The organism is Cohnella candidum, assembly GCF_003713065.1.
In the GTDB taxonomy this organism is placed as follows: domain Bacteria; phylum Bacillota; class Bacilli; order Paenibacillales; family Paenibacillaceae; genus Cohnella; species Cohnella candidum.
Genome location: NZ_CP033433.1, coordinates 2605001 through 2720343, shown reverse-complemented (window position 1 = coordinate 2720343; position 115343 = coordinate 2605001). Strand labels below are relative to the sequence as shown.

The window sequence follows — 115343 nt, the reverse complement described above, 5'->3', positions numbered from 1 at the left end:
GAACGATCACGACAGGCATGATGAGGACCGACGTGAGGAGAAACATTTTATCGATGATGAAATGGTAGAGATCCGCACGGAAAAACGCGGCGATCCATGCGACGATCCCGAAAAAGAGGTTGCACCACGCGCCGTATCGGAAGAGGTGGGGCTTGCCGCCTCCATAGATTTGCCCGAGAAATCCGAGAAGCGCGAAGGCGCCGACCGGAACCGCGACGTCTTGCAGGTATACCGCGAGATCGGAGTGAGTAAACAGAAGCAGCAAGTAGGAACGACCGATGCTGCCGTAGGCTGCGCATGCATTCAAGATGCCGAAGTATAGATAAATCGTCTCTTTCCGCCGGTTCGCCCACAACAGGAAAGAAACGGCCGAGAGAAACAGGAACACGACCATAAACAACACGCGAAACAGATCGCGGCGCAGCATGTTTTCATAGAACACCGATTTGTCGACGATCCGAAATTCTCCGGGCTGGGGATCGGCGTCGTCCTGCAGCACCCGGACATACGCCGTATGGCCGGAGAACTCAGGACGCAGCTTGGCCAGGTCCCAATGCTGGTACTTGTTCACCCGAAAGCCGGGACGGTCCGTGTTAAACTCGTAGATTCGTTCTCCGCTTATGTAAAGCTCCGCATGTTGAAATCCGGAAATAAACAGCCGGGGCGATTCCATGCCGCCAAGGTCCGGCAGTCTAAAACGCAGCCAGTAATAACCCCGGTAGTCATCCGGCAGCACCTCTCGCATCACGCCGCGGCTTTCGATCGGGTAGGGTTTCCATTCGCCCGCGGAGTCGTTCGCCGCGAGTCCGTTAAGCGGCAAGTCGCCGACATGGATGGCCCACGAGCCGGGATTGGGCGTTGTCTCGCTTACGGCATGCCGGACGGGCCCGATCCGCAGCGACAAAAGCAAAAATGCGGCCAGCAGGATCGCCAAAGGCAAGAAGGCCGCCGCGCGTTTGAATACGTTCACGGGCAGCGCCTCCTAACCCTGAATGCCCAATTCCTTGAGCAGCATGATGGCTTTCGTCCGGTCGTTCGTTCCGATTTTATGATAGACGATGCTGACGTAATTTTTGACGGTCCCTTCGCTCATGTACAGCTTTTTGGCGATTTCTTTGTTCGTGCGGCCTTCCAGCAGCAGTTGGATGACCATTTTTTCTTTCGAGGTGAAGCTGATACCCTCCCGTCTCAGCCTCCCGGCTTGCGGCGGTTTCTTCTGCGTTCCGCCCCACATGGAAAGTTGAGCCGCCAACTTGCCGGCAACGATGCCGGGCAGGATGAGCTGTCCCGCAAACGCGTCCCGGATGGATTGAATCAATTTATCCGCAGGCATGTCCTTGAGCAGGAAGCCTGCCGCCCCAAGCGACATGCTGTCGACGATGTAGTCATCGTCCGCGAAAGTGGTCAGCATCAAGACTTTCGTGCCCGGCGTTTCGGAGAGGATGATTTTCACCGCTTCGATTCCGTCCATCCGGGGCATCTGAACGTCCATCAGCACGAGATCCGGCTGCAGGCTCCGCACGAGGTCCAGCGCCTGTTCGCCGTTGTCGGCGACGCCGACGACCTGCAGATCCTCTTCCAGGTTGATGACCGTCTGCAACGCGTCTCTCATGAGAATTTGGTCGTCCGCGATGACGATGCGAATGGTGGACAAGCGGAATCATCCTTCTTTTTCCATAGTATGATTACTCTGATTATAAGGAGAGACGGGCTCGGTGGATAGATACCGCGCTTTTTTTGTGACAGCCGGCATGACCGTCTGCATGACCGCCCGCATGACCGGGGTCACTATTGGAATGACCGCAGACCGCCTAATATGTGGATGGTAAACCTAATCGAAGCGGAGGCACGGTTATTCCATGAACAAGTTCAAGAAAATCTCGGTATTGCTTGCGGCACTGACATTGCTCCACATGCTTGCTTTCTCGGCGGCTTATGCGGAGACGTCCGATTCGGATGCGGCGGGAGATCCTCCCGCGGTGGAGGATTCCGTCGGACAGGATGCGGATGAACCGGCTGAAGAGCCTGAGGATGAAACGCTGGAATATGACGAGATGGCGGTCAAGGTTTTGAAGCTGGAAGTCGTGAAAGGCAGCGGCGCCCTTCCGAACGACCATTTTAAAGCGACGATCTTGCTCCAGAACACCAGCCCTTACGATATCTCGAACCCGCATACGGCCCTGGACGTGTCGGATAAATCTTACAACACCGTAGCGGAAACGAAAGTCGCGTTCGCGGACGGACTGACCTTGAAGCCCGGCGAAAGCCGCATCCTGCCGTTCGAATTCGAGAGCATCGTGGATGTGGATGCCGGCCAAAGCACGAAAAATTTGCGCACCGAAATCACGGATTACATTTACGCCGAACGAGGCGACGCGAGCGATTTTGTTCCGGGTACTTACGTATTCGTCGGCAATAAACAGATCAAAGTGAAAGCCGCGGATCCCCAAGGGTACGTCTACCTGCCGGCCAAAAACATGCTGGAAGCCCTCGGTTATAAATTTACCTGGCAAGCCAAAACGTCCACTTTCACCGCCGTCAAAGGCAAGGTAAAAATCGAGCACAAAGTCGGGACTTCGATCGTGAAACTGAACGGAAAAGCCGTTAAGATCGACGCGGGAGATACGGCGAACGTCAATAAGGTTCCGATGATTTCCGCGGCGAAGCTTCCGGTATTCCATAAAGGCCTGATCGTGACGACGGCGGTCCACGACAACGTGAAAATTATCGCGATCGCCGACACGGCGGCCAATTAAGAGTTAAAGGAGGAGCGGGGAGTGAGCCGGAAAAAAATCGCCGTCATCGGCGCGGGAATGGCCGGATCTACGTTGGCTTACGCACTGGCGAATGACGGGTTCTGCGACGTCCAGGTGTTCGTTTCCAAGGATGCGGAGGAAATCCGGAAGGGAAGAATCCCTTCCACTCAGGTGCATTTCCATCCCGTGCTGGAAAGGGAACAGCGTTACGGTATGCCTGACTATGGCGAAGCGTACGGGATCGACGCCATCGAACTGCTCATGGGCGGTCAGAAAATGTTCAAGGGGCGCGCCGCCCGCCAATCCGTAACGCTGGATCAGCGGATCTATTTGTCCGCTTTGCTGGAAGGGCTCCCGGGCAAGGGGGTTCAAGTCCGGAAGGCGCGCCTCTCCCCGAACGATCTCCCGCGGTTGGCGGAAGAATTCGACCTGATCGTAGACGCCTCGGGGAAGATCGGTCCGCTCGGTCCGTTCCCCGTCAACCGGGGAATCTCCAATGCCCCGTCCTTCCCGCAAAGGGTATGCACAGCCGGCCTGTTTCACGGCATCGAGCCGGACGAAGGCCACAAAATGAGCTATCACATTTTGCCCGGCTTGGGAGAGATGTTCGAGCTGACGACGGTGACCGAACATGGTCCGGCACGTTCGTTATTGCTCGAGGCAGTTCCGGGAAGCGAACTGGACCGGATCAAAGGGGATAAGGGACCGATCACGTTCATACAAGAGATGAAGGAACTGCTGAAGGCTTTCTTCCCGAGTATTTACGAACGGGTCGACGAGGAACGGTTCCGCTTGGTGGACGATCAGGCGTATACGAGATTGGCGATTCAGCCGCGGTTTCACTTGCCGTATACGTCGGTGAACGGCACATTGGTGCTGGGCTGCGGAGACAGCGTCGCCTTGAACGATCCGATCACGGGTCAAGGCGCCAATCTCGCTTCCTTCTGCGCGGAGGCGCTGTTCGACACGCTGAAGGAGTTCGCGGATCGCGAATGGAACGTGTTCCTGGCGGAAAGGTACTGGGACCGGATCCGGGAAATGGTCGTCAAAGTGAGCGAATGGACGAACGCGATGATGGGGCCGCCTTCCGACTCGTTCGCGGACCTTTTGGTGAGGGCTTCGCAAAGCCAGGAAACCGCGGATGAGCTGGTCAACCTGTTCTTGAATCCCATCCAAGCGCACGAAGCGTTTTTCGGCATCTCCAGAACGGAGCTGCTCCGCAATATTTGAAGTTTCCGCCGCGCGAAAGCGGCCCTCTCACTGGAGAAGGGCCGTTTTTTTATAGGTTAAACGCGGGAGAAGGTGTGAAATAGCGCGGGTTGCGCGCTATTTCAGTTGACGCAAGTTATCCGGCGTGGTAACTTATGGGGTAGTTATTTAAAGTCTTTTAATAAGTGTTGTGAAAAGAGGTGGCGATCATCGGGAGCCAGCCTATTGGAGGCAATACCTCGCTCATCCGCGAGGTTAATCGGAACTTGGTCAGGCACGCGTTGAAGGCGCAAGGCACGGCGACGAAAAAGCAGCTTTCCGAAGCGACAGGCCTGAGCCTTGTTACCGTGGGCACTGTGCTGCAGGAGTTGATCTCCTCCGGCGAAGTGCGAGAGACGGAACCGGTCTCTTCGAACGGAGGAAGGCCCGCGCTAAAGTACGCGTATAACGAACGCCATGCCCTCGTTCTGATTCTGTTTCCGGTCGAGCGTGGAGGCCGCTTGTTCATTCATCGCGCCGTGGCCGACCTCGCCGGCGAACGCCTGGAAGAGGCGGAAATTCCCGCGGATATCGTGGAGCTCGCCTTATTCCAGCGGCTGATCGACGAATCGATGGCCGCGTACCGGCAAATAAGAGCGATCGGAATCGGACTTCCCGGCGCGGAGTATGAGGGAGAGTTGATCGTCTCCGATTATGAAAATCTGAAAGATAAGGCCATCTTGGAGCATCTCGGAAGTCGGTACCGATTGCCGGTCGTCATCGAGAACGACGTGAACGCGGCGGCCGTCGGCTTCTGGCTGGCGCGGCCGTCCCACCCGGATACGACCGGTGTCTACTTGTATTTTCCCGACCGGTTTCCGCCGGGCGCCGGTATCTTCATCGACGGCAAGCTTTACCGGGGAAAGCGCGGCTTTGCGGGTGAAGTCGCGAATATCCCGCTGGGCATCCCCTGGGGGGACACGGCGCTGGCCGCTTCCGAGGAGCGGCTTTGCGAGGCGCTCGCAAAGCTGGCGATCTCGGTGATCAGCGTACTGAACCCCGATTCCGTGGTGCTTTGCGGAAGCTTCATCACGGCCGATCATATCCAAACCGTCAAGGCGCTTTGCGCAGACCGCCTGCCGAAAGCCGTGCTTCCGGAGATCGTTCTCAGCGATACGTTCGAGGAGGACTACGCGAGGGGCATGGTCGTACAGACGCTTAGCAAGCTGGAGCCGGATCTGCTCCTGACAAGACTCGAAAGGTAGGTCATCGATCAAGCATGGCGACTTTTTTTCTCATCATCATTTACATGGCATTCATCAGCTTGGGATTGCCGGACTCCCTGCTCGGCTCCGCATGGCCGGTCATGCAGGGACAGCTCGGCGCATCGATCGATACGGCCGGGGCGATCTCCATGGCCATCGCGGGATGCACGATTTTCTCCAGCTTGTTCAGCGGAGTCGTCATTCAGCGCTTCGGCACCGGTCTCGTGACGCTGGTCAGCGTTGCCTTGACCGCCGGCGCGCTGCTGGGCTTCTCCCATTCCCCTTCCGTCTTCTGGCTGATACTCTGCTCCATTCCGCTCGGCTTGGGTGCCGGCGCGGTCGACGCCGGCCTCAACAGCTACGTGGCGGCCCATTACAAAGCGCACCACATGAGCTGGCTCCACTGTTTTTGGGGCGTCGGCGCCACGCTCGGCCCTATTATCATGGCCCGGTACATCGACGCGGGCAATGCTTGGAGAGACGGATACCTCGCTATTTCGGGGATCCAAGGCGCTTTGGTCCTGCTGTTGTTCCTGACGCTGCCGTTATGGAGAAAGGTACACGCGACAGCCGGTCATCCGGTTGAAAATGAACGGGTTCCCGCCCAGGAAGCGGGTGGAGCGGAAAGCCCCGTCAAGCGGAAAGGGCTGAAATGGTCGCTGATGTCTTTCCTGTTCTACTGCGGGGCGGAAGCGACGGTCGGCTTGTGGGGCAGCAGTTACCTCGTTCATGTCAAGGATATGGATGCTGCCGCCGCTGCCCAGTGGGTTTCGCTGTATTACGCGGGGATCACGGTCGGCCGCTTCATCACCGGCTTTGTCACTTTTAAGGTCAGTAACAAGACGCTGATCCGGACGGGACAATGGTTCGCGGTGGCCGGGGCTTTGCTCGTCCTGCTGCCGCTGCCCGCTCCGTTGCTGTTGACCGGCTTCATCATGATCGGTCTCGGACTGGCACCGATTTTCCCTTGCATGCTGCATGAAACGCCGGTACGGTTCGGGCAGGAACGGTCCCAGAAAATCATGGGTTACCAAATGGCTCTCGCCTACACGGGAAGCACGCTGCTGCCTCCGCTTTTGGGCTGGCTGGCGGCGCAGACGACGATCGGTATCTTTCCGTTTTTCGTTGCCGGATATATTTTGTTCATGCTTGCCGCTTCCGAGCGAATCAACGCGATGATGGCAAGCTTCAGGAAAACGCTCCAACCGGAACGGGTTTCCGAGAAGGTTTCTTAAATCCATATAAAACGGAAGAACAAAGGCGATCTCTCCATAGCGGGAGGTCGCTTTTTAACATGTTCGAAAATTTTTTTAAATATTCGTTGACAGGAATATTCCTTAAGTGGTATATTTCAATTGTGAGTACGGCAACCAGCCGAGGAAGCGAAGTGAACCCGCCATGGATTACACCACGTTCAGCGCGCTGGCCGAACCGAACCGTTTACGCATCGTGGAACTACTGCTGGACGGCTCCCTGACGGTAGGAGAAATCGCCGAACGGACGGGGCTCCGCCAGCCCCAAGCCTCGAAGCATCTGAAGGTACTCCTGGAAGCCGGTCTCGTCGAAGTGCAAGCGGACGCGAACCGGCGGAACTACAAGCTTCGGCTGGATCCGTTCCAAGCGTTGGATGCCTGGCTGGAAACGTACCGCGGAGTCTGGGACGAACGGATCGACGCTTTGGACCGGTACTTGAAGAAGTTGAAAACGAAGGAAAACGATTCGCCGACACCCTGAAGGAGGAATTTAGAAATGACGGACAAAATGCTCATGAAAGCCGAAGGACGGGAACTGATTCTGGAACGCGTGTTTGACGCGCCGCGCAGGCTGGTGTTCGAAGCGTTCACGAAAGCCGAGCATCTTAAGCATTGGTGGGGCCCGCGCGGCTGGGAATTGACGGTATGCAACGTGGATTTCCGTCCGGGCGGCGTGTGGCATTATTGCATGAAGTGCATGGATGAGAAGCAAGGCAGCTTCTACGGCATGGAGTCCTGGGGTAAAGCGGTTTACGAGGAGATCACGGAAGGAGAGAGCTTCGTCTACGTCGACTGCTTCTCCGATGCCGAAGGAAACGTGAACACGTCGCTTCCTTCAACGCGCATCAAGTTGATCTTTGAAGAGCTGGACGGCAAAACGAAGGTCGTCAACCATGCGTTCTACGATTCCGAGGAAGCTCTCAAAACCGTGCTGGAAATGGGTATGGAGCAAGGCATCCGGGAGACTTGGGACCGCTTGGCCGAACACCTCCAAAGCGCGAATTAACCCTCGAAATACGCACGAATATGCTCGTTCAAAAGCGGACGTTGCCCTTGCTAAGGGCACGGCCGCTTTGCTTATTTTTGGAGATGAAAACGATTTATTAAATAAGAAATCGCTAATAATCCATAATTTCCTGAATGATCGTTGTATAATAGCGAGCAATGAGGCTGGAATGTTTTTCTTTAAACAAAGGAGATGAAGGACAATCAGATTGCTAACTAGAATTGCGGCAACGACCCTTGGATTATTCCTGGTGGCCGGCACGGGAGCGGCGTTAGCGAGCGAGGATCATGCATTATCCATTGAAGGCGTAAAGACGGAATTGACCCAGGATTTGATGAACGTAGGAGGTTGGTCTTACGTTCCCGTCCGGGAGTTCGCGGATAAGATGGGCTGGCAGCTCGACTATGACGCGGATACGGACGAAGTGACCGTTTCGAACGGTTTAGGAGACTCGCTGACTTTCAAAGTCGGATCCAAGAAGATCGAGTATAACGGAGGCGCGTACGAGCTGCCGAGCGCGGTGAAGTCCCAAGACGGAAGCGCCTATTTCCCGCTCCGTACGTTGGCCGAAGCGATGAACGCGAGAGTCGGCTGGCAGAAGGAAGAGGAATTGGCGCTCATCCAAACCGAGCAGCCTTACGTCGTCGTCGCGGGGGATACGTACTGGACCATCGCTGAAGCGAACGATACGACCGCAGACGCATTGAAGCTGCGCAATGGCGCGACGGGAGACGGCTTGACCGTGGGCCAGGAACTGAAGGTTGTCGTTCCCGAATTTTTGGAGCCGAAGCCGGTGAAAGCAGCCGCCGCGGACGAGACGGATGAAATAAACGCGGCCGATTTGGCGCTGCTCGCCAAGCTTGTCCAGGTGGAAGCCGGGAACGAGCCTTATGAAGGAAAGCTGGCCGTGGCGAACGTCGTGTTGAACCGCGTCCACAGCTCGAGCTTCCCGAATACGGTGAAAGGCGTCATTTACGCGCCTCATCAGTTTCCCCCGGCGGGCAACGGACTGCTGGCGAAAGCAACGGCGTCCAAAGACAGCATCAAGGCGGCCAAGGCCGCACTGTCCGGAGAGAACAACGTGCCGGGAGCCGTCTATTTCTTTAACGCGAAGCTGGAACCGAACAAGTTGAAAATGGTGACGGTCGTGAAAAAGATCGGCAGTCACGTTTTCGCGAAATAATCGATCCATAAAGCACAATCGAAGCGAATCGTTTCCTTTCGGGAAACGGTTCGCTTTTTCCGTTTTTTACGTCTAGAGACACGTACCCCCTCAAAGCCGCCTAACCATTCGAACCCTATAGTAAGCGCTACAATTTGGTTGAAAGGTAGGTTGGATCTCATGAAGAAACTCCATCTGGCCCTCGTATCCGCATTAGCCCTGTCGCTTGCGGGATCGGGGAGCGCGCTGGCGAAGCCGCCGGCGGAGAAACATCAGACGAACCACTCGAATAAAGGACAGGACAAGCGGCAAGGTAAAATTTCGGTCGAAACGGTGAAAAACGATGACGGAAACGAGGTCAAGTCTAACGGCATCAAGAAGACCGGGCTGGAAAACGCGCTGGATCACGTGAAGAACCCGACGGCCAGAGCCGCGATCCAACGGGCGATGGAACGGCAGAAAGCGAAGAAAGAAGACCAAGAAAAGCCCCAAACCGACCAGCAAATCGCAGCGGCGGACGCGGCCAAGCTTCAGATCGGTTTTGCGGCCGGAGATACGCTGAACTCGGTGACGCAGTCGCTCAATCTGCCGGCAACCGGTAAATACGGTTCCACGATCGTCTGGACTTCGAGCAATACCGCGGTGATTTCCAGCGACGGGAAGACGGTCGTCCGTCCGACGGACGCAGACGTGAAAATCGTGCTGACGGCCGTCGTCACGAAGAATGGGGTCAGCGTGACCAAAACGTTCGAGCTGACCGTAAAGGTAAAATTCACCGACGCTCAGATCGTCGCCGCCGATAAAGCCGCTCTCGCGATCGGATTTTCCGGACAAGACACGGTGACCTCGGTCACTTATGCGCTGTCGCTGCCTGCGACGGGTGCCCAAGGCTCCCATATCGCGTGGGTTTCCAGCGATCCCGGCATTATCTCCAATGACGGCAAAACGGTAAATCGCCCGTTGAACGGCCAGGGAGACGCCGTCGTCACCCTTACCGCGACGTTGTCGAGCAACGGCGTGACCGACACCAAAGCATTTACGTTGATCGTCAAACAACAGCTGACGGACGCGGAGAAAGCGGCAGCCGACAAGGCTGCGCTTCAATTCGGCTTTGGCGGAACGGATAACGCCAGCAGCGTGACCCTGAAGCTGTCGTTGCCGTCGCTCGGCCTGAACGGTTCCGTGATCTTGTGGTACAGCAGCAATCCGGAAACGGTGAAAAGCGACGGAACGGTCATTCGTCCGGCGGCTGGAACCGGAGACAAAACGGCGACGCTGACGGCTGTTCTGGTCAACAATGCGGCTTTCGATACGAAAGCTTTTACGGTTACCGTGAAGCAGCTTCCTTAATCATCGATGCGAATCGACCGACCGCTCCTTGAATGGAACGGTCGGTTTTTGCGTTTAAGTGGCCATCTATGCGGATAACCAGTCCCAACCTGATAGACCGCCGTATAATGGACCATGTCTTCGGGAAGGATGTGAGGCCCGTCGTGGCCGGCACGCGTTACGTGACCAGCAAGTTGAAAAAGAACGGAATCCTGCTGCAAAACAAGGAGATCCGTTCTCATATCCCGCCGACCAGGAGCTTCACGGTGAAGAGGTTTCAAACGATGCTGCGGAGATACGGCATGGTTTATTTAAAGCCCGTACACGGCCTTAAAGGGATCGGAATCATGAGAGCCGAAAAAACGGGCCGGGCTTATCGGCTAAGACAAGGCGTGACGGCCGTCCGCTTCCGCAGCTTCAGGGAGTTGCGTCATCATGTTGTTCGCCGGATACGCCGGAAGTCCTATCTGGTCCAGCGGGGGATATGGACACTCCGATCCGGAGGGAGGCCCTTCGATTTTCGGATCATGGTGCAGTTGAACGAGCGGAAAAAATGGGAAGTGACCGGCATCGTGGCGAGGGTGGCTCCGCCGAACCGGATCGTCACGAACAGAAGCCAAGGAGGCCAATGCCTTCCGGCCTCGCGGGTACTGCGTTCCTCGATGAGGAAACCCCAAGCCGCGCGGTACCAAGCGTTCTTGTTTTCGTTAAGCCGCAAGATCGGCAAGCAGTTCCGGAAAGGGTACCCGAGAGCTTGGCAGCTGGGGGTAGACGTTGCCGTCGGCAGAAACCGTAAAGCTTGGATCCTCGAGGTCAATACGAATCCGGCCGTCACGCCATTCGTCGTGCTCGGGAACCGGCGCATGTACAAACGGATGCTCCAACTGGTCCGCCTGCATACGAAAGGCACGAAACAAAAAATGGCTAAAACCGTGGAAGACGGTTAACGTGAAAAACTTATTTTTGGACGACAAACGTGTCGCGCCGGACGGTTACGTTCTCGTGAAATCGGTCAGGCAATGCATCGAGTATTTGGAAAGAAACGCGGTTGCTCGTCTGTCTCTGGATTATAACCTTGGAAAAAACAAACCGAAAGGCTACCGGGTCGCGCTCTATATGGTACGGCGTAAGAAGTTCCCCCCGCACATCACCATCCACAGCAACAGCCCGCGCGGAAGGATGAAGATGTACCGTTTATTGGCTCGCCACAAACCGAAAGGAGTCTCACTCGAGATTCGGCCGCTGCCGACGCCTTTGAAATAAAAAAAGCGATGTCACTGGACATTCGCTTTCGCGTCTTGCTCTTCTTTTTCTTCGTATGGCTCCCGGTCTTCATCGTAGTACATGGTTTAACACCTCCTGATTGTTAGTTTACAGCCGCATGGTTAACCAGGGATTAACCCAGTGTTCGTTTTTTTTAAGAATGCCTGTCGGATCGGGAGTCACGGTCCTGACAGGCGTTTTTTTGTTAAAATGACATATTAGCCATAAACACGGAATGCAATGGATCTGACAATTAATTTGGATTTCCCTCGACAGGTTACCGCTTTCAATGATAAATCATACATGTTATATTAAATATGGAATTAATACCGTAATCAATATAACTTACGTTGGAGGGAGTGATCCGTCTTATTCCGATTCATCATTCTTTAAAAACGAGGGATGCATAGTGAAGAGTCCGGTCAGAAGGCTATTCCTGGTCTTTTCGTTGCTGTTCGCTTCGATCGCGGGAGTCATGACCGCTTACGCCGTACCGTCCAACGTCTCGGGAAGTCCGGTGATACCGGGATGGTACGCGGATCCCGATCTTCAGGTTTTCAACGGCAAATATTATTTATACCCTACGAATTCAACCTCCTCGTACAACACGCAGTATCATGCCTATTCTTCCGACGACATGGTGAATTGGAAAGACGAAGGCGTGATGTTCGATTTCGGCTCGATCTCCTGGTGCAATACGCAAGCATGGGCGCCGGCCGTTACGGAGAAGAACGGCACGTACTACCTTTACTTCTCCGCGTGCGACGGGAAAATCGGGGTCGCGACTTCCTCCAGCCCCTCGGGACCGTTTACGGATGCCCTCGGGGGACCCTTGCTGAGCGACCCCCGCGTCTCGCCCTGCTATGCGGATATCGATCCCGCCGCCTTTATCGACTCGGACGGCCAGGCGTACCTCTATTTCGGAACGGAAAACCTATGCGTCCGCAAACTAAACCCCGATATGAAATCGTTCGCCGACACGGGCCCTACCCAATTGACGTTTAACCAGCCAGGATACAAAGAAGGCTCCTACATGATCAAGCGCAATAACGTCTATTACTTAAGTTGGTCGACAGGCGGCTGGGGGGATTGCACGTATAACGTCCACTACGGACGTTCGAATTCTCCTTATGGGCCTTTTACGGACGAAGGGGCGATTCTGACGACGAACGGAGTACAAACCCCCGTCGGATGCGGCCCTGGGCACCACGCTCTGTTCAAAGCGGGAAGCGACGATTGGTTCATCGCCTATCACAAGCATCCCGTAGGTTTTGTTCAGGGCGAGCATCGTTATGTCGCCATCGATAAACTGAATTTTAACTCGAACGGTACCATTCAGCCGGTGGCCATGACGGGAACGGGCGTGGAAGGAAGGTTAACGAACGACCAGCCGAGCTTGACCGGCTGGTGGAAGTTCAACGAGAGCGCGGGAACGGTCGCGTCCGATTCTTCGGCCAATGCCCGCCATGCAGCGATCAGCGGCCCCCTGTCATGGTCGCCATCCGGCAAAATCGACGGCGGCTTCAACTTTCAGGGCGCCACTTACGCTTCTGCGTCTTCCGCGCTAAACACAAGCGCCAGTTTTTCCGTATCCGCATGGGTGAAGCTGAACAACCCGAACGGCTACCAAACCTTCGTCAGTCAAGACGGAGCCAACGTCAGCGGCTTCTACTTGCAGTACAGCCAGGCATTCGGCAATAAATTCGCCTTTAGCCGGCTCGGCTCCGACTCCACGTCCGCTTCCGTGAGCAGGGCTTATTCGACGACGACGCCTGCCATCGGAGAGTGGTATCACCTCATCGGCGTTTACGACGGAGCGGCCAACCAGCTCAGGCTTTACGTCAACGGCCAATTGGAAGGGACGCAAGCCTACGCCGGCGGCTGGAGCGCGACGGGCCCGACGGTGATCGGAGCGGGTCTCTACAGTGGCCGCGCGGATTACGCGAACGCGGTTATCGATCAGGTTCGAACGTTTGCCTACGCCCTGTCGGACGGAATCGTGAAGAGAGAGTATTTGTATTCGCCCAATCTGAATCTCTACTGGAATTTCGACGAGGTTTCCGGCAATGCGCTTGACGTATCGGGGAGCGCGCAGCTGAACTTCGGCGACTCTGGCGTCTTGAACGGAGGGGCCGTGCGCACGGCGGGTAAAACGGGCAACGGCATCCTCTTTAACGGTACCGGCAGCTACGTCAGCAGCTCTTCGACGGACGTCGGCAAACGGTACAGCCTGGTCGATACCGCGACGGACTATTCGGTGTCCGCCTGGGTTAAACCGGGCAGCATCGGAGGCTGGCAGACGCTCGTAAGCGCCGATGGAGGCAACGTCAGCGGATTTTTCCTGCAGATGGGAGACGCGGGCAGCCTGGGCGGCAACAAATTCGCTTTCAGCGTCACGGATTCCGATTCGACTTCGTCCGCGACGACGCGCGCCGTTTCGACGACCGTCACCCAGGCCAACGTCTGGTACCATCTGGTCGGCGTGCACGACAGAACGAACGGACAACTCAAATTGTACGTAAACGGCAACTTGGAGGCGACGACCCCGATCTCCGCGGGCTGGGTCGCTCAGGGCAACGTGATCGTCGGAGCCGGCAAGTGGGGATCCCGGGCGGATTATTTCAACGGGACGATCGACGATGTCCGTATTTACGGCAAGGCATTAAACGCGGCGGAAGTGTCCAACTTGATCAACCCCCATTACGTGGATAATGGGCACTGACCTGAAAAAGCTGGAGCCTGAAATCGGCAAGGGCAGACGATTTGAACCATTAATAAGGAGGTTCATAGATGAATGCTCGTAAATCCCTATATGCCGCGTTAATAGGAACCGTTCTGCTGGCGGCCGTCAATTTCACGGCGGTGCCGGTCGCGTCCGCCGCAGGTGTCTCATGGCCTGCGGGGCAGGTTCTCCCTTCTTTCTCGACCCCCGCGGCTACGCTCGACGTCATGGACGTGACGACGGAATTCGCTTATCAGGCGGAAGGGCCCCAGGTGGGCCACAATACCGGTCACCTTGACGGGGACGGCTGGCTGGCCCAGACCGGAATCGACACGCCGAACGCCCATATGGTTTACGGACCATACGCAACCAACATACCCGTCGGCCAAAATACCGCTTTTTACGATATCAGCATCGACAACTTTACGGCCAACAACGCGGTGATGGTAACGGTTGACGTTCGGGACAATACGACCGGCGCCATCCTGGCGACCCGGGACATCACCCGCAACGAATGGGACCGGACATATGCCTATCAGAGATTCGAGCTGCCTTACAATAATGCCGTCGCCGGACATGCGCTCGAATTCCGGGTTTACTGGCGCGGGGGAGCTTACAACAAAGTAGGTGCCGTGGGAACGGTTCCGAAAACGAATCTGGACGACGCGCTCCTGTTCACGACTTTAAAAGGATTGGTCAACAAAACCACTCCCCGCATCGATAGCTACGATGACGCAGTAAGAGGGGCGGAAGGCAAATACGGCTGGCTGAACGTGCTTGGAATCGGCCATGCCGACGTGTCGGACAATTGGTCGCTGCTCACCAAGTACAGAAGCGAAATCAACGGAATCGTGGTTTACGATGACGCCGTGAAAGACACGATCAATTTGGCGACGACCATCGCGTCGTTGAACGGCGGGATCGTCGCTTCTCCCGCACAGGTGTCCAGGCTGACTTCCGCGCCCTACAATTTGCCGATCCTGAACGATTTGCGCGGACAATTCACCGGCAAAACGCAAGTGTATCAGTACTTATACAATAACTACTGGTCCCAGGTCACGCATAAGCTGTTGATCGGATTGAATCCGGATTTGAGAGGTTTCCTGCGGGATTACGCGACGGCCGTCGGAACCGCGGTCGTGTGGCTGGATCCGAGGGTCCCGGCCGAAGATACGATTTTGCGGCAGTTTCTTTCGGGCATGCCGTCGGGAAGCGGGATCTACATGGGGTGGTGGCCGGATGAAGGGACGGGCGTTTCGAGGGTGTCCGAATACGGCGTGTCCACCGTCGCCAGCGATTTCGCGTCCAACCTGACGGTTTTCGGGGGCACGTCGAGGACCGTCAACGTCAAGCCGGTCCCGAATAAACCGCCTCTGGAGAACAAAATCTACGTTTCATTGATTTTGAGCGACGGAGATAATCTCCAGTACCTGGAGCACAAATTCAAAAGTTTTTGGGATGCTCCGGGCAGAGGGCAAGTTCCGCTGGGATGGACGGTATCTCCGGCGATGCTCGACGCGATGCCGGGCATTCTGAATTACTTATACAACACGGCGACTCCGAACGACGCGCTCATCTCGGGACCGTCCGGCATCGGCTATACGTACCCGAATTATTGGGGCAACCAGGCGTATCTCGACAGCTTCGTCTCGCTCTCCAACGACTACTTAAAACGCGCGGGATTGAAAGTCGTGACGGTATGGAACCAAATCAACGGCGGCATCAATACCAACGTCGGGAACAGCTTCGCGAATAACGCGCCTTCCTTGCTGGGCCTAACCGCTCAGAACGCCGGAGGAAGCATCTCGTTGTACAATAACCTCCTTCCGAGCCAAGGGTTGAATGCGACGTATTGTTATTCCGAAGCCTCGATTATTTCCGAAATCGACAAAGCGATCTCCGGCTGGAACGGAACTTCGCCCCGGTTCGTTTCCATTCAGACCAATCCGTGGCAAGACGCGACTTACCAGAGTTTCATCAACGTGGTCAACCACTACGGCGGCAATTCCAACATCGTGTTCGTCCGACCGGATAATTACTTCCAATTGATGCGCGAAAGCTTGAACTTGCCCACGGATCCGTCTTCGATCATCGCGACGTACGAAGCCGAAAATACGAGCTACGCCACCTCGCCGTTTAACCATACGGTGGGACGGTCCTTCGACAATGGATGGACGGCGAACGTGGCGGACGACGCTCCCGGTTTCATGCTGTGGGGCCCTTATGTCACTTCGTTCCCGGCAGGGCAGCTTTCGACGACTTTCCGTATGAAGATCGACTCCATTGCGGGCAACAACGACAATGTCGTCACGCTGGACGTCAGGGATAATACGACCGGGCTAACGCTTGCCGCAGTCGACGTGTACCGAAACCAATTCAAAGCGAACAACACGTATCAGGACTTCAGTCTGACCTACAATAACGCCGCCGGCCACGCGCTTGAATTTAGGGCGTATTACCGGGATAACGCCATGATCAACATCGACAAAGTGACGACGACGACCCGTCTCGGCAAATACGAAGCGGAGGGTTCCGTCCTGGGCCATGCCGTCGGACGCGCGAGCGGGGACGGATGGCAGGCGAACGCTTCGCTCGACACGGCGGGGCATATGGTATACGGACCTTACGACCCCAATGTTCCGGTCGGCAATCGCAAGGTCACCTACAGGCTCAAAGTTGACAACAATACGCTGGATAACGCGGTCGTTGCGACGATCGACGTGTGGGATGCTACGGCGGGAGCCGTCGTCGCCCAGTCCAACATTACCCGTCAGCAGTTCACGTCGGCCAACCAGTATCAGGATTTCAATCTCACCTTTAACCAAACAACGCTCAATCATCGTCTGGAATTCAGGGTTTTCTTCCAAGACAATTCCGTCCTCACGGCGGATAGCATAACGATCAATTAAGGAGTGCTTGAAAGCTGCCGCGTGTTGCGGCAGTTTTCTTTTTGTTGGATATAAAATATAAATATAATATTGATTATAAACAATAGGCGTTATATAGTTATTTTGCGTGATGGCTTCGATTCAACGAAGAGGTGATGAGATGGCAAGTAAGGTCAAACCCTTGTTATCTTTATTTTTCATGACGCTCCTCATGGTTATGGCGGCAGTTCCCGCAGAAGCGGCGCATCCGAATCGTATCGGCAACCCGGTTATGCCCGGTTGGTATGCTGATCCTAGCGTCCGTGTGTTTGACGGCAAATACTATATTTATCCAACGAATTCTACATCCTCATACAATAGCCAATATCATGCTTACTCCTCGGACGATATGGTCCATTGGAAAGACGAAGGCGTCATCTTCGACTTCGCCAGTATCAGTTGGTGCGATACGCAGGCATGGGCGCCGGACGTCATTGAGAAAGACGGTACCTATTATCTCTATTTCTCGGCCTGCGACGGCAAAATCGGGGTGGCGACCGCGGCCAGTCCTACAGGTCCTTTCTCCGATGCGATCGGCGGGCCGCTGCTTAGCGATCCTCGCATTTGGCCGTGTTATGCAGATATTGACCCTGCTGTATTCATTGATACCGATGATCAGGCTTACCTCTATTACGGAACGGAATACTTATGCGTGCGCAAATTGAATCCCGATATGAAGTCTTTCGCGGATCCGGAACCGACGCAGCTGGTGCCTTATCGTACCGGATACCAAGAAGGCTCGTATATGATCAAGCGCAACGGCACCTATTATTTGAGTTGGTCTACCGGCGGTTGGACAGATTGCACCTATAACGTTCATTACGGAAGATCCGATTCGCCTTATGGTCCGTTCGAGGACGAGGGTGTCATCATTACGACGGATGGGATCCAGACGCCGCTTGGCTGCGGCCCCGGACACCACTCTTTATTCAAAGCGGGAGCCGATGATTGGTACATCGGGTATCACAAGCATCCTGTCGGTTATGTCCAAGGCGAGCAGCGGTATATGGCTATCGACAAATTGAATTTCAATCCGGACGGCACGATCAAGCCAGTTACAATGACGAATGGTGCGTTGGAAGGGAAATTGACAAACGGCCAATATAGCTTGACGGGCTGGTGGAAATTCGACGAATTGGACGGCGCTTCAGCGGCGGATGCTTCACCTGTCCCTCATCCCGGATCGATTAACGGGTCCGGTTCATGGAAGAATGGCAAAGAAGATGGGGCTTACAATTTCAAGGGAGGCGCTTTTGCGAGCGCTTCAACCGCCGTCCATACGAACGAAAGCTTTTCTGTGTCGGCGTGGGTGAAATTAAACACGCTTAAAGGCAATCAAACCTTCGTTAGCCAAGACGGCAAACATGTGAGTGGATTTTCCCTTCAATACAGCCAAAGTGCCGACAATAAATTTGCCTTCGGCATGCCTGGAGCGGACGATTCATCCGCTTCGGCGAACCGAGTGTATTCGAACACGATTGCGAAAACCGGGGAGTGGACTCATTTATTAGGTGTCTATGATAAAACGTTGCATCAACTGCGGCTTTACATTAACGGCAAGCTCGAAGGGATTCAAACGGCAGGTGCCGGTTGGGAGGCAGCGGGGGCAACCATTATCGGTGCGGGCCAATATTCCGATGCCCGAACCGATTTCGCGAACGCCGTCATCGATGAAGTAAGAACGTTTGCTTACCCCTTGTCGGACGGGATTGCGAAGCAGGAATATTTGGACTCGCCGAATTTGAATTTGTACTGGAACTTCGATGAAGATTCCGGCAACGCGAATGACGAGTCCGGCAGTACGGAGCTGAATTTTGGCGATTACGGCATCTTGAATGGCGGAGTGACGCGTTCGGCCGGAATAATCGGGAACGGGATCAGCTTGAACGGCATCGACGGTTTCGTCAGCAGTTCCTCGTCGAATTTGGATAAGAGGTATAGCTTGATCGACTCGGCAACGGACTTCACGGTATCGGCTTGGGTGAAGCTGAACAGTTTATCCGGAAGGCAGACGGTTGCCAGCGTGGATGGGAGCAACGTGAGCGGGTTCAACTTGCAGTTCGGCGACGAAACGGGCAAGAGGTTCGCCTTCAGCGTTACGGATTCCGACGAGATCGCTTCCGCAGTTACGCGTGCGGTGTCTACGACGGTGCCTCTATTGAACACCTGGTATCATCTCGTGGGCGTGCACGATAGGTCGAACGGTCAACTGAGGTTGTACGTGAACGGAAACTTGCAGGGAACGGCTGAGATTTCCACGGGATGGGTCGCAGCCGGCAATGTCGTAGTCGGAGCCGCCAAGCGGGGCGGCCGCACGGATTATTTCAACGGCACGATTGATGAGGTGGGATTGTATAACCGAGTGTTGTCGAATGAGGAAATCATCCGATTGGCAAGCGGGCCCGACACTTCGGCTTCGTCGAAAGCCTCTCTATTCTCGCTTGACGGAGATGGTCGGTTCGCGCAAATCGGCATCATCGCAGCTTTATTCATTGCTTTTGTCTGTATGGGGTTACTCCTTTATCAGAGGTATCGCAGCATTAAACATCGGAGAAGCCGGTAAGCGGTTTTCAAAGTAAGAGAACAAGAACGATATGGAGGAATAAGCTTGAAGAAAACAACCGCAACGGAAGATCATAATTGGGCTTCGTACGTGAATACGAATATCGGGACGTTGTCCTACAAAACCTGGTCCACGTCTCCAACCGTGCAGCTTCCTCACGGGATGATGGAGGTCGATCCTGTCACTACGCCGGGCATTGGAGACAAGTTCTTGGCGGACAAAATATTCGGGTTCTCCTTCGGTCCGGCTTCGGTAATGGTTTCCAAGGAGCCATTGTCCGAGCGGCGGGAAACGGCCGCCTCCGCATTTGACCATGATCAGGAGGAAACTCGGCCTTATGTGTATCGAGTCCTCTTGGAGGATTCTGACATCGAGGCTGAAATGACCGTGGGCCATCGAAGCGCATATTTCCGTTTTCACTCCAACGAAATTGCTTACGTAACGATAGATGGCGGAGAACATACGAAACTTCACCGCAATGATGGCCGCATCATTGAAGGTGAGCGTGCCGAGAAGGGATATGTTTCTTATTTTAGCGTGGAACTGAAAACGGCTGCCTCCTCCTTCGGCGTTGTCGACAAAAGCCACAGGATCTATTTGAACTGCGAGCCGCGGCAGGGGGAGCCCATCGAGCTGCAAGCAGGCATCTCCTACATCAGCCTGGAACAGGCCCGCGCCAACCGGCAACAAGAGTTGCCGGACTGGAACTTCGACGCTGCCGTCTCCCGGGCACACGAAGCCTGGAACCGCGCGCTTGCCTCGATCGAGGTCGAAGGAGGGACGGAGGAACAGCGGACGATCTTCTACACGGCGATGTACCGCACGCTTCAACGCATGCGGAAAATCACGGAGGATGGCCAATATTACAGCGGTTTCGACGGCAGAGTCCACGAGGCGGAGGGGCGGGATTTCTACACAAGCGATCAACTATGGGATACCTATCGCTGCGCCCGCCCTTTGCAAAGCATTATCGAGCCGCGTGTGTTCGAAGATATGGTGTACTCATTGGTAAGAGCATTCGAACAGGGCGGTTTGCTTCCGAAGTTTCCCTATCCGGGCGGAGATCATGCGGTGATGATCGGCCATCATGCCGCATCGCTCATTGCCGATGCCTGTTCGAAAGGATTGGATAATATCGATTTGGAGAAGGCCTATGAAGGAATGAAGAAGGACGCCACCGAGATGTCCTTGATTCCCTGGAGGACGGTGCCGGCTACGGAACTGGACCGCTTTTACCATGAACAAGGCTGGTTTCCGGCACTCCCCGTAAGGGAGGAAGCGAAGGTAGCGGATCCGGACGAATGGAGGAAAAAGCTCTGGGACCTCGTCATGGAGAAGATGCCCAATCAGATTACCTGGGTCCCCGATGTCGGCGTTGACGAATGGGTGCCTGAGGTTGATCCCTGGCACCGCCGGCAATCCGTATCCGTTACGTTAGAGAGAGCCTATGACGACTGGTGCGTCGCCCAAGTGGCCCTCAAGCTGGGACGGGAAGAGGAAGCCGATCGGCTCCTTCAACGCGCAGGCAACTATCGCCACCTGTTTCGCCCGGACCTGGGGTTGATGGCGCCCAGAACGGCGGAGGGGGAATGGGTCGAGCCGTTTGATCCGAAGCTGTCCGGCGGATTTGCCGGGGAGGGTTATTTTGCCGAAGTGAACAGCTGGATCTATACATTCCATGTGCAGCATGACGTGGAGGGATTAATCAGGCTTATGGGCGGGCGAGGGGCTTTCGTTCAAAAGCTCGACGAGTTGTTTACGGAGCAATACATTATGGAGAAACCGTGGTTTCTCGGTCAATTTCCCGATATGTCAGGGCTGATCGGGATGTATGCCCATGGGAATGAACCCAGCTTTCATATCCCGTACTTATACAATTATGCCGGAGCTCCCTGGAAAACGCAGCGGCGAATCCGCGATATTCAATGTCTGATGTATAACGCCGGGCCGGCTGGTCTGTGTGGAGACGATGATATCGGTTCGTTATCTTCTTGGTACGTATTCAGCGCTATGGGTTTCTATCCGGTGTGCCCCGGGCGGCCCGTCTATGATATCGGAAGCCCGCTTTTCGAGAAGACGACACTCCATGTCGGCGAGGGCAAGACATTCGTCATAGAAGCGCGCAATGTCTCAATAGCGAACAAATACATCCAATCCGCCGTCCTCAACGGCCGGCCGCATCAGCGCCCTTGGTTCTCGCATGCGGAATTGATAAGCGGCGGACATCTTGCGCTGGAGATGGGGCCGAGGCCGAACAAGTCATGGGGAAGCTCCCCGGAGGATGCCCCGCCATCGATGACTTCGCACGAAGCAGGAGGTTGAAGGTGGGGATTGAAATCGCAGAAAGGATCCGACCCCGATGATGGATAAGGCTTCCGTCTTCAAGCAATATTTTGCTTATTGGAACAACAACAAGTATTTTCTCAGCATCGCCTATAGGACTGCACCACGCCGAGTCGTGCTGCAATTCGTCCTCACGATTATGAATTATACCGTTAATTATTTGCATTCTATATTGTTTATAAGCTATGTGTTCAGCGCGATAGAGAACAATACGCCATATTCGCGAATTCTGATCTTTATTTCTGCTATGCTGTTGATCGTCTTTCTCTTGATGGCGGTTTCCGAATGGTTCGAGAACCGTTACAAGCCGGTGTGCGACCTTGCCATCTCTCAGGAATTGAATCGAATGCTATTCGCCAAAGCGGCAGATGTAGAGTTGGCCTGTTACGAGAACACCGAGTTCTACAATAAATACACACGCGCGGCGAAAGAAGCAGATCAGCGGATGGCCCTCGTCCTGGATAATCTTACAGAATTCGCGGGCGCGCTGGTTTCTTTTGTGCTGCTGTTGGTCACGGCAGCCCTGCTGGATCCGGTGGCCCTCGTATTCATGGTGATCCCGATCGCCACCAAATTCATGATTACCGTCCGGCGCAACCGTGCGACCTTCGAGCTGAATCAAGCGAATACTGCCCCCACCCGGGTTAAAAATTATGTGAATCGGGTGGCCTATCTGGAGAGCTATGCCAAAGAACTGCGGATGAGCGCGATCTTCTCCGTTCTGCTGGACCGTTACGATCGGGCGCTTGGCGTCATGCGCGCAAACTTCCTGGGAATCGGGAGGAAAGCAGCCAAATACCGGGCTCTCGATGATACATTCGGAATGGTTGCGCCTTTTCCATTATCCATCTTATACGCTGCCTACAGTGCTCTGATTATTCACAAAATCAAAATCGTTTCATTTGTCGTGTTGCTGAATACGATTAACAATTTATCCCGGGCTGTGGCCAATCTGTCGACTTTTTTTACGAATTTGCAGGAAAACAGCCTTTACATCGATAATCTCCGAGAGTTCCTTCAGTATGAACCGGCCATCGCTCAGGGTCAGCCGGGTCTGCGTTCGGACAACAAAAAGCCGAAGTTGGAGCTGATAAACGTAAGCTTCGCCTATTCGGCTGACGCCGAACCGATTCTGCGCAACATCAGCCTGACCGTGGAGCCAGGCGAGAAGATCGCTCTTGTCGGCCACAATGGCGCCGGGAAATCGACGCTGATTAAGCTGATCATGCGGTTATATGATCCGACGACCGGTGCCGTATGTGTGAATGGAAATGATGCCCGTGAATATGCAGTCGATGACTATCGGCAGCTATTCGGCACCGTCTTTCAGGATTGCAAGGTGATGGCGATGTCGCTCGCCGACAATCTATATATGCGCAGGGCTGCCGATAGTGAGCATGCACAGGCGCAGGAAGTGCTGGAGCGGGTCGGCGTCTATGCGAAAATTGCAAGTCTAGGCGGCTCTACGGCCTCTGTCTTAACCCGTGAATTCGATGAAGCGGGTCTTGTTCTCTCCGGAGGGGAGATCCAGAAAATCTCCATCGGCCGGCTCTTCACAGGCAACAGCCGAATCGCCATCCTGGATGAGCCATCGAGCGCCTTGGATCCGGTGGCGGAGTACAAGACGTTCGATCTGCTGTTGCGAGCCGCAGAAGACCGCAGCGTTCTGTTCATCTCTCATCGGCTCTCGTCCGCCTTATTGGCAGATCGGATTTATTTGCTGGAGCATGGCCGAATCGTCGAATGCGGCAGCCATCAGGAGCTTATGGCTCTGAACGGCAAGTACGCCGAGATGTTTCACAAGCAAGCAGAGAGCTACCAGGAGGAGGAGAGGACGATTGTCTAGGCAGGCAGGAGGAATTCGAAACAACATTTTCATGCTGCGCTACGTCTTCCGGACTGTTCCGCTCTATGCGTTCGTTCATCTTCTGATGCAGGCTTTATTCGGCTTTTTTGATGTGATGTGGGGCATCCTGCTGATGAAGTTCGTGATCGACGCGGTGATGTTAAAACAGTCGATTGTTCCGGTGCTGCTCGTGGCGGGAGGTTATTTGCTATATGGTTCGATCATCCAAACTGCTGCCGGCTACGTCTATGAGATCTTTGCACCCGTGCAGATTAACAAATTGAATAAAGCGATGCAGCAGGAAATGTATGAAAAGGCGATTCGAATGGATTATGCCTGCTATCACGATCCGGAGTTCCTCAATGACTTCGTGTGGGCAGCTTCGCAAACGGAAGGTAAGGCAGCAGACGTACTCGACCAAGTCGCGGCGATCCTCAAGAATGTCATCACCGTCTCCGGGATTGCCGGCACGCTGTTCGTCCTGAATCCGATTGCATTCGCATTCGTGGCCGTCAGCATCGTCGCGCGGTTCTTGATTTCTCTTGCCGTCAACAAGGTCGAGTTCAAGCGTGAATTGGAAACGAAGCCGCTCGAGCGCAAGAAAAACTATATCAGCCGTGTGTTCTACTTGCCCGACTATGCCAAGGAGATACGGACGAGCCGGATCGCCGCTCCGCTATTGGACGACTATCGGAAAACCAACGCTGCCATGCAAAGCGTGATTCACAAGTATTCGCCGCGTTTGATCGCGCTTAAACTCACCACCCGTTTCGGATTCCATGAATTCCTGCTCGACGGCGTTTTTTTCTCCATCGTGGCCTATCAAGCCATCGTTCTGCAGTCGATCACCTACGGAACGTTGGCCGCCGTCACCAATGGCGTATGGACGCTGGGATGGAGCTTCAACAACCTGATCGATGCCCTGGCGAAGTTCCAGAAAAACCATTACTATATTCGAAAGCTGCGAGGGTTCCTGGAATATGAACCGCAGATGAAGGATCCCGCGCTTCCGGCCGAAATGCCAATTGGTGTGCAGGAAATTACCCTTACGAATGTGAGCTTCACTTATGAAAATAATGATAAGCCGACGCTAGTAGGAATCAATCTGCGCATTCGTCCGAAGGAGAAAATCGCCATTGTCGGTTATAACGGCGCCGGCAAGTCAACGCTCATCAAGCTGCTGCTGCGGCTCTATGACCCGACGGAAGGGGAGATCGCGTACGGCTGCAGCAATATTAAAGACTACCGAGTCGAGGAATATCGCCATCTATTCGGCGTTGCTTTCCAGGACTTTCAGCTCTTCGCCGCGTCGCTCGCGGAGAATGTCTGGATGGACCGGGTGCCGGAGAAGGACGAGCAGTTGAAGGCGCGAATCGAGGAGGCGTTACGTAAAAGCGATTTCGCCGGTCGCTTGAACGAACTTGAGCAAGGGCTCGCGACGGAACTAACCCGTGAATTCTCCGAGGAAGGGCAGATTTTTTCGGGAGGCGAGGCACAGAAAATCGCGATCGCGAGGGCGTTTGCCAAGCCGTGCTCTGTACTCATCCTGGATGAGCCGTCAAGCGCCCTTGACCCCATCAGCGAGTACAACCTGAATAAGGCAATGCTCGAAGCGGCACAGGATCGAACCGTGATCTTCATCTCCCACCGATTGTCAACGACGCGGCTTGCCGATCGAATATACCTGATGGAAGAAGGACGGATCGTCGAATCAGGCAGCCACGACGAGCTCATGCGACTTGGCGGCAATTATGCCAGGTTGTTCGAACTGCAAGCCGGCCGCTACCGATCCGCATGATCGGCTAGCAAAGGCGGGTAAACCTCAAACAGCCCGAAGCTCGAATCGTTCTCGAGCCTCGGGCTGTTATGACTTTCAAATAAGCAGCGGAATCAAGGATTAGCGGGCAATCCGTTCGCTTCGCGAATCAGCGCAAAGTATTGATCCGCAAGCACGGCCTGGAAATCCGACCCGAGGGAGTTGTTCAGTTCCGCGATGTCTGTTGGATTCATGTTCCAGGCCAGTATGCCGAGAGAGACGAACAGCGGCGATTTGCCGTCCCAATTTGCTTTGGCTTCGTCCAGTACCCTCTTACCTTCCTGAATACTGCCGATGCCGCGGATCGTTGATACCGGCAAATCGCCGTCCACAATTTGGACTCCGTACCGGTCTTCCCAACTGAGGAACATGCCGATTGGGCGATACTCATCGTGGTAGGCGGCGGCCTTCGATTCGCTGAGAGGCACATTCTCGCCGCCGATCCGGTTCAGGACGTATGGGACAGTCATGCCGGTTTTCTTCATATAGTTCTTCGTCCGCTTGAGGAAATCCGGGAACGAGCTGTCCGGCCATACGTTCGGGTAGAAATAACCGGCTCCGGAAGGACCGGCGACGAGCTGATCGTTGTCCGTAGCGGTGCTGAGATAATAGTCCAATATGGCTGGCGCGCCGTCGTACAAGAGCGGGCTGGACGTCCAGTTGATCGGCACCTGGCCGCGGCCGGGGTCGTCCCACAGATTCCGCAGTCGGTGCTGGTTGTACTGGAAGTTGTCGCCTTCGCTGAACGTATACGTGACATAGATTTTGTTTTCCAGCTTTAGCTTCTTGACTGGTTTCGAATTGGCATTCTTTACTTGGGTGCCGCCAAAAACGGTCAAATTGCTGAACCAATCAGCTGCCAGTACATATACGCCGTGGCTGGACGTGACTTCGACTCCGCTGAACTCGCCCGAGACGTCATTGCTGAACCATCCAAGATAGGGCGTGCCGGGTTTAACGTCCGATAGAATGCGTTCGAACAGCGCCTTCTGCGGAGGATCGTTCGGATCAAGCCAGAACACCATCGCCTTGTTCGCGACGGCATAATCCCGCAGATAGCCGTAGGGCTCTTTGCGATTGGAGGAAACCGGCTGCACGTTGCTTGCGGAAACTTTGAACTGGTTCCACATCTCGACGGAGGCGGTCAACTGCTTCGTGCCCTCGGGGGGCGTAAATTGGTAAACGAAGTAGCGTCCGTTGTCCGCGAATCGGTGTCCGCCGCTCCCTGAGGACAGTTGGGAACCGTCGCTGTCGTACAGATAAGGCGCCTCTTCAGGCGTGCCTGGAACGAATTGCGCGATCGTCCGGCCGTCCGCCTTCACGGTCACTTCATGCACGGCAGGGCCCCAACCATCCTGTGTGAAGGCGTCTTCGAACCGAAGGAAGACGGACGATTTGCCAAGGAAATCGGTCAGGTCAAGGTCGTATACTTTGCGGTTTTTGGCATCGCGTTCTTGCGTCGGTTCTTGCGCGATCGTCTTGAATGACGAGAAATTGTCCGAAGGCAACCTGATGGCTGTGTCGGGGCTTAGGCCGATCAGCATTCGGTGCGTCGTCTGGCTCCATAAGTGCTCGTACTGCCAGGTGTAGGCGTCCAGTCGATCCTTGAACCGCCCCCGCAGGTCTTCGACAACCGGCAGATTATAGGGTGCGTCTGCCAACTGCTGTGCAAGCTCGGGGCCGACTGCAATGGCATCGTTCACTCCCGCAAGCGTCGTGGCCACATTGATGGAATCCGGGACATTCGGGTCGTAGACTACGACGCCTTTCACTTCGTTTTTGAACAACTTTACAAGGTCCCAATAGTTATCGTGAACGGTATACGGGACATCGAGATCTTCCAACCACTTATATTTGCCCTCTTCGATATGCTCGATCAAGTAGATGCGGGGCTCCTTACGATTGACGATCCCTTGCAATGTGGCCAACATCAGCTTGATATCCCCTGGCGCATCGTAAATATCGGCGACTTCAAGCTGCTTGGCTTTCTTGAAACTTGGAAGTTCCTGCTGACTGGACCAGGTAATCGAATTTTGCGGGTCAGGCGAAGAAGCCGTAGCGCCGGTTGTAAACGGTATGGAGCACAATAGGGCAAGACTGAAAGTCATAAGCTTCTTTCGAATCACGATGAACCACCTCATTTTTTTAAAAAATAATGGATGGAGTCGTCCTGGCGCCTGCTGACCGCTACACCTCCTGCCCTGGCGCGATAAAGCTTCGAGTAAACGGCCCTCTAGAGTTATATTTAATATATTGTACATAATAATTTCAATAGAATCGACAAAAACTCTTATAAAACGACTCTTTTTAAAGCAGAATAAGGCCAAAGACCCCTGATGTATAAACCAAAAAGACATAAATATATTGACTAATATGTCATTTGTAAATATCATTTGCGTTAGTACGGTCAAGACGGGAGGAGACAGCTTGAAACGGAAAAGAACGATCGTCAGCCTGGCGGCATGCGTGCTTGTTGTGGCGGTTGCAGCTGCGGTCTTTTGGAATGGGATGGAACATCGCGGGGGAATTCGCTGGCCCGAGGATCAGGCGCTGCCTTCATTTCCCGAACCGGCGCCGACGCTGGATCTGATCAGCTTGGCCGACAAGCTGATCTATGAAGCGGAGGACGAGGCGTACGGCCATGAAGTGGGAAGGAAGGATGGGGACGGATGGCTGGCCGAGGAGGGGAAAGATCAGGCGGGTTTGCTTCTGCGCGTTCCGGACATCGCGGATGTTCCCGCCGGCGATAGCAAAGCTATTGTGAATATGAGCGTCGGCCGATTTGCGGATGATAACGGAAACGTCGTCAGACTGGAAATTCGCGATCAGGCGACGGGCGCGGCGCTTGGCGCAGTCGATGTGACCAATTGGGATTTTCGGAACGAGAACGCATCCCAGGCGTTTGAAGTTCCTTTCGCCGTATCCGCCGGTCAGGCGATTGAAATCAACGTGACCTGGACGGGGAAGTCGACGTTGAAACTATACGACATCCAGATCGCTTCGCCGGTCAGGGAAGCGGAAGTCGGGATGTTCGAATCGCTGAGGGGCGTCGTCAACAAAACAAAACCGCGTATTTACGACGACAGCCGCAGCGACGAGGGTACCTCCTGGTTGAAGGCGGTCGGACTCGGTTACGCCAAGGTTAAGGACAACTGGGAACTGCTGAAGAAGTACCGTTCCGAAGTCAAGGGCATCGTCATCTACGATCCGGAAGTGCCAGACACTTATAACTTGGCGACGACAATTGCCGGGCTGAAGAATGCGATCGTAGCGCCGCCTTCGCTTGTCCCGAAGCTGACCGCGGACCCTTATAAGCTGCCGATTCTGGAAGATTTACGCGGCCGCTTCCCCGGCAAGATCGAGGTTTACGAATATCTCTACCAAACTTATTGGCCCAAGACGACCCACAGGGTAATCATCGGATTAACGCCCGATCTTAAGACGCACCTGCGCGAATACGCAATGGGAATCGGGGCGTCCGTCGTTTGGTTGAATCCGGAAGTACCGGAGGAAGAAGCCGTTCTGGACAAATTTCTGAAAGATATGCCCTACGGCAAAGGCTTGTACTTGGGGTGGTGGCCGGCGGAGGGACAGGGCGTAATCAAAACTTCGGAGTTCGGCCTAGCCACGGTGGCGGCGGATTTCTCCTCCAATCTGTCCGTGCTCAGCGGCACCTCCCGCAAGATCACCCCGGTGCAAACACCGGCCAAGCCGCCGCTGGAAAACAAAATATATGTGTCCTACATCATGAGCGATGGGGATAACCTGCAGTACATGGAGCATTTTTTCAGCAAATTATGGGCGCTCCCGAACCGGGGAGAGATCCCGATCGGCTGGACGATTTCCCCGCTCATGCTGGATGCCATGCCCGGCATCCTGGATTATCTCCATCGCACGGCAACGGAGAACGATGCATTCATTTCCGGTCCATCCGGCCTGGGCTACACGTATCCGAATATGTGGAAGGATCAGCACGGGCTGGACCTTTACTTCTCTCGTACGAATGATTATATGAAGCGTGCCGGGTTGCGGGTGGTGACGGAGTGGAACACGGTGAACGGATTTCTGAATCCGAATGTCGGCGACAGCATCGCGAAGCATGCGCCGTCACTTCTCGGCTTTACTTCGCAGGGCGGATCGGGTGAGATCACGATTTACGGAGAAACGATGCCCGGCCAGGAGTTGAACGTCGTTTACGGCGCTTCGGAAGGGGATTTGATCTTCCCGATTCAGAATGAAATTGACCGTTGGGACGGGAAGTCCCCCGCGTTCCTGGGCATTCAAGCCAATCCTTGGGAAGTCAGTTACCAGAGCTTCGTGAACGCCTACAACCAGTTCAAGGACAACAAGGATATCGTCTTCGTTCGACCTGACACGTACTTCCAATTAATTCGCGAGCACCATCATTTGTCGATCGGACCGTCGAACTGAACGCCAAGCCTGCCGGGGCTTATTCCTCATCCAGCAGGATCTTGATGATGTTGAACACTGTCGAATATCCACCCATTTGACTAAAAGCTATAAATGATATATTATTCGAGTATCGTGTATTTTGAGTTTAAGGAGAAGCATGTATGTCTAACGATCGCCTGCCGCTGTATATGCAAATACAAGACCACTTCAAGGAACAGATTGTAAGCGGAGTGCTGCGGACAAACGATAAAATACCGTCTGAAAAAGAATTGATGGAGCAGTTCGGGGTGAGCCGGATAACGGTTGCGAATGCGCTTGTTCAGCTGGCCAAGGAGGGGTGGATTCACCGTATTCCGGGCCGCGGCAGCTTCGTGAAAGAAGTGCCCGCAGACGCAGACGACAGTCGCGGGCGAGGGGATTACTCGTCGCTCTGGACCGGCATCGCCGACGGTTCGGTGATGCCGGAGCACTCCGGAAACAGGAAGAAGATCAAGACCATCGGATTGATTATTCCGACAGTTGTCGATTTCTTCGCGATTCGTCTGATTAACGGGATTAACGAGGTGTTAAAGAAGCACGGATACCATTTATACGTAGCGCTGAGCAATAATGATATCGACACCGAGAAGAATTTGATTTTGGAAAGCATCGCCGACGGAACGTCGGGTCTCATTATTTTCCCTAGCGATGCGGAGACGTACAATGAGGAAATTCTCGCGCTCAAGACGAAAAAATACCCCTTTGTGCTGATCGACCGATATTTGGCCGGCATCGAAACGAATTTCGTGTGCACGGATAGCCAGAAGGGCGCCCAATTGGCGCTCGACCACCTATGGGATCTCGGTCACCGGGATATCGCCATTTGCTCGGATACGCCGCTGCCTACCATTACCGTGAGCGATCGGATAGCCGGCTACATGGAAGCGCTAAGGCAGCGCGGCGCCATGATTAATCCGGCGATGATTCTGACGAACTTCCAGGTGGACTATTCCGATATCCGGGAAGATCACCCGCTCTACCGATTCATCCGCAACAAGATGGCGACGGCGTACATTACGCTTAATGCCAGGCTGGGCGTTTATATCTCCAACATCGCCAGGCAGATCGGCCTGAAGGTGCCGGCCGACATCTCGGTCCTTACTTTCGACGATCCGTCATCGGGTTATGACGAATTCGGCTCTTACACGCATATTTCCCAAGCGGAGTTCACGATGGGCAAGGAGGCGGCCGATATTCTTGTCAGGCTGCTGGAGAATGACGGCCAAGCGGGCAAGTACAGCAAAATTACCATGGAGCCGCAACTGGTCGTGAGGTCCTCGACAAGCCGAATCAAACTACCGGTTTAACCGGCGGCCATAACTAAAAGACTCTGAACAAGGACTTGTTCAGAGTCTTTTTTTAATGCGCCTAAATTGACTAATAAAACAATATTGTATATATTAAATAGTGCATATATGTGTCTGGAGGGGAAGCCATGGAAAGAGCCGTTTCTGCAAGGGTGAAACAAACGAAATTAAAGCGTTTTCTTGTCAGGCATCGGGATGCCCTTATCGCCACAGCTATTTTAGGCCCCATGATTTTCTGGTGGATGATCGTATCCGGATTTCCGACGCTGTTCGGGTTTGTGCTTGGCTTCTTCGATTGGGTCGGCATACAAGCGCATCCCAAGTTCATATGGTTCGATAATTATGTCCGCTTCTTCCATGATCCGCTGTATTACAACGCCTTGTTGAGATCCATCTGGATGGGAGCTCTTGTATCCGGCGTTACGCTGCTCGCCGGTTTCGGCGCCGCGCTTCTGATGAACATGCCGCTGTTCGGCAAAGGGATTTACCGCTCCGTATGGTATATACCCGCTGTAACCTCGACGGTTGCGACTACGCAGATTTTCAATATTTTTCTAGATCCCACTAACGGGGTTATCAACAATATTCTGAAATCGATGGGTCATCAACCGATCATATGGCAGTTTTCGGTGCCGTGGAGCGTGTTCTGGATTGTCGTGTATTCGGTTTGGAAAGGGGTCGGCGGCGCGGCGCTGATCTGGCTGGCCGGCTTGCAGTCCGTGGATGTCACGCTTTACGAGGCGGCTGAAATCGACGGAGCGAACCGCCGTCAGAAGCTGAGATACGTCACGATTCCCGGCCTGAAGCCGATTGCCACGTACATTGTCATTACCAGCTTAATCGGGGCGATTCAGATTTATGAGCAGGTCATGTTTATTACGGGCGGCGGCCCCTACAGTCAGACGGAAGTGCTCGTCTTCCGGATCTACCGCGACGCCTTCTGGGATTTCAATCTCGGCATGGCGGGTACGTCTTCGCTGATTATGGCGGTGATCGTATTCGTCGCCACCGCGGCCTATTACCGCCGTACGACCAAGTCGGATCGCAGCGACACCATTCCGATCAAGATGAAGGGGAGGAAGTAAGATATGGCTTCCGTATCCGTACAAACCAAGTCGGTCCGTAAGCTAAAGGTGGGCCATATCGCCGCGCATCTTGTCCTGGGGGGATTTGGACTCGTTCTTTTCTATCCGCTGATCTTTATGATCTTATCAGGATTTTTTACAAGCGATGAATTTCAGACCACCGTTCTTGGCATCCTGCCAATCCCGAAAGAGCCGACGCTATGGAATTATCGGATTTTATTCTACGGATCCACGGACACTTCCGTCAGGGTTTACATTTTGAATTCTTTATTCCGTACGTTGTACAGCACCTTCTTCGCCGTGCTGACCTCTTTCTTAGCCGGCTATGCCTTCGCCCGTTTGAAATTCAAAGGGAAAGACGGGCTGTTCCTTTCGCTGCTTGCGACGCAGATGATCCCCGGGACGATCGCGCTTATTCCGACTTATCTGCAGTATGCCCGGTGGCCGTACGCGGGGGGCAACGATATTTTCACCGGCGGGACGGGGCTGCTGGATACCTGGTGGGTGTACCTGCTGGGCGGTCCGGCGATCAATATCATGGGCATGTTTCTCGTCAAGCAGTCACTGGAGAAAGTGCCTTATGAATTGGACGAAGCGGCGAAGATGGACGGCGCCGGAACGCTGCGGGTCATCTTTCAAGTTCTATTGCCGCTCCAACTGCCGATTATGGCATTCATAGCGATCACGACTGCTCTCGGTACGTGGAACGATTTCATAACGCCGTTCTTCTACACGAACAGCGATCACTTGCAAACGCTTCCTTCCGCTATAACGAGACTCACTTCCGCGGCGAAAGGCGGGTACAGCTCGCCAAACTATCCGATAATCATTACGCTTGGACTGGGCACTACCCTGCCCGCCCTGCTGATTTTCTTCTTCTTCCAGAAGTATATCGTACAAGGGTTGGCCAACACCGGCATCAAAGGGTAAAAAATATTAAATGACATATAAAAACCATATTGAATAAGTCAAAAAATGCTGATATGTTTTATATGTATAATTAATCATGAGATGGAGGGGTTCGTTTGAAAGCATTAATCGCCAAGTGGATGGTATCTGCTCTTATCGTTACGGCGTTGGCCGGTTGCGGGGGCGGGAAGGTAAACAATGAGCAAGCTTCGAATTCACCGCCGCCTTCGGAGACGGCATCAACTAAACCTTCGGAATCAGCTCAGCCTTCGCAGTCTTCGGACGGGGCAACAATTACCGTGTTGACAGAAGGAGCCACGAACGTCGGAACCGGCAAGCTGGGCGACCTGCTCGCTCCTAAGGAGAAGGAATTGAAAGGCAAGGGACTGGACACGTCCTATACGGCAGGCAAGGTGTTCCCGGCCGACACGTTCGGTTTTCATTATCAGACGATCCTGTACAACAAAATGAAAGAGAAGAACATCGATGTCAAGATGCAGGATTGGGGCTGGGGCGAAGAGCTGATCCAGAAGCAAACAGCTGGCTTCCTGGCTAAAAATATTCCCGATATCATTGTCGGTGAGACGCAGATGAACGGTTTTGCCCAGCAGGGGTTGCTGGAGCCGTTCCCGGACGATCTTGCGTCCGAAATTCGCGAGAAAGTGGCGGATGCCGCTTGGAAGCCGATGGAAGTTGACGGCAAAATCTACGGACTGGCCGCCCAACCTGGCGTCAGCAGCTTGTACTGGAACAAAGATCTAGTGAAGCAGGCCGGTCTTGATCCGGAGAAAGCGCCAACCACCTGGGCGGAGTTGCTTGATAATGTGAAGAAAGTGACGGAAGCCGGCAAAGGCAAGTTTTACGGCGGCGGCGTCTATGCTGGAGCCAACTTCGGCGGTTACTTGCGTTATGGCGCGCTGATGATGATCAACGGCGGTGCGTTCGCCGACGGAGGCAAGCCGGCCTTCAATAGCGACGCCAATGTTGAAACGGTCGCCCTGCTGCGCGAACTGAATGCCGTGAACGCGCCGGGTTTGATGGTGAATACGAGTGAGGGCGCGTACTTCGATGCCTGGTACAAGAAACAATTCGCCTATATCATCGACGGTCCCTGGCAGTCCCAGCAATCCAAGGACAAAGGAATTGACGTCGGCATGGCGCCGATTCCGCTCTCCCCGAACGGCAAACCGGGCGATATAACGATCGGTGCGGCTTTCCACTCCGTTCCGAAGGACTCGAAGAACAAGGAAGCGGCTTTCCAATATATCCGTGCGATGATCAGTCCGGAAATTCAGCAGCTCATTGCGGATTCCAACGTTCGTTCCCCGATATTGAAAGAGATTGCGGAATCTGATACGTACAAGAAGGATCATCCGGCGCTGTACACGCATTACCTCGCGATGAGCGGCAACGTACAAGGCTTGCCGACGTTCGCCAAGGACAACTCGAAAGCATGGCAAATTTGGGGCGATGCCGTAGTGAAGGCGCTGATGACCAAGGGCGATATTAAGGCCATTCTCGATGACGCCCAGAAGAGAGCGGAAGCCGTCACGCAATAAGCGAGCTTTGAAGAGAGAGAGCGGCGTCCCCGCTCTCTTTCCACTCGCGTTCATCTAGTCGATTCAGGGAGTGAAGAGAAGATGCCGTACGAATCGGATAAGATCAAGTTGGATAGAGCGAAGTCGGTGCTGTCCCGATTGCGTACCGCAATCTATGAACCGCTTGGGGATTTGAACGTCACCGCGTGGGTAACGCGGGAACCGGTACCGTATTCGGAACGGGAGAGCGGCGAGCGGCTGAATGCGCTGAAGCCCGGGGACCGGTGGGCGGAGTTATGGGATTGCGCCTGGTTTCGCTTTGAAGGGCGGGTTCCTGAGTGCGCAGCCGGTCGTAAAGTCGTTCTGCTACTCGATATTAATGGTGAAATGTGCGTGGTCGATCGGGATGGTCATCCTTATCAAGGACTTACGACCGTCAATTCGACCTTTGATTATAGTCTGGGATTACCGGGCAAACGGGTTGTGGACGTCAGCGACAGCGCTGCCGGTGGAGAGGTCGTCGACTTGTGGGCCGACGCCGGATGCAACGATTTGTTCGGCAGCTATCATGGCGGCCTGTTGAAAGAAGCTTGCATGGCAATTTGCAACGAAAATTACAGACAGCTGTACTACGATTTCGAAGTGCTGATCGAGCTGGCGGAACAGTTGCCGGAAGCGAGCGCGCGCAAGGCGCAAGTGCTGCAGTCGTTGTATGAAGCTTCTTTGATATTAGCGGGGTTGAATGAGGATTCCGTCGACAGGGCGGCCGTCCTGCTGTCCGCCGAGCTGCAGAAGCGCGGCGGCGACGCTTCACTATCCGTCAGCGCCATCGGCCATGCCCATATCGACCTTGCGTGGCTTTGGCCGATTCGAGAGACAATTCGCAAGGGGGCGCGGACGTTCGCCACCGCGCTGCGGAATATGGAGAAATACCCGGATTACACGTTCGGGGCCAGCCAGCCGCAGTTGTACCAGTGGGTGAAGGATGACTACCCTGCGCTCTATGCACAAGTGAAGGAACGGATTCGGGAAGGGCGCTGGGAAGCGCAGGGCGCCATGTGGGTGGAGCCGGACACGAATATATCCGGCGGGGAGGCGCTGATCAGGCAAATTCTCTACGGCAAACGGTTCTTCCAGCAGGAATTCGGCCAAGACATGAAAGTGCTGTGGCTGCCGGATGTGTTCGGCTATAGCGGCAGTCTTCCGCAGCTGCTCAGAAAGTCCGGCATCGATTACATGATGACGCAGAAGCTGTCCTGGAGCGTCTACAACACCCATCCCCACCACAGCTTCCACTGGGAAGGGATCGACGGGACGCGCGTGCTGACCCATCTTCCGCCGGAGGATACGTACAACAGCCCGGCTGCCCCGCGGTCGCTCGCCAAGATTGAGAGCCAATATCTCGACCGCAACGTGTCCGGACATGCGCTTATGCTGTTCGGAATCGGGGACGGCGGCGGTGGTCCGGGCGAAGAGCATCTCGAGCGGTTGTCTCGGGAGAAGGATTTGTCAGGCCTTCCGCCGGTCGTGCAGGAGAGCTCGCTGGCCTTCTTCCGCAAGTTGGAGAAGGAAGCGGGAAAATTCCAGACGTATCGCGGAGAACTATACCTGGAGAAGCATCAAGGGACGCTGACGACGCAGGCGAGGAACAAGCGGTATAACCGGAAACTCGAGAAAGAGCTTCGCGATCTGGAATGGCTCGCTTCACTGCAATGGGCGGCCGGCCAGACGGAATATCCTTCCGATTCGCTGGAGCGGATTTGGAAGGAAGTGCTGCTTTATCAGTTTCATGACATTTTGCCAGGTTCTTCGATTGCAAGAGTATACGACGAGTCGCTGGATCGCTATGCGGCGCTGACTGCGGAAGTACGAGAGATGAAGGCGCAAGCTTGCGCGCAACTGGCGGGAAGCGCGGGCTGGGACGGTGAGAAGGCGGTCTTCAATTCATTGCCGTGGGAGCGGCGGGAATGGATCCAGGCGGGCGGCGACGGGAGCTGGCGGAAGGTCGTTGTGCCCGGTATGAGCTATTGCAGGCTAGCGGACGCGACCGTAGATGCCGTTGTTCCGGCATTGACGGCAAGCGAGCGGCAGCTCGAGAATGAATTGCTGAAAGTCAGCTTCAATGAGGAAGGGCATATCGTCTCGGTGTTCGACAAGCCGGCGGGACGCGAAGCGATCTTGCCGGGCGCGGCAGCGAATGTGTTCACGGTTTATCATGATGACGGGGATGCGTGGGATTTCCCCCGGGACTACCGGGATCGGGCTGCCGGGCAGATGAAGCTGGCGAAGTGCTCGGCGTATGTGGAAGGCCCTCGGGCAGTCCTCGAGCAACGCTACACGTTCGGAGAATCCGAGCTCATTCAGAAAATTATACTGACTTCCTCCGACCCGGTCGTCAGGTTCGAAACGGAAGCGGACTGGAAGCAGTCTCACAGCATGCTGCGGGTGTCGTTTCCGGTCAGCGTTTACAGCAACGAAGTGAGCTGCGATATCCAGTTCGGCACGATCAAGCGGCCGACGACCCGCAACACGATGATAGAATTCGCCAAGGACGAGATATGCGCCCACCATTATATTGATCTGTCCCAGCCGGACTACGGCGTGGCGCTGCTCAACGACTGCAAATACGGCCATAGCGTGCAGGGACATGTCATGGACCTAAACCTGCTCAGAAGTCCCGATTACCCCGACCCGACGGCGGACAGGGCGCGCCATCAATTCGTATACGCTCTCTATCCGCATGTAGGGGATGCCATTCAGGCCGAGGTCGGGCGCAAAGGTTATGAATTGAACGTTCCGCTCACGCTTGCGGAAGGGAAGATGCAGCAGGGACGTGAACGATGCGAGCCCGTCACGCTCATTCGGATCGATCATCCGCATGTGATGCTGGAATCGGTGAAGAAAGCGGAGGACAGCGACCATCTGATTCTCCGACTCTACGAAACTGCGGGAGCAAACGCCCAAGCGGACATCGCAATCGGACTTGCTTGTGAATGCATTGAAGAATCGGACTTGATGGAACAGCCCCTTCACGTGTTGCAGGAAGGCTCGTCTTGGGCGGCGCTGTCGTTTGCGCCTTTCGAGATCAAGACGCTGCGGGTTAAGCTCGCCGGCCCACAATAGGCCAGACGCAGGAGGTTATCCGTGATGGGCGCAAGAGAGGAAGAACGAACCGGTTTTCAGGAAGGAAGCGGGTTTGGGGAGAAGTACGATCTGCAGACCGATTTCGTAATGGTGTACGGCGTAAGCGCGACAATGCCCGAGCGCATTCGGCAATGGGCCGAGCGAGGATACAAGGTTCATCTGATGACAGGAGTTTCCTGGGGCGGGTACCAGGAATACTTGAACGGGCAGTACGATGGCCGCCCGCATTGGGATGAAGCGCAAACGTACAAGTCCGGCGAGACCATCATTCACGGAACATCGCGGGAGATTCCCTATATGGTGCCTACCGTTGCCTACGCCGACTTTTTGACGGAGCGGATTCGTCCCGCCGTCGATGCAGGCGTCGACGCCATCCATCTAGAGGAACCGGAGTTTTGGGTCGAAGGGGGATATTCGGAGGCGTTCAAGCGGGAATGGCTCATCTACTATAACGAGCCCTGGCAGGATCCCGACGGATCGTGCGACGGACAGTACAGGGCTTCCAAGCTGAAGGCGTATTTGTACACCCGCTGTCTGGACCGGGTTTGCTCGGCGCTGAAGGAATACTCCCTGGTCAAGTATGGCCGTCCGCTTCGGTTCTACGTGCCGACCCATAGCCTGATCAATTATGCGCAATGGAGAATCGTGAGCCCCGAGTCGCGATTGCTCGATGTGCCGTCGATTAACGGCTACATCGCGCAAATATGGACCGGAACTTCGAGAACGGCCAATGTGTATGAAGGAGTGGCGGCAGAGCGGACGTTCGAAACTGCTTATCTGGAATACGGCATTATGCAGGAGCTCGTTCGCGGCACGGACCGCCGAATGTGGTTCCTGCACGACCCGATCGAGGATGATCCGAAGCGCACATGGAGCGATTACAGGGCGAATTATATTCGGACGCTGACGGCTTCACTGCTGCATCCAGGCGTTTCTCGCTATGAGGTTGCGCCGTGGCCCAAGCGGATTTTCGAAGGGCAATACCCGGCCGAGAACGGGGAAGGGAAAGAACCGATTCCTCCGGACTATGCGACTACGCTGCTGCTGCTGATGCATACGCTTGGGAATATGGATCAACCGGAAGTCGAAGACTTCGGTAATAACGTGCGAATCGGCGTATTGATGGCCGATTCGGCGATGTTCCAGCGCAAGGCGCCCGGCGTGCCGACGGCCGGCTTCATGCTGAAATATGACGGGACGAACGAAGTCGAGATGACGGACGAATATGCACTGAAGCTGCTTCTTTACTCGTCCTTTTATGGATTGACGCTGCCCTTGCTGAAGCACGGATTGCCGGTCCGACCGGTACAATTGGACAATATCCGGCGGTTTCCCGGTTATCTGAACGACTACCGCGTGCTCGTGCTCAGCTATGAATTCATGAAGCCTGAATTTCCGGATATTCACGCTTCTCTCGCACAGTGGGTTCGCGACGGCGGAGCTCTCGTCTATGTAGGCGACGACAGCGACCCGTACCATCAGGTGCGGGAATGGTGGAACCAAGGAGCGAAGCCATATCTGACTCCTCGCGAGCATCTGTTCGAATGTCTCGGGCTCGCGCCTGATCGGGCGGAAGGGGTGGAAGCCGTCGGCCGAGGCGTTGTCGTGTACATGAAGGAGCATCCGGAGCGTCTGGCGGAGAGCGCCGAAGCGGCCGACCGTCTGCGCCATGCGGTCCGGACGGCGATCGACAAACTGGGAGACGGGCGGCGGAGCTGGCTTCCGGCGAATCATCTGATGATACGGCGCGGTCCTTATGTCATCGCGTCTGTCATGCGGGAATCCGTGTCGGAAGAACCGCTTCGGCTGACAGGACTTTATGTCGATCTGTTCGACCCGCAGTTGGCGGTCAGGGAGACTGTCGTCGTGCAACCGGGACATCAAGTGTTGTTATATAACATGCAACAGATTGATCAACCGGGAAGGAGCGGGATTATCGCAGCCTCCTCCAGGATCGAATGCTTCATGTCGGAGGCGGATTCCGTCAGCTTCACGGTACGGGGACCGCAAGGCGTACGCGCGGTGGCAAGGGTCAGGTGCGGCTTCCAGCCGTCTTCCGCCGACTACACCGTTCCCGGCCGAACCGAGCCGCTTGCTTACGAATGGGACAATCGGACGAGTACGCTGCTTATTCGTTACGAGCATCATCCGGGCGGGGCTGAAATCCGGATTCGATAACAGTGAAGAAAGGAAAGGTGTCCAAACATGACGAACACTCTGCGTCCACCTGCCGTTCCTCTGGTGACGGTAGATCCTTATTTCAGCGTCTGGTCGATGGCGGATCGGCTAACGGATGACTTCACCCGCCACTGGACCGGCCAACGCCAAGCTTTGACGGGCTTGATCCAAATCGACGGGCAAACCCGGCGGTTTGCGGGCCGTGTCGAACCGAACATCGAGCGCTACTACACCGAACCTCCGGCGATGAAGCAGACGGAACTGACCGTTACGCCGCTATCGTCCGTGTATTCGTTCGAAGGAGAAGGCGTTCGGCTGGCAGTCCGTTTCACGACACCGCTCTTGCCGGACGATCTCGATTTACTGTCCCGTCCCGCCTCTTATATTTCTCTTGAAGTGTGTTCGATAGACGGTAAGCCGCATCGCGTCAGCCTCTACTTGGATGTGACGGGCGAGTGGTGTGTCGATCGATCGGATCAGAAGGTTGCGTGGGAGACGGGACACAGCGAGACATACCGATGGCAGCGAATGGGCCATGCGGAGCAAGCCGTCCTGAACCGGTCCGGGGACGATTTGCGGATCGATTGGGGTTACGTTTACCTGGCGACGCAACATGTGGACGCTCCGGAAGTCTGCGTGCATTCTGCCGACATTCGCAAGACGTTCGTTCGCACGGGCTCCATTGCATGCGAGGAGCCGATCACGATGCCGCGAGCCGCAGCGGACGGCTTTCCCGTCATGGCGGCTTCCTATAATTGCGGCATCGTCGGGGAAGAGCCGGTACGACGGCTGGCGGTGCTCGCTTATGATGACTTGTATGCGGTGGAATATTTCGGCGAGCGGCTTCAGGCGTACTGGAAAAGACGAGGCCAAACGGCCGAGCAGATGATCGCTGCTGCCTTCGAGGATCACGATGCGATCATGGAGCGGTGCGAGGAATTCGATCGGCAGGTACTCAATGACGGTGAGGCTTCAGGCGGTCCCAAATATGCGCAGATGCTGGCGCTCTCTTATCGACAGGCTATTGCGGCGCATAAACTCGTCGTCGACCCGGAAGGCGAACTGCTTTTTCTGTCCAAGGAATGCTACAGCAACGGCTGCATGGCGACGGTTGATGTCAGCTATCCTTCAGCTCCTTTGTTCCTGCTGTTTAATCCGTCATTGGTTGCGGCTATGCTGCGGCCGATCTTTCGGTATGCGAATAGCGAAGCGTGGCCGTTCGAATTCGCACCGCATGATATCGGTCAATACCCGTTGGGCAACGGACAAGTGTACGGTGAGAATCGTCGGGAAGCGCAGATGCCGGTCGAAGAATGCGGCAACATGCTGATCATGACGGCTGCGGTTTGCCTGGCGGAAGGAAACGTAGATTTCGCGCGGCCGCATATAGCGCAGCTGACGCAATGGGCGGACTATTTGGCGGAACATGGGTTGGACCCGGACAATCAGCTGTGTACGGACGACTTCGCGGGCCACTTGGCGCGAAACGCGAACTTGTCGGTGAAGGCGATTATGGGGATCGCGGCATTTTCGCGCTTGCTCGATTTGGCGGGAGACGGACCACGCGCCGCCAATTATATGGAGAAGGCGCGGCAGATGGCAGAAGCCTGGAAGCAGCTGGCTGACGATGGGGATCATACGAAGCTGGCGTTTGGGCTGGACGGAAGCTGGAGCTTGAAATACAACCTGATCTGGGATTTGCTGTTTGGCACCGATTTGTTCGGCGAAGAGACGGTGCGGCGGGAAACGGAATCGTATTTGAAGCGTCGGAACGCATACGGAACTCCGCTCGATAACAGGGCCTCCTATACGAAAGGGGACTGGCTGGTCTGGTCCGCGGCACTCTCGGAGGAGCGGGGGGATTTCGAAGCGCTTATCGAGCCGCTTTGGCGCATGCTGAACGAGACGGCGGACCGCGTTCCATTCTCTGACTGGACGGATACGGTCACGGCTCGGCAGCTGAACTTCCAGCACCGCAGCGTCGTCGGCGGCATCTTCATGAAGTTGCTCAAGGACAAACATCTGTGAAGGTGAGGCCAAAGGGGCGTTTTACCGTTTGCAGCAGTTGCAGTCGGAAAAGCACTAAAGCATGCATGCTTTAGTGCTTTTTTTATTGACCAAAACTTGTTGATATAATCATGATAGTTTTTGAGTAAAGATAGAGAGAAAGGGGTGGCTCTATGAAAAACCGTACTTTGATGGTGATGCTCGCGGGCATCTTCCTGTTGATCCTGCATCCGAGCGTCATCCTGGCACACTCATCGCTCGTATCCACCGTGCCGAATGAAAAGAGCACGTCCGAAGTGACGGAAATCACGATGAATTTCAACGAAACTCTCGATACCTCGGCGAAGATCGCAGTAACAAATGCAGCCGGAGAAGAGCAGGCTTTGAAGGATACGAAGATAAAAGGCAAGGTTGTAACGGCCGTACTGGAAAAACCTCTATCGAACGGATCCTACAAGGTGGATTGGCGAATCATCAGCGCGGACCGTCACCCGGGGAAAGGGAGTTTTGCTTTCGTGGTCGAGGTGCCTGCGACCGCAACCACGGCCGCTCCGACGGCTTCGGCAACTAACCCGCCGGCATCTCCGTCTGAGAGCTCACCGGTCGAATCGCCGGTTTCGTCCGCATCCCCTTCAGCCGCTGATCCGTCCAGCGAAGCCCCGACCGCAGACACTGCTTCCGATGCTTACGGTGGAATGGTCTTTTCGACCTGGGCACTAATTGGAGCCGCGGTGATCTTGGTGGCTGCCGTAACGATCGCCTTTCGGAAAAGGAAATAAAAAAAGCCGTCTTGGCAGGCGGCTTTTTTTATGTTTAAATAAACTGACGAACGTTCGTAAGGGGGGATTGGAGTGTCATCCGATAAAATCCGCGAAGTCGCACTGAGACACTTTGCGCGAAGCGGCTACGAGGGCGCTTCTCTGGCCGATATTTCCGCTGAGGTCGGCATCAAAAAACAGTCGATCTACAGCCACTTCACGGGAAAAGACGAAATGTTCCTCGCCGTCTTCCGGGACGTGGCGGACCGGGAGATGCTTTTCGTTCAGGAATATCTGGAGCGCAGCAAGACTTCGTCACTCGAAAAAATGCTGTACGGATTTCTAAACGAATATAGGTTGCGCTATGAGCGGGAAGACGATACGAAGTTTTTTCTGAGAATGGCCTTCTTTCCGCCCGGTCATCTGCGACGGGAAATCGTGGATTATTCCAATCACCATCTCGATACGACGGCGATGCTGCTCGAACCGTTTTTTGCATCCGCGGCCAACAACGGAGAAATGCATCCCGACGTTTCCGTCGATCGGGCAACCGTCGCTTTTACCGCGGTACTGGACGGCATGTTCGTGGAAATGCTGTACGGGGATTTGGAACGCTCCCTTAAGAGGTTAGACGCGTCTTGGCACGTTTTTTGGCGAGGGATCCGGAACAGCTAGAGGAGGTATGGCATATGAACCGCAGTTGGATCTTTATTTTCGTCGGCGCGTTTTTCGAAGTCATTTGGGTCATCGGTTTTAAACATGCGGAGAGTCCGGTATCATGGGCAGCTACGATTGTCTCGCTTGCCATTTCGTTCTATTTGATTATCGCCGCATCGACGAGACTGCCTGTCGGCACGGTTTATGCCGTATTTACCGGACTTGGAACGGCAGGCACGGTGCTTGCGGAAATGGTTTTGTACGATGAACCTGTCAGACTGGCAAAGCTCTTGTTGATCGCGTTGCTTTTGGCCGGCATCATGGGGTTAAAGCTGATCGGCGGCTCTTCCGCTTCAACGGAGGTGCAATCCTGATGGCTTGGGTATCTTTGTTTTTAGCGGGCATGTTCGAGGTCGTAGGCGTACTTGGCATGAACCGGATCAACCGGGATAAAAACGTGAAAGCCTTTATTCTCTTTGGCGTCGGCATTACGCTGAGCTTTATTTTTTTGAGCTTGGCCCTCAGAAGTCTGCCCATGGGCACGGCTTATGCCATATGGACGGGGATCGGAACCGCCGGAGGCGCGTTGGTCGGGATGCTTTTCTTCGGTGAATCGCGCGATTGGCGCCGCCTGCTGTTCATCGCCATGGTCCTGGCTTCCGCGATGGGATTAAAGCTGATCTCTTAAGATCGGAAAATCATCTTCTTGTCGCCATTTTCCGGTATACCTTCGGTTGATTGGTTTTGGCGACGATTCGGCTTCCGGCGAGAAGATAGTTGTCGTGCGCTTGCCAGGTATGAATCGCTTTATTCTTTCGCCGGATGCCCACATAGTTGTAAGGAGACGTTGAATAGATTTTAAAGCCCGCTTTACGGCAGCTTCGCAAGAATAACACGTCTTCTCCCAGCGACACGTCCGGAAAGCGAACCCGGTCGAATACTTTTTTGGCGAATAAAATCGTACCGCCCGCCACATGTCCGACATAACGTTTGCTGCGTCCCGGAAAACGCATGATCAGGAGACTCTTTGCTTCCAAAAAAGCGAGATAGCTGCGTTTCCCGACGATTCGGGCGCCCGTTCGCGCGATCGCGTTCATCTGTTCGGACAAATAGAATGGCGAGTAGAAGTCGTCGTCGTCAAGCTTGGCCACATAAGGAAACCGGGATTCCTGTACCCCGAAATTGAGGCATTCTCCGAGGGTCCGCACCTCGGGAAGCTGATAGACTCGTACGTTTCGATAGGGCTTCGCTTTGCCCCGGTAGGTTTCCAAATCCATGCTGTCTTTATTGATGACGATAATCAGCTCTTTTTTCGGGTAAAGCTGACGCTTGAAATTCGCCAAGATATTATTAAAAAACTGAGGCCGATTCGTACAGGCGACAATGGAGACGCCATAGAAAGATTTATGTCCCATGAGCTCCCTCCACTCCTTGTCCATTTACAAATACAATATGGCAAGCAGGTGGAACGGGAACGGCATATTGCCTCCGAACAGCTATCACATTTTAAGAGAGTTCGTATCTTCGAAGCCTTTTCGGTTTCCCGCCGAATGAAGGCTTTTTTCGTTCATAACATGGAGAAGGGAGGGGAGAATGAGAATGAATCCGAGCGGGGAAGTGGAACGGGAGATCAGGCGGCTGTCGGACAAAATAACGCGTATGCAGGCGCCTGACGGTTCTTGGAGATTCTGTTTCGAAAACGCGGTGTTAACCGATGCCTATATGATCATTGTGCTGAGGACCTTGGAAATCGAGGATGAAAACCTTATCCGTCTTCTATGCGAACGGCTTCTTGCCACGCAAAGCGCGGATGGCGCCTGGAGAGCGTTCCCCGATGAACGAGAAGGGAACTTGTCCGCTACGGTGGAGTGCTATTACGCTCTGCTTTATTCCGGTTACAGTCAGGTCAACGACCTCGCGATGGCGAAAGCTCGGACGTTCATTCTCTCGAAGGGCGGGCTCGGGCGAATTAGCGGGCTGATGACCAAAGTGATGCTGGCGGCTACAGGCCAATATCCGTGGCCGCGTTCTCTCAAGATCCCTCTGGAGTCTCTGCTTCTTCCTTCCTCGTTTCCCGTTCACTTCTTCGATTTTTCCGGCTACGCCCGCGTTCATATGATTCCGGCTCTGCTGCTTGCAGATCGGCAATATTCTATTAAAACGAAAATGACCCCTGATTTAACGCCGTTGATCGGCGGCGATCGGAAAACGCTCGGGAACGATTATGATGAACTGCGACCGTTCTTGGAGCAGATCGGCCAAGGGATTTCAGCTCTCGCCGGGCTGCCGGCGCAGCTTCACGAGGAGGCCGTCGGATACGCGGAGCGCTACATGCTGGAGAGGATCGAACCGGACGGAACCTTTTACAGTTATGCCACATGCACTTTTCTGATGATTTTCGCGATGCTTGCGATCGGCTACGATAAACGCCATCCTGTCATCATGAAAGCCGTGCAGGGTCTAAAGGCAATGATTTGCAAGACCGCGCGGCCGATTTTCGTGCAAAACTCGCCGCCCGACATATGGGACACGGCTTTGCTGAGCTGCGCTTTGCAGGAGGCGGGGACGTTGGCGGACAATCCGGCGATTCTCCGTTCGGCAACGTACCTGTTGTCCAAACAGCATGACCGGCCCGGAGATTGGGTGAAGCATAACCGCAACGTGCCTCCGGGCGGGTGGGGATTTTCGGCATCCAACACGCGGAATCCGGACGTGGATGATACGACCGCGGCTTTGAGGGCGATCAAAAGATTCGCGTCAGCTGATGCAGCTTACCGCGGGGCGTGGAATCGGGGCTTAAACTGGCTGCTGTCCATGCAGAACGATGACGGGGGATGGCCGGCATTCGAGAAAAACACGGACAAAGAAATTTTAGCCTTGCTCCCGTTTGCGGAAGCGAAATCGTCGGCCATCGATCCCTCGACGCCGGATTTGACGGGGAGAACGTTGGAGTTTCTGGGCAAGTATGCGGGACTTACGGTCGACCAAACACGGATACGCAGAGGCGCGGACTGGCTCATCGGGCATCAAGAGAAAGACGGGTCCTGGTATGGACGGTGGGGAGTTTGCTTCATTTACGGCACGTGGGCGGCATTAACGGGGATGACGGCAGTCGGAATTTCACCGGACCACAAGGCGGTGCGCAACGGAGCGAGATGGTTGGCGGAAATTCAAAATCCGGACGGGGGATGGGGAGAATCCTGCGAAAGCGATCGGCAGCTGCGGTATATCCCTCTTCAGGGGAGTACGCCGTCCCAGACCGCTTGGGCGCTTGACGCGCTCATCTCCGTCCATGACTCGCCGACTCCCGCCATCCGGAAGGGAGTGCAAAGATTGATCGGGCTTACGCAGGAAGAGAACGCGTTCACCGTCTACCCGACCGGGGCGGGTCTCCCCGGCGTTTTTTACTCCCATTACCACAGCTACCGGTATATCTGGCCGCTGCTTGCGCTCGCTCATTATCAAAACAAGTACTCTTCGTAAACAACGCTGCCCTCAGGACGGATGGGATCCGCTCGAGGGCAGCGTTGTCGCGTTAGGGCGTTACGCTCTTTTGGATTGCTGGAATTCGAATTCGTCAATCTTCCCGGAAGTGACCAAGTAATAGATCGTCGCTTCTTCGTGCTGCGAGGTCTGTCTGGAAATCCGGTTATTGCGCTGGTTCATTTCCGTATATCGCTGCGGGTAATCGTAATGGATCAAGTGATTGGCGGCGGTGAGGTCCGCTCCGGTCGTGACGGAATCCGTCATCACCAACACGGTCGATTCCGGCAGTTTGCCGAATTGGCCGAGAATATCATTCACCTCGTGGACGGAATCTTGGTTCGTGATGCTCAAGACCGCGCGGCCGCCAAGGTTTTCTTCGAGATATTCTGCCAAGTCGGAGGCTACGGCGCTCGATTTCGTGATCAGCACGGCCTTTTCCCTGCGTTCCCGGATCTTCGAAACGAGAGAGGACAAGGCATCGCGTTTCCGCGGATTCCGATTGCACAAGGCTCCCATTTCTTCTTTTATGGCCATCAGCTTTTTCTTTTCTTCTATCGATGAAGCGCGGCCGTCCCGCTCGGAAGCCTGAAAATATTCGCTCAAAAGTTCGAGGTATCGGCTGTCGTCGGATTGCTCCAGTGAGACGGCGATCGGGGTTTCTACGATTCTCATTCGCTGGCAGACATCCTTTCTACATACGATTTCCCCTATTATAAAGGACAATCGCCTGTTAGGGGCCTGCCACTTATAGGTACTTAGCTAAAACGAAAATAACCCGCCCAGGTTAGGGAGGACTCCTTCACATGCGAGATTTCCCGATTATAATGGGATTACGTTTGCCTGAGAGGAGGCTTCCCCATGAAACCGATTCGAGTCATGATCGTGGACGACGAGATCTTGGCTATCGAACATATTCGTCAACTGGTACCTTGGGAGCAACTGGGATACGAGATTGCCTGCGTGACGACGAATCCCCTGCAGGCACCGGAACTGGCCGCAAAGCAGCGTCCCGAGCTGGCGATCATGGACATCGTCATGCCCGGCATGGACGGCTTGGCGCTGACCGAGCGGATCACTTCCGTCGATTCCATCCGGAAAATCGTCCTGTTAACGTCTTACAAAGAATTCGACTATGCGAAGAAGGCCGTCAAGCTGGGCGTGTCCAACTATTGGGTCAAACACGAGATGAACGCGGATACGTTAAGCAAAGAATTGTCGGAACTGCGGCAGGAAATCGAGCGCGAAAGGCAGCGAGTAGAGGAAAATCGGAACCGGCTGCTCATGGATTGGCTTGGCGGCCGGCCTCTCACGGATGAACAATGGTCCGCCGCGGCGTCCGGAAAAGCTTCAGCGCACGGTTGTCTTCACCTGGTCGTCGCCCAACCGGATCGACCGTTCCCGCTGCTTTCCGGCATCGTGCCGGAAACGGATACGCCTGCCATGCCCGATGATTGGCCGGAACGGGAAGATCCGAACTTGATCGCATCCATCCGTTTTTTGGACAACCTGTTCGTCCTTCTTTATGCCGATAACGGCTTGAAAGGCGAAAGTAAAATGCGGGAGTTTATCGAGGGGAAGGCGGCCCAGGCTCGCGAGATTTTGGAGCGTATAACGGAAATGACCGTCTCTCTATCGCTTGCAGCCGGCATGGCTTCCAGGGAGGAGGTTCCCGTGAAACTTGCGGAGGCCGTGCGGCTCCTGTCCCACTCCGTTTTCGCAGGTCCCCGCCAAATTTTCCGCTTGAATGATATTCGTTCGGATCGAGACGTTGTCCGTCCGTTGATTTGGGAAGAAGGGCTTCATCAAATCCGGAACGGCGTGTCCGAACGAAAATTCGAAGACGCGGGAAAAGCATTAACCGAATTGTTCCTCCAGGCGGAAGCCGCTCGCGACTTGGCGGGTTTCTCGGACATGTGCCGGCAACTGGCGTCTCTGTTGAATCGGTCCAGAATAGCTCTTCGTCTGCCCTCGCTTAAAGAAGCTTGGGAGGGGGGAAGCTTCACCTCCGCACGATGGGACTCCGTCTCGAACATCCGCTCATGGTTTCTCCGGGAGTTCGGAGCCTTAGCGGAAGCCGATTCCCTTCATAGTCCCGTTTCCCGCAAGGTGAGGCAGGCGATCGACTTCATGGAGCTTCATTTTTCGGATGGGGACCTTAACGCGGATTCGATCGCCCAGCACCTGGGAATCAGCCGCGACCACCTGCGCCATGTTTTCAAAGAAGAGACGGGACAAACGTTGCTGGACAAGCTGACGGACATTCGGATGGAGCATGCCAAAACCCTTTTGGATCAAGGAAATTTGAAAATCTATGAAATCGCCGAACGGGTGGGATTCCGGAACAGCCAATATTTCAGCCAAGTGTTCCGCAAGAGCACGGGCGTGAACCCTCTCGACTTCGCGGAAAGGAAAAGGTGAGCGGCCATGCGGATGAAGATCCGGACCAAAATCATCGCCAGTACGGCGCTGGTCGTTTCGTTTTCACTGCTCCTGAGCGGCTTTTTCATTTATAACTATTCGAAGAACATCCTTCGCGAGCAATCGATCAAGGACAGCCGGACCAAGCTGGCTCAGGCCTCCTTCCAACTCAAGAAAATCCAGGAACAGGTCATGAAAACCGCGGAATACATCGTCTCCGACGAAGAGATCGCCGCGCTGGTCAACCAGCCGGACGGTCCCGACATCGAGAAAAACTATTTCCGAAAGCAAGCCGTGCAAGAGAAGCTCAAAAGGTTCGTCGCGCTCAATAATTTCATTTTAAACGTGCTCGTCGTTCCTCCTGACGGACAGACCTACTCCAACTACAGCGGCTATGAAGATTACTTCACGGAATATCTGAAGCAGGATTGGTTCCTCAAAATGAAGGACGTCCGAAATGGATACTCCGAGCCGCATCCGTTTTTTTTCATCGGCGGCAATCGGCAGGTGTTCAGCTACGTGTTGAAATACCGTCCGATCGGCGACCAAGTCTCGCCCTACAGCTACCTGGTGCTTGACATTTCCTACTCCGAATTGGACAACGTATTCCGGCAGAGCGAGAAGGACTTCGATCAAATGGAGCTTTATACCGGTACGGGGGCTCGCCTGTTCGCTTCGACTTCGAAGTTGGATCAGAGCGACTCGGAATTCATGGCAACGGCCCGGGCTTCCGGGAATTCTTTTCATGAGGATGCGAGCCGCATCGTGCTGACCGACGACGCGATGAACCAGGGCTGGAAGCAGGTCACCCTGATTTCCAAGCCACGCTTGTTCGAGAAAATCAACCGCGTTTTCTATTTCTATGTCTATATCATTCTCAGCGGCATCGCGGTCACGCTCGTCGTCATGCTCCCGATCATCGTCGGTCTCACCAAGCCGCTGTCCCGTCTCACCCAAGCGATGAAGCGGGTATCGGCCGGCGATTTGAATACCCATGTCACCATCCGAAGCGGAGACGAGCTGGAGATCTTGGGCGGCGGCTTTAACCGAATGGTCCAGGATTTAAGGGACTTGATGGAGTCGTCGCTCAGGGACGAAGAGATGAAACGCAAAATGCATATCGACCTGCTGATGGCGCAAATTAACCCCCATTTCGTCTACAACACGCTGAACACGGTCATTTATTTGGCGCATGCCGGGCGAAACCAACAGGCCGTCGAGGTTACGCAAGCTCTGATCGGAATCCTTCAGGATACGATCAAAACCGGCGAAGGGGCCGTCAAGTCCTCTCTGGCCGAAGAGAAAAGGATCGTGGACAAATACGCGCTGATCCAGCAGACGCGTTATCCTGGACGGTTCCAGCTGCGCTGGGAACTGGAAGAGGAGCTGCTGGAGAAGCAGATTTTGAGGATGGCGCTGCAGCCGCTCGTGGAAAACGCGATCGTTCACGGGATCGTTCCCTCCGAACGGGAGCGCGGGGAAATCGCCATCCGGGCTTACCGGGAGGACGGAGATTTCGTGCTGGAAGTCGAAGACGACGGAAGGGGAATGCCGGAAGCGGGCTCGGACGATCCGGTTCCGGCGGCATCTGTTCGTCAGGAACGGACGAGAGGCATCGGTCTTTCCAACATCCGGGAACGTCTGAAAACGTCTTTCGGCGCTGCCGCGAAGCTGGAAATCGGAAGCGGAGAGCGCGGAGGCACGAGAGTCCGGCTGCAGTTTCCGCTGAAAGAGGTACGGTAATCCGGCGGGACCGCCGGATTTTATACAAAATCGCCGTTTTGACTCCTACAACGGCAAACCGCAGGGCATTACGATAGATATCAGAAAGCGCTTTTATCTTCATGGTCCTGGGGGGACAGAACAAGTGAACAAAAACAAGGTTTCCAAATGGCTGGCGGGCGTGCTTCCGCTGACCCTGCTTGCCGGATCTCTGGCTGCCTGCGGCAGCGGCAATTCCGATTCAAGCGCTTCGCCATCCTCGGCCAGCCCGGCCGCTTCGTCCGGCGGCGCATCCGCATCGGCCTCCGCGCCAGCGAGCACCGATCCGACGCAGCTCAGCGGCACGATCAAAGTATGGGACTGGGACGAGGCCTTCGACAAAGGCATGATTCCGGAGTTCAACAAGAAGTACCCGAACGTCAAAGTGGAAGTGACCGTCGTCAATCCGAACGATTATTTGCAAAAGCTGCAAAGCGGCATTGCTTCCGGCTCCGACGTGCCGGACGTCATCCTCGGGGAAGAGGCTTACCGCGGCAAGCTGTTCGACCTGGACGTGCTGGACAATCTGGAGCAAGCTCCTTATAACTTCGACCGCAATAGCGTGATGGACTATACGATTCCTTTCATCTCGAACTCCAAAGGCCAAGTCGTGGCCGTCGACCAGGCGATCACGCCGGCGGGTTTCGCCTACCGACGCGACCTGGCGAAGCAATACTGGGGCACCGACGATCCGGCCGAACTGGAGAAGCTGATCCCGACTTGGGACGCGTTCATCGCCAAGGGCACGGAACTGAAAGAGAAAAGCGGCGGCAAGGTGCTCATGTTCCCGGGACTCGGCGACGCGCTTCTCGTGCTGAGAAACCAGAATGTCGTATCCTACGTGAACGGATCCGATGTTGACCTGACGGCCAAGATGAAAAAGCCGATCGACACGCTCTTCCAGATGCGCGACGCCGGCATTCTGGGCAAGAACGAGCTGTGGACGCCGGCGTGGTCCGCTTCCATGGCGAAAGGCGAGTTCATGTTTTATCCGATGGCTCCATGGGGTCCGAAATGGCACATCTCGGCGAACGATCCGGAAGGCAAAGGCCGCTGGGGACTCGTCAAAGCGCCGGAATCCGGATTCGCGCGCGGCGGTACCGCGATCGGAATCTATAAGGACAGCAAAGTGAAGGAAGCGGCTTGGGCATACGTCAATTTCGCCTACCAGTCGGAAGAAGGATCGCTGTTCAGCTTTAAAAACTTCGGCAACATGACCAGCAACAAAAAGTTCTATGAAGATCAAAAAGCGGTATTCGACGCTCCGGGCGCCTACGACGAATTCTTCGGCGGTGAAAACCTGGCGAGGTATTACCTCGATAAAATCGTTCCCGACATGAAAGGCGCTCCGCAATCCAAATACGATTCGGTCGTAGACTCGGTGATGAACGCCTTGTATCCGCTTTGGACGAAGGATGCTTCGATTAAAGCCGACGCCGCGCTGGAGAAATTCAAAACGGAGTTTAAGAACAAGGCGCCCGACGCCAACGTGAAGTAAACAGCAAACGAGGGATGACCATGAGCGCGGAACGTACCGTCAAATCCGCCGCATCCCGCAAACGCGCATGGGGGCCACGTATGTGGCCCTATCTTTTCGCCCTGCCGTTTGTGGCGGCTTATGCGGCTTTTCAACTGTACCCTGTCATTTATTCCTTCGTGCTAAGCCTGCACGATTGGAACGGCATTGGCTCGAAAACTTATATCGGGTTCAAAAACTACGTCCAGCTTTGGACGCATGATCCCTTGTTCGTCAAATCGCTGTGGAACACCTTGATCATGATGGCGATGTTCATCCCGGTGACGCTGATCCTCGGGCTGCTGCTCGCCTATTGGACGTTCCATCTGGTCCGGGGCAAGAAGCTGATCCAAACGATCAACGTGCTGCCGTACATTACGACGCCGGTCGCGATCGGCTTCATTTTCTCCTACCTGTTCGACTGGCAGACCGGTCTCGTCAATCTGCTGCTCGTGAAGTTCGGCTGGGCGCAGGAAGGCGTTTATTGGCTGCAAAATCCTTGGTCCTCCAGGGCCGTCATCGCTTTGATGGTCATCTGGCGTAACCTCGGCTATTTCATGATCATCTACATGGCCGGCATGACCGTGATTCCGCAGGACGTTTATGAAGCCGCGAGGGTGGACGGCTCCTCCGGATTCCATACGTTCCGGAAAATCACGATGCCGCTGCTGCGCAATATCAGCGTGTTTCTCGTCGTGACTTCCGTCATTAACGGGCTGCAATTGTTCGATGAGCCGAAGCTGCTGTACGGCGGCTGGTCGGGCTCGGTTCAGGTGGGCGGCCCTGACAATACCGCGTTGACGATGATCTGGCACTTCGTGGACGTCTCGTTCATTTCCGATACCCGCTTCGGGTATGCGTCGGCCATCGCCTACTCCTTGTTCCTGCTGATCGTCGTATTCTCCATGCTCAGCTACCGGCTGACGGCGCCGAAGGAGGATTCGAAATGAAAGCTCTCGTATGGATTTGCCTGATCGTCATCTCGCTGCTGTCGCTGTTTCCGTTCTACATCATGATCGTCATGAGCACCCATGTCACCGAGGACTTGTTCAAGGGCATTCCGATTCTGCCGGGCGACTACTTGGGACAAAACCTCCATACGGTGCTGCGTTCCGATTTTCTCCGCGTGTACGGTAACAGCCTGACGGTTTCCGTCGCCGCCGTCGCGATCGCCGTGATGACCAGCACGCTGGTCGGCTATGCCGTGGCGAAGTTCGAATTCCGCGGCCGTAAATGGCTGCAGCTGTTCGTCATCCTTACCATGATGGTGCCGACGCAGGTCGGGTTGATCGGCTACATCATCGAGATGCGCCACCTTGGCGTGGGGAACACGCTGTGGCCGGTCATCCTCGTGTGGGCGGCCTTCCCGTTCGGCGGATTTTTCATGATTCAGTTCATCCGCGATTCCATTCCGAACGATCTGTTGGAATGCGCCCGCATCGACGGCTGCTCGGAGCCCGGCATCTTCTGGCGGATCGTGCTTCCGATCATCAAGCCGGGCTTGGCGACATTGGCCACGCTGGTGTTCCTGTGGTCGTGGAACAACTATTTGCTGCCTTTGGTTACGATCAACAAAGCGACATGGTACACGCTTCCCGTGTTCATCTCGAATCTTGGCATCGTGCACAGGACCGACTACGCCGCCCGCATGGCGGCGCTCACGATGGCGACGATTCCCGTGCTCCTTCTGTTCCTTCTGGGATCCCGCACGTTCATGAAGGGCCTGACCGCCGGCGCGGTCAAAGGCTGAGAAAGGAGGGATTGCCGACATGGGAAGAACGAGGGTCTCTTTGGATGGGGAATGGCAGTTCCTCATGGATCCGAAAGATGAATATGCCGGCGCGCTTCCGGAGGTTTCCCGATTCGAGAGTCGAATCCGGGTGCCCGGCTCGTGGGAAGAGCAGGGGTTCGGAGAGGCGCCGCGCCTGAAACAGATCGATACTTGGACCAAGGTTCGCGAATATGTCGGGCCTGCCTGGTACCGGACAGAAATCGTTGTGGAAGAGCATCTAGGGGATGGCGTGGAGCGTCTGGTGCTGGCCGGCGTCCGTTGGACTTCGGACGTGTGGGTGAACGGCGTGTACGCGAGCCGCGAGACAAGCCTGTCCACGGAACATGTCCATGATTTGACCGGACTTCTGGTCCAGGGCCGAAACGAACTGCTGGTCCGCATCGATAACCGGATGAGGCTGCCATTGGAAGAAAGCCATATTCACACCCGCCATACGGCGACCCACTGGGGAGGCATTACGGGAGGCGCCGTTTGGGAGTCACTGCCGCCGACGCGGATCCAGAAAGTCCGGATCACGGCGGATTTGGCGGAACGGGCTTTCCGCTGCCGTGTCGAAGTTGCCGGGGAAGCAAGTCGATTGGCGGCTTGTTCGTTGACCGCCCGATTCCGGGCGCCGAACGGGGAAGCGTTCGAGGTGACGTCGGATTGCTGGGGAAAGGAGACGCTTCTGGCGTGTCCGGTCGGGGAGAAGCCTTATCTGTGGTCCGATGCGGCTCCGCATTTGTACGAGGCCGAATTCATGATTGCCTGCGACGGAGCGGAACTGGACCGCGTTCAGCGACGCACCGGATTCCGCGAAATCAAAGCCTTAGGTCAACAGCTGGCTTTGAACGAGCAGCCGGTTTTTCTGCGCGGATACGTGGACTGCTGCATTTTTCCTCTGACCGGATACCCGGTATGGGACAAGGCGCATTACGAACGGCAATTCCGCATCGCCAGGTCTTACGGCTTCAATCATGTCCGGCTGCACTCCTGGAATGCTCCGCGTCCGTTCTGGGAAGCGGCGGATGAAGCCGGCATGCTCGTGCAGACGGAGCTTCCGCATTGGTCGGCGGTTTATCAACCGCGGGGAACCGCACCGCATCCGGATGTCGACGCATTCCTGCAGGAAGAATTGATCCGGATCTACGACCGGTTAAACGAGCACCCGTCGTTCGTTCTGTTTTCGATGGGCAACGAATTGATCGAGGACAACGGGCACGAACGACTGAATGAGCTCGTGCGTTTGGCACGGGAAAGGGATCCTTCGCGGCTGGTAACGGACAATACAGGATTCGGGCAGCTTCCGGAGCAAGACCGCGAGGGCGATTTCTATATCCATTCGTTCAACTGGCATAAACCGCTCAAAACCGAAGAGATCGCCATGCCCGCCACGAACCGGGACTTCTCCGCCGTCGCGCGATTGACGGAAAAGCCGGTTCTGGGCCATGAACACGCCCAATTTTCGATGTATGTACGGCCGCAGGAGAAAGTGAAGTATTCGGGCGTCCTTCAGCCGACTTGGCTTGAGACGACGGAGCAGACCTTGCGCGCCAAAGGGATGGAGGATCGGGTCGGCGAGTTCATCGAAGCTTCCGGCATCCATCAGGTTCGATCTTTGAAGGAAGCATTGGAGCGCGTCAGGCGCACGCCGGGAGCGGCCGGCTTTCAACTGCTGGACATTCGGGATTTCCCCGGACAAGGACATGCTACCACGGGCATTCTCGACGTATTCTGGGACAGCAAAGGCATTGCGGAACCGGACGGGTTTCTCGGGTTCAATGGAGCGACTGCCCTGCTGATGGCATGTGAAAGCCGGACGTTGTTCGGCGGGGAGACGCTGGAAGCCCGGCTATCGGTTTCGCATTACGGTGATGCTTCCGAGCTTGCCGGCCGTGTATGCTGGAAGCTCTCCGCCCAGGACGGGGACCTGCTCGAAGAAGGGGTGTTCCCCGTATCCGGGATCGAACGCGGCAGCGTGGATGAGATCGGCAGAGTGAGCGTCCGGGTTCCGGAATCCGGGGCCCGCAAGCTCGTCCTTGAAGCGTGGCTTCAAGAGACGGAAAACGGGAATGATCCGACGGAGATCCGCAATGAGTGGTCGTTCTGGACGTTCGAGCGGTTAAAGCCCGATACCGGCTTTCCATCGGTGTGGAGCAGCGCTTCCTTCATAAAGCAAGCGATTTACGGCGCCCAATTGGAGGCCAACGCGAAGTTCGATCCGTTTACCTATCCCGCTGAACGCGGCGTGCGGCTCGCGATCGTGGAACGATTGACCACCAACGTGCTCCAGTATCTCGTGAACGGCGGCCGGGTCTGGCTGCTGGCGGGAGAAAGCGAGATCTACGATTTCGTCCTAACGAAATATTTGCCGGTGTTTTGGAATTACCTGATGTTCTCAGAACAGGCCGGCGGCACGATGGGAACTATCATCCACGGCCATCCGGCGATAGGCGATTTCCCTCACGACGGGAAGTCCGACTGGCACTGGTACGAGCTGTTCAACGGCTCCCCGGCCATAAGCTTGGATACCGCGCCCGGAATCGATCCGATCATCGAGCCGATCGACAATTTCAACCGCGCCAAGCGCTTGGCTTACGCATTCGAAGCCAATGTCGGCGAAGGACAGCTGCTCGTTACGAGCCTTGCTTTCCGCGACGTCGACGATTTGAAGAAGCCGGCAGCGGCCTACTTGTTCCGGCAATTATTGAATTACGCAAGAAGCGGTGATTTTCAGCCAAAAGGTACCCTGACGCTGGGTCAGGTACTCAGCCTGTTCAAGTTGAGAGGCATTCATTCCTTCTTGTAAAAAAGAGAGAAGCCATCGTTCCATAGGGACGGTGGCTTTTCGGCTTCATGGGGACATGGCGATCCGGATCGGACGATTTTACAAATAAGAGCGGCGATTGTTCTATTCCTCCTGCGGGGCCCTCGGCTTCATAATGACACAGAGGCAATAAAGGAGGGCTCATATGGAGACAGTTGCTAACGGCAAGCCGACAAGAACGAAGCGGGCCTATTCGCTCGAAAGGCTGGAGAGGCGCGCAGGCCTGTTGTTCGCCTTGCCGGCGCTCGTCGGCTTTTTGCTTTTCGTGTTGATTCCGATGGTTTGCGTGTTTCTCTTAAGCTTGTACAAGGTCGATCTGATGACCAACACGTTCGAATTCAAGCACTTCCAGTACTACGACAAAATGCTGCACGACCCCGACTTCTGGAAAAGCGTGAAAAACACGCTGCTATACATGGTGATCTACGTTCCGTTGACGCTTGCTCTCGGGCTCGGAATGGCGCTTATCCTGAACAGCAAAATGCGGGCGAGGGGAGTCGTGCGTACGTTCTTCATCATTCCGTACATCACGACTTACGTGGCCACGCTGGTCGTTTGGAACGTATTCCTCCATCCGACCGAAGGGCCCGTGAATACGCTGCTCATGAGCCTCGGGGTGGACAAACCTCCGCAATATATGGTGGACACGCATTGGGCGCTTCCGATGCTCGCCTTGATCGGCGCCTGGAAAGACGTCGGCTACCACTGCATCATGTTCTTGGCGGCCCTGCAAGGCGTGTCCAAGGATTACTACGAGGCCGCCGAAATCGACGGGGCGGGACGCTTCCAACGCTTCAAGCACATTACGTTTCCGCTGATCTCGCCGACGTCGTTTTTCTTGCTGCTCATTACGATCATCGGAGGACTCCAAGCCTTTTACCAGATGGCCTTGCTGACCAAGGGCGGTCCGTCTTTCAGCACAACGACGATGACGTACCATATCTACCGGTCCGCTTTCGAGTTTTATAACTTCTCCTATGCGTCGGCGGTCGGCATGTTCCTGTTCCTGATCACGCTGGTGCTCATCGCAGCCAACTGGCTCGGACAGAAAAAATGGGTGTTCTATCAATGATCGCCGGGAGAGGAGAGTAAACCGCATGCCGCTGACAACCAATTTGCGCTATACCGTACGTTCCGTCGTCTTTTTGCTGATCGGCCTCGTTTTCATCACGCCGCTGCTGTGGATGGTATCGACTTCGCTGAAGTTCGAGAACCAGGTTTTCGAGAGGCCCTTCGTCTTCATCCATTGGGGATCGGTCAACTGGAGCAACTACGCGCACATCCTGACGGAGACCGATTTCCTGACCTGGCTCTGGAATTCCGTGTTCGTCGTCCTCATTTCCGTCGTATTCCGCCTGCTGTTGTCGGCGCTCGGAGGATACGCGTTCGGATTTCTGAAGTTCCGCTATTCGGACGGGATCTTTTTCTTCTTCCTGGTGACGCTGTTCATCCCGTATCAACTGACGCTGCTGCCGCAATTCATTTCGTTCCGGTTCATCGGCCTGCTGGATACCCACTGGGCGCTGATCATCCCGAACATCGTGGACGTGCTCTCCATCTTCCTGATGCGGCAATTTTTCCTCTCGTTCCCGAAGGAACTCGTCCACGCTGCGTACATGGAAGGCTCGGGCATCTTCCGTTCCTTCGTGCGCGTCGCGCTGCCGCTGGCCAGAACGCCGATGCTGACGCTGGGGCTTCTCAGTTTCTTCATGATCTGGGACCAATATTACCAGCCGCTGATCTTCCTGCATTCGAAAGAAATGTATACAATACCGATGGGGCTTCAAAGCTTCCAAACGCAGTTCGGCAAGCAGTACGCCATGCAGATGGCGCTGGCCTGCCTGGCGATCATCCCCGTGCTGGGCGTGTTCCTGGCGCTGCAGAAGCAGTTCATCGAGAGCATCGTTTCCTCCGGACTCAAAGGATAACGCCGTACGATTTTACAAACAAAAAAAGCGTTTCGTACATTTGAGAGATTCGTTTCCGCGTTCATAATGAAAACGCAAGCATAACGGTGAGGGAGGTACCACTCTTGATCAAAAAATGGGGGTTACTCGCGGCGGCGGCCATTCTCGTATTCTCGCTGGCCGCGTGCGGCAGCAAGGGAGACAAGTCGGCGAGCGAAGGCTCATCTTCGCCGGCGGCATCCGGGTCGGCTTCGGCGTCCTCGGACAGCTCATCCGGTTCCGGAGAAACGGTCACGCTGAAATTCCTGAATATCTCGGAGTATCTCGATTCCGCGGAATTCAAGTCGTTCCTCGAACGTTTCGAAGCGAAATACCCGAACATCAAAGTGGATCCGGTGTCGGTTCCGCACGAGCAATACATCAACAAGCGCAACATCATGCTGGCCAGCGGCGAGCAAGTCGACTTGCTTTGGGGCAACGGCGTCGAGCAGTTCGACGCGATCAACAAAGGCTTCCTGATGCCGCTGGACGACGTCGCCAAAGAAGCCGGCATCGACATGAGCAAGGACTTCGGCGACTTCAAGCCGGATAAAGACGGCAAATATTACCGTTTCCCGATCCAACAGAACAACTGGATGCTGTATTACAATAAAAAAGTGTTCGACGACGCGAAAGTGCCGTATCCGGACCCGAAAGTTCCGATGACTTGGGACGAGATGGCGGACGTCGCGCAGAAGATCACGAATCTCAGCGGCAAAGACAAAGTGTACGGCATGTTCTACAACAACTGGGGCATGTACTTCTACGGATACGGCAGCCAGCTGACGAACGGCAAATTCTACACCGACGACGGCAAAGTCAACATTAACGCGCCGGAGTTCAAGAGAAGCCTGGAATGGATGAACGACGTCATGAACGTCAAGAAAGCGGCGATGCCGATTGCCGAATTCATCCAGAACAACACCGACTTCCTCTCCTACTGGAACGGCAACTACGGCATGGTCGTCGGCGCGCAGTGGTACGCCCAGCTCGCGGCAACGAAGAAAGACAAGTTCCCGCGCGACTGGAAAGCGGGCATCGCCCCGATGCCGGTTCCGAAGGAAATGGCCGGCAAGCACATGAACTGGTCCAGCATCGACTCGCTGGCGATTCCGAAAAACTCGAAGCACGCGAAAGAAGCTCTCATTCTCGCGAAAGAATACGTCTCCGACTACACGTTGAGTACCGGCGCGCTGCCCATGTATACTAAAGTGGCCAAGGACAAGTACTTCCAAGATCTCGCCAATGCCTTGAAAGACGACGACATCACGCTGGATCAGGTGACGTACCTGTTCGGCGGCGACCCGAACGTCGTCAACGTGGCAGAGAAGCCGGTCTTGGGCGCTCCTCAGGAGTACGAGTCGACTTTCCTCGATATCATCAGCCAATACTACACCGGCGCGAAGTCGGTCGACGAGGTGCTGAACGAAGTCAAGGAAAAGGTCGACGCCGCGATCCAAGAGCAGAAAAACCAATAATATCGGCACTACAAGGCTATGCCCATCGAACCGGATGGGCTTAGCTTTTTCATATCGGCCGGTTGGAGAAAGATGGGAGGGTCTTCTATGAAATGGAGAATCAGAGGCAGAAGGTATCTGGGTCCGAAATCGGTGCAGCGGAGAATCATCATTCTCCTGACGGCCGTATTCGTGCCGCTTACCGTGATTCTCTATTCCGCCTATCACTACTCCGAACGGATGATGCTGAACAAGGTCGGGGAGATCAACCAAATCAAGGTGGACCAGACGGCCTCCCGCGTGAAGGACCTGTTCCAACGCGCGTTCATGTCCACCAACAACTTCATTTACGACAAAGCGTTCATCCAAGCTCTTCAGGACAAGGATCCGTACAGCATCGAGAAAAACTCTACCTATTTGCAGGCCATCGAACGGCTGCAATACACCTTCTTTCTGAACGAGAAATACGCCGTGGTCGTGCAGGACAACTTCGGGGGCATATTTGAATCCAATCCTTCGCGCCTCGGATGGCGTAAAGGGGAGCTGCAAGGGGAAATTTTGAAAACGGTTCATTGGGACGGCCACGATTTCTTTCACAGCTTCCAATGGAGCGTGCTGAAGCCGGAAGGCTCCAGAGAGCCGCTGATCGTGCTGAGTCGATGGATTTTCAGTCCCGTGACCGCCATCAAACGCGGCATTGTCTCCACGGTCATTCCGCTCACGAACTTGTCGGATATTCTGAGCCGCGACAACGGCTCTTATGAAATCCGCGACGACCAGAACAACCTGGTGTTCTCGACGTCAGGGGGTAAGAGCGAGCCATCGGCTTCCGCGCATACCCCCATCCCGCTGTCGCCGACGCCCTGGTATCTGGTCCAGACGGATTCAACGGCGGTTATCCAGCATGAGCTTCGCTACTTCCAACTGACGTTGATCGCGACCATCCTCGTTATCCTCGTCATTTTCATCATTTCCTCTACTTTCGTCATGCGCACGGTCGGCCGCGTGTTCCACCAAATCCGGCTGTTGTCCAAACGGCTGCTCAATCCGTCGATCGATTTGTCCGTGCCCGTCCATTCGGACCGGCATTTGGCGGAGCTGTCCGAATTGCTGCAGCAGCTGATGCACAACTTGGAAATTTCGCGGAACAATCTGGAGTGGGCGGCCGCCGAGAAGCGCAATTTGGAAATGGCGATGCTGCAGCAGCAGATGAATCCCCATTTTCTGCTCAATACGCTGAACACGATCCGGTTTCTCGCCGAAAGGTCCTCCCAGGAGAAAATCGGCTCGCTTGTACTGTCTCTGTCCTACTTGCTCAGGCAGCAGCTTTACCGCAGCGAGGGCTATTGGACGCTGGAGGAAGAGCGGGAATACCTGCTGAAATACATCGAAATCCAGAGGGCGAGATTCGGGGAAAACATCGCGGTGAAGCTCTCTTTCTCCGAAGAGCTGCTTCTGCTGCCCATTCTTCGGATGCTTCTGCAGCCCTTGGTGGAAAATTGCTTCGAGCATGCCTTCGGCGGGAAAACGAGCGGGAGTATCTGGATTACGGCGGAAAGTTATCGCGGCGGGGTGAGATTCTCCGTGGCGGATGACGGCGTCGGTTTCGGGAATAAGCCGGCATCGGCCTCTCGGAAATCCATCGGTCTGAACAACGTGCGCGAGCGGCTTCGGCTGCATTACGGGGAAGACGCCGCCATGGAGATTTCGGGGGCGGGTTCGGGAGGATCGACCGTTACCTTGTTGATTCCGGAAATGAAAGGGGAAGCCGCATGAACGTCATGGTCGTGGACGACGAATACGGAATACGCAGCCACCTGGCTTCCATGATCCGCGGATTCGGGAGCTTGAACGTACGGGAGGCGGTCAACGGCCGGGACGCCCTGGAGCAGATGGAGGTTTCCCCCCCGGAAATCGTGCTGACGGACATCCGGATGCCGGTGATGGACGGGATGGAGCTGATCCGCCAATCCCGGACGCGGTTCCCGGACGTCTGGTTCATCGTGCTGAGCAATTTCGCCGAATTCGAGCTGGCGCAGCAAGCGCTGCAGTTCGGGGCTCGCAATTACTTGCTGAAAGCGACCATCACCAAGGATAAGGTCGAAGAAGAAGTGCGCAGGGCGGTACTCCACCAGGAGAAGGCGAAGGAGAAAGAAGTCCGCTTCAATCCGAACGAAATGCTGATGGTCCAGAATTCCCTGTTTTACGAACGGTTAGACGGCCATATTCAAAACGCGGAAATGCTGCGAAGGGCGGAACGTCTGCAGGTTTCGGTATTCGGCTCGGCCTCCTTCGACCTGCCTTCCAAGTTCTTCGTCATGGAGATCGAAAGATTCGCCGATTGGACGGGAGCCAGATTCGGCGGGCAGACCGACCTGGCCGTTTACGCGCTCGCCAACGTTGTGAGGGAATGCAGCAAGCGGTGGAACGGGGAGAACGAGCTGTTCCATTCGGGACAAAACCGCTTCGTCGTGTTGGACTTCGGAGAGACGGACGACGATCGCCACGAGGGCAAAGTCCGGGAGGTGCTGGCAGCCACGCGGAAGTTCTTGGGGCTCGAGGCGTCGGTGCTGCTCAATTGCGAGTTCGCCGGTTTGAACGGCTTTTTCGACAAAGTCTCGGAATCCGCGGAGCTCATGGATCCTTTTTTCTACGAGACGGAAGCTTGCGTGGTGGATGCGAAGCAAGCGATGGAGCGGGAAGCGGAGTTGGACCTTTATTCGTACTTCCAGTCCGTGGAGGGAGGAAAAGGCCGCCTTCAGCTGACGGAGCTGCCCGGGCTGGTCGAGACGTTTTTCGAGCTGCTCCGGCACTTGCGCCGCCCGTCCTCCTCCGCGAAAGACGATGTCCGGACGCTGATCCGGTTCATCGAGAAAGGCGGCTACGCCGTCCCGGCGACATTGAAAACCGAAATCGATCGCGTGCAGGCTTATCGGTTATCCGACTTTAAGGCTCCGTTCGGCAAATGGCTGGACGAAATGGGAGGGCTGGGCCGGCAGAGGGAAGAAATCTCGAAGGCGTTGTCGTATATCCATGAGCGGTATGCCGATAAAATCGCTCTGGAAGACTTGTGCGCGCACGTCAATTTAAGCCGCTCCCACCTGTCCAAGCTGTTTAAGGACCAGCAAGGCGTCTCGGTCATGGAGTATCTCGAGGCATACCGGCTGCGCCAGGCCCGGCTGCTGCTCAGGACAACCAAGCATCCGATCGCCGAGATCGCGGACCGCGCAGGCATCGGGGACGTGTTTTATTTCAGCAAGCTTTACAAAAAGCATTTCGGAGTCAATCCGAGCAAGGATCGTTAGAAGGTTGAGCGGAACGAGTCAGGAAGCCAATGAAAAGTAGACTACGATTTATACTTTTGTATAATAGGAACGCCTCATCGACCGGTGATACAGTTAGTCTTAAGTATTTGCCGAATTCGGGAGGTTTGAGATTCATGGGAGACAAGCGGGTCGCGTTGGTGACGGGAGCGAACAAGGGAATCGGATTCGAAATTGCCAAGCAACTGGGGAATAGAGGAGTGACAGTGCTGGTCGGAGCAAGAGACGAAGCCCGGGGAATCGCCGCCGTAAACAGGCTGAAAGCCCAAGGCATTGCGGCTCAATTCGTTTTGCTCGACGTCAAGGACCAGCATACGATCGATGAGGCCGCCGACTCTATTGCGCACCGTTATGGAAAGCTCGACATTCTGGTAAATAACGCGGGCATTTTCCTGAATGAGCCCCTGCCGAGCGGGAACGACGTTTCAACGCTGAAGGAAGTTTACGAGACGAACGTGTTCGGCGTTTTCCGCATGACGAAAACGATGCTTCCGCTGCTTCGGAAATCCGATGGAGGAAGAATCGTGAACATGTCGAGTTCCTTGGGTTCTCTTACGTTGAACAGCGATCCGGACTTCGAACTCGCCACGTTCATCGTGCTCGGCTACAATTCTTCGAAAACCGGCGTGAACGCGTTGACCGTCTTTTTCGCTAACGAGTTGAGAAATACTCCGATCAAGGTCAACTCCGCGGATCCAGGTTATTGCGCGACGGACATGAACGGATACTCCGGTCCGCGGAGCCCTGAGCAAGGGGCCTCGGTCGCCGTGTATCTCGCCACGCTTCCGGACGGCGGTCCGACCGGCGGATTCTTCAACGAAGTTGGAGCGGTTCCTTGGTGATTCATCAACTCAACGTGGCTTGCTCTTTATCGAAGTAATAACGCCGATAATTGTTGATATGACCGACAAAGTAGCGTGAGACGCTAATGATTCGCTTCAAGTTCAGGTCCTTGTTGTACCAAAGCGATATGATCACTTTCTTTTGTTTGTACAGCTGATTCATCTCGGCCGACAATCCCTGATCGGTGACGTAGCGCTTCAATACAGTTCTCGGCACATTGGTCCATAGAGCGGTTGCTTGTCCGTAAACACAATCGTTGTCTTTGCCGTAAACGACTTGATCGATGAGCGCAGCAATCATATTCAATCCGGCCGCGCGGACGAACAAACTGCTTCTGCCGAGCCGCGGATTGATTTCGAACATCATATATTTACCTGTCCTGCTGTCGAACTTCATGTCGATATTGGAAAATCCGATATAACCGATCTTCTCCAAAAATGCCTTAACCCTCGCATAAATGTCCATATCGGAGCGGCTGATGATGGCGGCGTAGTTGCCGAGCGTTTTCGGGGCGTATTCTTCGAGCACGGGTTGGCCGAGGCACATCATTTTCACATTCCCGTTATCGTCGGAATAGCTGTTGATCACGCGCATGGCACTGTCGCCGCCGGGAATAAACTCTTGAATGATTAATTTCCCGCCGTAATCGGACGTATTCATGCTGCGGATCATCGCCAAGTAATCTTCTCTTTTGTTAAAGAAGAAAACCTTCTTCTTGCCTTCGAAATGACAATGCAAATAGTCATAGGCGTTGCTGTTTTCGGGCTTTACGACGATCGGAAATTGAAAGTCCATGCGTTCCAACACGCTTTCGCGCTCATGAGGCTCGCAAACGACCGTCTTCGGATAATCCAGGCCGAATCGTTCGCAAAGTTCATAGAACTTGTCTTTCGTATCGAGCGTATCCAACAATGTGTCGGAGATGAAATGATTCGCGATCAGTCCTTTGAACTTGCCATAGTGGCGGGATAACATCCCTGCATAGTAATCCGAGCAAGGAATGACGATCAGCTTCTTGTTCGGGGCGGCGTGTTTCTCCAGAATGGACAACAGCTTGCCGGGGAAGACGTCATCATGGTCGAAGCGGTCGATTTGGACGAGATCGAACAAGTTGCTGTGCATCGTCGGGATGAGCAGCCGCGTGCAGAGCAAGAGCGGTTTGATCCGGTAAGTTTCATGGATAAGTCTGACGATGCCATAAGCGTTCTCGTCGCTGCCTAGTATAATCGGAATAAAATCGTTACGATCCATAAGGTCTCCTCGTTCAACAATGTTCTACTTTCGTTGATATTATTATACAGTGAATAAGACAAAAGGCACCTCCCAGCCGGGAAAACGGCGGGAGGTGCCTTTTCGATTGTTTATCGCGTTAAGATGCAGAGGGAGCGGGAGAATCCTCCGCCGGTATCTCCGTTTTGGCCACCGAAATTCCTTTGGTGTTGATCAGGCTTGCGGCCCCGTCTTTGATGACGACAGCCAGCCCATGATCGAAATCCTCGACGGAATCGTATTGAGGCTGAATGACGACTTTGCCTTTGGCATCGATATAACCGTATTTGCCGTCCTTGACGAAATAAGCCAATCCGTCATGGAAGTTGCCGGCATCCTCGAATTCCGTCGTAATAACCGTCTTGCCTTTGTGGTCGATATACGAGAATTTTCCGTCGTTCTCCACCGCCGCGAGGCCTTCGCTAAACGGAAACGCCTTGGCGTAAGATGGCGAGATCGCATAACCTCCGGCCGCAGCGATATACCCGAAGGAGCCGTCATCCTGTACCAGTCCGAGACCCTCGCTAACGTCCGCTACGCTTTGGAATCTGGGGGCGACTACCGTTCCGCCGGTTCGATCGATATAGCCGTATTTGCCTTCGACTTGAACGCCGGCCAATCCGCCCGAGAAGTAGAACGCGTCTTCGTATTGAAGCGGAATCGCTTCTTTCCCCGTGTGGTCAATATAACCGAACAGATCGCCGGAACGCACCAGCGCCAAACCTTCGGAGAAATCGAAGAGTTCGTCGTATTTGGGTGTCAGGACTTGCTTGCCGTTGGCATCGACGTAACCGGATACTCCGTCTTTGACGATCAGCGCCAATCCGTCCGAAAAGTCGTATGCCGTATCGTACTGAGGCGTCACGACGATATTGCCTTGCAAATTCGCGTAACCGTACTTGCCGCCTTGCTTCACTACGGCGAGTCCTTCGCTGAAGCTGCGCGCCTCATCGAATTGAGGACTTACTACGGTGTCGCCGAATACGTTGACGTATCCCCATTTTCCATTTGCGGAATAGGCATGAAGCCGTGGGACGATATCCAGCGTTTTCGAGGCTTTATCCCATTCCACTTGCCCCCCGAATGCCTCGACGGTGATACGAACGGGAATCCACCATTTGCCGCCGGTGATTTTCGGTGCGTCGGAGAGCGGACTGGATTTGCCGTTTACGAGAACCGTGCGTGTGCCGGCCGTGAACGTGACCGTCCGTTTTCCTTGGCGAAGGGTGACCGACTTGCCGTCTCCCTTCCATTCGGCGGCCGCTCCGATCGCGGAAGCGACGGAATCCAAGGGGAGCAGCGTATTGCCGTGCTGGAATGTCGGAACCAGCCCTTGCTGGAGCACTCCGTCAACCTCGACGCTTATTGATGGGGAGGCAGCGTAAGAGTGGGAGTAGGAGGCAAGGCCGGATACGACCGCGACGGCCGCCGTTATGGCGATTTTTCTTAACCACTTTGAAGGAACGGGTTGTTTACCGAGCATAGGTCATATCCCCTTTTATTTTTGGGAGTAGATTTGGTCGAACTGTCCGCCGTCGGCGAAATACGTTTTCTGCGCTTTGTCCCAGCCGCCGAAGTCGGCGATCGTAACCAAGTTCAACGTCGGAAATTGCTTCTGGAACTCTTTGGCCACTTTCGTATTGATCGGGCGGTAGAAGTTCTGGGCGGCGATCCGTTGTCCTTCTTCCGTATAGAGATAGTCGAGGTAGGCGGTTGCGACTTGGCGGGTATCATGTTTGTTGACGTTCTTCGTGACGACGGCGACGGTAGGCTCCGCCAGAATGCTTAAGGATGGCGTTACGATCTCGAATTTGTCGCCGTATTCTTTTTTGGATAAGTACGCCTCGTTCTCCCAAGCGAGCAGGACGTCGCCGATCCCTTTTTCCACGAACGTGTTCGTCGCTCCGCGTGCTCCGGTATCGAGGACCGGCACGTTTTGGTAGAGCTTCTTCACGAATTCTTTGGCTTTATCTTGGTTGTTGTCATTGTGTTTCAGAGCGTATGCCAGTGCGGCCAAGTAGTTCCAACGCGCGCCTCCCGAGGTTTTGGGGTTCGGAGTGATGACCGATACGCCGGGTTTGATCAGATCGTCCCAATCTTTGATGTTCTTCGGGTTTCCTTTGCGGACCAAGAACACGATCGTCGATTTGTACGGAGCGCTGTTGTTGGCGAGCCGTTTTTGCCAGCCGGGGGCAATCAATCCTTTTTTCTCGATCGCGCTGACGTCGTACTCCAATGCCAGGGTCACGACATCCGCTTCCAGCCCGTCGATGACGGCCCTGGCCTGCGCGCCGGAGCCTCCGTGGGATTGTTTAACGGTAACGGTTTGCCCCGTTTTCTTTTTCCAGTACTTCGCGAAAGCGTCATTATAAGCGACATACAATTCCCGGGTTGGATCGTAGGAGACGTTCAGAAGCGTGACGTTCTTCTTCTCGTTCTTCTTGGTGACGGCGCCGAATACGGTTGTCGACGTCAGCAAGAAGGCGACCAGAATCAGGATGACGATGCGAACCGACTTACTCATGGACAAGCACTCCCTTTTCATTGTGTTTTCGGTTAAACAAAAAGGCCCCGTACCGCGCTGCCCGAACGCTTTAAAGCGTATCGGGACAGAAGCGAATGCGAGGCCTCCGGTTTACCGGTTGGCTGGTATTTCCAATTGGATGCCATCATCGTAAAACATATTATTCCGAGTTGTCAACTATGAATTTTTTATTGACAGGTCAAATTCCCCCTTGCTACAATCGCTCCCATAGGATGATCTTTCCAAATCGAAATCAAGGGGAATGCTCAAATGAAACCATCCAGCAAAGCCCGCCGATATCCGGCGGTAATCGTGATTGCGGTATTGTTGGCCTCTTTGTTGACCGCATGCTCAGGCAGCGGCAACGAAGGCAACTCCGCCTCCGCCGCCGACGAGACTCCCTCGGCCACGCCGGATTACGGGAAGTCCGCCGAACTGCTTGTTGCAACCGCGGACGGGACCGAAACGTTTTACAAGGAATTGAATGATACCTTCGCCAAAACACGTAAGGAAACGACCGGACAGACGGTCACTTTCCAATCCTCCAGCGCGCCTTCCTCCGAACAGGAGCAAGCCGTCATTTCGGGAACGTTGAAGGCGGACGTGGTGACCCTCGGCGTGGGGATCGATATCGACGCGATCCAGGCGAAGGGAATCATCGGAGAAGGTTGGCAGCAACGATACGATTACAACAGTTCGCCTTATTCGACCGCCGTGGCCTTCCTCGTTCGCGCAGGAAACCCGAAGGGCGTGCAGGATTGGAAGGACTTATTGAAGCCCGACATCGCCATCGTCACTTCCGACGCGTCGGTCTATTCCGATGCCCGGTGGTATTATGCGGGAGCCTGGGCCTATGCGATGAACGACAGCGGCGATGACCAAGAGTCCGCGAAAAAATTCGTCACGGACGTGTTTGGACACGTGAAAACCCTGGCTCCGAATGATGGGGAAGCCCTCGCGGACTTCCTGCAAAAAGGGGAAGGCGACGTGCTGTTGACGACGGAAAATAAGGCGTTGGAGGCAGCGAACGGTCCCGATAAAGGCAAAGTGGAAGTTGTGGTTCCGGCAATCACGCTGTCCGTCGAGCCCATCGTTTCCGTCGTCGATAAGAACGCGGACGCCAAGGGGGTACGCGAGGCGGCGAACGCTTACGTGGATTTTCTCTACACCGAGGAAGCTCAAAAAATCGCAGCCAAACATTTTTTCCGTCCTCGATTCCTATCCGTCGCCGAGCAATTCACGGGGCAGTTCCCGGAAGTGACCTTGCTTACGGTAGACGATAACCTGACGGGATGGGAAGACCTGCAAGCCGCATTATTCTCGGACGGCGGCCTGGTCGCGCAATTGAAGGCATCGAAATGACAGTTACCGCTCCCTGGCGAATTTTCTGCGGAAGTCAGAAGGGGAGAGTCCTTCTGACTTCGAGAAGCACGTCGAATAATGCGAAATATATTGGAAGCCCACCTCTTTCATCTTCTTTTGCAACACCGAATTCGTGATGCCGCTCGCGTAGTTCTGGCGGATGAAGAACTCTATCCGATCGGCGAGCTGTATGGCTGTGGCTTTCGCAGGTGAAGCCAGATCGCGGTCCAAGTGCTGCAGGAACAACTGGAAGGTTGTTTGCCGTTTCCAATTCCGAAGCGACTGCGGCTCGTGCTCCTACTGAAAGAAAGTCTCGAGAGCCTCCAAAGCTTTCGGCGACAGATTCATATGTTTGGGGATGAAGATGGAGCAGACTTCGGTGTGGTTGAGTTAGGTGTGGCAGAGCGGCGATACAATCGACCTCATCTTCGCGATGCTGGTTATGCGGATGAAAGGGCATCCTCTCGTATGGGATGTGATAGGCAAAGTGGCTTTGCAGAGGAGGCCCATTCGTCTTCTGCGTGGAAGAGACGAATAACGGGGCGAACCTGCATCAGTTGATTCTGCCTAAAGAAAGTAAGTTGAACGCACGCTTTGCTCCTGAATTGCTGGGCGGCGTGGAGGTCATCGAAACCGCTGCATATCGTGTGAACACAGATGCTTGGGAAGACGAATTGTATCAGGAAGACTCCGAGGTAGAATGGAGGAGCCGGTCTTCGTTGGATTAATTCCCTATTTCGCTTGGGCGAACCGCGGCAAGGGCGAGATGGCGGTTTGGGTGAGAGATTCTAGAAACGATTCTTCTAAAGGATAATAAGGAAATCAATAGGGTTTAAAGACGCTAGTCGTTGTGGACTAGCGTTTTTTATTTTGTCGACCGGTCCATCCGGAAGAGAAAACGAGCGCAAACAATACTTCTCGAACGAGCCGATGTAGCTTAGTTCAGAAATAACTAGGATGGGCAATCGTTAAATTGCAACAACGTGTAACTCAAAAGGAAAAATATTACTTCATGTCGAAATAAATCAAATAGTGCTTTCTTATTCGCATCTGAAAGGATCGGATTCTGCTTTGAAACAAGATAATATTTTTCAATGGCTCATTTATACTCTGATTGGTAGTGTGTCAATTTTCATATTAGTTGTTTCATTTCATCTTTTAACTTTACTTTTTGAACGGTATGAATTGCCGAAAAGTTGGGACTTATTGGGTTTTGTAGGAGCCATTATTGGAGGTGCACTTACACTAGTGGGTGTATTAATGACACTTCAGGGCCAGCGTAAAAATGAATATTTGAATAAAGCCCCAAAAATCAGATTGGCAGCTGATATTGTCCTTTATGAAACGGGAAACATTATTACAATATTAGGTTGGCCTGAGTTTTGGGGTGGTGTGACTGGAAACGTAATTAAAATGCTTGAAACAGAATTTAAGAAATCATTCACACTAGAGAAAGCTGCAGAAATTAGTGAGGAAACATACATTCATACACGGGAGTTTTTAAATAAAACTAGTTTGTTATTTGTTCGACATAGAGAATACACAAACGTTGAGATTTTAAAGGCAGATAAGGAGTTTCAAAAAATGTTTACAGAACTGCAAGAAATCTATGATTCAATTCAACAAGCGATAAATAACGAAACTTCTCAATATAAAAAGATAAAAGGAAAGTAAAACTATTATTACTTAAGGAGTGCTGTTAATGGGTATCGCAGACATTTTTAAGATTGGTAAAATGAAATCAGAGATTGGAGCCTTAAAAAATGACAAAGAAATGTTACAGTCATTACTCACACCCGAGCATAAAGAGATATATCAATTGAAGAAAATAATTGACAATTTATCAACACAAAAAGAGGAACTATCACGAAATATTTTAATTTCTGAACGATCCTTTGAGGAAAAAAAGAATCAATTTGCGATAAGTCTATCTGAGTTAGATCGTGAATGTCAGTTGAAAAAGAACCAACTACTTGTACTCGATGAACAAATAATGCTTGAATCTTTCTCTCACTACATACCTAAATATGAACTTACCAGCAGCTCTGAATTTAAGCATGCTTTAGACATAGTACGTGAAAAACAGAAAAATTTAATCAAAGACGGATCGGCTTGCACCGGCAGTACCACATGGACGGTCAACAATAGTGCTGCTGAGGGCAGACGGATGGTCAACGACATGATTAAGTTAGTTTTGCGATCTTTTAATAATGAGTGTGATTCATGTGTGGAGAATGTCAAATTTAATAACATTCAGACATTTGAAAAAAGAATAAATGCATCATTTGATGCACTCAATAAATTAGGAAGGATTATGAAGGTTACTTTATCCGACCAATATAAGGCATTGAAACTTCAAGAACTTTATCTAGCACATGAATATCAACTAAAGAAGCAAGAAGAAAAGGAAGAACAAAAGCAGATCCGGGAACAAATGCGTGAAGAAGCTAGGCTGCAAAGGGAGATTGAAGAAGCTAGAAAAACAGTTGATAAAGAAAAGCGACATTTTCAGAACGCGTTACAAAAAACGATAAAGCAATTAGAATCTTGCACCAGCGACGAAGAACGGGTATTGCTGCAAAATAAAATAGAAGAATTCGAGCATAATTTAGGGGAGATTGAGCGACAACTTAAAGATATAGATTATAGAGAGGCGAACCAACGAGCTGGTTATGTTTATGTAATTTCTAATATTGGCGCGTTCGGCGAAAACATTTATAAAATCGGCATGACACGTCGTCTAGATCCTTACGATCGAGTATTTGAACTCGGGGACGCATCGGTTCCTTTTAACTTTGATGTTCATGCCATGATTTTTTCGGAAGACGCTCCAAAACTTGAGGCAGCCTTACATAGAGAGTTCGATAGCAGAAGGTTAAACGCCATCAATAGGAAAAGAGAGTTTTTCAATGTATCTTTGGACGAAATTGAAGAAGTAATAAAGAGAAACCACGATAAAACCATAGAATTTATCCGGACGGCTGATGCCGAACAATATCGTGAAACTCTTGTGCTGCGAAATAACCATACAATGACTGACGCATTAGTATCTAGCAAGGAAGTAGCGGTAACAAACGAGTAATTTAGTGGCAATCTAGAAGACCAGCTTTAAGTTAAGCCGGATCCATTATCGGATCCGGCTTACTCATAAGTAGAAGGTTATCCTACTTCCCTACCCCGATAAACTTGCTCACCATCGTATACACCGGTGTCGGGTCGAACTCCGTCAGGCCATTCACGTCGATGAGCATGAACACGAGCAGAAACGGCAGCAACCCGCTCCCGATAACCGCTAGTACAAAACCAACCATCAGACAACGCGCGACCCTTTCTAACGTCATCATGTCCTTCACCACCGCGAGAAATCGAAATAAAACGATCGCTCCGCTTCGGGAACGATCGTCGACTCGTGCCTCACCCGACCGTCTCCCGTTTCCGGATAAACGTCTTGAGCCCGTTATAAATTTCGTTTTACAAGGAACTGCTGATGCTCCAGATACTTGTAAGCCGACACGAGCGTACTGCAGCAGTTGTATTGGTTCACTTCCCCGTAGGCGAAAATGTTCGTCTGTAAACTGCGCCCCGCTTGTTGTTACTTGTACTCACACTTACTATGTATGTCCAATGAGCTCTCTCTAATGAAATTATTCTAACAAAAGGAATATTTTGTATTGTGTCGAATTATGGCAGAGTGACGAAATAATAATATCACCTGTAAAAAGCAAAAAGGATGTGCAATTCGAATGGAAGAGTCTGAATACTACACACTTGAAGATCACCTAGAGTCATTTAAACACGTGCATTCTGAATACGCTTCGTTACATAACAATTGGTGTTTGGACAAAAAAGAAATTGCTAAAGCACTTTCTGCAATACCCCATTTCTTTCCTCACTATAGTGACCATGATGAAAGTCACTCGCTAAAAATAATAAGAAACATTGAAATGCTATTAGGCTCAAAAAGAATCAAGTCGTTAAGTCCTACTACGACTTGGTTGATCCTGATGTCGGTATATTTACATGATACAGGGATGATACTGGTTGATAATATATTAAAAGATAAATGGACTAAAGATGATTTCCAGAAATTCATCTACTCTAAAAAAACGGCAAACTATAGCAAGTACGATGAAGATTATATTATCGCTGCCGATTATATTACTTCGATTGAAAATCATTTGGAAGAAAAAGATTGGCCTTTGAAAGTCAGGCAGTCGGTAATTCTTTTAGCCAGTGAATATTTTCGTTCAAAACATCCACAGTATAGTCGTGGAGCGTTAGAAAAGTTGGAAGAGTATGGTTTAAGTATTTCGGGATTTCGGACTGTTCCTCAGAGACTAAAACACCTTATTGGAACAATTTCTTTTTTACATGGTCAACCTTTCGAAGAAGTCATGCAACTTGATTATGAATCAAATGGTGTAGGTACTGATAAAGTTTTTCCAAGATTTATCGCTGAACTTGTACGTATAGGCGATCTATTGGACCTAGACGATGGACGATTTACAAAAGTCTATCAAAAAATGCTTACAAATATACCTAAACTATCAGAGACTCACGAAAAAAAGCATGCATCAATTAGACATTTTTTAATTAGTCCTCAAGTTATTGAAATTACAGCAGATTGCGAAAATGCAGAAGTTTATAGGGTTACACAAGGTTGGATTGACTGGTTAAAGGAAGAAATGAAAAATCTAGCCGTACATTGGTCTGAAATTGTTCCTACTGATTTTATTGGTGGCCCACCAAGAATAGGGAAATGTAAATTGTATTTACAAGGAAAAGATGATTCTAGTGAACAGGCAAATTTGCGGTTTGAAATTCAACAAGAAGACGCTTTTGAAATTTTAGAGGGTTCCGGAATATATAATTCCAAATTGGTTTTTCTACGAGAGCTTATTCAAAATGCTATAGACGCATCTAAGTTCCAAATGTGGTCGGATATCCATAGCGGGATATTTGATTCATTCTTGAGAAATGAAGGAATTAATTCGGTTCAAGATATTAAATTTGTTAACGACATTCCACACTGCATCTGGGATTCGTATGACATTGAAGTTCACCTTCAGACGAAGGAGATTAAAGGAATTACTTTTATTGAAATAAATATTTCCGATAGAGGTTGCGGTATCAGTAAAGATGAATTAGTTGGTCTTTCAAGTGTTGGTGATGGTTGGAGAAAAAACGAAAGAAAAATGTCAGAGTTAATTCAAATGCCAGTGTGGTTGAGGCCGACAGGTAACTTCGGAATTGGACTTCAATCGGTGTTTTTAGTTTCTGATTTTGCCACTATCACGACAAAAGTGGACGGTGAAGTGGCTAAGAAATTGAGTATCTCCTCACGGAAAAAGAACGGGTATGTAACTATAGAGGATGTGGAACAAAAAAAGCGAGGAACAAACATCTCCTTACTATTAAGAGAAGACATATGCAAACAAATCGTCAGGGAAGAAGTAGAATATGATTATTTCTTATTCGATGATCAATATACGTCCTTGTTTTATGATAAAGTGTTAAAATATATAAAAAACAGCGTTAAAGAGACTTTTTTCAATATTAGAATCAATATAGATGATATGCCAACATATACAATAAATAATATGAAATATGAAAAAGATGACTTTGAAAATATAGATGAGCATAGTAGAGCGAAGTTTGTGTTTGATCCGGAAACTGGTAGCTTCACAATCATGTTTTTGGAAAACAATATAGGATCATCGCTGCAGCTATATTTTCGGGAATCCGATTCATTAAACTATGCTGAACATATAATAAGTATTTATTTTAAGGGAATCCAACTTAGCGATAGTTCAAATAATCCACGTTTATATTTTATTCGAGCAAATTATGACTTGCTTGGGATAGAAACAAAAAGGTTTATCAATATTGCTAGGACTTCATTAAGACGCGAAAACTTGGAATTCCTTAATGATTATTTTCTATTGTGTGTTCAAAAGGCTCTTAAATTTACATTTGATCATTTACATGAAGAGAAGGATAGATACCTAAAATATGCTAATGAAGTAGAAAAACAAAATAAGCGAAGAAAAGGTAAAAAACTGTCCTTAGCTCCTATAGCAAAGCTACTTCTTGCATGTGAATACTATTTGCCGGATATTAAATGTGATGCTAGTTTAGCAAAGGAATTTGTAGGTAAGACTATTGAATTTAATCTCTTTGACACAAACTTAAATAAAATTGACAATCGAGAGATTATTGACGCAAACGTAGTTATGATGATATCACCACATAGATTTGACGCCGAAATAAATTTTGATTTGTATACAATAAAACAGGTATTCCCACTATATAGTCATTTGATTACCGATGAGATAAAACTACTTATGTTCAATAACAATTGGGAGACAATGCAATATTTTTATCAACATTTTTATGTTAGTAATTTTTCAAGTCAATCCATCGAGTGGACAGATATCGATTTATCTCATCTTATAGAAGATGATAAAGAAGAGTTGTTGTACACTGATAAGCTTGATTTTATTTTGCTTAGGCGCTTTGACAATCATATGATTAAGTTGGAAACTTCCACAGAAGACAGATCTTCGGAGATTAAAAATCTAATTAAAAAGTTCAAGGAACGTGCAGTTATCTATCCTATACCTCAATATGAAAAGCTAGTAGTTAAAAAAATCCCTAAATTTTATGAGCACTCGATTTTCGACATAGGCGAAAATAGCTTATCTTATGAAAATTTATTTATTATTTCGCCTTTTGTAAGTTCGAAAATGAGAAATCAAAAATTTTCTACAAAGAATGAGCTTTTCGACTATGCTATTAATTCAATGGGTTTGAATAAATTAATAGATTGGGTGGTTAAAAATTCTATTAATCCGTCAACAAAAAAAGAGATACATGAAACCTATAAAAAATTGATATTTGAATTTTGGGATTTATTAAAGCAAGAAGATTAAATGGTGTAACAATAGTGAAGTAAGAACACTGTCATACAAAGGTGAAGACATTCACTTTTAACTACATTGCAGCTTGGTGCTCGAATATTAAACAGGCGGTCATCTTTGCCAAGATGACCGCCTTAATTCTATGAATAAGGTATTTCATTAAACAGAAATTGCAAAAATAAAATTTCAAAGTATTTAAATTGATATTGAATCACAACTGAGGAGGAAAACATATTGGAGCAAGGCGAGAAATAGTCCCGCTTAGTGAATTTGCAAGTGTTTTATTCATCACCCCGCCGCCAGTAACATTATTCGAACTACATCGGATAATTCTACGAAAAAATCTTGTGTTTTAAACGAAGCCATCTCTACTTCCCCACCCCAATAAACTTGCTCACCATCGTATACACCGGCGTCGGGTCGAACTCCGTCAGGCCGTTCACGTCGATGAGCATGAATACAAGCAGAAAAGGCAGCAACCCGATCCCGATCACCGCCAGTACGAAACCCACCGTCAGACAACGCGCGACTCTTCCTAACGTCATCATTAACCCTCACCTCCGCGAGAAATAAAGCGATCGTTCCACCCGGGAACGATCGCCATTTTGTGCCTCAACCGACCGCCTCCCGTTTCCGGAAAAACGTCTTGAGCGCGTTATAGATTTCGTTTTTCTCTTTGATCACGTAGTACAGGAATTGCTGATGCTCCAGATGCTTGTAAGCCGACATGAGCGTGCTGCTGCGGTTGTATTGGTTCACTTCCCCGTATCCGAAAATGTTCGCGCGCGTCAGCATCTCCTTGATGAGCTTCACGCAGCGTTCGTTGTCGCTCGTCAGGTTATCCCCGTCGGAGAAGTGGAACGGGTAGATGTTGTACAGCGACGACGGGTACCGGGAGTCCATGATCTCCAGCGCCTTGACGTAGGCGGACGAGCAGATCGTGCCGCCGCTCTCGCCGCGCGTGAAGAACTCTTCCTCGCTGACCTCTTTGGCCTCGGTATGGTGCGCGATGAATACGATTTCGACTTTCTCGTACTGACGGCGCAGGAACCGGTTCATCCAGAAAAAGAACGAGCGCGCGCAGTACTTTTCGAACGATCCCATGGAACCTGACGTGTCCATCATCGCGAGAATGACGGCATTGTTTTGCGGCTTGACGATCTCTTCCCAAGTCTTGAACCGCAGGTCGTCCGGGGAAATGCCGGCGATTCCGGGATGTCCTTCCCGCGAGTTGCGCCGCAGGTTCTCGAGGATCGTGCGTTTCTTGTCGATGTTGGAGAGGATGCCTTTGCGCCGGACGTCGTTGAAGCGGACGTCGCGCATTTCGATCTGCTCCTTGTCCTTGCGTTTCAGATAGGGCAGCTCCAGCTCCTCGAAAAGCATGGTTTCGAGCTCGGCGATCGAAATTTCCGCTTCGACGACGTCGTCCCCGGGCTGGTCGCCGGCGCCTTCTCCTTTGCCGCTCTTGGAAGCGGGCTCGGTGCCGATGACGTCGCCAACCTGGCTGTCGCCGTCTCCTTGGCCGACGTGCTTTTTCTTGCTGTTATTGAAGACAAACCGGTACTCATCCAGGCTCCGGATCGGGATTTTGATGATCTGGCGTCCGTCGGAGAGGATAATATTCTCTTCGGACAGCAGGTCCGGCAGGTTTTGTTTAAGGGCTTCGCGTACTTTCTGCTGATGGCGCGCCTGATCCTGATATCCCTTGCGGTGCAGGGACCAATCTTCCCGCGACAAGATGAACGAGGGCTGATTCATGGCGGGCCGCCTCCTTGTAAAGTGGATTAGGGTATGTGTATTCAATATATTCCGTGCCGCCGAAAGGATGTGTGTAAATCCGCGGATGCTCGTACCCGAGCCGATGCCGATTTCGACAAAATTGTAAAAAATTCGAGAATTTATGGAGGATCGTCGATTCTGCCGGGCTGGGTCCCGCTCTATATTAAGGGGTAAGCAACCCGGCGGGAGGTCTTGGCGTGATGTTCGGATTAGACAACAAAAGGAATTCGCGAAATCGGTTCATTCCCACACGGTCGATCGGTTTTAAAATCGGGATGATCCTCGTGACCGCGATCGTGGCGTTCGTGGCGGTGACGGGGGTGGTCTCTTATCGCATCGCGAAGCAATCGCTGGAGCGCAGGGTATCGGATGCTTATTTGGAGACGGCCGTCCAAACGAGCCAAAAGCTCGATTTTCTCTATCAGTCCTATGAACAGCTGGTGCTGAAAATGATGGTGGACCGCGAGCTGCAAGACACGATAACCGGCATGATCGAGACGCCTTCGGATTCCCCGGATTACGCGGCATTGGCGGAAACGCTGGACTCGAAGTTGAGCAGTTACATGTATTCCGATCCGTCGATCGCCTCCATCGAGGCGTTCCGGCCTGACGGGACGTATATCCCGGCGAAGTCGGGGTTGTTCCAGAGCGGCAGCTACGGGGAACGCGATTGGTTTAAGAAGATCGTGGAGCAAGACGGAAACTCCGCTTGGCTGGAAGGGAACCTTTCGGAAAATCGCAATACGAATCCAACGATATCGTTGGGGCGTCTCATACGCGGGCAAGGGAAGGCGAAGGGCTATGCGGTTATTTTGATGGACATCGACCTTAAAACCGTCTCGACGCGGCTGAAGGATGTCCAAATGGGAACCGGCACGATTCAAGTCGTCGGAAAGGGCGGGCAGGTCGTCTATGCCCCGGACCGAAAGATGCGCGGGCAGCCTGCCGAGAATGTATCGGCCGAGTCGACGAAGCCTGACAAGGGATCATTCACGGCCGCCGGCGGGGCGTTGAAGGTCGTGTACGCCAAATCGCAGGTTAACGGCTGGCTGACGGTCGGAACGATCCCGGTAGGCGACCTGGTCAAGGATGCCGGCCGGATCTACAAAGCCGTGCTGGTCGTGCTGCTTGCCGCGTTCGCGCTCGCGGTGCTTCTCGGCTGGATGACGGCCCGGATGATCGGGAAGCCGCTGGCAAGATTGCGCAATTTGATGGCCCGAGGCGCCGAAGGCGATTTGCGGGTCCGTTCCAACGCGAAGCCGACCGATGAAATCGGACAGCTCGGCGTCAGCTTCGATATGATGATGGGCCGCATCACCGAGCTGATCGCGAGCGCGGGCAAGTCGGCCGACGAGGTGTTGGCTACCGCCGCCCAATTGGCGCAGGCTTCAGCTGCGACCGAGACGGCGGCCAAGGAGATCGCCGCCGCCACGCTCGACATCGCCAAAGGCGGAGAAGGGCTGGCTGCCGACGCGGAGCGGGGCGCCGAGCTGACCGCCGGCGTCGGCAAACAAGCGGAGACGCTCGTGGCGGTCAGCTCCGACATGGTCGCTTGGGCGGAGGACGTCAACCGCACAAGCTCGACGGGCACGGCATACATGAACGGGGTGATCGAGGGCACGTCGGCCGCCGAAGAGCTCATCCGATCGATGACGGAAAGGGTAGATTCGCTTCGGGTCAGCACCCAATCCATCCATCAGGTACTGGATATGCTGATCCGGATTACGAAGCAAACGAACATCCTGTCGCTGAACGCCACGATTGAAGCGGCTAGAGCCGGCTCGGCCGGCAAAGGATTCGCCGTCGTCGCGGACGAAATCCGGCAACTGGCGGAGCAATCGAAGCAGTCGATCGAGACGGCGGGCGACATCACGCAAGCGATCCAATCGGAAATCGTGCGAACCGTGGAGCTGCTTTCCGAGGTCACGCCGATGCTGCTGGGGCAGATGGATTCAGTGAAGGAGGCGGGCGGCATGTTCCGTCAGGTCGGGGAACGGATGGACGGGTTCCTGGCGAAGCTGGGCGATGTCGACCTTTCGATCCGCGAGCTGCAGTCGTCCCAGGAAGTGCTGAGCGGCGCGATGCTGAGCGTGTCGGCCGTCTCGGAGCAATCGGTGGCGGGATCGGAGCAGGTCGCTTCCTTAAGCGGCGAGCAGCTCCGGATCAGCGAGGGCCTCGTTCGCTTGTCGGACAAGCTGGGGCAGCTGTCAAGCGATCTCCGAAATTCGCTGGAACGGTTTAAGGTCTAAACAACTTCAAACGATAAAACGGCAAAACTCCCTTACGCGCTTGGTTCAAGCGGTAAGGGAGTTTTGTCGTTGTTCGGCCCGCGCCCGTTCCGCCCGATGCTGGAACACCGGAATGGCGAACAGGCAGAGCAGGATGAGGCCGATCAAACCGGCGAACCACCCGCCAGACAATTCCTTCAACGGAAACGTCAGACCGAGAAGTACGCATCTCGTGGCGATGAGGATGCATTCCCGCCAGACAAGGAAAGAAGCTTTCCGCGTCGTACCGCCATCCTCCATGAACCGGAACTGCTGGGCGTTCCACACGGTGCTGAAGAAAAACATCCCGGCGGTCGTCATCACGTTGGATACGATGAAAGCGGCAGGCGAACGAAACAGCACGATGAGAAAACCGACCGCGAGCAGCCAGGTGCCGATCCATAGCCATCGTCCGTCCTGCAGGCGGAGTTTCCGATAAGCGGCCAAGCCTGCGAGCGCGGCAGCAGAGTACAACACGTTCAGGAGGGCGATGAGCAGCTTGTCTTGCGTCACCGAGAACGTGAACAACAGCGTGAACAGATTCTGAAACTGCAGGAACATCCCCGAAAACAACAGGGAGAGCAGGATCCATCCCGAACCCGGCGACCCGAAAGCGGTGCGGAAGCGGAACTTCCCGAACTCCCGCGACTCCTCCGGCGTTTCCGGCGGAGGCATGCGGATCGCGGGCATCGCCGCCGAGAAAGCGAGCGTCAGGACGGCGAACGCCAGCATGACGGCGAACGAGCCGCCGTACCCGAGCCCGTCGATCATGCGGGCCGATGCGATCGGAACGGCGACGGACAGAAGCTGAATGATAATCGAGGCCGTTCCGAAATAAGCGGCGAAGTCTCCGCCTTTGCCGCGAAGCGCGACCCCGATATTTTGCGAGGCTTGCGAGAATCCGAACATGCAGCCGACCGGAAGGCCGAGCAGCAGCAGCCAGACGGTCCGGTTGTCCAATTCCACCCACCCGAGAAAAGCGAAAGCCGCCCCTCCGCTGACGGCGGAAAGGGCGAGCGGCAGGCGGATCGTATGGCGGGCGAGCCATTTGGCCGCGGTGGTGAAAGCCGCGCCCCAAGCCGCGTACATCGAGAGGTTATACAGCGACACTTGCGCGATGCTTTGGCCGTTTTCCCAGATGAACAGGTTCAAGAAAATGCTTACGAAGATCGCCAAAACGGAACAGCAAGCGTTCATGGCCAGCAGCAGCCGGAGAGATTTGGGCATTCGGATCTCCTTACTTCACGGCGCCGGCGGTAATTCCGCTGGCGATTTTGCGTTGGAACACCATGTACACGATAAGCACGGGCACGATGGTGAACAACAGGCCGGCGAACAGCGGTCCCCATTCGGTCCGATACTGCATTTCCTTCTGCATAACCGCGATTTCGACGGGCAGCGTATACTGCCGAGGATCGTTAATGAGGATCGTCCCGACGATGTATTCGTTCCAGATATTCAAAACGTTCACGATCGCGATCGTGATCAAGCCGGGTTGGGACAACGGCAGCATGACGCGGAAGAACGTGCCGAAATGCGACGCGCCGTCGATGACCGAGGCTTCCTCGAGCTCCTTGGGCAGCGATTTGAAAAATCCGACGAGCACGAAAATCCCGAACGCCAGCAAGCTGGAGGCGTACACGAAGATGACGCCGATCGGCTTGTTGATCAGATGCAGGGAGTTCATCAGGAAGAACAGCGGAATGAGGCCCAGGATGAACGGAATCATCATGGACGATACGTAAAGCAAATACAGCACGCCGCTGCCCTTGAACGGGTACCTCGCCAGCACGTACGCCGTCATGGCCGACAGGATCAGGCCGAGCAGCGTGGAGCCGACGGTAATGATGAACGAGTTCACGAAATAGCGGTCGAAATGGTAATGTTTCCAGACGTACGAGAAGTTGTCCCAGATAAGCGGGATTTTCGGCAGGGACCAGGGAGCGCCCAGGAAAAACTGCTCGTTGTTTTTCAAAGCGTCCAGGACCGTCCAGATCAGCGGATAGATGACGGACACGCTCCACAGGAGGAGAATGGCGTAAAACGCGATTTTGACGGCGGGATTGCGGATGCCGGTTTCCATAGGTGATCTCCTCCTTTTAACCGAGTTCGATGGGCTCTTGGCGCATCAACCGCTGCAGGATGACGGTCGTGATCAGCGAGACGACGAGAATGAGCACGCCGATCGCCGCACCGAAGCCGAAATGGAACTGCCGGAACGCCATTTGGTACATGTACGAGCCCATCACCTGCGTGCTGTTGTCGGGACCGCCCTCCGTCATGATCCACACGATGATGAAGGAGCCGTTCAGCGTCGTCATCGTGATATGGATGATCGACACTTTGATCTGTTCCCAGACGAGCGGCAGGGTGAGCGAACGGAACTGCTGCCATTGCCCGGCCCCTTCGAGCTCGGACGCTTCGTACAGCGAGTCCGGGATGTTCTGGATAGAGGCGATGATCAAAATCATGTAGAAGCCGATGCCCGCCCAGATGGCGGGAGGGAGCAGCATCCAGATCGTGTGCGACGTGAAGCCGAGCCAGGCGATGTCCACCTTCTCGCTGGTGAACAGCGAGAGGAACGCGTTCAGGAAGCCGATCTGCGGGTTGTAGATGAAGTTCCACAGCACCCCGATGACGACGACCGAGATGACGTTCGGAATGAAGAAAATCGAACGGAAAAAGCCGGCGAGCTTGAAATTGAACCGCGTAAGCGCGACGGCGAAAAAGGTGGCGAGCACCATGATGCCGATCACTTTGCCGACGACAAGGAAGTAGTCGTTGCCGATCGCCTGCCAGACGATGGGATCCTTGAACATGTCCTTGAAATTCCCCAGCCCGACGAACGTCTTATGGTCGGACATGCCGGACCAATCGAACAGGGAATAGTACAGGCCCTGGAGCATCGGATAAATCGTGAACGCGCAGAAGAAAAGGAAAGTGGGGAGGATGAAAGCGGCGATAAACAGGTTCCGCTGTGTTTTGGCCGACCGGGTATTCATCGTTTATGAACCGCCCCTCAAGGAAATTGGAGAAAGGATGACGGGCGCCGCGAGGCGTCCGCCATCCCTCCTGATGCTAACGCTGAACCGGATTATCTTTATTTCACTTTGGCCGCGACGTCAGTGACGCGTTTGACCCATTCTTCCGGCGTGATTTTGCCGATGGTGAGAGCCAGCGTCGCGTCCATCATCGCTTTGTCGACGTCGGCGTTGTACGTGATCGTGGGGATGACGACGGTGTTCGGATCCGTCAGGAACTTCGCCGCGTCTTTGACGTGGCTCGGCGCGTTCGAAGCGCTGATGTCGCCTTTGATGTTCGAAGGAGCGCCGCTCAACTCCGCCCATTGGGAAGCTTGCGCTTTCGAGAAGATGAACTGCAGGAACGCTTTGGCGGCTTCCTTGTTTTTCGCTTTGGAAGCGATCGCGACGGTTGCGGTAGACGTGTTGGCGACGATTTTGCCGCCGGCGTTTTGGCCGATCGACGGGATGAAGCCGAAGTCGAAGCCGCTCGGGATGTCCTTGCTCATTTCGTTCGGCAGCCAGAGGCCGTTCGGGATGAACGCGTCTTTGTGCTGCAGGAACAGCATTTGCGAATCGGTGTGGTTGATCTGTACCGAAGCTTTGTCGATGAAGCCTTTGTCGCGGATTTGCACGATTTTGTTCAGCGCGGCGAGCACGGCCGGTTTTTGGAACGCTTCGACCTTGTTGGCCGCCATGTCCTGCAGGATGCTCGGATCGTTGTTGTTCTCGGATACGATCGTAGGGAACAGGAACGCGCCATTGATGTAGTACGGGTATTTGCCGGTGTGGATGAACGGATTGATGCCGGCGGCTTTGATTTTGTCGCTGACGTCCAGGAACGCTTGGAAGTCTTGCGGCTCGGTCCAGCCTTTTTCCTTAAACAGCGCTTTGTCCCAGAAAATGCCCCAGGAGTTCAGCACGAGCGGGATGTTGTAGATTTTGCCGTTGTATTGCTGCGGCGGTTGCGCCAGGATGTCCTTGATCGGCGTGCCGTCGATGTTCTTGGCGGAAGCGAACCAATCCGTCAAATCTTCGAGCTGGCCGTCTTCGACCATTTGGCGGTCGTTGAGGCCCGCGCCGTCGATGTAGACGAAATCCGGCGGGTTGCCGCCGATCCAGCGGGGTTTCATTTGTTCATTGATTTGCGGTCCGCCGGATTCGATGACGTTCAGGTCCGGGTTGGCCGCGGCGAAGTCGGCGATGACTTTCTTCCACCACTTGTCGCCGTAACCGCCGACGAAGTATTGGATTTCGAAGTCGCCGGTCAGTTTCGTGCCGGAATCGGCGGGAGCCGATGCGGAAGCGGAAGCCGAAGGCGAAGAGGCCGAGGCGGCCGGCTCGGATGCGGAAGGCGAACTGGACGAAGCGTCGTTGTTCTTGCCTCCGCAAGCGGCGAGCAGCAGCACGATGAGCAGTGCGGCAAGACTGGCTGCAGTGATTTTTCTCTTGTTCTTCATGAAACAAGAAACCCTCCCTTAAGTGAATGTGTCCGCGCCTTCCGGCGCTACATTCATGTTATAGGGAGGGCTGTTTCGTCTCTATCGAATATCTTCCAAGAATTCTTTATTATCTTCTGATTCCCCAAAAAGTGACGATGGCCTTCGATGCGGATTCCGATTCCTTTTTGGGGGCCCCGGTGTGAATTTCTTACTTCGAGCTGCGGTCGACGGCGAACTGCTGAAGCTGGTCGAGCGCGTCCTTCGGAGACAGATTGTCGTACAGCACGGCGTCCCCCATTTTGCGCGCCCGGTCCATGACCGCCTGCCAGGCCGGCTCCTGAACGGGGTAGAATCTCGCTTGGGCCAGCGCATCCATGTTGGCTTTCATGACCGGATCGGCTTCGGACAATTTCTTTCCGACGGGGGTCGTCACCGGGAGAAAGCCTTCTCGTTGGATCATTTCCTGGTAAGTAGAATTGTCATACAGGAAGTCCAGGAACTTCGAGAGCGCCTGCTTATCGGTGTGGTCGGTCTTGAACGACACGAGCACGTCGTGAACGCCGAACGAGATCGGCGAATGCCCGTCCTTCACGGGGATCGGCCCGACGCCCCATTTGAGGCCGGGGAATTCCCTGGGAACGACGGAGGTGAAGTAGTTGCCGGAGATCATCATGCCGAGCATGCCGTCCCCCAAGATCCTCTGCTTCTCGTCGCGCGTCGTCACCGTCGGTTCCGGGTCCGTCAATCCTTCGTCGAACAGCTTTTTCAGGAAAGTGAGTCCCTCGACGTTTTCCGGAGAATCGATCGTCCATTTGCCGTCCTTGATCCATCCCCCGCCGGAGCCGAAGAAGAAGTACGACAAATATGCCTGGATTTCGTTGTCCGTGAGGTCCACGCCGAAGCCGTGCGATCCGGTCGCGGCGATGATTTTCTTCGAGTCCGCTTCAAGCTCGCTCCATGTCGCCGGAGGTTTCGCGATGCCCGCCTTGCTGAAAAGATCCTTGTTGTAATACAGGCTGCGGACCGAAGCCACGTACGGAATGGCGTGCTGAACCCCGCCGATCCGGTCCATTTCCAACAAATTCGGATAGAGTTTGCTTTTCAACTGCGGGGACAAAATTTCGTTGAAATCGTTGAGCAGTCCGTCTTTGGCGAAATGGGCGTACACGTTCGTGTTGAGCAGGTCCGGCGGCTGGTTTTTGCTGATCATGCTCGTGTAGATGCCGTCGAGGATATCCCAGTTGGCGACCTGGAGCTCGACGTCGATCAGCGGGTTTTTCAGTTCGAATTCCTTGACGAGCTGTTCCAGAACCGGTTTCGTTTCCGTGCTGTATTCCGAAGCGACGAACCGGATCAAAGCCCGTTTTTCGGGTTTGGACAAAACGGGCTCCGGTTTGACGGCTGAGCAGGCGGCCAGAGAGAGTGCCGTCAGCGCGGACAATGCTGCGAGCCAAGGCCGGAAGGCCATGGAAAAACCTCCTTTGCGCGTGACCTCATTGGTTTTCGATGAACGGGAAGAGCAGCTTCTGGATTTCCGGCGTGTACATGTTCGCGCTCGATACGACCGTTGAGTCGATGAATGTGCTGGACACCGATTTGCCGTCCAACAGGTCGAGAGCGGCTTTGACGCCGAGATACCCCATGTTAAAAGGCTTCTGCACGACGGTCGCGTTCAGCACGCCTTCCTCCAGCAGCTGAATTTCGCCGATGGTGCTGTCGAATCCGATGAGCCGCACCTTAGAGCCGCTGGCGGTCTCCTTGATCGCTTTGGCCGCGCCGAGCGTCGTCGCCGGGGTAAGCGCCACGATGACGTTGAAGTCCGGCTTGTTGTCGCGCAAGAGCGACATCGCCACATCGTAGGCGCGATCCTCGGAATCCCCGGCATAATAAGTGCCGTAGACGCTGCCGGGAAAGTCTCCCAAGGTGTCGAGAACTCCCTCCCGGCGCTGCTCCGAAACGAGGGAGTATTTGAAGTCGGTCAGAATCGCCGCCACGGGGTGCGAGCCGGTTTCCTGTACCGCCGTCCGCCCGGCCAGCTTGCCGGCTTCGCGATGGTCGTCGCCGACGAAGACCGGCTTCGGATCGACGTCCAGCGGCGTATCGATGACGACGAGCCGGATGCCGGCGTCCCGGATGCGCTGCATCATCTCGGGCATGCGTTCATGGGCGTAGGGAGCGACGACGATCGCCTGCGGTTTCCGTTCGATCGCTTCTTCGAGCGCCTTGATCTGCGCTTCCGCATCGTTCTCCTGGAGCGGCCCGGCCATGTCGATGACCGCGCCGGCTTGTTTGCCTGCGACCTGGGCGCCTGCGCTGACCGTCTGCCAGAAATCGGAGCGCACGTTAAGGGATTTCAGCACGACGGTGACGGTCTTGCCGTCGGCGCTCGCCGTGGTCAGCGATTTCATCCAATAAGCCGCGTAAAAAACGGCGACAAGCAATAACACGATCATGGCGACGGTAAAACGCTGTTTGCGCATGGGGAACCCTCCGTCACCCGAGCTTCGGAACGGTGATCGTCACGCACGTTCCGTTTTCGGGTTCGCTTCGGATTTTAATGCCGTATTCATGGCCGAAATGCAGCTGGATCCGTTCGTTCACGTTGTGGATGCCGATGCCTTTGCGCCGGGTTCCCTCGTCGTCGGGCATCCAGATGCGGGCGAGCTGTTCCGGCGTCATGCCGAGCCCGTTATCCTCGACCTCGAACACGATGCGGCCTCCGTCTTCCCGTCCGCGGATCGTGACCAGGCCGATCTCGGGCTTGTTGCGGATGCCGTGGTAGATGGCGTTTTCGACGAACGGTTGCAGCAGGATTTTCAGCGTTTTGTAGGACAGGATGGCATCGTCTATGTCGATCCGGTAGTCGAGCTGCTCGTGGTAACGCATTTTCTGGATCAGCAAGTAATTCGCGATGTGCTCGGCCTCCACGCGGATCGGCACCAGCTCTTGGTCCCGGGTAATGCTGGCGCGGAACAGCTTGGCGAGCGCGGACGTCATGAGCACGACTTCCTCGTGCTGCTTCTGCTCAGCCATCCAAACGATGGAATCGAGCGTGTTGTAGAGAAAATGGGGATTGATCTGCGCTTGCAGAAGCTGCAATTCGTTTTTCCTCTTGTTCTCCTGCGTCTGGATGATTTCCTGCATCAGGTCCTTGATCCGCGACACCATCATGTTGAACGTGCGCCCAAGCTGGCCGATCTCGTTCATTTGGCCGATCTCCGTCTGGATGCCGAAGTTGCCTTTCTCGACCATTTTCATGTCGGCCTGCAGCTTCTTGATCGGGCGCGTGAGCCGGTGCGAGAGCAGCAGGGACAGGAGCAGAGACACGGCAAGTCCGACGAGCGAGTAGGCTAAAATGGTGCTGCGGATCGTGCCCGAATTGGCGATGAGCTCGTCCGTGTACGCGACGCCGACGATTTTCCAGCCGAAGTTCGTGTCCTGAACGGAATACATCCGTTTGCCGTCCCTGTCGTTCGCGATGAAGGAGGTGCCGCTCGACGCGGCTACGACTTCGGGAATGCGTTCGCTCAGAAGGTTGCTGTAGATAAGCTGCTGCTGAGGGTGATAGACGATGTTGCCTTCCGAATCCACGATGAAGACGTACCCTTTTTTGCCGAGGTTGATCTGGCTGCAGATGGCGTCGATGACGCTCAGGTTGAGATCGACGAGGAACACGCCTTCGGCGGTGATGCCGTCCGTGCTTTTCAACTCCCGGCTGAGGGAGACGACCCAGCGGTACTCGTTCTGGATGATGTTCTGGACGTGGGGGGCGGAGAGGACGGATTTGCCTCCCGCATCTCGGGCGTTCTTGTACCAGGCTTGCTCTTCGAGCTTGGCGTACGGGTTGAGCGCGGTGATGCGCCGGTCGGATACGAACCGGCCGTTGTAACCGAACACCATGATGGAAGCGATATCCTTGCGGGTATACAAGATGGATTGGAAGAGGTCGGATATGCGCTTTTCGTAAGGACGCCTTTCCTCCGCGCTGATGAAGGTGTTGTCGGAAATGTAGTATTTGACGTCCTTGCTCGTCATGGCCAGCAGCGAAATGTTTTCCATGTTGTCGACGTAAGATTGAATGTTCGTGTTGACCTGCTTGATGATTTCTTCGATGTACCCTTGTGAATTCCGCTGCACGGCGTCCACGGAGAGGCGGTAGCTGAACAGCGTCGTCGCGGCGATGGAAGCCAGGATGAGGCAGGAGAAGGCGAAGGAAATGCTCGACTGGATGCTCTTGAACGGAAACGGCGGGTTTCGGATGAGCTTGGCCATTTCAGGAGCTCTCCTTCGCGTGCTGTTCGCGGTATTCTTTAGGGGTGCGTCCGGTGCGCTTCTTGAACAGGATGCTGAAATAGTTCGGATCCCCGTAGCCGACCTTCTCCGCGATTTCGTAGAATTTGAGGTTCGTGTGTTGAAGCAGCTCCTTGGCTTTGGCGACGCGCACGCCCGTCAAATATTCGATGAACGTTTCCCCGGTATGCTGTTTGAAAACAAGGCTGAAATAGCTGGTGCTCATCAGAACATGGCGGCAGATTTCCTGAAGCGTGATCTTCTCGTTCGCGAAGTGGGTTTCGATGTACTCCACCGCTTTGCGGATCTGGGCGCTCGTCAGATGGCTGCGGTTGTCGGCGATCGCGGACACGACCAACCGGACGGCCTGTTTCAGCCACTCCTCGATTTCGTCCAGCGTTTTGAACCGATAGACGTCCATCATCGTCCGGGGGTCCAGCCTGTCCTCCGGGAGATGGACGGAAAGCTCTTGTACGGTGTTCATAAGCGTCAGGACCGCTTTCTGCACGTGCAGAAAGCAGGATTCGATCGGGACGAGCGAGGCTTTCAGCGTCGCCACGCCCTCTTCGACGATCGCGAGCGCGTCTTGCAGCGATCCGGTTTTGACGGCGGAGGCCAGCTTGCGGTCCCAGTCCGCGATGGGCAGAGGAGAGGGAGCCTTGCCCTCCATGTCGAGTATGCCGAGCACGCGATTCTTGCCGAGCAGGAACCGGTAATCGAGCGCGGCAAGCGCGCTCTTATAGGCGGCGGGAAGCTGTTCCGTGGACAGGCAAGCCCGCCCGACGCCGAACGTGACCGTGAACTTGAGGTATTTCTCGATGTGATGCCGGACTTCCTCCGCGATGCGGAACGCGGTTTCCATCAGGAGGCTTTCGTCCTCTTGGCCGGACAGGATGGTTACCATTCTCTCTTCGCGCGTCCGAAACAGCAGCAGGGATTCGCGCTGCGCGATCTCTTCGAAAATATTGAACGCCGCAAAACGGAGGAACTCCGCATCGTGCTCGTCCCAGTAGCCGGTTTCCGTCTCCCTGTCTCCGAAGTCGTCGATGTCGGCCACCATGATCAAGTAACCGGGTTTGAGCGGCGGGAGGCCGAAGAAGGAGAAGCGCTCTTCGATTTGCGGGCGGCCAAGGCCGAGCGCGACCATTCGCTCGAGGAACCGTTCCTTGAGAAGCGGCAGGCTTTGGTTCAACTGGTGCCGGAGACGGCTGAGATCCTCGTGACGTTGGTTCTCCTCGTCCATCTCGAGCCGGATCTTGTCCAGCAGCTGCCGGATTTCGCGCGCCGTGATCGGCTTCAGGATGAAGTCGGACACCTTCAGCCGGATGGCTTGCTGGGCGTACTCGAACTCGTCGAAGCCGGTCAGGATGATCATTTTCACGTAAGGGTATTGCGACACGACGAGGCCGGCCAGCTCGAGGCCGTCCATGAACGGCATGCTGATGTCGGAGATCACGAGATCCGGCTTATCGCGCTCGATGGCTTCCCAAGCGTCGCGGCCGTTCTCGTAATCGCCGATCAGGCGGAAGCCGTGGGCCTCCCAATCGATCGTGTTTTTCAGGCCGACTCGGACGACGGCCTCGTCGTCGACGATAATCGCTTTGTACATCTTACTCCCCCCTTATTCCGCCGATGCCGCGGCTTGAGCAGGCGCCGATTTCTCTTGTTCGCGTTCCGTCGTCTGTTCGATGAACGGAAGCGCGAGGGCAGGGTCCCACTGCGTGCCGCAGCCATCCTTCAAAATGCCGAGCGCCTGCTCCACGCTCATCCCGCGCCGATAGGGACGGTCGGACGTCATGGCGTCGAAGGCGTCGGCGATGGCGATGATCCGTCCGAGCAGCGGAATGTCCTGGCCGGCCAGCCCGTCGGGATAGCCTTTGCCGTCATAGCGCTCATGATGGGAGCGGACGCCGGGCAGCAGCTCGGCCATCGCGTCGGCCGGCTCGATTTGCTTCAGGATTTTCTCCCCGGTCGCCGGATGCTGCTTGATCATGTCAAACTCTTCGTCCGTCAACCGGCCTTCTTTCAGGAGCACGGAATCGCGGACGCCGATTTTGCCGATGTCGTGAAGCAGCGCGGATTTTTTGACGACCTCCAGCTCTTGGAGGGTCAGGCCGGCGAGCCAGCCGATTTCGACGGAGTATGCGGCGACGCGGACGGAATGGCCTGCCGTATAGGGATCCCGCGCATCCAGCGTGGCGGCCAGCGTCGTAATATAGCTTTGGATGAGCTGGCTGTTCATGCGCTCCCGCGCTTTCAGGCCGTCCAGCATATGATTGAAGCCGCCGACGAGGCGGGAAAATTCGTCCGCATACAGATCGTTGGCGTAACCGTCAAACGAGCCGTCCCGGACCTTGGCCATTTTGTCCTGCAGCTCCCGGATCGGCTGCTCGACGTCGCGGGACAGCAGCCAGGCGCCAACGGCCGCCGCGCCGATGCCGATCGCGAGCAACAGAACCTGCCATTGCCAATATTCCGAGTTGTTCCGGTACACGTCCGAGAACCGGATCTGTCCCGCGAACGTGAACACAAGCAAGGGAAACGCCCCGATCAGGAAGGCGCTCCAGCGGAATTTGCCCCGGATCGAGACGAGCACGCGCCCTCCAAGCGACAGGTCTTCCCCGAACCGGGCAAGGGCTTCTCCGCGCAAGTGGAGAAGCAAAGGACGGATCGCCTGGGACGTCAGGAAAAACTCGGCCATCGCGTGAAGCGCCGCGAGCAGGAACGCCGCGACGGAGGCTACCAGCAGCAAATAGTAAGGAATATTCAGGTAGTCGAGGCGGATGGCCAGGGCGGATAATCCGGCGGCCGGGATCGCCAAACCGAAATAGTGGGGGCCGAGGACACGTCCCACTGCTTTTTTGGGAAGCTGGTGCGTCCGAACGTAAGCGGCCCGCCAGGGAGCGGGTTCGGCCGGCGGCGCGGCGAACAATCGCCGGATCGGGGCAAGATGGCTCCGCAGGACAATCGTTTCGGTACCCAGCATGACCCCGAGAGAGAAGACGAGGATGACGGCGACGGTCCATACTTCCCGCGCGGTCATACTGAGCGTGAAGAACATCAACAAGAAGCCGATACCCAGTACGATGATGATCGATCCCAGCACGTAGTTCCGCTTCAGTTCGCGGACAAGACGAAGGTATGTAGGCAACCTGCCACCTGCTTATGGTTAATTTTGTCGAAACAAGAGTTCCACGCCAAGGTGCCGGAATCCTGCCGTAGCCCTGAAATTTGGCGGTTTGAACAGTTTCTCATATCGTCATTTGAAGACGGCTTGAAATTTCACTATGCTGAAGGTAATGACCGTTGAATTTTGAAAGGGGACTGTTTCATGTCGAATTACGTGAAAATCGGGGCCGTCGCGGCTTTCCTGTCGGTAGCGATCGGCGCTTTCGGCGCGCACGGGCTGGAAGGGCGGATTTCCGCCGACGACCTGGAGGTTTACCACACGGGCGTGCTGTACCAAATGTTCCACTCGCTCGGGATCTTGCTGATCGCGGCTCTATCGGACAAGCTTCACTCCCGCCGTCTGACGCAATGGGCATGCCGGCTGCTTCTCATCGGAATCGTGTTGTTCTCGGGCAGCCTTTACGTGCTTGCGATCAGCGGAGTCAAGGTGCTGGGCGCGATCACGCCGCTCGGAGGCATCGCGTTTTTGGCCGGTTGGATTTGCCTCGCCTTGGCAGCGCGAAAACCGAATACGTGAAATCCCTTACATATTGAAATCGTTTTCGGTATAATGGCAATATCAGACATTGCCCGAGCGGGAGGAAGGACGTCGACATTTGGAAGAATGGTCCGTCTTAGGCCATTGGCCGTTCTGGGCGGCGGCGGTGCCGATCGCAGGCGCCGCGGCGTGGGGATGGGCGGCCGCGCGGTCGAAAAATCGCGAAAATCCCTCCGTTCCCGCCTATCAGTCGGAACTTCTGCACTCCCTGTACAACTACAGTCCGATCGCTTTCGCGGTCATCGACCGCCAAGGCCGTTTTTTGGACATTAACCACGATCCCTACGAACTGTTCGGTTACTCCAAGGAAGATATGGCCGGACAATCGTTCGTCCGCCTGCTCGACGAAGATTCCCACACGCCGACCTTGCAGACGTTCTATCGGACGCTGAACGGCGAGAATTGCTCGCTGGACATCCGCATCCGGCATAAGGACGGGCATCCGATCGACCTCAACATCGCGACTTCTCCGATGATCCGGCGCGGGAAGACCATTGCCATTCTCGTATTCGTCCAGGATATCAGCGAACGGAAGCGGACGCTGGAACGCAACCACTACATGGCCTATTACGACGACATGACGGGTCTGCCCAACCGAAGGCATTTCATGAACGGACTCGAAAGGCGAATCCGGGAGACGGCGGGACAGGAACTCCGGCCGGCGATTTGTTATCTGGACGTGGACGGCTTCAAATTGGTGAACACGTCGTTCGGCCGGGATTTCGGCGATATGCTGCTCCTGCAGGTCGCCGAGCGGCTGACTCGCTGCCTCAGCGTGCACGGCGATTTGGCGCGCATGGAGGGCGACGAGTTCGCCGGCTATCTCGGCGAAGTTTCCGAGCCGGCCGAAGCGGCCCGCAAGGTGGAGCAGATCATGGAAGTGCTGGAGGAGCCGTTTGAGCTCAACGGCGTCCCGATCCATCTTTCCGCCAGCCTGGGCGTGGCGGTTCGGGAACCGGGCGACGACGCGAGTTCGCTGCTGCGCAAGGCGGACGCGGCCCTGCATCGAGCTAAGGAGAACGGGCGCAACGACTACCATATCCATACGCCGGATATGGACCCGGCCGCGCTGGACAAGCTGACGTTCCAGCATGAGATGAGGAAGGCGCTGTCGGCGGAAGAGTTCGTCCTCTTCTATCAGCCCCAGTATGATCTGGCCAGCGGGCAGATCGTGGGCATGGAGGCGCTCCTCCGCTGGAAGCATGCCGAACGGGGTTACATCAGCCCCGGCGAGTTCATTCCCGCGGCGGAGGAGAGCGGCTTCATCGTTCCTCTCGGCGACTGGGTCCTGGAGGAAGCGTGCCGGCAGAACAAACGCTGGCAGGATGCCGGATTGCCGAAAATTCCGGTGTCCGTGAACTTGTCCATGCGGCAGTTCTTCCGGCGCGATTTGACCGCCAAAGTCGAGGAAGTGTTGGCGCAGACGGGGCTCGAGCCCCAGTATCTGGAGCTCGAGATCACGGAAAGCATGACGATGGACGTCGATCGCGCGTCCGATTGCCTGGCGATCTTGAAGAAGCTCGGCGTGCAGGTCAGCATCGATGATTTCGGGACGGGTTACAGTTCCTTTCATTATCTGAAAAACCTGCCGATCGGGAAGCTCAAAATCGACCGCTCGTTCGTCCGCGACATCCAGCAGGATCCCGGGGACGCGGCGATCGTCTCGGCGATCATCGCGATGGCGCACAATCTGCAGCTTCAGGTCATCGCGGAAGGCGTCGAGACCGAAGAGCAGATGCATTTTCTTCGCCGGCACCGCTGCGACGAGATGCAAGGTTACTTCGGCAGCCCGCCGCTGCCTGCAGCCGACATGTTGAAGCTGCTGGAAGACAAGCGCAACCGCTTTGCGCTGTCGGTCACGTCGGAAGCGGCGGCTGCTTCCGAGGAATAAACGGCATACATAACAAAGGCATGAGCCCGGTTCGTACCGGAGCTCATGCCTTTGTTTTTTCATATTGGGCTTCGTCTATACACCGCAGATAAGTAGTGCTCGTTTACTTAAGTCGCTGCAGCCACGACCATCCACTGCAGAAAAGTAGTGCTCGTTTACTTAAGTCGTCAAAGCTTCGACCATTCGCGGTAGATAAGTAGCGCTCGTTTACTTATATCGCAACAGCCTCGACTATCCGCCGAAGATAAGATGTGCTCGTTTACTTAAGTCGCCGCAACCACTATCATCCACTGCAGATTAGTAGCGCTCATTTACTTATATCGCGATAGCATCGAACGTCCACTATGATAAGTAGCGCTCGTTTACTAACAAAAAAACTGCACCACGAGGTGCAGTTCAGTTGGTCAGGTTTTCGTCGTCATTCCAGAAAGTCGTCGATCTCAAACAGCTTGAAGCTGTGGACCTGCTTCTCGTCTACGTGGTAGACGGTCATGAGCTGGTTCGCCGCGTCGAAGCTGATGACCCGGCAGGGGATGCTCAGTTTGACGCCCCGGCCTTTGTTCACGTTCAGCCGGATCAGCTTGTTGTTCTCGATATATTGCCGGATGCGTTTCTCCAAGTCGTCGGGCTGCGGAACCGCCGAAGGAGCCTTCGTTGTCGCGGCCGCATCGACCGAACTCGGCTTGGCTTTGGCGACCGCGTCTTTGGCTTTGGCGACGGCCGCGGCGACTTTCGCTTTGTCGGCTGCTGCGGACGGCGGAGCAGCGGGTTTGGCGTTCGATTTCGCCAGAGCATCCTCGATGACTTGCCCGAGCTGGATGCCGGAGCCGACGCGGAAATCCGCGAAATCGCCTCCGTTCAGCACGTGGAGCAGCCGTTCCAGCGCTTCTCCGTTCGTTGTGGCTTGGACGAGAATGTCCACGGAAAACAGGAAGGAGTTGTTACCGGTTGCAGATTTGTCGTCTTTCATGCGGGTTCCTCCTTCTCCTCGTTCCGTAGTCCCATTTGACTATGCCTTTGTCCCTACTATAACACGGTTGGTTGGCCTAAAAAAGTCCCCGAATGACAAGCGCCCGGAAGAAAAGCGTTCCCGGCGCATATCATGTAGCGCACGATTCGACTTGTGCGAGGAGGTGGATACGCATGGTGCGGATCGAACCGGTGAGCATCGGGGAATGGACGGCCGTGGGGGTCGAAGTGCTGCTGCCCAAAACGACGCTGTTGGCCGTGACCGCCGGCGGCGGTTATATTATGTGCGGAGCGCTGGACGTTCAATTGCTGAACGAGCGGCTGCGGGACCGGAAAGTGATCGCCGGGCGGGCCGTCGGCGTTCGTACGCTCGAACAGCTGCTGGACGCCCCTCTCGAGTCGGTAACGGAAGCGGCGGAAGCGATGGGCATTACCGCCGGCATGCAAGGGCGGGAGGCGGTGCGGATCATGGCCGCGGCCGCCTCGGAAGCTTGACCATCAAGAGGTTTCGAACAGCTTCTTGAGGTTTTCCGCGTATGGAGCGCGTACGATGCCTTTTTCGGTAATGATCGCCGTGACCAGCTCGTTAGGCGTAACGTCGAAGGCCGGGTTATAGACGGCGACTCCTTCCGGCGCGGTACGGCGGCCGAAGCCGATCGTCACTTCGTCCGGATGGCGTTCCTCGATCGGGATGTCGGCGCCGGTAGGCGTCGACAAGTCGATGGTCGACAGCGGACAAGCCACGTAGAAAGGGATATTGTGCGCCTTCGCCAAGACGGCTACGCTGTAGGTCCCGATTTTGTTCGCGACGTCTCCGTTTGCGGCAACTCGGTCCGTTCCCACGATGACCGCTTGGACCCAACCCTTGGACATGACGTGTCCGGCCATGTTGTCGGTGATAAGAGTGACGTCGACGCCGGCCTTGTGCAGCTCGAAAGCGGTCAGGCGTGCGCCCTGAAGCACCGGTCTCGTCTCGTCGGCGTAAACTTTGAGCTGCACGCCTTTTTCGAGAGCGAGATAGAAAGGAGCAAGCGCCGTTCCGTACTTCGAAGTGGCCAAGCCGCCGGCGTTGCAGTGGGTCAGGACGCCCATGCCGTCTTGGAACAAGGTAAGCGCATGCTCGCCGATCAGGCGGTTCGTTTCTTCGTCCTCCGCGTGGATTTGGCGGGCTTCGTCCAGCAACGCGGCGATGCAGGTTTCCGTGTCCAGCCCGGCTTCGGCCAGCGTCTTGGCGCGGCCTTTCATCCGGTCCAGCGCCCAGAACAGGTTAACCGCCGTGGGACGTGAAGTGGCGAGATGCGCCGCGTGGCGGATCGTTTCCTTCGCCAGCTCATCGGGCGTGCCGCGGAATTGCTGGACACCCAGGACGACGCCATACGCGGCGGCGATGCCGATGGCCGGCGCTCCGCGAACTTTGAGCTCGCGAATAGCATCCCAAACGTCTTGCGGCGTCGTTAAGGTAAGATAGACGATTTCCTCCGGCAGCAGCCTTTGGTCCAGCAAGAGGACCGCGCCGTCCGACCAGCGGACGGGCTGCAGCACCTCATGGTTATCGGGGGAATTTACGCTCATGCTGTTTTCCTTCTTTCCGTATCCGCTTCAGCCTTTGGCCGCGAGGGCGGCCGACTCGGCGATGTCGATGAGTTCTTCGATGGAGGCGGCATTGCGGCCGCGTTTGATCAGGAACGTGCCGATCGACAGCGCAAGCTTCTGCGCACGGTGCCGAACCTGCGGGTCCGGGATTCGGTCGATATCGGCGACATGCGAAAGGCCGACGATCCGGCGCACCATTTTGCATCCCGCGAAACCGAACGTATCTTTCAGCAACCGGCTCATGTAATCGTCCATATAGCCTGGAGTGCGGGCGATCCGATCGACGCCGTGCTCCGCCCAAAGCTTGCGGAATTTGCGTTCGAACGAAGGCCAAATTTCCCGAATGGTTTCAAGCAGATAGGATCTGCGCTCGGCGCGCGTCTGCTCGTCGGCCGACCAATGCTCTTGTCCCGCGAAGTTGAGCAGGAGATTGGCGATGACCGCGCCGATGTCGAAGCCCATCGGACCGTAATAAGCGAATTCGGGATCGATCACTTTCGTCGATTCCGGCGTGATGAAGATGCTGCCGGTATGCAAGTCCCCATGCAGCAATGCCTGAGCTTGCGTCAGGAACTTTTCGCGCAGCAGCGCCACTTCCAGGTGAAGGGCCGTGTCGCTCCACAGCGCTTCCGCATCCGGCCTCAGATGCTCGTCGAAGCTGTTGTTCGGGGAATCCGTATAAGGATCGTCGAAAATGAGATCTTCGGTAATTTTGCAAAGCTCCGGGTTGATGAACGATTTGACGAGAAGCTTCTTCTCCTGCTGGTTCATGCCCAAGTCGGACGTGAAGAACAGGGTGCGCGCCAGAAACTCGGAAATGTCCTCCGCGAATTTAGGGTAGACGCCGCCTTCCATCAATCCTTTGCGCATGATGACATGGTCGCTCAGGTCTTCCATGACCGTAAGCGCCATTTCGGAATCGTACCGGTAGACAACCGGGACGAGCCCAGGGGCCAGCTTGGCTTCGATGATGAGGGCTTCGCTTTCGATCCGGGCACGGTCGAGCGTGAGCGGCCACGACTCGCCGACGACTTTCGCGTAGGGCAGCGCCTGCTTCAGGATCACGCTGGCTCCCGTCTCCGGCTGGCTGACGTGGAATACGAGGTTCAAGTTTCCGTCGCCGATCTCGCGGCATACGACTTCTTTGCCGGGTTGAAGCACATTCGGAAGGGATTTCGCGATTTCGATCGCTTCCGCTTCCGTAAGAGGATGATAGTTGCTCATGAGAACTTCCGCCTTTCGCCGGGCAACCGGCCATAGTTCCTGCGATATGGACACACCTTTCGCTAGTATAATGCAAATCCCGGCAGGTTAAAAGGCATGCAGGATGAGCGAGAAGGCAACCTATGAAAAAGACGCCCGAATGGGCGTCGATAAGGGCTGGAATCGAGTTTTCGGTTAAACGGGCGAAAACGTCCGGAGGGACGATTCGCGAACGACGAGCCGATGCGGAATGAGCTGCCGCTGCTGGACGGGGTCCTGCTGGATCGTGCTGATCAGCATTTGGGACGCCGTATAGCCGAGCTGGTAAGTGCCGATGTCCACGCTCGTGATCGGCGGCATCGTGAGCTCGGAGAGCGCGATGTTGTTGAAGCTGACGATCGCCACGTCTTCGGGGATGCGGTACCCGAGCTCCGTCAGCCCTTTAAGGACGCCGAAAGCGACGAAATCGTCGATGACCACGAGGGCGGTCGGGGGTTCCGGCTGGTTCATGATCGAAGCCATCGCCCGGTATCCGCTCTCCAGCAGGAATTCTCCTTCGACGACCCATCCTTGCTTGAACGGCAGCCCGGCTTCGGTCAGCGCCTTGGTGTAACCGGCCAGCCGATCCTGCGTCATCGCGAGGTGGGCGGGACCGCTGACGAACCCGATCCGCCGCTGGCCTTGCGAGATTAAATGCTTGGTTGCGTCGTAAGCCGCCTGCACATTGTCGTTGTCGACGGAAGGGACGTCATCGTAGTCGAGGCTTCTCCCGACGAGAAGAAAGGGCACGTCTTCTTTGCGCAGCAGGGAGATGACGGGATCGGACGCGCGCGAATACAGAAGAAGCAAACCGTCGATCCGGCCGCCTCTCACGAGCCGGGTAACCGTTTCAAGTTCTTCCCGCTCGTTATTGCCGCCAGCCATCAGCAAGTCGTACCCCGCTCGGGTTAATTGCGCCATGACGCCCCGCATGAATTCGTAGAAGAAGAAGTTGAGAAGAAGTTCTTCGGCCGGGCGGGGCAGAATGACGCCGATCGTGCGCGAGGTTCTGGAGACGAGGCTTTTGGCCATCATGTTCGGGTGATAGCCCAGCTCATCCATGACTTCTTTCACGCGCCTGGACGTTTTCGCGCTGATCCGCGGGTGCTCGGCGATCACGCGGGATACCGTCGAGGGGGAAACCCCGGCTTTTTTAGCCACATCTTTGATGGTTATCGCCATGGTTCAACTCTTCCTTTTTTGGGTACGTGTTGGCAATTTTATCGTATCCGATCCTACATAAGTTGTAAATCTAATGCCAAAGAATGCGATAAGATGGCATGATTGTGCCACATGTAGCACAGTTGAACAAGTTTTAAATTCGTTTGAATGAGGTAGAAAATGAGAGGAATCTCGAGATAAGTAGGCGCTGTGCTCCATATTTAAGTTGTGCAAACGTTTTACTCACCGCCTAAAAATCGTATGATGAGTATGTTCTCAAAAGCGCTTTCAAGCGGATGCAGAGACGCCGAAATTCGCTGAAATCCGGGAAAACGACGGTAAACCGCAGATTTTTGTGCCATTTTGTACAAACGTTTGCACAAACCTAGTCGGTTTTCGGAACGGCGGCGATAGGATGTTCGGAAGCCCGCGGGAACGCGTTTCGGGGAATCGATACTTATTTTATCGTTAGAGAGGGGTACCCAAGTTTATGAAAAGCTCCAAATGGCTCGTGCTGACTCTGGTTTTCGCACTCGTGTTCGTTCTGTCGGCGTGCGGCTCCAAAAAAGAAGACAGCGCATCTTCCTCCCCAAGCGCTAGCGCGGTTGCTCCGACGGAAAGCGCACCGGCTTCCTCGGCCGCAGCATCGGAAGAAGAAATCAAGCCTGAAGACGGCGCGAAGCTGGTCGTATGGTATTCCGCCAGCGAGAAGGCGCTCGTAGACGAAGCCGCTAAAGCATTCAAAGAAAAATACGGCATCGACGTCGAGTTCCAAGACGTAGGTCCGGACAAATCGATCGAGAAAATGATCACCGACGGCCCTGCGGGCGTAGGTGCGGACGTATTCAGCGCCGTTCACGACCGTCTCGGTTCCGCGGTGCAAGCGGGCGTCGTTCTCCCGAACGACCTGCACGAAGAAGAAACGAAAGCGAACAACACGCAAAAAGCGGTTGACGCTTGGACGATCGACGGCCAGCTGTACGGCTACCCGATGTCCGTAGAAACGACCGCGGTGTTCTACAACAAAGACATCGTGAAAGAAGCTCCGAAAACGTGGGACGAAGTCATCAACTTCGCGAAAACGTACAATGACGCGAAAGCGCAAAAGTACGCCTACATGTGGGAAGTCGGCAACGGTTACTGGAGCTGGGGCATCTTCGGCGGATACGGCGCTTACGTATTCGGCAAAGATGGCAGCGACGGTTCCGACATCGGCCTGAACAAGCCGGAAGGCGTGGAAGCGGCGAAATTCTTTGAAAGCCTCCATGACATCCTGCCGATCAAAGCGGCCGACATCAAAGCCGACATCAAAACGTCTCTCTTCACCGAAGGCAAACTGGCCATGAACGTCAGCGGCCCGTGGCAGACGCAAGAATTCAAGAAAGCGCTGGGCGACAAGCTGGGCGTAGCCGAGTATCCGGCCCTGCCGAACGGCAAACCGATGATGCCTTTCTCCGGCGTCAAAGGTTTCCTGGTTAACGCCAACACGAAGTACCCGATCGCGGCGAAACTGTTTGCACAACTCATCTCTTCTGAAGAGTTCCAACAAAAGAACTTCGAGCTGTTCGGAAGCCTGCCGTCGAACAAAAACGTGGCGGCGAGCGAGAAAGTCACGAGCGATCCGTTCGCGAGCGTCTTCCTGAAGCAATTCGACAACTCGACTCCGATGCCGAAGATCAGCGAAATGAACGCTTTCTGGTCCACGCATGAAGCGGCTCTGAGCTCCCTCTGGAACGACAAAGCCGATCCGCAAAAAACGATGGACGAATGGGCGAAGAAAATGCATGACGCCATCGCCACCGCGAAGTAATCGAAATCATACAGCAGCATATCCATTCACCCGCCGGTCCTCGGCGGGTGTAATGGCTTAAAAGAAAGGAGACGGGTCAGCTTGAAGCGACATGCAGCGGCGGCGGGTTGGCTTTCGGCACTGTGCATGGGATTGGGACAGTGGTACAACAGGCAATACGCCAAGGGCCTTCTGTTCGTCCTGATCCATGCCGCCGGAATCTTTCTGATCGCGTCCAAACTGTTCCCTTATTTGCAAGGACTCGTAACGTTGGGAACCAAAGGACAGCACCTGGAGAAAGTCGGCAAAATCTATAAAAACGTCCCCGGGGACCACTCCGTCTTCATGATGATTCACGGCGTATTGGCGGCACTCGTCGTCCTTCTCTACGTCGTCATTTACATGATGAATATCCGCGATGCCGTGGCCATCGGGCGCAAACGCGAACAAGGCAGGGACCTTAAGGACCTTCAGAGCACCATGTTCCCATGGATGCTGCTCGCCCTGCCGATCATCGGCGTCGTGTTCTTCACGATCATGCCGATCGTGTTCACTTCGCTGATCGCGTTCACGAACTACGCATCGCCGAACCATATACCGCCTAAAAACCTGGTCGATTGGGTCGGATTCGCGACGTTCCATAAGCTGTTCACGCTGAACGTTTGGAGCAACACGTTTTTCGGCGTCTTGACCTGGACGATCATCTGGGCCATTATGGCGACCGTCACCTGCTACTTCGGCGGGATTCTCGTCGCCCTGCTCATCAACCAGCAAGGCATCAAGTTCAAGGGATTCTGGCGGATGCTGTTCATTATTCCTTACGCGATCCCGCAATTCGTATCCCTTCTGATCATGAAAAACATGCTGAACGAGAAGTTCGGTCCGATCAACCAGTACTTCCGGGCGTTCGGTCTTGAAGGGCTGCCTTGGCTGAACGATCCGTTCTGGGCGAAAGTCTCGGTCATCGTGGTGAACATGTGGATCGGGATCCCGGTCACGATGGTTCTCGTCATGGGCATCCTGACGAACATTTCAAAGGACCTGTACGAAGCCGCGGACGTGGACGGGGCTTCCAGCTGGATGAAGTTCCGCAACATCACGATGCCATACGTGCTGTTCGCGACCGCGCCGATCTTGATCACGCAGTTCGCGGGCAACATCAACAACTTCAACGTCATTTTCCTGTTGACCGGCGGCAACCCCGCCACGATGAACTACAACAACGCGGGCGAAACGGATCTTCTCGTGACGTGGCTGTATAAGTTGACGCTCGACTTCAACCAATACAACATCGCCGCAGCCGTGTCGATCCTGATCTTCCTGTTCATCGCTACCATGGCCATTCTCCTGTACCGGAGAACGAGATCGTTCAAGGAGGAGGACATGATCCAATGAAACCACGCCTGATTTTCAGCTACCTGCTGCTCATTCTGATCGGATGCGCGGCGTTGTACCCGGCTTTGTGGACGGTTCTGTCCTCCTTCCGGGTGGGCAACTCGTTGTTCAGCGACCATTTCATTCCGACGAAATGGACGCTGGAACACTACCGCGACCTGTTCCGGGACCGCGCGGACCGGAGCATTCCGTACGCGACGTGGTATTGGAACACGTTGAAGGTCGCGACGGCGAGCATGATTTTAGGTACCTTGATTCAGCTGCTGACGGCCTACGCGTTTTCCCGTTTCCGTTTTAAAGGGCGCAAATCGCTCATGACGGTCACGCTGATTTTGGGCATGTTCCCGGGATTCCTCAGCATCATGGCGCTCTTCGTCATCTTTAACACGCTGAACTTGTTGGATACGCAGTGGGCGCTGATCATCGTGTACTCCGCAGGCGCGGCGCTGGGCATGTTCGTGGCCAAAGGCTTCTTCGACACGATCCCCCGCAGCCTGGAAGAGGCGGCGCGGATCGACGGCGCGAGCCACATGAAGATTTTCACGAGCATCATCCTGCCGCTTTCCCGTCCGATCATCACGTATATCTCGCTGACTACGTTCGCGGGCGCCTGGGTCGACTTCATTTTCGCCCGGATGATCCTGAGATCGCCGGAGCAGTGGACGTTGGCCGTCGGCTTGTGGAACATCATCGATGCCTATAACAGCACGGAGTTCACCTTGTTCGCCGCGGGATGCGTACTCGTTGCCATCCCGATCACGGCACTGTTCATGTACACGCAGCGGTTCCTCGTGGACGGCTTGACGGCAGGCGCTAGCAAAGGATGAGCCGTTTGAAACGGATCGTTTCCGTCGTCTCCGTCTTGGCTCTGAGCGCCGCTGTCGCAGCTTGCTCCGTTGGCGGAGGCGGAGGCAAGAACGACAAACCAAAGGCTTCCGCCCAGTCCAACGTGTACTATGAAATTTTCGTCCGGTCGTTCGCCGATTCGAACGGCGACGGCATCGGCGATTTGAACGGAATCACCGCGAAGCTGGATTACCTGAACGACGGCAGGCCGGGCGAAGGCAACGATCTCGGCGTTGACGGCATCTGGCTGATGCCGATCAACCCATCGCCTTCCTACCATGGTTACGACGTGACGGACTATCGCGCGGTGAACCCGGATTACGGCACGATGGACGATTTGAAGAAACTCGTGTCCGAAGCGCATAAACGCGGAATCAAGGTGATCATGGACCTCGTCGTGAACCATACGAGCTCCGAGAATCCGTGGTTCATCGATTCCGCTTCCGGCAAGGACAGCGCACACCGGAACTGGTACGTATGGGCGGAGGATTCCGGCCGCGAAACGGCCGGCTCCAGCGCCGCGGGCGCTTCGGAAGCCTGGCACGAGAAGAACGGCAGCCATTATCTCGGGATTTTCTGGGAAGGCATGCCGGACTTGAACTTCGACGAGCCGGCCGTCCGGCAGGAGATCATCTCCGTCGGCAAGTTCTGGCTCGAGCAGGGGGTCGACGGCTTCCGGCTGGATGCGGCAAAGCATATCTACGAGGATTTGAACACCGACAAGAACAACAAGACGCTGAACAAGAGCGTCGCTTGGTGGTCGGAGTTCAAGCAGGCGATGCAGCAGGTAAAGCCGGACGTTTACTTGGTCGGAGAGGTATGGGACGCTACCGCGAGAGTCGGCCCTTTCCTGAAGGCGCTCGACTCGGCGTTCAACTTCGATCTGGCCGGCAACCTCATCGGCGCCGCCCAGAACGAAAGCGCGTCGAACCTGGGATACACGTTGTCCCGCATCCATGAATTCTATAACAAGCAATCCGACGGCAAATTCATCGAAGCGCCGATCTTGTCCAATCATGACCAAACGCGCGTCATGACGGCCTTGAAAGGCAATTTGGACCATGCCAAAACCGCGGCCGCCATGCTCCTGACGATGCCGGGCAAACCGTTCATCTACTACGGCGAAGAGCTCGGCATGACCGGCGACAAGCCGGACGAGCGGATCCGCGAGCCATTTCCGTGGAAGCGCGCCCCCGGCGATCCCGAGGAGACGAAATGGGAACCGGCGACCGGACGCGGAGACGGTTCGGTATCGGTCGAAGCGGAAGTGGAGACCCCCGGCTCCCTTCTGGACCGTTATCGGACGCTGATCTCCTGGCGTTCTCAGGATGCTGCGTTGCGCAGCAACGTCATCGGCGAATACGATGCGGATAACGCCTCCGTAATGGCGTACACCCGCGGCGCGGGCGAGGAGAAGCGGCTCGTGCTGACGAACTTGTCGGGCAAGCCGCAGACCGTGGCGATCAAGTCTTCGAAGGCCGATCCGACCGAGTATGCGAAGATCGCCTTCACGACGGACGAGAAGGCAGAGCTGAAAGACGGCCAATTGGCGCTGCCGCCGTACTCGACCGCCGTTTTAAAGCCTTGAGAATGTAATGCGAAAAACCCCGTTATGCCGGACCCCCTTCCGGCAAACGGGGTTTTTGCTATGTCTTGAAGATTAGCAGTTTGCCCGGGAACGACCGGTTTGCGCCGAATTAGTGGGAGAAATTCCAACTATGTTCAAGCGCGGACTGGAAAACCTCCTGCTTATTCCGGTTTGAAGACAACAACACCTCAATTAAAATGGAAATACTCCAGTAGAATCGGCGGGGAGAGGCGTCTCCCCGCTGTTGAGTCGAATTAAACTGCAGGATTTCCACTCCACGTATCCAAATCATCCAATAAATGAAAATGGACTGGAGATTCTCCAGTCCATTTCGTAATTTCGCTTCCTATAACACTCTAACGATCGCGTACCCCAGCGGCGGCAGCGCAACATGCAGCTTTCGCCCGCGGAGCTCGGCGGTTCCTTCGCCGAACACAACCTCCGGCGCAGCAGCTTCCGGCAGCGCGACCGCCAGCGAAGCCTTGCGCTTGCCCGCGTTCAGCGCAACGATGAAGCGCTCGCCGTCCGCTTCCCGCAAATACGCGATCGCGGACCGGCCCTCCTCGGACGACAGCATCTCGAAGCTTCCGTCCCGCAGCGCCCGATGCGCTTTGCGCAATCGCACCAGCTCCGCGAAAAACGCGAACAGCTCGGCGTCCTGCTTATCCTCTTCCCATACCATACATTTACGGCAACCCGGATCCTGTCCGCCGTCCATGCCGATCTCGTCGCCATAGTAGATACAGGGAGTGCCGGCCATCGTGAATTGGATGACCGAGCCCAGCCGCACCTTCCGCTTATCCCCTTGGCTCAGGGTCAGCAGGCGAGGAGTGTCGTGGCTCCCCAGCAAGTTGAACGCCGCCTCCGTCGCCTGCTGCGGATAAGCGGCCAGCAGGTACCCGGCCAGGTCGGCGAACTGTCGGCCGTCCCGTGTTCCTCGCACCGCATAATCAAGGATCGCTTCCGTCAGCGGGTAGTTCATGACCGCGTCGAACTGATCGCCGCCCAGCCACGGCAGGGAGTCATGCCAAATCTCGCCGAGAATGTAAGCTTCCGGCTTCGCGGCCTTCACGACCTCGCGGAACTTACGCCAAAAACGGTGGTCAACCTCGTTGGCCACGTCCAGCCGCCATCCGTCAACGTCGACTTCCTCGATCCAGTAGCGCGCGACCTCGAGCAGATATTTTTGGACATCCTCATTTTCCGTGTTGAGCTTCGGCATGTGCTTTTCGAAAGCGAACGCGTCGTAGGTGGGGATGCCGTCCCGCACCTCGAGCGGGAACTCACGGACGTGGAACCAATCCGCGTACTTGGAATCGGCGCCTTTCTCCAGCACATCGACGAACGGAGCGAACGTGCGGCCGCTATGGTTGAACACGGCGTCCAGCAGCACGCGGATCCCGCGGGAATGGCATTCCTTTACGAGTTCCTTCAACGTTTCGTTCGTGCCGAAATGCGCGTCGACCTTCAAATAATCCTCGGTATCGTATTTGTGGTTCGTTCTCGCGGCAAACAGCGGGTTGAAGTAGATCGCGTTCACGCCGAGCCGCTCCAGATGGTCGAGATGGTCGATGACCCCCTGCAGGTCGCCGCCGAAATAGTTGAACGGCTCCGGTTCCCCGCCCCAAGGCTCGACGCCTTCCGGATCGTTGGACCGATCCCCGTTGGCGAACCTCTCCGGGAAGATCTGATAGAACACCGCATCCTTTACCCAAGCCGAAGGTTGAAACACGTCGGCAGGATTGAGGAACGGAAACTCGAAATACAAATTGTGATTCGGCTCTTTCTCGTGGAAGCCTTGCTCGTTGAGCCACAGCTTCTCTTTGCCGGCTTGCAGGAGAAACCCGTATTTGAGGCGGCGGTACTGCGGCTGTACCTCGGCTTGCCAATAATCGAACAGCGCATCCTGCGCGAACACGCGCATCGCCGTCGTTTCGTGCCCGATGACGTGCCAATTGTACTTATCCCCGTGGAGCAGGTCCACCCGTTCGACGTCTCCCCGCTTGGTGCGGATGCGGATATGAATGTTGCGACGGTCGTAGGCGTAGGACCAGTTGTTTTTCGGACGGTGGTAAATCGCTTCCTTGAGCATATGAAATTCCTCCTTGTTTCCTCGGTGGAACTGCTGCGATGGACGCAAAAAAGCACAACCTCCCGCAAACGCGTTCCGAGGTTGTGCCTGGCTTGTTCAGCAGACAGCATGGCCTTCAAATTACTTTTTATTATACCGCATGGGAACCGAATGGGGAACCCGCGCCTCTAACGAAATAGAAAGAAAGGAGGCCGAGTATGAACGATGGGATTCGGCATACGGATATTAGGCTCGCAGCGTCCGGGGATCGCGAAGCATTCTCGAGACTGATCCGTGACTCGCAGTTGGAATTGTACAAAATGGCGCGTTCTATGCTGCGACAGGACGAAGATGTGGCCGACGCGATCCAGGAAACGATCCTAAAAGCTTACCGCCATATCACCAGGTTGAGGGAGCCCGCTTATTTTCGTACGTGGCTTTTTCGGATCTTGATCCGGGAATGCATGGCGGCGAGCCGGCGGAAAAGACGTTTTGCGGCATTTCTGGCAAACATGCCGAAAGCGCCGGCGATTGCACGAGCCGCAGGGGATATGGACCTGCATGACGCGGTCGACCGCCTTGGCGAACCGGCACGCACGATCGTGAAGCTGCATTACTTCGCGGATCAGCCGATTGCCGAGATCGCCGCCGTGCTGAACATCTCGGAAGGTACCGTCAAATCCAAGCTGTACCGGGCGAGAAAGAAATTGGCCAAAACGTTAACCGAACCGGAAGAAGGAGGTGTGGGCTATGAGTTACATTGATCCGGAGATCGCGCTCAGACGCCAATCGACGAATCAGAGCGAAACGCTTCCGTCCCTCGTTGCCCTGAGGATCGAACAAACTTTGCAGGCATTGCCGGATTCGAAAACGATGCAGAGAAGAAAGGCGCTGCGAAAATGGACGTTGTCCGCGGCTTCGGTCTGTATCGTTTTAGGCGGATTGTTCGCTTTCGTCGCTGGGGCCGGTTCGGACGTACAATCGGAACTCCGCAGCATCCCGGTCGTCGGCTCGCTGATTCCGGATTCGAAGACAAAGCCGTTGCAGCAGGCGAGCGATCAGGGAATTGATTTTCAAATCATGGACGTCATCTATGACGGCCATGTTCTTCGGATCGACTACGAAATCGATTCCGATCGCGACCTGTCGGGGAAGAATCTCGAGGTGAACATGAAAATAGACGGCGTGGCGATTGAAAAAATCGTTCACGACAAGGGAGGAAACCAGCCTCCCGTCATCGTGGACGGAGAGCAGGTCACTTCCCGCCGAAGCCGAGGCATCCTCACGACTTCTTTTGCTGCCTATCGACCGAGCTCTTTTCGCATGGATCTAGAGGTGACCCGGATCGGAAGCCAAGACGGGAAGTGGGTGATTTCCCGAAACATCGCCAAGACGGACCGCATCATCGTCATCGAATCCGGCAAGCGTGTCGAGAACGGTCTGTTCAGTCTGGAGTTAGGCCGGTTCGCGTTATCGCCTTTGACTTCAGAATTCAGTTACAAAATGACGCCGAAGGATCCGGATATGGATCAGATGATGGTCGGTTTCGACGTCGTCGGGGACAAAGGACAGATCTACTCCTACAACAGCGAAACGGTTGGAGGCGGATTGCCCGCATCCAGCGGATTCCGATCGGATATGTTTAGCCCGTTGAGATCGGGCACCCGTTATTTGACCATCCGTCCGTTCCATTACGTTTATGGCGATTCCGGTCTACCTGATCCCAATGCGATTTCCCGAGTGCCGATGGACGGCATCCCGTCGGAACGAGAACCGATCGTTCTTCCGCAAGGAAAAGCGGGACGGGTGTTCGTCACGAAAATCGAATATTTCGAAGATCAAACAGTTATCCACTTCAAGACGGAAGGATCCAATCCGAATCAACAGTCGCAATACTTCTGGGTAGAGCGGGAAAACGGGACCATGCCCGACATTTTAGGAAGACCCGTGCCGAACATCCATCAGGAAGAACAAATGTTAGTTATCGCCCCCGTCCCAGCCGATGCCAAACTGGTATTCGCGACCGCTCCGGTCGTTCCGATTACTTATGATCCGGACATGCAGTTCCGCCTCGAGATCCCCCGCTGATCCTTGTGCTATAATGAAGGAACATGCAGGGGAGGGGACGGAGCATGAACGAAAACGACAAACCGATCGCGCTGAGGGAATGGGCGGTGGCCGTGCGGGCTCTCGAGGAAGGACGCCAGGTGATTGTACTGCGCAAGGGCGGCATCGCCGAGGAGACGAAGGATTTCAGCCTGCAAAGCCATAGCTTCTATCTTTTTCCTTCCTTCGAGCACCAGAAGCCGCACCTGGTCAAACCGGAAGCCGCAGACGCGCTCCGCTCGACGCAGGAGGAAGCGGCCAGTAATCCGGGTAGCGTACGGATCGCTTCCTATGCCGAAGTCGTGGAAGACATCGAAGTGACCGACGCCGAGACGCTGAAACGGTTGGATGATCTGCACATCTGGACGGAAGACTATGCCGAGGAGCGGCTGAAGTGGAAAAAGACGAAGCCCCTTCACGTGTTGATCCTCCGCATGTACGGACTCACGGCGCCCGCTGACGTGCCGATGAACGAAACCTACGCCGGCTGTAAATCCTGGCTTCGAGTGCAGGAGCAGCTGCCTTCGCCGAAACCGTATCCGATTCTCGACGACGACAAATTCGCCTTCATGGCCGACAACGTTCGCAAAGCCATACAGGGGTAATGCAAGCGCGATACCGGACCTTGCCTGTTACGGGCCAAGGCCCGGTTTGCATTTTACATGCGGTTTTCATAAAATTGTATTGAGAATCACTGAGAATCACTTTATAATTATTCTAAATAAGGTTGCGACAATTTCCGGATCGTTCGACGAAACAAGGCTTATGGGGGTTCGGCTCGCACCCGAGAGAACACATGGAGGTTACGACAAATGTCCACGCAATTTGAGATTCGCGGTCTGAAGGCGACCATCGAGGGTAAAGAAATCCTGAAAGGGATCGACCTCAAAATCAACGGCGGGGAAATCCACGCGATCATGGGACCCAACGGTACCGGTAAAAGTACGCTGGCTTCCACGCTGATGGGCCATCCGAAGTATGAAGTCACGGACGGCGAAGTCTCCCTGAACGGCGAAGACGTTTTGGAGATGGAAGTGGACGAGCGCGCCCGTGCCGGCCTGTTCCTGGCCATGCAATATCCGAGCGAAATCACCGGCGTCACCAACGCCGACTTCCTGCGCAGCGCCATCAATGCTCGCCGCGGTGAGGGCAATGAGATTTCCCTGATCAAGTTCGTCCGCCAAATGGAAGGCAAAATGAAGGAGCTGGAGATGAACCCCGAGTTCATGCACCGCTACCTGAATGAAGGCTTCTCCGGCGGCGAGAAGAAACGCAACGAAATCCTGCAGATGATGATGCTTGACCCGAAAATCGTCGTTCTCGACGAGATCGACTCGGGCCTCGACATCGACGCGTTGAAAATCGTGGCCGCCGGCGTTAACGCCATGCGCGCGGAAGACCGCGGCTTCCTGATCATCACCCACTACCAGCGTTTGCTGAACTATGTCAAACCCGATTTCGTGCACGTCATGATGCAAGGCCGCATCGTCAAATCCGGCGGTCCGGAGCTCGCGGAGCGCCTGGAAGCGGAAGGTTACGATTGGGTGAAAGAAGAACTGGGCATCGTCGACGAGACGGTCGGCCAGGCGTAAGAGGATAAGGGAGGTTATACGATCATGAGCACACCGACCACCTCTTTCGGCCGGGAAGCGGCGGCTGCGTTGTCCCGCAGCAAGAATGAGCCGGCTTGGCTGACGGAATGGCGCGAGGAAGCCGGAGAACTGGCTTCCAAGCTGGAACTGCCGAAACCGGAGAAAATGCCGCTTACCCGTTGGACGCTGGACCAATACGGAACGAACCGCCCCGGCACGGCCGTTGCGCAAACGGCGGATCTGCCGGCCGCGATCGCCGGCCTGCTGCCCGAAGATACGCAGGGCGCGCTGATCGTTCAGCATAATTCGTCCGTCATCTACACCCGTTTGTCCGATGACCTCAAGAAGCAAGGCGTCGTGCTGACGAGCTTGGAAGAAGCGGCCCGCTCGCACGAGCAACTGGTCAAGGACCATTTGATGACGGAGTACAAGAAAGACGAGCATAAGCTGGCCGCCGTGCATGCGGCATTGTGGAACGGCGGGGTTTTCCTGTACGTGCCCCGCAACGTCGACATCGAATTCCCGATCCAAGCGCTGCTGTTCGCGGACGACGCGGAAGCGACGTTCATGCCTCACGTATTGATCGTGGCGGATACCAACAGCCGCGTCGCATTCGTGGAACAAGCGGCGACGCTGCTGGACGGTCAAGACGGGCAAACGCTGCTTCATAACAGCGCTGTCGAAATTTTCGCCAAAGCCGGCGCGCATGTCCGCTACGCGGCCGTACACCATATGGATGCCGGAGTCGTCGACGTCGCTTACCGCCGTGCGGTACTGGCGAACGACGCCCGCGTCGAATGGATCATCGGCGACTTGCACAACGGCAACACGCTGACCGACACCAAGTCGGTGCTCAAAGGCAACGGCTCGACGTCCGACTCCAAAATCATTTCCGTCGGAACGGGCAGCCAGCGCATGAGCCTCACGACGGGTGCCGTGCATTTCGGCAAATCCTCGGAGAGCGACATGGTGACCCGCGCGGTCATGAAGGAAGAAGCCACCGCCATCATTAACGGCGTAACCAAAATCGAGCACGGCGCCACCAAAGCGAACGGCCAGCAGACGGAGAAAGTACTTATGCTGAGCCCGAAAGCGCGCGGCGACGCCAACCCGATCCTGCTCATCGACGAAGACGACGTCAAAGCGGGCCATGCGGCCAGCGTCGGCCAAGTCAACCCCGAGATGGTGTACTACCTGATGTCGCGCGGCGTCAGCCGCAAAGAAGCCGAACGCCTTATCATCCACGGGTTCCTGGACCCGGTCGTTTCCGAAATTCCGCTCGCGGGACTGCGCGAACAATTGCACCGAATCCTGGAGAGAAAGCTGGGGTAATATGGACCCGATCGCGCTGAAAGCCGAATTTCCGATTCTCCATCAAGAGATTAACGGGCATCCGCTCGTTTATTTGGATAACGCCGCCACGACGCAAAAACCGAGAGTCGTGCTCGACGCGATCCGCAAATACTACGAATGGGACAACGCCAACGTCCACCGCGGCGTCCACACGCTCGGTTCCCGGGCGACGGACGCCTACGAAGGCGCAAGGGAAAAGGTCGCGCGGTTCCTGAATGCGGCCAGCACGCGGGAGATCATTTTCACCCGCGGTACGACGACCGCTCTCAACATGGTCGCTTCCGGCTATGCCCGGTCGGTGCTTCGCGAAGGTGACGAGATCGTCATCACCCCGATGGAGCACCACAGCAACCTGATTCCGTGGCAGCAGGCCGCGAAAGCGACCGGCTCGACCTTGAAGTACATTCCATTGCAACCGGACGGCACGGTCTCGTTGGAAGACGTCGAGAAGACGGTGACCGAGCAGACGAAAATCGTTTCGATCACCTACGTTTCCAACGTGCTCGGAACGGTCAACCCCATTGCCGAAATCGCGAAAATCGCGCACCGCAAAGGTGCCGTACTCGTCGTCGACGGCGCTCAGAGCACGCCCCACCTCAAAGTGGACGTCAGGGCGCTGGACGTGGATTTCTACGCGTTTTCCGGACACAAAATGTGCGGGCCGACGGGCATCGGCGCTTTGTACGGCAAGTCGCAGCTGCTGGAGCGCATGGAACCGGTGGAATACGGCGGTGAGATGATCGATTTCGTCGAACTGTACGACTCCACCTGGAAGGACTTGCCTTGGAAATTCGAAGGCGGCACGCCGATCATCGCCGGAGCGGTCGGTCTCGGAGCCGCGATCGATTTCCTCGAGCAGATCGGCCTTCAGCAAATCGACGCGCACGAGAAGAAGCTGACCCGATACGCGATGGAACGCCTGTCCGCGATCGACGATCTGAAAATATACGGGCCGCGCGAGGAACGCGCCGGATTGGTCACTTTCAATCTCGGCGACGTTCATCCCCACGACGTGGCGACGGTGCTCGATACGTACGGCATTGCCGTACGCGCCGGACACCACTGCTGCCAGCCCCTGATGCGGTGGCTCGAAGTCAGCGCTACGGCCAGGGCGAGCTTTTATCTATATAACACGGAGCAGGATGTCGACCGTCTCGTGGACGCGCTGGTCAAAACAAAGGAGTTTTTCGGATGAGTCATCTCGACGATCTGTACCGCCGCGTCATTATGGATCATTATAAAACTCCCCGCAACCGCGGCACGATGGATGACGGTTCCGTGACCGTGAACTTGAACAATCCGACCTGCGGAGACCGGATCAGCCTGCAATTGCAGATCGAGGACGGCATCGTCAAGAACGCCAAGTTCAGCGGCGAAGGCTGCTCGATCAGCATGTCCTCGGCCTCGATGATGACGGACGCGGTCAAAGGCAAAACGACGGAAGAAGCGCTCTCGATGGCGGAGAAGTTCTCGTCCCTCATGAAGGGCGAGGACGTGAACTTCGATGAGTACGAAGATATAGAAGCCCTGTCCGGCGTGAACAAGTTCCCGGCGCGCATCAAATGCGCGACGCTCGCTTGGAACGCGCTCCGCAAAGGCGTGGAAAACGGGCAAGGCCAGCACGAAGGCATCGAACAATAACGGGAAGAAGGAGGGACTCACGCGATGGCGAAGCAAATCGAATTCGAAGAGTACAAATACGGTTTCCGCGACGAACATAAAGCGATTTTCCAGTCCGGCAAAGGACTGACGGAGGAGATCGTCCGCACGATTTCCGAAATGAAAGGCGAGCCGGAATGGATGCTCCAGTTCCGCTTGAAATCGCTCGAGCAGTTCAAGAAGACGGCGATGCCCCGTTGGGGCGGCAACATGGACGATCTGGACTTCGAGGACATCCAGTACTACGTCAAGCCTTCCGAGAAGCAAGGCAAGACTTGGGAAGAAGTCCCGGAAGAGATCAAAGCGACGTTTGACAAGCTCGGCATTCCGGAAGCGGAGCAGAAGTTCCTTGCCGGCGTCTCGGCACAGTACGAGTCCGAGGTCGTCTACCACAGCATGCAGGAGGATCTCGAGAAGCAGGGCGTTATCTTCATGGATACCGACACCGCGCTGCGCGAGCATCCGGAAATTTTTAAGGAACATTTCGGCACGGTCGTGCCTTACACGGACAACAAGTTCGCGGCGCTGAACAGCGCTGTATGGTCCGGCGGCAGCTTCATTTACGTCCCGAAAGGCGTCAAATGCGAAATTCCGCTGCAGGCTTACTTCCGGATCAACTCCGAAAACATGGGCCAATTCGAGCGTACGCTCATCATCGCCGACGAA

Annotated in this window: 87 protein-coding genes and 1 pseudogene (2 of these 88 running past the window's edge); 63 read left to right on the top strand and 25 right to left on the bottom strand. The window is 54.7% G+C overall.

Going from position 1 to position 115343, the window contains the following annotated elements:
* Window positions 1-970 carry the 5' end (the start) of an ATP-binding protein gene (locus EAV92_RS12700; protein WP_123041436.1) on the bottom strand. It extends 2180 nt beyond the left edge of the window, so the window shows 970 of its 3150 coding nt (coding positions 1-970); its start codon is at window positions 968-970; its stop codon lies off the left edge, out of view.
* Between the two features lie 12 nt (window positions 971-982).
* Window positions 983-1654 (bottom strand): response regulator transcription factor, encoded by a 672-nt coding sequence (locus EAV92_RS12695; protein ID WP_123041435.1) that lies wholly within the window; start codon window positions 1652-1654, stop codon window positions 983-985.
* A 205-nt stretch (window positions 1655-1859) separates the two neighbouring features.
* Between EAV92_RS12695 and EAV92_RS12690 the strand changes: the two genes are divergently transcribed.
* The 16 genes from EAV92_RS12690 to EAV92_RS12615 all read left to right on the top strand — a co-directional run bounded on the left by EAV92_RS12690 (window position 1860) and on the right by EAV92_RS12615 (window position 25421).
* Window positions 1860-2756 carry a copper amine oxidase N-terminal domain-containing protein gene (locus EAV92_RS12690; protein WP_123041434.1) on the top strand — a complete coding sequence of 299 codons (897 nt, stop codon included), beginning with the start codon at window positions 1860-1862 and terminating at the stop codon, window positions 2754-2756.
* 21 nt (window positions 2757-2777) lie between these two features.
* A complete protein-coding gene (locus tag EAV92_RS12685; protein ID WP_123041433.1) occupies window positions 2778-3986 on the top strand; it encodes a styrene monooxygenase/indole monooxygenase family protein in 1209 nt (402 codons plus the stop codon).
* A 179-nt stretch (window positions 3987-4165) separates the two neighbouring features.
* Window positions 4166-5209, top strand: a complete 1044-nt coding sequence (locus tag EAV92_RS12680; protein ID WP_241158260.1) for an ROK family protein — start codon at window positions 4166-4168, stop codon at window positions 5207-5209.
* A gap of 14 nt (window positions 5210-5223) precedes the next feature.
* Window positions 5224-6444 carry an MFS transporter gene (locus EAV92_RS12675; RefSeq protein WP_123041432.1) on the top strand — a complete coding sequence of 407 codons (1221 nt, stop codon included), beginning with the start codon at window positions 5224-5226 and terminating at the stop codon, window positions 6442-6444.
* A 163-nt stretch (window positions 6445-6607) separates the two neighbouring features.
* Window positions 6608-6943 carry an ArsR/SmtB family transcription factor gene (locus tag EAV92_RS12670; RefSeq protein WP_123041431.1) on the top strand — a complete coding sequence of 112 codons (336 nt, stop codon included), beginning with the start codon at window positions 6608-6610 and terminating at the stop codon, window positions 6941-6943.
* 15 nt (window positions 6944-6958) lie between these two features.
* Window positions 6959-7468: an SRPBCC domain-containing protein gene (locus tag EAV92_RS12665; RefSeq protein WP_123041430.1), complete on the top strand. Its 510-nt coding sequence runs from the start codon at window positions 6959-6961 to the stop codon at window positions 7466-7468.
* 208 nt (window positions 7469-7676) lie between these two features.
* A complete protein-coding gene (locus EAV92_RS12660) occupies window positions 7677-8651 on the top strand; it encodes a cell wall hydrolase (RefSeq protein WP_164472758.1) in 975 nt (324 codons plus the stop codon).
* A 159-nt stretch (window positions 8652-8810) separates the two neighbouring features.
* Window positions 8811-9980, top strand: a complete 1170-nt coding sequence (locus EAV92_RS12655) for an immunoglobulin-like domain-containing protein (protein WP_123041428.1) — start codon at window positions 8811-8813, stop codon at window positions 9978-9980.
* A 143-nt stretch (window positions 9981-10123) separates the two neighbouring features.
* Window positions 10124-10906, top strand: coding sequence for a YheC/YheD family protein (locus tag EAV92_RS12650; RefSeq protein ID WP_164472757.1), 783 nt, complete (start codon window positions 10124-10126; stop codon window positions 10904-10906).
* Between the two features lies 1 nt (window position 10907).
* Complete coding sequence (locus tag EAV92_RS12645; protein ID WP_123041426.1) at window positions 10908-11222, top strand: cyclic-phosphate processing receiver domain-containing protein; 315 nt, start codon at window positions 10908-10910, stop codon at window positions 11220-11222.
* Between the two features lie 409 nt (window positions 11223-11631).
* Complete coding sequence (locus EAV92_RS12640) at window positions 11632-13944, top strand: LamG-like jellyroll fold domain-containing protein (protein WP_164472756.1); 2313 nt, start codon at window positions 11632-11634, stop codon at window positions 13942-13944.
* A gap of 68 nt (window positions 13945-14012) precedes the next feature.
* Complete coding sequence (locus tag EAV92_RS12635; protein WP_123041424.1) at window positions 14013-16853, top strand: GxGYxYP domain-containing protein; 2841 nt, start codon at window positions 14013-14015, stop codon at window positions 16851-16853.
* Window positions 16854-16962: 109 nt separating this feature from the next.
* Window positions 16963-19434 carry a family 43 glycosylhydrolase gene (locus EAV92_RS12630; protein ID WP_123041423.1) on the top strand — a complete coding sequence of 824 codons (2472 nt, stop codon included), beginning with the start codon at window positions 16963-16965 and terminating at the stop codon, window positions 19432-19434.
* A gap of 45 nt (window positions 19435-19479) precedes the next feature.
* Window positions 19480-21756 (top strand): GH92 family glycosyl hydrolase, encoded by a 2277-nt coding sequence (locus tag EAV92_RS12625; RefSeq protein ID WP_123041422.1) that lies wholly within the window; start codon window positions 19480-19482, stop codon window positions 21754-21756.
* A 37-nt stretch (window positions 21757-21793) separates the two neighbouring features.
* A complete protein-coding gene (locus EAV92_RS12620; protein WP_123041421.1) occupies window positions 21794-23623 on the top strand; it encodes an ABC transporter ATP-binding protein in 1830 nt (609 codons plus the stop codon).
* Window positions 23616-25421, top strand: a complete 1806-nt coding sequence (locus tag EAV92_RS12615; RefSeq protein WP_164472754.1) for an ABC transporter ATP-binding protein — start codon at window positions 23616-23618, stop codon at window positions 25419-25421. Before EAV92_RS12620 ends, EAV92_RS12615 begins: the two co-directional genes overlap by 8 nt.
* Before the next feature lie 92 nt (window positions 25422-25513).
* On the opposite strand, the gene EAV92_RS12610 is transcribed toward EAV92_RS12615, so the two are convergent.
* Entirely contained in the window at window positions 25514-27565 is a 2052-nt protein-coding gene (locus EAV92_RS12610) for a GxGYxYP domain-containing protein (RefSeq protein WP_241158259.1), read from the bottom strand.
* A 301-nt stretch (window positions 27566-27866) separates the two neighbouring features.
* Here EAV92_RS12610 and EAV92_RS12605 point away from each other — a divergent pair, with 301 nt between their 5' ends.
* The 12 genes from EAV92_RS12605 (at window position 27867) to EAV92_RS12550 (ending at window position 44162) form a co-directional block, all read left to right on the top strand.
* Complete coding sequence (locus EAV92_RS12605) at window positions 27867-29870, top strand: GxGYxYP domain-containing protein (RefSeq protein WP_164472753.1); 2004 nt, start codon at window positions 27867-27869, stop codon at window positions 29868-29870.
* 143 nt (window positions 29871-30013) lie between these two features.
* Entirely contained in the window at window positions 30014-31198 is a 1185-nt protein-coding gene (locus tag EAV92_RS12600) for a GntR family transcriptional regulator (protein WP_123041418.1), read from the top strand.
* Window positions 31199-31326: 128 nt separating this feature from the next.
* Window positions 31327-32283: a carbohydrate ABC transporter permease gene (locus EAV92_RS12595; protein ID WP_123041417.1), complete on the top strand. Its 957-nt coding sequence runs from the start codon at window positions 31327-31329 to the stop codon at window positions 32281-32283.
* Between the two features lie 3 nt (window positions 32284-32286).
* Window positions 32287-33213, top strand: a complete 927-nt coding sequence (locus tag EAV92_RS12590) for a carbohydrate ABC transporter permease (protein WP_123041416.1) — start codon at window positions 32287-32289, stop codon at window positions 33211-33213.
* Between the two features lie 278 nt (window positions 33214-33491).
* On the top strand, window positions 33492-34751 hold the full coding sequence (locus tag EAV92_RS12585) for an extracellular solute-binding protein (RefSeq protein WP_241158258.1): 1260 nt from the start codon (window positions 33492-33494) through the stop codon (window positions 34749-34751).
* Window positions 34752-34832: 81 nt separating this feature from the next.
* Window positions 34833-37853 carry an alpha-mannosidase gene (locus tag EAV92_RS12580; RefSeq protein WP_123041415.1) on the top strand — a complete coding sequence of 1007 codons (3021 nt, stop codon included), beginning with the start codon at window positions 34833-34835 and terminating at the stop codon, window positions 37851-37853.
* Between the two features lie 24 nt (window positions 37854-37877).
* On the top strand, window positions 37878-40052 hold the full coding sequence (locus EAV92_RS12575; protein WP_241158257.1) for a hypothetical protein: 2175 nt from the start codon (window positions 37878-37880) through the stop codon (window positions 40050-40052).
* 27 nt (window positions 40053-40079) lie between these two features.
* Window positions 40080-42080, top strand: a complete 2001-nt coding sequence (locus tag EAV92_RS12570) for a glutaminase family protein (RefSeq protein WP_123041413.1) — start codon at window positions 40080-40082, stop codon at window positions 42078-42080.
* 152 nt (window positions 42081-42232) lie between these two features.
* Window positions 42233-42838, top strand: coding sequence for a copper resistance CopC family protein (locus EAV92_RS12565; protein ID WP_123041412.1), 606 nt, complete (start codon window positions 42233-42235; stop codon window positions 42836-42838).
* A gap of 72 nt (window positions 42839-42910) precedes the next feature.
* Window positions 42911-43492, top strand: a complete 582-nt coding sequence (locus EAV92_RS12560; protein WP_123041411.1) for a TetR/AcrR family transcriptional regulator — start codon at window positions 42911-42913, stop codon at window positions 43490-43492.
* Window positions 43493-43506: 14 nt separating this feature from the next.
* Complete coding sequence (locus EAV92_RS12555) at window positions 43507-43848, top strand: DMT family transporter (RefSeq protein ID WP_123041410.1); 342 nt, start codon at window positions 43507-43509, stop codon at window positions 43846-43848.
* Window positions 43848-44162, top strand: a complete 315-nt coding sequence (locus tag EAV92_RS12550; protein WP_123041409.1) for a DMT family transporter — start codon at window positions 43848-43850, stop codon at window positions 44160-44162. Before EAV92_RS12555 ends, EAV92_RS12550 begins: the two co-directional genes overlap by 1 nt.
* Window positions 44163-44172: 10 nt before the next feature.
* Here EAV92_RS12550 and EAV92_RS12545 read toward each other — a convergent pair whose 3' ends face one another.
* On the bottom strand, window positions 44173-44889 hold the full coding sequence (locus EAV92_RS12545) for a glycosyltransferase family 2 protein (protein ID WP_123041408.1): 717 nt from the start codon (window positions 44887-44889) through the stop codon (window positions 44173-44175).
* Between the two features lie 184 nt (window positions 44890-45073).
* Between EAV92_RS12545 and EAV92_RS12540 the strand changes: the two genes are divergently transcribed.
* The gene (locus EAV92_RS12540) at window positions 45074-46957 is read left to right on the top strand and encodes a terpene cyclase/mutase family protein (RefSeq protein ID WP_420888826.1); all 1884 of its coding nucleotides are present in this window, start codon (window positions 45074-45076) and stop codon (window positions 46955-46957) included.
* A gap of 60 nt (window positions 46958-47017) precedes the next feature.
* On the opposite strand, the gene EAV92_RS12535 is transcribed toward EAV92_RS12540, so the two are convergent.
* A complete protein-coding gene (locus EAV92_RS12535; protein WP_123041406.1) occupies window positions 47018-47632 on the bottom strand; it encodes a helicase-related protein in 615 nt (204 codons plus the stop codon).
* Window positions 47633-47818: 186 nt separating this feature from the next.
* On the opposite strand from EAV92_RS12535, the gene EAV92_RS12530 reads away from it, so the two are divergent.
* From EAV92_RS12530 to EAV92_RS12475, 12 genes are all read left to right on the top strand, one after another.
* Entirely contained in the window at window positions 47819-49378 is a 1560-nt protein-coding gene (locus EAV92_RS12530; RefSeq protein ID WP_123041405.1) for a helix-turn-helix domain-containing protein, read from the top strand.
* Window positions 49379-49384: 6 nt separating this feature from the next.
* A complete protein-coding gene (locus EAV92_RS12525; protein ID WP_123041404.1) occupies window positions 49385-51121 on the top strand; it encodes a sensor histidine kinase in 1737 nt (578 codons plus the stop codon).
* A gap of 124 nt (window positions 51122-51245) precedes the next feature.
* Entirely contained in the window at window positions 51246-52637 is a 1392-nt protein-coding gene (locus EAV92_RS12520; protein ID WP_123041403.1) for an ABC transporter substrate-binding protein, read from the top strand.
* Between the two features lie 20 nt (window positions 52638-52657).
* Window positions 52658-53605, top strand: a complete 948-nt coding sequence (locus EAV92_RS12515) for a carbohydrate ABC transporter permease (RefSeq protein ID WP_164472752.1) — start codon at window positions 52658-52660, stop codon at window positions 53603-53605.
* Complete coding sequence (locus EAV92_RS12510) at window positions 53602-54405, top strand: carbohydrate ABC transporter permease (RefSeq protein ID WP_123041401.1); 804 nt, start codon at window positions 53602-53604, stop codon at window positions 54403-54405. Before EAV92_RS12515 ends, EAV92_RS12510 begins: the two co-directional genes overlap by 4 nt.
* 19 nt (window positions 54406-54424) lie before the next feature.
* Window positions 54425-57235, top strand: coding sequence for a glycoside hydrolase family 2 protein (locus EAV92_RS12505; protein ID WP_123041400.1), 2811 nt, complete (start codon window positions 54425-54427; stop codon window positions 57233-57235).
* Window positions 57236-57398: 163 nt separating this feature from the next.
* Window positions 57399-58325 (top strand): carbohydrate ABC transporter permease, encoded by a 927-nt coding sequence (locus EAV92_RS12500; RefSeq protein WP_123041399.1) that lies wholly within the window; start codon window positions 57399-57401, stop codon window positions 58323-58325.
* Between the two features lie 25 nt (window positions 58326-58350).
* Window positions 58351-59181 carry a carbohydrate ABC transporter permease gene (locus EAV92_RS12495; protein ID WP_123041398.1) on the top strand — a complete coding sequence of 277 codons (831 nt, stop codon included), beginning with the start codon at window positions 58351-58353 and terminating at the stop codon, window positions 59179-59181.
* Window positions 59182-59285: 104 nt separating this feature from the next.
* A complete protein-coding gene (locus EAV92_RS12490; protein ID WP_164472751.1) occupies window positions 59286-60677 on the top strand; it encodes an ABC transporter substrate-binding protein in 1392 nt (463 codons plus the stop codon).
* 87 nt (window positions 60678-60764) lie between these two features.
* Window positions 60765-62432: a sensor histidine kinase gene (locus tag EAV92_RS12485; RefSeq protein WP_164472750.1), complete on the top strand. Its 1668-nt coding sequence runs from the start codon at window positions 60765-60767 to the stop codon at window positions 62430-62432.
* Window positions 62429-63961 carry a response regulator gene (locus EAV92_RS12480; protein WP_123041395.1) on the top strand — a complete coding sequence of 511 codons (1533 nt, stop codon included), beginning with the start codon at window positions 62429-62431 and terminating at the stop codon, window positions 63959-63961. The genes EAV92_RS12485 and EAV92_RS12480 overlap by 4 nt, the downstream gene beginning before the upstream one ends.
* A 134-nt stretch (window positions 63962-64095) precedes the next feature.
* A complete protein-coding gene (locus EAV92_RS12475; protein ID WP_123041394.1) occupies window positions 64096-64821 on the top strand; it encodes an SDR family oxidoreductase in 726 nt (241 codons plus the stop codon).
* Between the two features lie 4 nt (window positions 64822-64825).
* On the opposite strand, the gene EAV92_RS12470 is transcribed toward EAV92_RS12475, so the two are convergent.
* The 3 genes from EAV92_RS12470 to EAV92_RS12460 all read right to left on the bottom strand — a co-directional run bounded on the left by EAV92_RS12470 (window position 64826) and on the right by EAV92_RS12460 (window position 68615).
* Window positions 64826-66073 carry a carboxylate--amine ligase gene (locus tag EAV92_RS12470; protein ID WP_123041393.1) on the bottom strand — a complete coding sequence of 416 codons (1248 nt, stop codon included), beginning with the start codon at window positions 66071-66073 and terminating at the stop codon, window positions 64826-64828.
* Window positions 66074-66191: 118 nt separating this feature from the next.
* Entirely contained in the window at window positions 66192-67574 is a 1383-nt protein-coding gene (locus EAV92_RS12465; RefSeq protein ID WP_123041392.1) for a WG repeat-containing protein, read from the bottom strand.
* Between the two features lie 15 nt (window positions 67575-67589).
* Window positions 67590-68615 (bottom strand): sulfate ABC transporter substrate-binding protein, encoded by a 1026-nt coding sequence (locus tag EAV92_RS12460; RefSeq protein WP_123041391.1) that lies wholly within the window; start codon window positions 68613-68615, stop codon window positions 67590-67592.
* Window positions 68616-68885: 270 nt separating this feature from the next.
* On the opposite strand from EAV92_RS12460, the gene EAV92_RS12455 reads away from it, so the two are divergent.
* From EAV92_RS12455 to EAV92_RS12435, 5 genes and pseudogenes are all read left to right on the top strand, one after another.
* The gene (locus EAV92_RS12455) at window positions 68886-69977 is read left to right on the top strand and encodes a sulfate ABC transporter substrate-binding protein (protein ID WP_123041390.1); all 1092 of its coding nucleotides are present in this window, start codon (window positions 68886-68888) and stop codon (window positions 69975-69977) included.
* A 515-nt stretch (window positions 69978-70492) separates the two neighbouring features.
* A pseudogene (locus EAV92_RS25235) lies at window positions 70493-70705 on the top strand (hypothetical protein); the annotation flags it as partial.
* Window positions 70678-70791 carry a hypothetical protein gene (locus tag EAV92_RS25230; protein ID WP_420888780.1) on the top strand — a complete coding sequence of 38 codons (114 nt, stop codon included), beginning with the start codon at window positions 70678-70680 and terminating at the stop codon, window positions 70789-70791. The pseudogene EAV92_RS25235 and the gene EAV92_RS25230, both read left to right, overlap by 28 nt.
* 257 nt (window positions 70792-71048) lie before the next feature.
* Window positions 71049-71651 carry a hypothetical protein gene (locus EAV92_RS12440; RefSeq protein ID WP_164472749.1) on the top strand — a complete coding sequence of 201 codons (603 nt, stop codon included), beginning with the start codon at window positions 71049-71051 and terminating at the stop codon, window positions 71649-71651.
* Between the two features lie 28 nt (window positions 71652-71679).
* Window positions 71680-73059, top strand: a complete 1380-nt coding sequence (locus EAV92_RS12435; RefSeq protein ID WP_123041386.1) for an SNIPE associated domain-containing protein — start codon at window positions 71680-71682, stop codon at window positions 73057-73059.
* 82 nt (window positions 73060-73141) lie between these two features.
* Here EAV92_RS12435 and EAV92_RS12430 read toward each other — a convergent pair whose 3' ends face one another.
* Window positions 73142-73321 (bottom strand): hypothetical protein, encoded by a 180-nt coding sequence (locus tag EAV92_RS12430; protein WP_123041385.1) that lies wholly within the window; start codon window positions 73319-73321, stop codon window positions 73142-73144.
* A 399-nt stretch (window positions 73322-73720) separates the two neighbouring features.
* Here EAV92_RS12430 and EAV92_RS12425 point away from each other — a divergent pair, with 399 nt between their 5' ends.
* The gene (locus EAV92_RS12425; protein WP_123041384.1) at window positions 73721-76909 is read left to right on the top strand and encodes an HD domain-containing protein; all 3189 of its coding nucleotides are present in this window, start codon (window positions 73721-73723) and stop codon (window positions 76907-76909) included.
* 356 nt (window positions 76910-77265) lie between these two features.
* Here EAV92_RS12425 and EAV92_RS12420 read toward each other — a convergent pair whose 3' ends face one another.
* The gene (locus tag EAV92_RS12420; protein WP_123041383.1) at window positions 77266-77445 is read right to left on the bottom strand and encodes a hypothetical protein; all 180 of its coding nucleotides are present in this window, start codon (window positions 77443-77445) and stop codon (window positions 77266-77268) included.
* A gap of 64 nt (window positions 77446-77509) precedes the next feature.
* A complete protein-coding gene (yhbH, locus tag EAV92_RS12415; protein WP_123041382.1) occupies window positions 77510-78655 on the bottom strand; it encodes a sporulation protein YhbH in 1146 nt (381 codons plus the stop codon).
* A 221-nt stretch (window positions 78656-78876) separates the two neighbouring features.
* Here yhbH and EAV92_RS12410 point away from each other — a divergent pair, with 221 nt between their 5' ends.
* Window positions 78877-80925 carry a methyl-accepting chemotaxis protein gene (locus EAV92_RS12410; RefSeq protein ID WP_123041381.1) on the top strand — a complete coding sequence of 683 codons (2049 nt, stop codon included), beginning with the start codon at window positions 78877-78879 and terminating at the stop codon, window positions 80923-80925.
* A 45-nt stretch (window positions 80926-80970) separates the two neighbouring features.
* Here the strand turns inward: EAV92_RS12410 and EAV92_RS12405 are convergent, their stop codons facing one another.
* The 9 genes from EAV92_RS12405 to EAV92_RS12365 form a co-directional block, all read right to left on the bottom strand.
* On the bottom strand, window positions 80971-82170 hold the full coding sequence (locus EAV92_RS12405; protein ID WP_123041380.1) for an MFS transporter: 1200 nt from the start codon (window positions 82168-82170) through the stop codon (window positions 80971-80973).
* A gap of 10 nt (window positions 82171-82180) precedes the next feature.
* Window positions 82181-83026, bottom strand: a complete 846-nt coding sequence (locus tag EAV92_RS12400; protein WP_123041379.1) for a carbohydrate ABC transporter permease — start codon at window positions 83024-83026, stop codon at window positions 82181-82183.
* A 16-nt stretch (window positions 83027-83042) separates the two neighbouring features.
* A complete protein-coding gene (locus EAV92_RS12395) occupies window positions 83043-83945 on the bottom strand; it encodes a carbohydrate ABC transporter permease (RefSeq protein ID WP_123041378.1) in 903 nt (300 codons plus the stop codon).
* 98 nt (window positions 83946-84043) lie between these two features.
* Window positions 84044-85423, bottom strand: a complete 1380-nt coding sequence (locus EAV92_RS12390) for an ABC transporter substrate-binding protein (RefSeq protein WP_123041377.1) — start codon at window positions 85421-85423, stop codon at window positions 84044-84046.
* 190 nt (window positions 85424-85613) lie between these two features.
* Complete coding sequence (locus EAV92_RS12385) at window positions 85614-86873, bottom strand: extracellular solute-binding protein (RefSeq protein WP_123041376.1); 1260 nt, start codon at window positions 86871-86873, stop codon at window positions 85614-85616.
* A gap of 25 nt (window positions 86874-86898) precedes the next feature.
* The gene (locus EAV92_RS12380; RefSeq protein WP_123041375.1) at window positions 86899-87885 is read right to left on the bottom strand and encodes a substrate-binding domain-containing protein; all 987 of its coding nucleotides are present in this window, start codon (window positions 87883-87885) and stop codon (window positions 86899-86901) included.
* 13 nt (window positions 87886-87898) lie between these two features.
* The gene (locus EAV92_RS12375; RefSeq protein WP_123041374.1) at window positions 87899-89677 is read right to left on the bottom strand and encodes a cache domain-containing sensor histidine kinase; all 1779 of its coding nucleotides are present in this window, start codon (window positions 89675-89677) and stop codon (window positions 87899-87901) included.
* Window position 89678: 1 nt separating this feature from the next.
* Complete coding sequence (locus EAV92_RS12370) at window positions 89679-91304, bottom strand: response regulator transcription factor (RefSeq protein WP_123041373.1); 1626 nt, start codon at window positions 91302-91304, stop codon at window positions 89679-89681.
* Between the two features lie 12 nt (window positions 91305-91316).
* The gene (locus tag EAV92_RS12365; RefSeq protein ID WP_123041372.1) at window positions 91317-92846 is read right to left on the bottom strand and encodes an HD domain-containing phosphohydrolase; all 1530 of its coding nucleotides are present in this window, start codon (window positions 92844-92846) and stop codon (window positions 91317-91319) included.
* A 180-nt stretch (window positions 92847-93026) separates the two neighbouring features.
* On the opposite strand from EAV92_RS12365, the gene EAV92_RS12360 reads away from it, so the two are divergent.
* Together EAV92_RS12360 and EAV92_RS12355 are read left to right on the top strand one after the other, a co-directional pair.
* Entirely contained in the window at window positions 93027-93401 is a 375-nt protein-coding gene (locus EAV92_RS12360) for a DUF423 domain-containing protein (RefSeq protein WP_123041371.1), read from the top strand.
* 79 nt (window positions 93402-93480) lie between these two features.
* A complete protein-coding gene (locus EAV92_RS12355) occupies window positions 93481-95313 on the top strand; it encodes a putative bifunctional diguanylate cyclase/phosphodiesterase (protein WP_241158514.1) in 1833 nt (610 codons plus the stop codon).
* Between the two features lie 418 nt (window positions 95314-95731).
* On the opposite strand, the gene EAV92_RS12350 is transcribed toward EAV92_RS12355, so the two are convergent.
* A complete protein-coding gene (locus EAV92_RS12350; RefSeq protein WP_123041370.1) occupies window positions 95732-96283 on the bottom strand; it encodes a hypothetical protein in 552 nt (183 codons plus the stop codon).
* A 173-nt stretch (window positions 96284-96456) separates the two neighbouring features.
* On the opposite strand from EAV92_RS12350, the gene EAV92_RS12345 reads away from it, so the two are divergent.
* Window positions 96457-96777 carry a YunC family protein gene (locus tag EAV92_RS12345; RefSeq protein WP_123041369.1) on the top strand — a complete coding sequence of 107 codons (321 nt, stop codon included), beginning with the start codon at window positions 96457-96459 and terminating at the stop codon, window positions 96775-96777.
* Between the two features lie 3 nt (window positions 96778-96780).
* Here EAV92_RS12345 and mtnA read toward each other — a convergent pair whose 3' ends face one another.
* The 3 genes from mtnA to EAV92_RS12330 all read right to left on the bottom strand — a co-directional run bounded on the left by mtnA (window position 96781) and on the right by EAV92_RS12330 (window position 100299).
* Window positions 96781-97854, bottom strand: a complete 1074-nt coding sequence (gene mtnA, locus EAV92_RS12340) for an S-methyl-5-thioribose-1-phosphate isomerase (RefSeq protein ID WP_123041368.1) — start codon at window positions 97852-97854, stop codon at window positions 96781-96783.
* Between the two features lie 27 nt (window positions 97855-97881).
* Window positions 97882-99099: an S-methyl-5-thioribose kinase gene (gene mtnK / locus EAV92_RS12335; protein WP_123041367.1), complete on the bottom strand. Its 1218-nt coding sequence runs from the start codon at window positions 99097-99099 to the stop codon at window positions 97882-97884.
* Between the two features lie 174 nt (window positions 99100-99273).
* On the bottom strand, window positions 99274-100299 hold the full coding sequence (locus tag EAV92_RS12330; protein ID WP_123041366.1) for a LacI family DNA-binding transcriptional regulator: 1026 nt from the start codon (window positions 100297-100299) through the stop codon (window positions 99274-99276).
* A 469-nt stretch (window positions 100300-100768) separates the two neighbouring features.
* Between EAV92_RS12330 and EAV92_RS12325 the strand changes: the two genes are divergently transcribed.
* The 4 genes from EAV92_RS12325 to EAV92_RS12310 all read left to right on the top strand — a co-directional run bounded on the left by EAV92_RS12325 (window position 100769) and on the right by EAV92_RS12310 (window position 105896).
* Entirely contained in the window at window positions 100769-102088 is a 1320-nt protein-coding gene (locus EAV92_RS12325) for a sugar ABC transporter substrate-binding protein (RefSeq protein ID WP_123041365.1), read from the top strand.
* Between the two features lie 81 nt (window positions 102089-102169).
* On the top strand, window positions 102170-103462 hold the full coding sequence (locus EAV92_RS12320; protein WP_123041364.1) for a carbohydrate ABC transporter permease: 1293 nt from the start codon (window positions 102170-102172) through the stop codon (window positions 103460-103462).
* Window positions 103459-104289: a sugar ABC transporter permease gene (locus EAV92_RS12315; RefSeq protein WP_123041363.1), complete on the top strand. Its 831-nt coding sequence runs from the start codon at window positions 103459-103461 to the stop codon at window positions 104287-104289. The genes EAV92_RS12320 and EAV92_RS12315 overlap by 4 nt, the downstream gene beginning before the upstream one ends.
* Window positions 104286-105896 (top strand): alpha-amylase family glycosyl hydrolase, encoded by a 1611-nt coding sequence (locus EAV92_RS12310; protein WP_123041362.1) that lies wholly within the window; start codon window positions 104286-104288, stop codon window positions 105894-105896. The genes EAV92_RS12315 and EAV92_RS12310 overlap by 4 nt, the downstream gene beginning before the upstream one ends.
* Before the next feature lie 346 nt (window positions 105897-106242).
* Here the strand turns inward: EAV92_RS12310 and EAV92_RS12305 are convergent, their stop codons facing one another.
* Complete coding sequence (locus tag EAV92_RS12305; protein WP_123041361.1) at window positions 106243-107988, bottom strand: alpha-glycosidase; 1746 nt, start codon at window positions 107986-107988, stop codon at window positions 106243-106245.
* A 197-nt stretch (window positions 107989-108185) separates the two neighbouring features.
* Here EAV92_RS12305 and EAV92_RS12300 point away from each other — a divergent pair, with 197 nt between their 5' ends.
* From EAV92_RS12300 to sufB, 8 genes are all read left to right on the top strand, one after another.
* On the top strand, window positions 108186-108731 hold the full coding sequence (locus EAV92_RS12300) for a sigma-70 family RNA polymerase sigma factor (protein ID WP_123041360.1): 546 nt from the start codon (window positions 108186-108188) through the stop codon (window positions 108729-108731).
* On the top strand, window positions 108718-110055 hold the full coding sequence (locus EAV92_RS12295; protein ID WP_123041359.1) for a DUF4179 domain-containing protein: 1338 nt from the start codon (window positions 108718-108720) through the stop codon (window positions 110053-110055). Before EAV92_RS12300 ends, EAV92_RS12295 begins: the two co-directional genes overlap by 14 nt.
* Window positions 110056-110099: 44 nt before the next feature.
* Window positions 110100-110678: a DUF1802 family protein gene (locus tag EAV92_RS12290; protein ID WP_123041358.1), complete on the top strand. Its 579-nt coding sequence runs from the start codon at window positions 110100-110102 to the stop codon at window positions 110676-110678.
* A gap of 207 nt (window positions 110679-110885) precedes the next feature.
* Window positions 110886-111665, top strand: a complete 780-nt coding sequence (gene sufC, locus EAV92_RS12285; protein ID WP_123041357.1) for a Fe-S cluster assembly ATPase SufC — start codon at window positions 110886-110888, stop codon at window positions 111663-111665.
* A 24-nt stretch (window positions 111666-111689) separates the two neighbouring features.
* The gene (sufD, locus tag EAV92_RS12280; protein ID WP_123041356.1) at window positions 111690-112997 is read left to right on the top strand and encodes a Fe-S cluster assembly protein SufD; all 1308 of its coding nucleotides are present in this window, start codon (window positions 111690-111692) and stop codon (window positions 112995-112997) included.
* 1 nt (window position 112998) lies between these two features.
* Window positions 112999-114213, top strand: a complete 1215-nt coding sequence (locus tag EAV92_RS12275) for a cysteine desulfurase (protein ID WP_123041355.1) — start codon at window positions 112999-113001, stop codon at window positions 114211-114213.
* Complete coding sequence (gene sufU / locus EAV92_RS12270; RefSeq protein WP_123041354.1) at window positions 114210-114659, top strand: Fe-S cluster assembly sulfur transfer protein SufU; 450 nt, start codon at window positions 114210-114212, stop codon at window positions 114657-114659. Before EAV92_RS12275 ends, sufU begins: the two co-directional genes overlap by 4 nt.
* 24 nt (window positions 114660-114683) lie before the next feature.
* On the top strand, window positions 114684-115343 hold the start of the coding sequence (gene sufB / locus EAV92_RS12265) for a Fe-S cluster assembly protein SufB (protein ID WP_123041353.1). Its footprint extends 735 nt past the window's final position; only the first 660 of its 1395 coding nucleotides appear in the window; it begins with the start codon at window positions 114684-114686; the stop codon falls past the right edge of the window.

Excerpts from the sequence above, each read along its gene's own strand:
- EAV92_RS12690 (WP_123041434.1), top strand. The coding sequence starts at position 1,860 with ATGAACAAGTTCAAGAAAATCTCGGTATTGCTTGCGGCACTGACATTG.
- EAV92_RS12675 (WP_123041432.1), top strand. The coding sequence starts at position 5,224 with ATGGCGACTTTTTTTCTCATCATCATTTACATGGCATTCATCAGCTTG.
- EAV92_RS12670 (WP_123041431.1), top strand. The coding sequence starts at position 6,608 with ATGGATTACACCACGTTCAGCGCGCTGGCCGAACCGAACCGTTTACGC.
- EAV92_RS12665 (WP_123041430.1), top strand. The coding sequence starts at position 6,959 with ATGACGGACAAAATGCTCATGAAAGCCGAAGGACGGGAACTGATTCTG.
- EAV92_RS12655 (WP_123041428.1), top strand. The coding sequence starts at position 8,811 with ATGAAGAAACTCCATCTGGCCCTCGTATCCGCATTAGCCCTGTCGCTT.
- EAV92_RS12635 (WP_123041424.1), top strand. The coding sequence starts at position 14,013 with ATGAATGCTCGTAAATCCCTATATGCCGCGTTAATAGGAACCGTTCTG.
- EAV92_RS12630 (WP_123041423.1), top strand. The coding sequence starts at position 16,963 with ATGGCTTCGATTCAACGAAGAGGTGATGAGATGGCAAGTAAGGTCAAA.
- EAV92_RS12620 (WP_123041421.1), top strand. The coding sequence starts at position 21,794 with ATGATGGATAAGGCTTCCGTCTTCAAGCAATATTTTGCTTATTGGAAC.
- EAV92_RS12600 (WP_123041418.1), top strand. The coding sequence starts at position 30,014 with ATGTCTAACGATCGCCTGCCGCTGTATATGCAAATACAAGACCACTTC.
- EAV92_RS12595 (WP_123041417.1), top strand. The coding sequence starts at position 31,327 with ATGGAAAGAGCCGTTTCTGCAAGGGTGAAACAAACGAAATTAAAGCGT.
- EAV92_RS12590 (WP_123041416.1), top strand. The coding sequence starts at position 32,287 with ATGGCTTCCGTATCCGTACAAACCAAGTCGGTCCGTAAGCTAAAGGTG.
- EAV92_RS12580 (WP_123041415.1), top strand. The coding sequence starts at position 34,833 with ATGCCGTACGAATCGGATAAGATCAAGTTGGATAGAGCGAAGTCGGTG.
- EAV92_RS12575 (WP_241158257.1), top strand. The coding sequence starts at position 37,878 with ATGGGCGCAAGAGAGGAAGAACGAACCGGTTTTCAGGAAGGAAGCGGG.
- EAV92_RS12570 (WP_123041413.1), top strand. The coding sequence starts at position 40,080 with ATGACGAACACTCTGCGTCCACCTGCCGTTCCTCTGGTGACGGTAGAT.
- EAV92_RS12565 (WP_123041412.1), top strand. The coding sequence starts at position 42,233 with ATGAAAAACCGTACTTTGATGGTGATGCTCGCGGGCATCTTCCTGTTG.
- EAV92_RS12555 (WP_123041410.1), top strand. The coding sequence starts at position 43,507 with ATGAACCGCAGTTGGATCTTTATTTTCGTCGGCGCGTTTTTCGAAGTC.
- EAV92_RS12550 (WP_123041409.1), top strand. The coding sequence starts at position 43,848 with ATGGCTTGGGTATCTTTGTTTTTAGCGGGCATGTTCGAGGTCGTAGGC.
- EAV92_RS12545 (WP_123041408.1), bottom strand. The coding sequence starts at position 44,889 with ATGGGACATAAATCTTTCTATGGCGTCTCCATTGTCGCCTGTACGAAT.
- EAV92_RS12540 (WP_420888826.1), top strand. The coding sequence starts at position 45,074 with ATGAATCCGAGCGGGGAAGTGGAACGGGAGATCAGGCGGCTGTCGGAC.
- EAV92_RS12535 (WP_123041406.1), bottom strand. The coding sequence starts at position 47,632 with ATGAGAATCGTAGAAACCCCGATCGCCGTCTCACTGGAGCAATCCGAC.
- EAV92_RS12530 (WP_123041405.1), top strand. The coding sequence starts at position 47,819 with ATGAAACCGATTCGAGTCATGATCGTGGACGACGAGATCTTGGCTATC.
- EAV92_RS12525 (WP_123041404.1), top strand. The coding sequence starts at position 49,385 with ATGCGGATGAAGATCCGGACCAAAATCATCGCCAGTACGGCGCTGGTC.
- EAV92_RS12515 (WP_164472752.1), top strand. The coding sequence starts at position 52,658 with ATGAGCGCGGAACGTACCGTCAAATCCGCCGCATCCCGCAAACGCGCA.
- EAV92_RS12510 (WP_123041401.1), top strand. The coding sequence starts at position 53,602 with ATGAAAGCTCTCGTATGGATTTGCCTGATCGTCATCTCGCTGCTGTCG.
- EAV92_RS12505 (WP_123041400.1), top strand. The coding sequence starts at position 54,425 with ATGGGAAGAACGAGGGTCTCTTTGGATGGGGAATGGCAGTTCCTCATG.
- EAV92_RS12500 (WP_123041399.1), top strand. The coding sequence starts at position 57,399 with ATGGAGACAGTTGCTAACGGCAAGCCGACAAGAACGAAGCGGGCCTAT.
- EAV92_RS12495 (WP_123041398.1), top strand. The coding sequence starts at position 58,351 with ATGCCGCTGACAACCAATTTGCGCTATACCGTACGTTCCGTCGTCTTT.
- EAV92_RS12485 (WP_164472750.1), top strand. The coding sequence starts at position 60,765 with ATGAAATGGAGAATCAGAGGCAGAAGGTATCTGGGTCCGAAATCGGTG.
- EAV92_RS12480 (WP_123041395.1), top strand. The coding sequence starts at position 62,429 with ATGAACGTCATGGTCGTGGACGACGAATACGGAATACGCAGCCACCTG.
- EAV92_RS12475 (WP_123041394.1), top strand. The coding sequence starts at position 64,096 with ATGGGAGACAAGCGGGTCGCGTTGGTGACGGGAGCGAACAAGGGAATC.
- EAV92_RS12470 (WP_123041393.1), bottom strand. The coding sequence starts at position 66,073 with ATGGATCGTAACGATTTTATTCCGATTATACTAGGCAGCGACGAGAAC.
- EAV92_RS12465 (WP_123041392.1), bottom strand. The coding sequence starts at position 67,574 with ATGCTCGGTAAACAACCCGTTCCTTCAAAGTGGTTAAGAAAAATCGCC.
- EAV92_RS12460 (WP_123041391.1), bottom strand. The coding sequence starts at position 68,615 with ATGAGTAAGTCGGTTCGCATCGTCATCCTGATTCTGGTCGCCTTCTTG.
- EAV92_RS12455 (WP_123041390.1), top strand. The coding sequence starts at position 68,886 with ATGAAACCATCCAGCAAAGCCCGCCGATATCCGGCGGTAATCGTGATT.
- EAV92_RS25230 (WP_420888780.1), top strand. The coding sequence starts at position 70,678 with ATGGAGGAGCCGGTCTTCGTTGGATTAATTCCCTATTTCGCTTGGGCG.
- EAV92_RS12435 (WP_123041386.1), top strand. The coding sequence starts at position 71,680 with ATGGGTATCGCAGACATTTTTAAGATTGGTAAAATGAAATCAGAGATT.
- EAV92_RS12430 (WP_123041385.1), bottom strand. The coding sequence starts at position 73,321 with ATGATGACGTTAGAAAGGGTCGCGCGTTGTCTGATGGTTGGTTTTGTA.
- EAV92_RS12425 (WP_123041384.1), top strand. The coding sequence starts at position 73,721 with ATGGAAGAGTCTGAATACTACACACTTGAAGATCACCTAGAGTCATTT.
- EAV92_RS12420 (WP_123041383.1), bottom strand. The coding sequence starts at position 77,445 with ATGATGACGTTAGGAAGAGTCGCGCGTTGTCTGACGGTGGGTTTCGTA.
- yhbH (WP_123041382.1), bottom strand. The coding sequence starts at position 78,655 with ATGAATCAGCCCTCGTTCATCTTGTCGCGGGAAGATTGGTCCCTGCAC.
- EAV92_RS12410 (WP_123041381.1), top strand. The coding sequence starts at position 78,877 with ATGTTCGGATTAGACAACAAAAGGAATTCGCGAAATCGGTTCATTCCC.
- EAV92_RS12405 (WP_123041380.1), bottom strand. The coding sequence starts at position 82,170 with ATGCCCAAATCTCTCCGGCTGCTGCTGGCCATGAACGCTTGCTGTTCC.
- EAV92_RS12400 (WP_123041379.1), bottom strand. The coding sequence starts at position 83,026 with ATGGAAACCGGCATCCGCAATCCCGCCGTCAAAATCGCGTTTTACGCC.
- EAV92_RS12395 (WP_123041378.1), bottom strand. The coding sequence starts at position 83,945 with ATGAATACCCGGTCGGCCAAAACACAGCGGAACCTGTTTATCGCCGCT.
- EAV92_RS12390 (WP_123041377.1), bottom strand. The coding sequence starts at position 85,423 with ATGAAGAACAAGAGAAAAATCACTGCAGCCAGTCTTGCCGCACTGCTC.
- EAV92_RS12385 (WP_123041376.1), bottom strand. The coding sequence starts at position 86,873 with ATGGCCTTCCGGCCTTGGCTCGCAGCATTGTCCGCGCTGACGGCACTC.
- EAV92_RS12380 (WP_123041375.1), bottom strand. The coding sequence starts at position 87,885 with ATGCGCAAACAGCGTTTTACCGTCGCCATGATCGTGTTATTGCTTGTC.
- EAV92_RS12375 (WP_123041374.1), bottom strand. The coding sequence starts at position 89,677 with ATGGCCAAGCTCATCCGAAACCCGCCGTTTCCGTTCAAGAGCATCCAG.
- EAV92_RS12370 (WP_123041373.1), bottom strand. The coding sequence starts at position 91,304 with ATGTACAAAGCGATTATCGTCGACGACGAGGCCGTCGTCCGAGTCGGC.
- EAV92_RS12360 (WP_123041371.1), top strand. The coding sequence starts at position 93,027 with ATGTCGAATTACGTGAAAATCGGGGCCGTCGCGGCTTTCCTGTCGGTA.
- EAV92_RS12350 (WP_123041370.1), bottom strand. The coding sequence starts at position 96,283 with ATGAAAGACGACAAATCTGCAACCGGTAACAACTCCTTCCTGTTTTCC.
- EAV92_RS12345 (WP_123041369.1), top strand. The coding sequence starts at position 96,457 with ATGGTGCGGATCGAACCGGTGAGCATCGGGGAATGGACGGCCGTGGGG.
- mtnA (WP_123041368.1), bottom strand. The coding sequence starts at position 97,854 with ATGAGCGTAAATTCCCCCGATAACCATGAGGTGCTGCAGCCCGTCCGC.
- mtnK (WP_123041367.1), bottom strand. The coding sequence starts at position 99,099 with ATGAGCAACTATCATCCTCTTACGGAAGCGGAAGCGATCGAAATCGCG.
- EAV92_RS12330 (WP_123041366.1), bottom strand. The coding sequence starts at position 100,299 with ATGGCGATAACCATCAAAGATGTGGCTAAAAAAGCCGGGGTTTCCCCC.
- EAV92_RS12325 (WP_123041365.1), top strand. The coding sequence starts at position 100,769 with ATGAAAAGCTCCAAATGGCTCGTGCTGACTCTGGTTTTCGCACTCGTG.
- EAV92_RS12315 (WP_123041363.1), top strand. The coding sequence starts at position 103,459 with ATGAAACCACGCCTGATTTTCAGCTACCTGCTGCTCATTCTGATCGGA.
- EAV92_RS12310 (WP_123041362.1), top strand. The coding sequence starts at position 104,286 with ATGAGCCGTTTGAAACGGATCGTTTCCGTCGTCTCCGTCTTGGCTCTG.
- EAV92_RS12305 (WP_123041361.1), bottom strand. The coding sequence starts at position 107,988 with ATGCTCAAGGAAGCGATTTACCACCGTCCGAAAAACAACTGGTCCTAC.
- EAV92_RS12300 (WP_123041360.1), top strand. The coding sequence starts at position 108,186 with ATGAACGATGGGATTCGGCATACGGATATTAGGCTCGCAGCGTCCGGG.
- EAV92_RS12295 (WP_123041359.1), top strand. The coding sequence starts at position 108,718 with ATGAGTTACATTGATCCGGAGATCGCGCTCAGACGCCAATCGACGAAT.
- EAV92_RS12290 (WP_123041358.1), top strand. The coding sequence starts at position 110,100 with ATGAACGAAAACGACAAACCGATCGCGCTGAGGGAATGGGCGGTGGCC.
- sufC (WP_123041357.1), top strand. The coding sequence starts at position 110,886 with ATGTCCACGCAATTTGAGATTCGCGGTCTGAAGGCGACCATCGAGGGT.
- sufD (WP_123041356.1), top strand. The coding sequence starts at position 111,690 with ATGAGCACACCGACCACCTCTTTCGGCCGGGAAGCGGCGGCTGCGTTG.
- EAV92_RS12275 (WP_123041355.1), top strand. The coding sequence starts at position 112,999 with ATGGACCCGATCGCGCTGAAAGCCGAATTTCCGATTCTCCATCAAGAG.
- sufU (WP_123041354.1), top strand. The coding sequence starts at position 114,210 with ATGAGTCATCTCGACGATCTGTACCGCCGCGTCATTATGGATCATTAT.